Origin of the sequence: Nocardia sp. NPDC005745, from assembly GCF_040630775.1 — a bacterium.
GTDB lineage: Bacteria > Actinomycetota > Actinomycetes > Mycobacteriales > Mycobacteriaceae > Nocardia.
The window spans coordinates 1-101,926 of sequence record NZ_JBEXYF010000028.1 but is presented as its reverse complement, the minus strand read 5'-3'; the positions used below and the strand labels follow the sequence as shown (position 1 = coordinate 101,926).

Annotated in this window: 97 protein-coding genes, 1 tRNA gene and 2 riboswitches; of the genes, 64 read left to right on the top strand and 34 right to left on the bottom strand. The window is 68.8% G+C overall.

Annotated features, from left to right (window positions below; genetic code table 11):
• Positions 1–335: acetyl-coenzyme A synthetase N-terminal domain-containing protein (locus ABZ420_RS26160; protein ID WP_357127729.1), on the bottom strand; the 335-nt coding region annotated here is incomplete at its 3' end.
• Between the two features lie 400 nt (positions 336–735).
• Here ABZ420_RS26160 and ABZ420_RS26155 point away from each other — a divergent pair.
• From ABZ420_RS26155 to ABZ420_RS26135, 5 genes are read left to right on the top strand one after another with little or no spacing between them, the layout of a single operon-like run.
• Positions 736–2,325 (top strand): ABC transporter substrate-binding protein, encoded by a 1,590-nt coding sequence (locus tag ABZ420_RS26155; RefSeq protein WP_357127752.1) that lies wholly within the window; start codon positions 736–738, stop codon positions 2,323–2,325.
• Positions 2,326–2,379: 54 nt separating this feature from the next.
• The gene (locus ABZ420_RS26150) at positions 2,380–3,306 is read left to right on the top strand and encodes an ABC transporter permease (RefSeq protein ID WP_357127726.1); all 927 of its coding nucleotides are present in this window, start codon (positions 2,380–2,382) and stop codon (positions 3,304–3,306) included.
• Complete coding sequence (locus tag ABZ420_RS26145; RefSeq protein WP_357127723.1) at positions 3,299–4,252, top strand: ABC transporter permease; 954 nt, start codon at positions 3,299–3,301, stop codon at positions 4,250–4,252. The genes ABZ420_RS26150 and ABZ420_RS26145 overlap by 8 nt, the downstream gene beginning before the upstream one ends.
• Positions 4,249–5,943, top strand: a complete 1,695-nt coding sequence (locus ABZ420_RS26140) for an ABC transporter ATP-binding protein (protein ID WP_357127720.1) — start codon at positions 4,249–4,251, stop codon at positions 5,941–5,943. The genes ABZ420_RS26145 and ABZ420_RS26140 overlap by 4 nt, the downstream gene beginning before the upstream one ends.
• Positions 5,944–5,995: 52 nt before the next feature.
• On the top strand, positions 5,996–6,742 hold the full coding sequence (locus ABZ420_RS26135) for an oxidoreductase (RefSeq protein ID WP_357127717.1): 747 nt from the start codon (positions 5,996–5,998) through the stop codon (positions 6,740–6,742).
• Positions 6,743–7,232: 490 nt separating this feature from the next.
• Here the strand turns inward: ABZ420_RS26135 and ABZ420_RS26130 are convergent, their stop codons facing one another.
• Positions 7,233–8,123 carry an HAD-IB family hydrolase gene (locus tag ABZ420_RS26130; RefSeq protein ID WP_357127749.1) on the bottom strand — a complete coding sequence of 297 codons (891 nt, stop codon included), beginning with the start codon at positions 8,121–8,123 and terminating at the stop codon, positions 7,233–7,235.
• A 478-nt stretch (positions 8,124–8,601) separates the two neighbouring features.
• Here ABZ420_RS26130 and ssd point away from each other — a divergent pair, with 478 nt between their 5' ends.
• The 7 genes from ssd (at position 8,602) to ABZ420_RS26095 (ending at position 13,978) form a co-directional block, all read left to right on the top strand.
• Positions 8,602–9,711 (top strand): septum site-determining protein Ssd, encoded by a 1,110-nt coding sequence (gene ssd / locus ABZ420_RS26125; protein ID WP_357127714.1) that lies wholly within the window; start codon positions 8,602–8,604, stop codon positions 9,709–9,711.
• Positions 9,712–9,721: 10 nt separating this feature from the next.
• Positions 9,722–10,906, top strand: a complete 1,185-nt coding sequence (locus ABZ420_RS26120) for a TadA family conjugal transfer-associated ATPase (RefSeq protein ID WP_357127711.1) — start codon at positions 9,722–9,724, stop codon at positions 10,904–10,906.
• Positions 10,903–11,697 carry a type II secretion system F family protein gene (locus tag ABZ420_RS26115; protein WP_357127708.1) on the top strand — a complete coding sequence of 265 codons (795 nt, stop codon included), beginning with the start codon at positions 10,903–10,905 and terminating at the stop codon, positions 11,695–11,697. The genes ABZ420_RS26120 and ABZ420_RS26115 overlap by 4 nt, the downstream gene beginning before the upstream one ends.
• 186 nt (positions 11,698–11,883) lie before the next feature.
• Positions 11,884–12,510, top strand: a complete 627-nt coding sequence (locus tag ABZ420_RS26110; RefSeq protein ID WP_357127705.1) for a type II secretion system F family protein — start codon at positions 11,884–11,886, stop codon at positions 12,508–12,510.
• Positions 12,511–12,957: 447 nt separating this feature from the next.
• Complete coding sequence (locus ABZ420_RS26105; RefSeq protein ID WP_357127746.1) at positions 12,958–13,158, top strand: DUF4244 domain-containing protein; 201 nt, start codon at positions 12,958–12,960, stop codon at positions 13,156–13,158.
• A 59-nt stretch (positions 13,159–13,217) separates the two neighbouring features.
• The gene (locus ABZ420_RS26100) at positions 13,218–13,532 is read left to right on the top strand and encodes a TadE family type IV pilus minor pilin (protein ID WP_357127701.1); all 315 of its coding nucleotides are present in this window, start codon (positions 13,218–13,220) and stop codon (positions 13,530–13,532) included.
• 116 nt (positions 13,533–13,648) lie between these two features.
• The gene (locus tag ABZ420_RS26095; protein WP_357127697.1) at positions 13,649–13,978 is read left to right on the top strand and encodes an Rv3654c family TadE-like protein; all 330 of its coding nucleotides are present in this window, start codon (positions 13,649–13,651) and stop codon (positions 13,976–13,978) included.
• Positions 13,979–14,266: 288 nt separating this feature from the next.
• Here the strand turns inward: ABZ420_RS26095 and ABZ420_RS26090 are convergent, their stop codons facing one another.
• Positions 14,267–16,564: a DEAD/DEAH box helicase gene (locus ABZ420_RS26090; protein WP_357127694.1), complete on the bottom strand. Its 2,298-nt coding sequence runs from the start codon at positions 16,562–16,564 to the stop codon at positions 14,267–14,269.
• A 523-nt stretch (positions 16,565–17,087) separates the two neighbouring features.
• On the opposite strand from ABZ420_RS26090, the gene ABZ420_RS26085 reads away from it, so the two are divergent.
• From ABZ420_RS26085 to ABZ420_RS26065, 5 genes are all read left to right on the top strand, one after another.
• Entirely contained in the window at positions 17,088–17,294 is a 207-nt protein-coding gene (locus ABZ420_RS26085; RefSeq protein ID WP_011206895.1) for a cold-shock protein, read from the top strand.
• A 320-nt stretch (positions 17,295–17,614) separates the two neighbouring features.
• Positions 17,615–20,515, top strand: a complete 2,901-nt coding sequence (gene topA / locus ABZ420_RS26080) for a type I DNA topoisomerase (protein ID WP_357127691.1) — start codon at positions 17,615–17,617, stop codon at positions 20,513–20,515.
• Positions 20,516–20,552: 37 nt separating this feature from the next.
• Positions 20,553–21,059, top strand: a complete 507-nt coding sequence (locus tag ABZ420_RS26075; RefSeq protein WP_357127688.1) for a DUF664 domain-containing protein — start codon at positions 20,553–20,555, stop codon at positions 21,057–21,059.
• Between the two features lie 466 nt (positions 21,060–21,525).
• The gene (locus tag ABZ420_RS26070) at positions 21,526–22,731 is read left to right on the top strand and encodes a DNA polymerase III subunit delta' (RefSeq protein WP_357127685.1); all 1,206 of its coding nucleotides are present in this window, start codon (positions 21,526–21,528) and stop codon (positions 22,729–22,731) included.
• Positions 22,732–22,793: 62 nt separating this feature from the next.
• Positions 22,794–22,866 (top strand) — tRNA-Thr (locus tag ABZ420_RS26065).
• 228 nt (positions 22,867–23,094) lie between these two features.
• Here the strand turns inward: ABZ420_RS26065 and ABZ420_RS26060 are convergent.
• Positions 23,095–23,487, bottom strand: coding sequence for a hypothetical protein (locus ABZ420_RS26060; protein ID WP_357127682.1), 393 nt, complete (start codon positions 23,485–23,487; stop codon positions 23,095–23,097).
• Between the two features lie 252 nt (positions 23,488–23,739).
• On the opposite strand from ABZ420_RS26060, the gene ABZ420_RS26055 reads away from it, so the two are divergent.
• Both ABZ420_RS26055 and ABZ420_RS26050 read left to right on the top strand, forming a co-directional pair.
• A complete protein-coding gene (locus ABZ420_RS26055; RefSeq protein ID WP_357127679.1) occupies positions 23,740–24,930 on the top strand; it encodes an FAD-dependent oxidoreductase in 1,191 nt (396 codons plus the stop codon).
• A 119-nt stretch (positions 24,931–25,049) separates the two neighbouring features.
• A complete protein-coding gene (locus ABZ420_RS26050; protein WP_357127676.1) occupies positions 25,050–26,000 on the top strand; it encodes an RNA polymerase sigma-70 factor in 951 nt (316 codons plus the stop codon).
• 83 nt (positions 26,001–26,083) lie between these two features.
• Here the strand turns inward: ABZ420_RS26050 and ABZ420_RS26045 are convergent, their stop codons facing one another.
• Positions 26,084–26,515, bottom strand: coding sequence for a MarR family transcriptional regulator (locus ABZ420_RS26045; RefSeq protein ID WP_357127673.1), 432 nt, complete (start codon positions 26,513–26,515; stop codon positions 26,084–26,086).
• A 145-nt stretch (positions 26,516–26,660) separates the two neighbouring features.
• On the opposite strand from ABZ420_RS26045, the gene ABZ420_RS26040 reads away from it, so the two are divergent.
• The 5 genes from ABZ420_RS26040 (at position 26,661) to ABZ420_RS26020 (ending at position 32,163) form a co-directional block, all read left to right on the top strand.
• Entirely contained in the window at positions 26,661–27,164 is a 504-nt protein-coding gene (locus tag ABZ420_RS26040) for an SPW repeat protein (protein WP_357127670.1), read from the top strand.
• Between the two features lie 227 nt (positions 27,165–27,391).
• A complete protein-coding gene (locus ABZ420_RS26035) occupies positions 27,392–28,201 on the top strand; it encodes an alpha/beta hydrolase (RefSeq protein ID WP_357127666.1) in 810 nt (269 codons plus the stop codon).
• Positions 28,198–29,457, top strand: coding sequence for a SpoIIE family protein phosphatase (locus ABZ420_RS26030; RefSeq protein WP_357127663.1), 1,260 nt, complete (start codon positions 28,198–28,200; stop codon positions 29,455–29,457). The genes ABZ420_RS26035 and ABZ420_RS26030 overlap by 4 nt, the downstream gene beginning before the upstream one ends.
• 350 nt (positions 29,458–29,807) lie before the next feature.
• Positions 29,808–31,424: an MFS transporter gene (locus ABZ420_RS26025; protein ID WP_357127660.1), complete on the top strand. Its 1,617-nt coding sequence runs from the start codon at positions 29,808–29,810 to the stop codon at positions 31,422–31,424.
• Positions 31,425–31,554: 130 nt separating this feature from the next.
• The gene (locus ABZ420_RS26020) at positions 31,555–32,163 is read left to right on the top strand and encodes a hypothetical protein (protein WP_357043679.1); all 609 of its coding nucleotides are present in this window, start codon (positions 31,555–31,557) and stop codon (positions 32,161–32,163) included.
• Positions 32,164–32,201: 38 nt separating this feature from the next.
• Here ABZ420_RS26020 and ABZ420_RS26015 read toward each other — a convergent pair whose 3' ends face one another.
• The 3 genes from ABZ420_RS26015 to ABZ420_RS26005 all read right to left on the bottom strand — a co-directional run bounded on the left by ABZ420_RS26015 (position 32,202) and on the right by ABZ420_RS26005 (position 34,553).
• Positions 32,202–32,624, bottom strand: coding sequence for a PPOX class F420-dependent oxidoreductase (locus ABZ420_RS26015; RefSeq protein ID WP_063049423.1), 423 nt, complete (start codon positions 32,622–32,624; stop codon positions 32,202–32,204).
• 136 nt (positions 32,625–32,760) lie between these two features.
• On the bottom strand, positions 32,761–33,216 hold the full coding sequence (locus ABZ420_RS26010; protein ID WP_357127657.1) for a hypothetical protein: 456 nt from the start codon (positions 33,214–33,216) through the stop codon (positions 32,761–32,763).
• A 284-nt stretch (positions 33,217–33,500) separates the two neighbouring features.
• The gene (locus ABZ420_RS26005) at positions 33,501–34,553 is read right to left on the bottom strand and encodes an alpha/beta hydrolase (RefSeq protein ID WP_357127654.1); all 1,053 of its coding nucleotides are present in this window, start codon (positions 34,551–34,553) and stop codon (positions 33,501–33,503) included.
• 214 nt (positions 34,554–34,767) lie between these two features.
• Between ABZ420_RS26005 and ABZ420_RS26000 the strand changes: the two genes are divergently transcribed.
• Both ABZ420_RS26000 and ABZ420_RS25995 read left to right on the top strand, forming a co-directional pair.
• Positions 34,768–35,226, top strand: coding sequence for a DUF2752 domain-containing protein (locus tag ABZ420_RS26000; protein WP_062974665.1), 459 nt, complete (start codon positions 34,768–34,770; stop codon positions 35,224–35,226).
• 27 nt (positions 35,227–35,253) lie between these two features.
• Entirely contained in the window at positions 35,254–35,439 is a 186-nt protein-coding gene (locus ABZ420_RS25995) for a hypothetical protein (protein ID WP_062974667.1), read from the top strand.
• Here ABZ420_RS25995 and ABZ420_RS25990 read toward each other — a convergent pair whose 3' ends face one another.
• Both ABZ420_RS25990 and ABZ420_RS25985 read right to left on the bottom strand, forming a co-directional pair.
• A complete protein-coding gene (locus ABZ420_RS25990) occupies positions 35,440–36,786 on the bottom strand; it encodes a M1 family metallopeptidase (RefSeq protein WP_357127650.1) in 1,347 nt (448 codons plus the stop codon).
• Positions 36,786–40,697, bottom strand: coding sequence for a Pls/PosA family non-ribosomal peptide synthetase (locus tag ABZ420_RS25985; protein WP_357127647.1), 3,912 nt, complete (start codon positions 40,695–40,697; stop codon positions 36,786–36,788). The genes ABZ420_RS25990 and ABZ420_RS25985 overlap by 1 nt, the downstream gene beginning before the upstream one ends.
• A gap of 669 nt (positions 40,698–41,366) precedes the next feature.
• Positions 41,367–41,480: riboswitch (SAM riboswitch) on the top strand.
• A 47-nt stretch (positions 41,481–41,527) separates the two neighbouring features.
• Here ABZ420_RS25985 and ABZ420_RS25980 point away from each other — a divergent pair.
• Together ABZ420_RS25980 and ABZ420_RS25975 are read left to right on the top strand one after the other, a co-directional pair.
• Positions 41,528–42,847 (top strand): aminotransferase class V-fold PLP-dependent enzyme, encoded by a 1,320-nt coding sequence (locus ABZ420_RS25980; RefSeq protein WP_357127644.1) that lies wholly within the window; start codon positions 41,528–41,530, stop codon positions 42,845–42,847.
• A gap of 76 nt (positions 42,848–42,923) precedes the next feature.
• Positions 42,924–43,262 carry a hypothetical protein gene (locus ABZ420_RS25975; protein ID WP_357127641.1) on the top strand — a complete coding sequence of 113 codons (339 nt, stop codon included), beginning with the start codon at positions 42,924–42,926 and terminating at the stop codon, positions 43,260–43,262.
• 133 nt (positions 43,263–43,395) lie between these two features.
• On the opposite strand, the gene ABZ420_RS25970 is transcribed toward ABZ420_RS25975, so the two are convergent.
• From ABZ420_RS25970 to ABZ420_RS25960, 3 genes are all read right to left on the bottom strand, one after another.
• On the bottom strand, positions 43,396–43,947 hold the full coding sequence (locus ABZ420_RS25970; protein WP_357127638.1) for a flavin reductase family protein: 552 nt from the start codon (positions 43,945–43,947) through the stop codon (positions 43,396–43,398).
• Positions 43,948–44,069: 122 nt separating this feature from the next.
• Positions 44,070–44,546, bottom strand: a complete 477-nt coding sequence (locus tag ABZ420_RS25965; RefSeq protein ID WP_357127635.1) for a YbaK/EbsC family protein — start codon at positions 44,544–44,546, stop codon at positions 44,070–44,072.
• A gap of 54 nt (positions 44,547–44,600) precedes the next feature.
• Positions 44,601–44,921, bottom strand: coding sequence for a 2-oxo-4-hydroxy-4-carboxy-5-ureidoimidazoline decarboxylase (locus tag ABZ420_RS25960; protein WP_357127632.1), 321 nt, complete (start codon positions 44,919–44,921; stop codon positions 44,601–44,603).
• A 193-nt stretch (positions 44,922–45,114) separates the two neighbouring features.
• Between ABZ420_RS25960 and ABZ420_RS25955 the strand changes: the two genes are divergently transcribed.
• Positions 45,115–45,936 carry a crotonase/enoyl-CoA hydratase family protein gene (locus ABZ420_RS25955; RefSeq protein ID WP_357127629.1) on the top strand — a complete coding sequence of 274 codons (822 nt, stop codon included), beginning with the start codon at positions 45,115–45,117 and terminating at the stop codon, positions 45,934–45,936.
• Between the two features lie 186 nt (positions 45,937–46,122).
• Positions 46,123–46,365: a hypothetical protein gene (locus tag ABZ420_RS25950; protein ID WP_357127626.1), complete on the top strand. Its 243-nt coding sequence runs from the start codon at positions 46,123–46,125 to the stop codon at positions 46,363–46,365.
• A 123-nt stretch (positions 46,366–46,488) separates the two neighbouring features.
• Here the strand turns inward: ABZ420_RS25950 and ABZ420_RS25945 are convergent, their stop codons facing one another.
• Positions 46,489–46,980: an inorganic diphosphatase gene (locus ABZ420_RS25945; protein ID WP_040864523.1), complete on the bottom strand. Its 492-nt coding sequence runs from the start codon at positions 46,978–46,980 to the stop codon at positions 46,489–46,491.
• A gap of 217 nt (positions 46,981–47,197) precedes the next feature.
• On the opposite strand from ABZ420_RS25945, the gene dacB reads away from it, so the two are divergent.
• The 4 genes from dacB to hpt are packed head-to-tail and all read left to right on the top strand — an operon-like array spanning position 47,198 to position 51,509.
• Positions 47,198–48,637, top strand: a complete 1,440-nt coding sequence (gene dacB, locus ABZ420_RS25940) for a D-alanyl-D-alanine carboxypeptidase/D-alanyl-D-alanine-endopeptidase (protein WP_357127743.1) — start codon at positions 47,198–47,200, stop codon at positions 48,635–48,637.
• A gap of 13 nt (positions 48,638–48,650) precedes the next feature.
• On the top strand, positions 48,651–49,760 hold the full coding sequence (locus tag ABZ420_RS25935; RefSeq protein ID WP_357127623.1) for a zinc-dependent metalloprotease: 1,110 nt from the start codon (positions 48,651–48,653) through the stop codon (positions 49,758–49,760).
• Between the two features lie 56 nt (positions 49,761–49,816).
• Positions 49,817–50,953 (top strand): tRNA lysidine(34) synthetase TilS, encoded by a 1,137-nt coding sequence (gene tilS, locus ABZ420_RS25930; RefSeq protein ID WP_357127620.1) that lies wholly within the window; start codon positions 49,817–49,819, stop codon positions 50,951–50,953.
• A 1-nt stretch (position 50,954) separates the two neighbouring features.
• Positions 50,955–51,509, top strand: coding sequence for a hypoxanthine phosphoribosyltransferase (gene hpt, locus ABZ420_RS25925; RefSeq protein WP_040864524.1), 555 nt, complete (start codon positions 50,955–50,957; stop codon positions 51,507–51,509).
• 3 nt (positions 51,510–51,512) lie between these two features.
• Here hpt and ABZ420_RS25920 read toward each other — a convergent pair whose 3' ends face one another.
• The 3 genes from ABZ420_RS25920 to ABZ420_RS25910 are packed head-to-tail and all read right to left on the bottom strand — an operon-like array spanning position 51,513 to position 57,717.
• A complete protein-coding gene (locus ABZ420_RS25920) occupies positions 51,513–52,229 on the bottom strand; it encodes a cyclase family protein (RefSeq protein ID WP_357127617.1) in 717 nt (238 codons plus the stop codon).
• The gene (locus ABZ420_RS25915; protein WP_357127614.1) at positions 52,226–55,156 is read right to left on the bottom strand and encodes a protein kinase; all 2,931 of its coding nucleotides are present in this window, start codon (positions 55,154–55,156) and stop codon (positions 52,226–52,228) included. The genes ABZ420_RS25920 and ABZ420_RS25915 overlap by 4 nt, the downstream gene beginning before the upstream one ends.
• The gene (locus ABZ420_RS25910) at positions 55,153–57,717 is read right to left on the bottom strand and encodes a serine/threonine-protein kinase (RefSeq protein ID WP_357127611.1); all 2,565 of its coding nucleotides are present in this window, start codon (positions 57,715–57,717) and stop codon (positions 55,153–55,155) included. Before ABZ420_RS25910 ends, ABZ420_RS25915 begins: the two co-directional genes overlap by 4 nt.
• A gap of 177 nt (positions 57,718–57,894) precedes the next feature.
• Here ABZ420_RS25910 and ABZ420_RS25905 point away from each other — a divergent pair, with 177 nt between their 5' ends.
• Positions 57,895–59,388 (top strand): amidase family protein, encoded by a 1,494-nt coding sequence (locus ABZ420_RS25905; RefSeq protein ID WP_357127608.1) that lies wholly within the window; start codon positions 57,895–57,897, stop codon positions 59,386–59,388.
• Here the strand turns inward: ABZ420_RS25905 and ABZ420_RS25900 are convergent.
• From ABZ420_RS25900 to ABZ420_RS25885, 4 genes are all read right to left on the bottom strand, one after another.
• Positions 59,378–60,265, bottom strand: coding sequence for a LysR substrate-binding domain-containing protein (locus tag ABZ420_RS25900; RefSeq protein ID WP_040864525.1), 888 nt, complete (start codon positions 60,263–60,265; stop codon positions 59,378–59,380). The two genes, ABZ420_RS25905 and ABZ420_RS25900, sit on opposite strands and share 11 nt — an antisense overlap.
• Before the next feature lie 18 nt (positions 60,266–60,283).
• A complete protein-coding gene (locus ABZ420_RS25895) occupies positions 60,284–60,592 on the bottom strand; it encodes a hypothetical protein (protein ID WP_357127604.1) in 309 nt (102 codons plus the stop codon).
• A 102-nt stretch (positions 60,593–60,694) separates the two neighbouring features.
• Positions 60,695–61,528: an SDR family oxidoreductase gene (locus ABZ420_RS25890; RefSeq protein ID WP_357127601.1), complete on the bottom strand. Its 834-nt coding sequence runs from the start codon at positions 61,526–61,528 to the stop codon at positions 60,695–60,697.
• Complete coding sequence (locus ABZ420_RS25885; RefSeq protein ID WP_357127598.1) at positions 61,525–63,126, bottom strand: aldehyde dehydrogenase family protein; 1,602 nt, start codon at positions 63,124–63,126, stop codon at positions 61,525–61,527. Before ABZ420_RS25885 ends, ABZ420_RS25890 begins: the two co-directional genes overlap by 4 nt.
• Before the next feature lie 186 nt (positions 63,127–63,312).
• Here ABZ420_RS25885 and ABZ420_RS25880 point away from each other — a divergent pair, with 186 nt between their 5' ends.
• On the top strand, positions 63,313–64,626 hold the full coding sequence (locus tag ABZ420_RS25880) for a helix-turn-helix domain-containing protein (RefSeq protein ID WP_357127595.1): 1,314 nt from the start codon (positions 63,313–63,315) through the stop codon (positions 64,624–64,626).
• Between the two features lie 8 nt (positions 64,627–64,634).
• On the opposite strand, the gene ABZ420_RS25875 is transcribed toward ABZ420_RS25880, so the two are convergent.
• Positions 64,635–64,898, bottom strand: a complete 264-nt coding sequence (locus ABZ420_RS25875; protein ID WP_357043723.1) for a DUF2277 domain-containing protein — start codon at positions 64,896–64,898, stop codon at positions 64,635–64,637.
• Positions 64,899–65,057: 159 nt separating this feature from the next.
• Between ABZ420_RS25875 and ABZ420_RS25870 the strand changes: the two genes are divergently transcribed.
• A complete protein-coding gene (locus ABZ420_RS25870) occupies positions 65,058–65,891 on the top strand; it encodes a DUF1266 domain-containing protein (protein WP_195078012.1) in 834 nt (277 codons plus the stop codon).
• Here the strand turns inward: ABZ420_RS25870 and ABZ420_RS25865 are convergent.
• Positions 65,871–66,815 carry a hypothetical protein gene (locus ABZ420_RS25865; RefSeq protein WP_357127592.1) on the bottom strand — a complete coding sequence of 315 codons (945 nt, stop codon included), beginning with the start codon at positions 66,813–66,815 and terminating at the stop codon, positions 65,871–65,873. The two genes, ABZ420_RS25870 and ABZ420_RS25865, sit on opposite strands and share 21 nt — an antisense overlap.
• Positions 66,816–67,173: 358 nt before the next feature.
• On the opposite strand from ABZ420_RS25865, the gene ftsH reads away from it, so the two are divergent.
• The 19 genes from ftsH (at position 67,174) to ABZ420_RS25770 (ending at position 86,007) form a co-directional block, all read left to right on the top strand.
• Entirely contained in the window at positions 67,174–69,561 is a 2,388-nt protein-coding gene (gene ftsH / locus ABZ420_RS25860) for an ATP-dependent zinc metalloprotease FtsH (protein WP_357127589.1), read from the top strand.
• 149 nt (positions 69,562–69,710) lie between these two features.
• The gene (gene folE, locus ABZ420_RS25855) at positions 69,711–70,322 is read left to right on the top strand and encodes a GTP cyclohydrolase I FolE (RefSeq protein ID WP_357127740.1); all 612 of its coding nucleotides are present in this window, start codon (positions 69,711–69,713) and stop codon (positions 70,320–70,322) included.
• A 143-nt stretch (positions 70,323–70,465) separates the two neighbouring features.
• Positions 70,466–71,323, top strand: a complete 858-nt coding sequence (gene folP / locus ABZ420_RS25850; protein WP_357127737.1) for a dihydropteroate synthase — start codon at positions 70,466–70,468, stop codon at positions 71,321–71,323.
• On the top strand, positions 71,320–71,757 hold the full coding sequence (folB, locus tag ABZ420_RS25845) for a dihydroneopterin aldolase (RefSeq protein ID WP_357127586.1): 438 nt from the start codon (positions 71,320–71,322) through the stop codon (positions 71,755–71,757). The genes folP and folB overlap by 4 nt, the downstream gene beginning before the upstream one ends.
• A 58-nt stretch (positions 71,758–71,815) precedes the next feature.
• On the top strand, positions 71,816–72,352 hold the full coding sequence (gene folK, locus ABZ420_RS25840) for a 2-amino-4-hydroxy-6-hydroxymethyldihydropteridine diphosphokinase (protein WP_357127583.1): 537 nt from the start codon (positions 71,816–71,818) through the stop codon (positions 72,350–72,352).
• Positions 72,353–72,354: 2 nt separating this feature from the next.
• Entirely contained in the window at positions 72,355–72,825 is a 471-nt protein-coding gene (locus tag ABZ420_RS25835; protein WP_357127734.1) for a DUF3180 domain-containing protein, read from the top strand.
• A gap of 69 nt (positions 72,826–72,894) precedes the next feature.
• Complete coding sequence (locus tag ABZ420_RS25830) at positions 72,895–73,830, top strand: DUF6779 domain-containing protein (RefSeq protein ID WP_357127580.1); 936 nt, start codon at positions 72,895–72,897, stop codon at positions 73,828–73,830.
• 155 nt (positions 73,831–73,985) lie between these two features.
• On the top strand, positions 73,986–74,915 hold the full coding sequence (locus tag ABZ420_RS25825; protein ID WP_357127577.1) for a DUF2520 domain-containing protein: 930 nt from the start codon (positions 73,986–73,988) through the stop codon (positions 74,913–74,915).
• On the top strand, positions 74,915–75,895 hold the full coding sequence (panC, locus tag ABZ420_RS25820; protein ID WP_357127574.1) for a pantoate--beta-alanine ligase: 981 nt from the start codon (positions 74,915–74,917) through the stop codon (positions 75,893–75,895). The genes ABZ420_RS25825 and panC overlap by 1 nt, the downstream gene beginning before the upstream one ends.
• 14 nt (positions 75,896–75,909) lie before the next feature.
• Complete coding sequence (gene panD, locus ABZ420_RS25815; RefSeq protein ID WP_040773236.1) at positions 75,910–76,329, top strand: aspartate 1-decarboxylase; 420 nt, start codon at positions 75,910–75,912, stop codon at positions 76,327–76,329.
• Positions 76,330–76,346: 17 nt separating this feature from the next.
• Positions 76,347–77,144, top strand: a complete 798-nt coding sequence (locus ABZ420_RS25810) for a type III pantothenate kinase (protein WP_040864536.1) — start codon at positions 76,347–76,349, stop codon at positions 77,142–77,144.
• 181 nt (positions 77,145–77,325) lie between these two features.
• Positions 77,326–77,934: a cysteine dioxygenase family protein gene (locus tag ABZ420_RS25805; protein WP_357127571.1), complete on the top strand. Its 609-nt coding sequence runs from the start codon at positions 77,326–77,328 to the stop codon at positions 77,932–77,934.
• Positions 77,935–77,942: 8 nt separating this feature from the next.
• Positions 77,943–78,365 (top strand): rhodanese-like domain-containing protein, encoded by a 423-nt coding sequence (locus ABZ420_RS25800; RefSeq protein WP_062974757.1) that lies wholly within the window; start codon positions 77,943–77,945, stop codon positions 78,363–78,365.
• A gap of 260 nt (positions 78,366–78,625) precedes the next feature.
• Positions 78,626–80,125: a lysine--tRNA ligase gene (gene lysS, locus ABZ420_RS25795; protein ID WP_357127568.1), complete on the top strand. Its 1,500-nt coding sequence runs from the start codon at positions 78,626–78,628 to the stop codon at positions 80,123–80,125.
• A 115-nt stretch (positions 80,126–80,240) separates the two neighbouring features.
• Positions 80,241–80,600 (top strand): Lsr2 family protein, encoded by a 360-nt coding sequence (locus ABZ420_RS25790; protein ID WP_357127565.1) that lies wholly within the window; start codon positions 80,241–80,243, stop codon positions 80,598–80,600.
• Between the two features lie 204 nt (positions 80,601–80,804).
• Positions 80,805–81,428, top strand: coding sequence for an FHA domain-containing protein (locus ABZ420_RS25785; RefSeq protein ID WP_039794674.1), 624 nt, complete (start codon positions 80,805–80,807; stop codon positions 81,426–81,428).
• A gap of 133 nt (positions 81,429–81,561) precedes the next feature.
• Positions 81,562–82,131: an anthrone oxygenase family protein gene (locus tag ABZ420_RS25780; protein WP_357127562.1), complete on the top strand. Its 570-nt coding sequence runs from the start codon at positions 81,562–81,564 to the stop codon at positions 82,129–82,131.
• A 125-nt stretch (positions 82,132–82,256) separates the two neighbouring features.
• Positions 82,257–83,162: an alpha/beta fold hydrolase gene (locus tag ABZ420_RS25775; RefSeq protein ID WP_357127732.1), complete on the top strand. Its 906-nt coding sequence runs from the start codon at positions 82,257–82,259 to the stop codon at positions 83,160–83,162.
• A 289-nt stretch (positions 83,163–83,451) separates the two neighbouring features.
• Positions 83,452–86,007, top strand: a complete 2,556-nt coding sequence (locus ABZ420_RS25770) for an ATP-dependent Clp protease ATP-binding subunit (RefSeq protein WP_357127559.1) — start codon at positions 83,452–83,454, stop codon at positions 86,005–86,007.
• A gap of 75 nt (positions 86,008–86,082) precedes the next feature.
• Here the strand turns inward: ABZ420_RS25770 and ABZ420_RS25765 are convergent, their stop codons facing one another.
• The 4 genes from ABZ420_RS25765 to ABZ420_RS25750 all read right to left on the bottom strand — a co-directional run bounded on the left by ABZ420_RS25765 (position 86,083) and on the right by ABZ420_RS25750 (position 90,267).
• Positions 86,083–86,889: an LLM class flavin-dependent oxidoreductase gene (locus tag ABZ420_RS25765; protein ID WP_357127556.1), complete on the bottom strand. Its 807-nt coding sequence runs from the start codon at positions 86,887–86,889 to the stop codon at positions 86,083–86,085.
• A 54-nt stretch (positions 86,890–86,943) separates the two neighbouring features.
• Complete coding sequence (locus ABZ420_RS25760) at positions 86,944–87,210, bottom strand: hypothetical protein (protein WP_357127553.1); 267 nt, start codon at positions 87,208–87,210, stop codon at positions 86,944–86,946.
• Positions 87,211–87,602: 392 nt separating this feature from the next.
• Complete coding sequence (locus tag ABZ420_RS25755) at positions 87,603–88,307, bottom strand: response regulator transcription factor (protein WP_357127550.1); 705 nt, start codon at positions 88,305–88,307, stop codon at positions 87,603–87,605.
• A gap of 34 nt (positions 88,308–88,341) precedes the next feature.
• Entirely contained in the window at positions 88,342–90,267 is a 1,926-nt protein-coding gene (locus ABZ420_RS25750; RefSeq protein WP_357127547.1) for a histidine kinase, read from the bottom strand.
• A 537-nt stretch (positions 90,268–90,804) separates the two neighbouring features.
• On the opposite strand from ABZ420_RS25750, the gene ABZ420_RS25745 reads away from it, so the two are divergent.
• Complete coding sequence (locus ABZ420_RS25745; RefSeq protein WP_357127544.1) at positions 90,805–91,707, top strand: ABC transporter ATP-binding protein; 903 nt, start codon at positions 90,805–90,807, stop codon at positions 91,705–91,707.
• On the top strand, positions 91,704–92,567 hold the full coding sequence (locus ABZ420_RS25740) for an ABC transporter permease (protein ID WP_357127541.1): 864 nt from the start codon (positions 91,704–91,706) through the stop codon (positions 92,565–92,567). Before ABZ420_RS25745 ends, ABZ420_RS25740 begins: the two co-directional genes overlap by 4 nt.
• Before the next feature lies 1 nt (position 92,568).
• Here the strand turns inward: ABZ420_RS25740 and ABZ420_RS25735 are convergent, their stop codons facing one another.
• Entirely contained in the window at positions 92,569–93,198 is a 630-nt protein-coding gene (locus tag ABZ420_RS25735) for a helix-turn-helix domain-containing protein (protein WP_357127538.1), read from the bottom strand.
• 108 nt (positions 93,199–93,306) lie between these two features.
• On the opposite strand from ABZ420_RS25735, the gene ABZ420_RS25730 reads away from it, so the two are divergent.
• The 3 genes from ABZ420_RS25730 (at position 93,307) to ABZ420_RS25720 (ending at position 94,883) form a co-directional block, all read left to right on the top strand.
• Positions 93,307–93,954: an NAD(P)H-dependent oxidoreductase gene (locus ABZ420_RS25730; RefSeq protein WP_357127535.1), complete on the top strand. Its 648-nt coding sequence runs from the start codon at positions 93,307–93,309 to the stop codon at positions 93,952–93,954.
• A 1-nt stretch (position 93,955) separates the two neighbouring features.
• The gene (locus tag ABZ420_RS25725; protein ID WP_357127533.1) at positions 93,956–94,276 is read left to right on the top strand and encodes an SMR family transporter; all 321 of its coding nucleotides are present in this window, start codon (positions 93,956–93,958) and stop codon (positions 94,274–94,276) included.
• 166 nt (positions 94,277–94,442) lie between these two features.
• Positions 94,443–94,883 (top strand): OsmC family peroxiredoxin, encoded by a 441-nt coding sequence (locus tag ABZ420_RS25720; protein ID WP_357127530.1) that lies wholly within the window; start codon positions 94,443–94,445, stop codon positions 94,881–94,883.
• A gap of 55 nt (positions 94,884–94,938) precedes the next feature.
• On the opposite strand, the gene ABZ420_RS25715 is transcribed toward ABZ420_RS25720, so the two are convergent.
• The 4 genes from ABZ420_RS25715 to mhuD all read right to left on the bottom strand — a co-directional run bounded on the left by ABZ420_RS25715 (position 94,939) and on the right by mhuD (position 97,010).
• A complete protein-coding gene (locus tag ABZ420_RS25715; protein ID WP_357127527.1) occupies positions 94,939–95,421 on the bottom strand; it encodes a hypothetical protein in 483 nt (160 codons plus the stop codon).
• Positions 95,422–95,456: 35 nt separating this feature from the next.
• Positions 95,457–96,248, bottom strand: a complete 792-nt coding sequence (locus ABZ420_RS25710; RefSeq protein ID WP_357127524.1) for a CbtA family protein — start codon at positions 96,246–96,248, stop codon at positions 95,457–95,459.
• Complete coding sequence (locus ABZ420_RS25705; protein ID WP_357127521.1) at positions 96,239–96,433, bottom strand: CbtB-domain containing protein; 195 nt, start codon at positions 96,431–96,433, stop codon at positions 96,239–96,241. The genes ABZ420_RS25710 and ABZ420_RS25705 overlap by 10 nt, the downstream gene beginning before the upstream one ends.
• A gap of 29 nt (positions 96,434–96,462) precedes the next feature.
• Positions 96,463–96,615, bottom strand: a riboswitch (cobalamin riboswitch).
• Positions 96,616–96,695: 80 nt separating this feature from the next.
• Complete coding sequence (gene mhuD / locus ABZ420_RS25700; protein ID WP_040864550.1) at positions 96,696–97,010, bottom strand: mycobilin-forming heme oxygenase MhuD; 315 nt, start codon at positions 97,008–97,010, stop codon at positions 96,696–96,698.
• Between the two features lie 58 nt (positions 97,011–97,068).
• On the opposite strand from mhuD, the gene ABZ420_RS25695 reads away from it, so the two are divergent.
• Positions 97,069–97,815 (top strand): alpha/beta hydrolase, encoded by a 747-nt coding sequence (locus ABZ420_RS25695; protein ID WP_357127518.1) that lies wholly within the window; start codon positions 97,069–97,071, stop codon positions 97,813–97,815.
• 21 nt (positions 97,816–97,836) lie between these two features.
• Here ABZ420_RS25695 and ABZ420_RS25690 read toward each other — a convergent pair whose 3' ends face one another.
• A complete protein-coding gene (locus ABZ420_RS25690) occupies positions 97,837–98,754 on the bottom strand; it encodes an A/G-specific adenine glycosylase (RefSeq protein WP_357127515.1) in 918 nt (305 codons plus the stop codon).
• Positions 98,755–98,844: 90 nt separating this feature from the next.
• Between ABZ420_RS25690 and ABZ420_RS25685 the strand changes: the two genes are divergently transcribed.
• Together ABZ420_RS25685 and ABZ420_RS25680 are read left to right on the top strand one after the other, a co-directional pair.
• The gene (locus ABZ420_RS25685) at positions 98,845–99,468 is read left to right on the top strand and encodes a carbonic anhydrase (protein WP_040864678.1); all 624 of its coding nucleotides are present in this window, start codon (positions 98,845–98,847) and stop codon (positions 99,466–99,468) included.
• A gap of 124 nt (positions 99,469–99,592) precedes the next feature.
• On the top strand, positions 99,593–100,240 hold the full coding sequence (locus ABZ420_RS25680) for a hypothetical protein (RefSeq protein WP_357127511.1): 648 nt from the start codon (positions 99,593–99,595) through the stop codon (positions 100,238–100,240).
• Between the two features lie 111 nt (positions 100,241–100,351).
• Here the strand turns inward: ABZ420_RS25680 and radA are convergent, their stop codons facing one another.
• A complete protein-coding gene (gene radA, locus ABZ420_RS25675; RefSeq protein ID WP_357127509.1) occupies positions 100,352–101,752 on the bottom strand; it encodes a DNA repair protein RadA in 1,401 nt (466 codons plus the stop codon).
• Positions 101,753–101,926 lie beyond the last annotated feature (174 nt).

Below are 101,926 nucleotides of genomic sequence, written 5' to 3'. Positions count from 1 at the left end.
AGTAGTTCGCGGTAGGTGAGGGTGCGGCAGTCGCCGGGTTCGCCTTCGAAGTGGATGGCGGGTTGGTCGCCGTGGCCGTCGAGGACGTGGCGGTCGAGGCAGTTGTAGGCGACGTTGAGTTTTCCGCCGATGAACCATTTCGCTACCGGGGCGTCGGTCCAGTCCAGGACTTGGGTGAAGGGTTCGTGCCAGTGCAACCGCCCGGCCTGCTCGGCCCAGAATGCTTCCCGGTCGCCCGCCGCCGCCTGGTAGAACCCCGCGTCGGCGTTCGCCTGAGCGGCGAACTCCGCGCTCGGCGGGTACGAGTCCCTGTGGTCGGCGCTGGTTCCAGTCATCTCGTCTCTTCTTTCCACGTAGCCTGAGCGCACGATTCGACGCAGCCGAGTTCGACAGTAATCAACTGTGACCCATGCCGCGTGCGGTGTATCGGCCGGGCTCCACGCGCGCCACACCGCCGCGCGTCCTCCCGGCACGTGCGTCCCTCCCCACACCGACGAAGGCAATATTCCGGTCGAATGGCCCGTTTCCGCACGAAACATGGGGTGTTTCGGCGATGTTGCCGGATCGGTAACAAGTGCACCGAACTCGGCGCAATCAGGTGACAGTGCCCGCGCCGGTCGTTACTCTGCCAACACACAGGGGGATCGTGTCGGCATGCGCTGATGGACCTCGCGCGGGTGCCGATCGGCTCCCCCCTTCTCGCACCGGGAGGACGCGTTGAAATTCCACAGAGCGATGGCGCTGACCGCGGCAGTCGTACTGGCCACGACGCTCGGGCTGTCCGCATGTTCCTCGGGCGACGGCGCCGATGCCGACATCGTCGCCGTCAACGGAGGCGAGCCGCAAAACCCCCTGGTGCCCACCAACACCAACGAGAACATGGGCGGGCGCGTGGTCGACCGGCTGTTCGCGGGCTTGAAGTACTACGACGCCGACGGCAAGGCGCACGACGAGATGGCGGAGTCGATCCAGACCACGGATCGGAAGAACTACCGGGTGACCATCAAGCCCGGCTGGAAGTTCACCGACGGCACCCCGGTGACGGCGAAGTCGTTCGTCGACGCATGGAACTACGGGGCACTCGGCAGCAACGCGCAGTTGCAGAGCTACGTGTTCGGCCCCATCGTCGGTTTCGACGAGGTGTCCGCGGAAAAGCCGACGACCCAGACGATGTCGGGCCTGAAGGTGATCGATGACCGCACCTTCACCATCGAGCTGAAAGCTCCGTCGATCGACTTCGAGACCGAACTCGGGTACGCGCCGTTCTATCCGCTGCCCGAAGCCGCGTTCAAGGACATGAAGGCGTTCGGGGAGAACCCGATCGGCAACGGGCCGTACAAGTTCGCCCGGACCGGGGCGTGGGAGCACAACGTCAAGATCGATCTGGTGCCCAACCCGGAATACCCCGGCGGCCGCCCGGCCAAGAACAAAGGGCTGCGGTTCGTGATGTACCAGTCCTTCGATACCGCGTACGCGGACCTGCAGGCGGGCAACCTCGACGCGCTCGACACCGTGCCCGACAGCGCGCTCACCTCCTATCAGCAGGATCTCGGCGACCGCGCGATCACCAAGCCGACCGCTCAGAATCAGCACATCGGCATCCAGGCGAATGTCGCGCACTTCGCCGGCCAGGAGGGGCTGCTGCGGCGCCGCGCGATCTCGATGGCGATCAACCGGGAACAGATCGCGCAGAACATCTTCCACGGCACCCGGATCCCGGCGCGCGACTTCACCGCCAGCACGCTGCCCGGCTTCGACGCGAACCTGCCCGGCACGGAGGTGCTGAAGTACAACCCCGACGAGGCCAGGAAGGTGTGGGCGCAGGCCGACGCGATATCGCCGTGGTCGGGCCGCTACGAGATCGCCTACAACTCCGACGGCGGTCATCAGGCCTGGGTGGAGGCGGTGGCCAACAGCGTCAAGAACACCCTCGGCATCGACGCGATCGGCGTGCCGTACCCGACGTTCAAGAACATCCGCGACGAGGTGAACGCGCACACGATCAACAAGGCGTTCCGCTACGGCTGGCAGGGCGACTACCCGACCATGCTGCAGTTCCTCACCTCGCAGTACTACAGCTACTCCGATACCAACAACGTCGACTACAACAGTCCCGAGTTCGACCGCTTGCTCGATGCCGCCTTGGCCGCGTCGACCCAGGAGGAGTCCTACAAGCTCGTCGCGCAGGCGCAGGCGCTGTTGATCAAGGACCTGGCCGACATTCCCGTGTTCGACTACGTGGCCGCGGCGGGCCGCTCCGATCGGGTGCGCAATGCCGACCTCGCCTGGAACGGTCTGTTCGCCTTCGAGAACATCGAGAAGTAGCCGCCAGCCGCCCGGCGTCCGCACGACGCTCGGCGGCGCTACCCAGGAGGCGAAATGGCCTGGTATGTCGTGCGGCGTCTGCTTCAGATGATCCCCGTGTTCCTCGGGGCGACGCTGCTCATCTACGCCCTGGTGTTCCTCGTGCCGGGCGATCCGATCCACGCGCTGGCCGGTGACAAACCGATGACGCCCGCGGTCGAGGCACAGCTGCGGGCGCGTTACCACCTCGACGAGCCCTTCCTCGTGCAGTACCTGCTGTACCTGAAGGGCATCGTCACGCTGGACTTCGGCACGGCCTTCTCCGGCAGGCCGGTGCGGGACGAACTCGCGCGCGCGTTCCCGATCACCCTCGAGCTGGCGCTGATGGCCGTGCTGATCGAGTCGGTCTTCGGCGTGCTGTTCGGCCTGATCGCCGGCCTGCGCAAAGGCAAACTGTTCGATTCGACGATGCTCGTGGTCAGCCTGATCGTCATCGCGGTGCCGGTCTTCGTGGTGGGCTTCCTCGCGCAGTATCTGCTCGGGGTGAAGTGGGGGGTCGTTCCGGTGACCGTGTCCGGTAAGGCGACGGTCGGTGAACTGCTGGTGCCCGCGTTCGTGCTCGGCTCGCTGTCGTTCGCCTACGTTCTGCGACTGACCCGGAACTCGGTGGCGGAGAACATGTCCGCCGACTACGTGCGAACCGCGACCGCCAAGGGACTCGGCAGGCCGCGTGTGGTGACCGTGCACATCCTGCGTAACTCGATGATCCCGGTGGTCACGTTTCTCGGCGCCGATCTGGGCGCCCTGATGGGCGGCGCGATCGTCACCGAGGGCATCTTCAACATCCCGGGCGTCGGCGGCACGCTCTACCAGGCCATCACCAGGGGCGAACCGCCGACCGTGGTCTCCTTCGTCACGGTGCTGATCGTCATCTTCCTGGTCACCAACCTGGTCGTCGACCTGCTCTACGCCGCACTCGACCCGAGGATCCGCTATGCCTGACCTGACCGAGGGGCCGCCGCGCCGCGGCCAGGAGCACTTCGTCGCCCCGCCCGACGAGGTCGAGGTGCTCGCCACCGACGCGGTGCCTGCCGCAGGCGCGCCGACCAGCATCTGGCGCGACGCGTGGCGGCAGCTGCGGCGCAACCCGATCTTCGTCGTGGCGGCGGTGCTGATCGTGTTCGTGCTGATCGTGGTGCTCTGGCCGGGGTTGTTCACCGATCAGGACCCGCGGTATTGCAATGGTGATTTCAGCATGGACCCGCGCGGCGCGGGCCACCCGTTCGGTTTCGACAAGCAGGGCTGCGACATCTACGCCCGGACGGTCTACGGCGCACGGGCCTCCGTACTCGCCGGTATCGGCGCGACACTGCTGTTCGTACTGATCGGCGGGACGCTCGGGGCGCTGTCGGGCTTCTACGGCGGGCCGCTGGACTCGATCGTCTCCCGGGTCGCCGAGATCTTCTACGCGATCCCGCTGATGCTGGCCGCCATCGTGATCATGCAGCTGCTGGACGCGCGCACGATCTGGACGGTGATCGTCATCCTCGCCTCGTTCACCTGGCCGCAGGCGGCGCGGATCGCGCGCAGCGCCGTCATCCAAGCGAGGAACAGCGACTACGTCACGGCGGCGAAAGCATTGGGCGTCTCCCGCATCCGGACGCTGCTGCGTCACGTGCTGCCGAACGCGGCGGGACCGCTGATCGTGGTGACCACGCTGTGGCTGGGCGTCTTCATCGTCACCGAGGCGACGCTGTCCTATCTCGGCGTCGGCCTGCCGCGCACGGTGGTGTCCTGGGGTGCGGATATCGCCACCGGGCAGAAGGAGATCCGCACCTCGGCCATCCTGTTCTATCCGGCGACGGCGCTCGCGCTGACCGTGCTGAGCTTCATCATGCTGGGCGACGCCGTGCGGGACGCCCTGGATCCGAAGGCGAGGAAGCGATGAGCGAGACCGAGCGCCCGCTGCTGGAGATCACGGACCTGAATGTGAGTTTCACCGCTGACGGCAAGCCGGTGCCCGCGGTCCGGGATGTGAGCCTGTCGGTCTATCCCGGGCAGACCGTGGCCATCGTGGGCGAATCCGGTTCGGGGAAGTCGACCACCGCGCACGCGATCATCGACCTGCTGCCCGGCACGGGCCGGATCACCTCCGGGTCGATCAGATTCGACGGCACGGACCTCACGGCGGCCTCCGCACGACAAATCGTCGCGGTGCGCGGCAGCGGCATCGGGCTGGTGCCGCAGGACCCGATGTCGAATCTGAATCCGGTGTGGAAGGTCGGATTCCAGATCCGGGAGACGCTGGAGGCCAACGGCATCGCGAAGGGCAAGGCCGCCAGGAAACGGGCCGTGGAGCTGCTCGAGGAAGCGGGCATGCCCGACGCCGAACGCCGGGTGAACCAGTATCCGCACGAATTCTCCGGCGGCATGCGCCAGCGCGCGCTGATCGCGATCGGCCTGTCCTGCCGGCCCAAGCTGCTCATCGCCGACGAACCGACCTCGGCGCTCGACGTGACCGTGCAGCGGCAGATCCTCGACCATCTCGACCGGCTCACCGCCGACCTCGGCACCGCCGTGCTGCTGATCACCCACGACCTGGGCCTGGCGGCGGAGCGAGCCGAACACCTGGTGGTGATGTATCGCGGCCGCGTCGTGGAATCCGGCCCGGCCCTGCGGATTCTGCGCGATCCCCAGCACCTGTACACCAAGCGGCTGGTGAGTTCGGCGCCTTCGCTGGCCGCGCGGCGCTCGGCGGTGCGGCGCCGGGCGGAGATCCGCGCGCAGGCCGTTCAGGTGGCCGAGCAGGTGGCGGCGGCCGACACGGAGCTCGCGGTGGTTCCGGACGAGGTGCTGGTAGCCGAGCACCTGACGAAGACGTTCCGCATCCGCGAGCGCACGCCGTGGAAATCGACCGAATTCGTCGCCGTGGACGACGTGTCGTTCCGGCTGCGGCGCGGGTCGACCACGGCGATCGTCGGCGAATCCGGCTCGGGCAAGACGACGGTGGCGCAGATGGTGCTCGGGCTGCTCGCGCCCACCTCCGGCACGGTCACGTTCGACGGCAAGGACGTGACCGCCCTGGACCGCAAGGGCGCGTTCGCCTTCCGCCGCCGGGTGCAACCGATCTTCCAGGACCCCTACGGCTCGCTCGACCCGATGTACACCATCTACCGCACCATCGAGGAGCCGTTGCGCACCCATCGGATCGGCACTCCCGAAGAACGGGAGGCGACCGTGCGGGAGCTGCTCGACAAGGTGGCGCTGCCGGCCGATGTGCTGCGGCGCTACCCCAACGAGCTGTCCGGGGGCCAGCGTCAGCGCGTGGCCGTCGCGCGTGCGCTCGCACTCCGGCCGGAGGTGGTGGTGTGCGACGAGGCGGTGTCCGCACTCGACGTGCTGGTGCAGGCTCAGATCCTCCGGCTGCTCAACGAGCTGCAGGCCGAGCTGGGTCTGGCGTACCTGTTCATCACCCACGATCTGGCCGTCGTCCGGCAGATCGCCGACGACGTGCTCGTCATGCAGCGCGGCAAGGTGGTCGAAGCGGCGACGACCGACGAGGTGTTCGACCGTCCCCGGCAGGAATACACGCGCAAGCTGCTCGACGCGATCCCGGGACGCGATCTGCTGGCCGGGTAGGCGAGCCGGGCGCGCGGATCGGTCCGCGCGGCCGCAAGTAGCCTCGTATGCCGTGACCGATCCGCTGCAGCCCCTCGTCGATCTTCCTGGTGTCCGGGACGCGGCCGACCGCGCCCGCGACGCGCTCGCCGAGGTGCACCGGCACAAAGCGAACCGGCGCGGGTGGCCGACCACGGCGGCCGAGGCCGCGGTGCGCGCGGCGCGGTCCTCGGCGGCCATCGACGGGGGCAGCACGGACATCCCCGCCGACGGGAGGGTGGCGGACCCGATACTGGCCGGGTCGCTGCGCGTCGGTCAGGCGCTGGACGGGGACGCGCTGCGGAATCTGGTCGGCACCTGGCAGCGCGCTCCGCTGCAGGCGTTGGCCCGGCTGCATCTGCTCGCCGCGGCCGACCTGGTGCCGCAGGAGGAGTCGCTCGGCAGGCCGCGCTTCGACTCCGGGGTAGGGCAGCGGCTGGACCTGCTGGCGCAAACGGTGGTCGGCTCCCGAGCTCCCGCACCGGTGCTCGCCGCCGTAGTACACGGTGAGCTACTGGCGCTGAAGCCGTTCGGCACGGCCGACGGTGTGGTCGCGCGGGCGGCGTCCCGGCTGGTCGCGGTGTCCAGTGGGCTGGACCCGCACAGCCTCGGCGTGCCGGAGGTGTTCTTGTTGCGCAGGCGTCAGGCGTACCTGGACGCCGCCGCCGGGTTCGCATCCGGGGATGTGGAGGCCGTGGGCGGATGGGTGATCTTCTGCTGCGCGGCTTTCGAAGACGGTGCGCGCGAAGCCACATCGATCGCCGACTCGGCGGCGGGATAACCCCCCGGACACATCAAAGCGGGCGGCGTTGTCTGTCGACCTCACCGCCCGCTAGCACGGACTACCCGGTTACCAAGCGTGCTAGGTGGGTTGTGTTCTGCGGCCTCGGCGACAATCCGGACATCGGCCGGTTCATCCCCGCAACCTGTGCGAGGCCTTCGCCGTCGACTATCCGTATTTCGCAGGCCCACAACGCTTCTGCCCTTGTCGCGGCGCGCTCCGCGTGGGTGCCTGGTGTCCGTGCTGGGAAGGATGGTCGGGAGACAGTGCCTTCTCTTCCGGTACTGCCTTGGCCTTCCGCCCTTCCGTAGTTACCTTTCTACACTGTGACTGCACTCACATCAAGGGATTGTAAGACATTGAATAATCGGCGTGTTTCCCGGCGTTTCGTGGTTAAATGCCTGGTCCGCTGCGGCGTGTGCTAAGTCGGCGAATGCTTGGGCAAGCATCCGGCGATCAGGTATCACGAGGTGCTCGAGCGGCGCGGACATCAGCGTCGGCGGCGCAGCATCCGGTAACTGATCGCGCCCGCCAGCACCGCGCTCAAGCCGACCGCGGCCGTGGCCGCGACCGTCGTCGAGGACGGCGCCTGGAAGCGCGCCCACAGCGATACCGGGTTGGAGAAGGTCAGGATCGGCCAGCCACGTGCGGTGGCCTCGCGGCGCAGATTGCGATCCGGGTTGACCGCGGTGGGGTGCCCCACCGCGCCGAGCAGCGGCAGATCGGTGATCGAATCGGAGTAGGCGTAGCAGCGCGACAGGTCGTAACCCTCCTCGGCGGCGAGTTTTTCGACAGCGGCGACCTTGCCCTCGCCGTAGCAGTAGAACTCGACCTCGCCGGTGTACTTCCCGTCCGCCACGACCATCCGGGTGGCCGCGGTGTGTGAAGCGCCGAGCGCTTCGGCGATCGGACCGACGATCTCCTCGCCGGAGGCCGAGACGATGACAACGTCATGGCCCCGGATCTTGTGGTCGGCGATCAAGTCGGCGGCCTCCGCGTAGATCAGCGGATCGACCAGCTCGTGCAGTGTCTCGGCCACAATGGATTTCACCTGTTCGACGTCCCAGCCCGCGCACATGCTGGTCAGGTGGGCGCGCATGCGTTCCATCTGGTCGTGGTCGGCGCCGGACAGCAGGAACAGGAAATGTGCGTAGCTGCTCTCCAGGACGGCGCGGCGGTTCAACAGCCCCTGCGCGAAGAAGGGCTTGCTGAACACGAACGTGCTCGACTTCGCGATCACGGTCTTGTCCAGATCGAAGAAGGCCGCGACGCGTCCACCCGTAGGGGCTGAGTTGTCCACCTGACCAGGATAGGCGGCGGAGTCGCCTCCCTCCGGAGGGGCGCTGAGCTGCGGGACGGCGCTCCTCGTGCGTGGCCGCATCATCTCGGCAGCCCGGTGCGGTGGCCTGGCGGACCGGCGGATCGGGTCTGCCGCGCCTGTCGTGTGGCTTCCCTGCCTTCGATCCGCCGCAGGTGGGCGGCGGACAGACGTCGGTCGTGCCCGATCGGCACGCGTGTTCCGAACGGCGGCGGGCGTGCGGACGGCGCGTCGGTGGAGTTTGCCCCGTAGACGCCGAAGCCACGAGGGCCACAAAGATGTCCGTCGGCAGACTTGCGTTGTGGGCGGGGCTTGGGTGTAGTATTGCTGACACCTGGACATGGTCCAGGCGCGTTCAGCCCGACCCCCCGGGGCTGAACCCCGACGGCCCCAGCCTCCTCCCCCCCCGGCTGGGGCCGTCCTCTATTTCAGGGACAGTGCGGTAGGACGCCCGGCTCGGAAGTTGTCCACAACCGGAAGCTATCCACATTCGGCACATCTGCCCTTCTCTGTCCGTGCGTGTTCAGCGACGCTGACCTGCATGAACCTCGAAGCATCGGAGCCGACCGGGCCGCCGCCCGCTCTCGTGCTCATCGATGACGACCGCCTGCGCGAGGAGGTCCGGCGCATCGCGGCGGCCGCCGAACGGTCTCTCGACGAGCGGACCCAACCGGTCGGCAGGCATGCGTGGACGGGTGCTCCGCTGGTGGTACTCGACACCGATGCGGCGCGGGAGGCTGCCGCGGCGGGATACCTGCGCCGGACCGGCGTGGTGTTGGTAACCGATGGTGAGCCAGGCTTGCTCGACTGGCAGGCCGCCGCCTCGGTCGGGGCAGAGCGGGCTATCGCCCTGCCCGGCGCGGCGGTGGGGCTTATCGAGATGTTTGCCGAGTACGGCGAGCAACGTGCGGGCGATGGTGTGGTGGTCGCCGTGGCGGGAGCGGGCGGTGGAGCCGGTGCATCCACCTTGGCCGTCGCGGTCGCGCTGCGCGCCGCCGCGGAAGGGTTCCGGCGCGAGACCTTGCTGGTGGACGGCGCGCCCTTCGCGGGTGGCCTCGACCTGCTGCTCGGTATCGAGAACACGGCTGGGTTGCGCTGGCCCGATCTGGTGATCGAGGACGGGCGGGTCTCCGCGACCGCGTTGCACGGCGCCCTGCCCATCGCGGCGCCCGGACTGGCGGTACTGTCCTGCGGGCGCTGCGGTGCGGGACGATTGCCACGCGAGCTCGGTGCGGCCGGAGTCCGCGCTGTGATCGAGGCGGGCCGTGTCGCAGGCGATTTCGTAGTTTGCGACATTTCCGGTGAGCGCGGACCGCATGCCGACCAGATGCTCGACTCGGCGGATCTCGTGGTGCTGGTCGTCCCGGCGCGCCTGCGGGCGGTCGCCGCCGCCGAAGCGGTGTCCGCGCACATCGCGCGCCGAAACCCGAACCAGGGCCTGATCGTTCGCGGCCCGGCGCCCGGTGGCCTGCGCGCGCCCGAGGTCGCCGAGGTACTCGATCTTCCGCTGCTCGCCGCCGTCCGTGCCCAGAGCGGTCTGGCGCACCGGCTGGAGCGCGGCGGGATCTCGATCCGTAGGCGCGGACCGTTGCGCGATGCCGCCGACGCCGTGCTCGGCGTGCTCAGCGCACCACCTGGGCAGCGGAGGTGAGGCGGGGAAGATGAGCGCGATACTGACCACCGAGCTGCTGGATCGGGTGCGGGAGCGACTGGCCACCGAGACCGGCGATCCTGATCCGGCGCAGGTCGCCGCTGCGATCCGCGCCGAGGCGGGCGGGGTGCTCGGGGACACCGATCTGCTGCGCGCCCTGCGGTTGTTGCAGACGGAGCTGACCGGCGCGGGCGTACTCGAACCGCTGCTGCACGATCCGCACGTCGCGGACGTCTTGGTGACAGGTCCCGACGCGGTGTGGATCGATCGCGGGCACGGTCTGGAGCGGACTTCGATCACGTTCTCCGACGAGGCCGCGGTACGGCGGCTGGCGCAGCGCCTGGCATTGTCGGCCGGGCGAAGGCTCGACGACGCACAACCATGGGTGGACGGCCGGCTGACGGGAACCGGCGCGGCACTGGGGGATTCCTTCGGTGTCCGCTTGCACGCGGTCCTCGCGCCGGTCGCGCACGGGGGCACCTGTCTGTCGCTGCGGGTACTTCGTCCCGCTACGCAGGGACTCGACGCGCTCGCGGCGGCGGGCGCGGTGCCCGCCGACGCGAAGGTCCTGCTGAAACGAATCGTCCGGGCGAGGTTGGCATTCCTCGTGGTCGGTGGCACCGGCGCAGGCAAGACGACGCTGCTGTCCGGCCTGCTCGCCACGGTGGATCCCTCCGAGCGGATCGTCTGCGTCGAGGATGCGGCGGAACTCGCGCCACCGCATCCGCACGTGGTCCGGCTGGTCGCCAGGACCGCGAACGTGGAGGGCGTCGGTGAGATCACCGTGCGCGACCTGGTCCGCCAAGCGCTGCGCATGCGGCCGGACCGGATCGTGGTCGGCGAGGTCAGGGGAGCCGAGGTGGTCGACCTGCTGACCGCGTTGAACACCGGTCACGACGGCGGAGCGGGCACCGTGCACGCCAACTCACCGCGAGAAGTCCCGGCCCGTTTGGAAGCTCTCGCCGCCTTGGGCGGAATGGATCGAGCTGCCTTGCACAGCCAGCTCGCCGCCGCGGTGCAGGTCGTCCTGCACGTGCACCGTCGATCCGACGGCTCGCGCGGCTTACGCGAGATCGGCCTCGTGCACCGAAGCGGCGAGGGACACGTGCAGATCACGCCCGCCTGGCACGACACGGATGCGGCTCCCGCCGCCACGGACCTGTCCAGCCTGCTCGCCGAACGGCTCGACCGATGAGCGGCGCGATGTTGTGTCTCGCGTTGGCGTTGATCGTCGTCCCGGCGTCGCGGTCGCGCCGCCGGTTCGGGCGGTTGTCGACCGCGCGAGCCGTGTATCGGATGCCGGAGCGCGAAAAGCTGTTTCGCGCAGTTGCGAGCGCAGGCGTGGTGGTTGTGCTCCTCGTCTTCGGCCCTGGTCCTTTCCTCGCGGCCGGCCTGGTCAGCGGAACGGTCGGGTTGCGTGCCCGCCGGGCGGCGCGGGACCGGCGCAGGAGCGCCGAGCAAGGACATCTGCTCGACGCTTTGGAGGCCGTGATCGCCGAATTGCGGGTGGGGGCGCACCCGAGCGCCGCCGCCGAGACCGCCGCGCGTGAGGTGCGCGGCGAATCGGCACGCGCGTTCGCCATCGGCGCCGCACGCAGCCGGCTCGGTGGCTCGGCGGCGGAGGGCCTGCGCAGACCGGATTCCTTGATCACCGAAGAACTTTCCCGGGTCGCGGGCGCTTGGCAGGTGGCCGAGCGGCATGGCCTGGCACTGGCCGAGTTGCTGTCGGCAGCCCGAACGGATCTCGCGGGCCGCCTTCGATTCCACGGCCGCACCACAGCCGCGCTGGCCGGTGCGCGCGCCACTGCCGCGGTCCTCGCCTGCCTGCCGCTTCTCGGCATCGCCCTCGGCCAAATGATGGGCGCAGCGCCGCTGCACGTCCTCTTCGCCTCGTCCGCAGGGACGGTGCTGCTTCCGCTCGGCGCGGGCCTGGCCTGCGCGGGCCTGCTGTGGACCGATGTGATCACGCGAAAGGTGCTGCTATGAAGACGCTTACGACGGTCGGCTGCGAGCGGCCGAATATCCGAGCCGACCCACCGCTTTCGATGTCGGCGTCGATACGCGATGCGTGGAAATCCGTCGGCGAGACGTGGAGGTTCGCAGGACCGTCGGTGTCAGCGGTCGTTTCTGCCATCTGCGGTTCTCGCACCACAGGGCAGGTGAAGGAGGCTGATGATGGCGTTCACCCCGCATGCGGCGCTGCCGTTATTGCTGGTAGCGGTGGCGCTCGTCCTGCTCCCGGGGCGGGTCGCCGTAAGCCGGCGGCTACCCGTCCTCGGCCGAGCCCACCGTGGGCCGACAGAGTCGTCGCGCCGAGCGAACAAGGGGATGGATCCGCTGGCCGTCGCCTCGGTTCTCGATCTGCTGGCCGCCTGCCTGCGGGCCGGGCTGCCCATGGCAAGCGCGGCGCGGGCGGTGGCGCCGGAGGCGCCCGAAGCGCTCGGCGAAGCATTGCGACGCGCTGCGGACCTGCTCGCATTGGGCGCCGACGCGGCCACGGTCTGGGAACAGGTGGCGCGCGACGCGAATGGGCGTCCCGGGGCCGACGAGATCGAGTCACTGGCCCGGATGGCACGCCGCTCGGCACGCTCCGGGTCATCTCTGGCGGCCGCGGTGCTGGAACTGGCCGAGCAGCAGAGGTCCGCGGTCGAAGACACGGCAGCCGCGAAGGCGGAGCGCGCGGGTGTCCTGATCGGCGGGCCGTTGGGTCTGTGCTTCCTCCCGGCCTTCGTTTGCCTCGGCATAGTGCCGGTGGTCATCGGCTTGGCAGGACGAGTGCTCGACGGCGGACTGTTGTGATCCTGCGGCATCCCGCGGCTTTGCCTTCCACGAGATCGGCTCGAAGCACGCGGTGCTTGCGGACGGGTTCGGCGGTTCAGGGCGCGGCGGTGCGCGGGTGTGACAGCAGACGGGGTGTGAGCGGATCGCTGTCATTCCGCGACGTGCCGTGGCCTCGCGACCCGACAGTGTCGGCTCGGAAGTGTGACGGGCTCGGGGGAGCACGGTGCGGCGGTGCATGGGCGTGGTCGGCGGTTCGGCAGGGCGAGGTGGCGCCGCCGGGCATTTCGCGAGGCGAGCGTTCGCCTGATCCGGGTGTGCGGATCGGCGGCGGCGAGGTGACTCCGAGACGGCGGCACGCGCCGCGGACCGCTTCGGAACAAGCGTGCCCGTGCGGAGCGGCCGCACGGGTCGGAAAGGAGGAATGGGGTGCGTATCCAGGGGGTCGCGAGGTCCATGGGCCGGAAGATGAGGGCTGTATATATGGACTTGCGTGTGCGAGTGCTACGGGCGGTGGTCGCGGAGGACGGCATGAGCACGGCGGAGTACGCGATCGGCACGATCGCGGCGGCGGCATTCGGCGCCGTGCTCTACGGCGTGGTGACCGGCGACAGCATCGTGAACGCGCTGACGAATATCATCGATCGGGCGCTCAACACGTCGGTGTAGGCGTCGCGGCGGCCGAACGATGCCGTGCCGCGCCGGGACCGCGCGACGATCGGGGAGCGGTGACGGTCGAGGCCGCGCTCGCATTGACCGCGCTCATGGCGGCCGTCGTGCTCTGCCTCGGAGCTTTACTGGCGGCGTCGACGCAGGTCCGCTGTGTCGACGCCGCCCGCGAGGCGGCCCGCCTCGCCGCTCGGGGCGATCATGCCAACGCTCGCCCGGCGGCCGAGCGCATCGCCCCGCCCTCGGCCGACATCGCACTCCGCATCGAGGGCACTCGTGCCATAGCCGTGGTCTCCGCAGGAACTCCACTGTTACCGCTGCTCACCCTCCGCGCGGAAGCGGTCGCGACGCTCGAACCCGGGGTCGCGAAGTGAAAGGGGGCACCCACGGCGTGCTCCCGCATGGGCAACGCCGCGCATCACGAGAGTTGTCGGCCTGGCGGGAGGCATCCGTGGCCAGGAGTCCACGACGCGCATCCAGGGAGGACGGGTTGGCCACAGTCTTCACCTGCCTGGCGCTCGTAGGGCTGATCGGTGTGACGCTCTTGGTCGCCCAGGTGGGCACCGTGGTGGTGGCGCGGCATCGGGCGCAGGCAGCCGCGGATTCGGCGGCGCTCGCGGGGGCGGGCGCGTTGGTGGCCGGCGTCGAAGCCGCATGCGCGGAGGCGGACGAGGCGGCGCGGCGGATGGGAACACGAATCCGCGACTGTGAGGTTGCGGAGTGGGACCTCACGGTCGCTGTGGAAAGGAATGTACCAATAGGTCTGTATGGCGATCGCGTCGTTCGAGCGAGTGCGCGGGCCGGTCCGGTTGAAGGCTGACGAGTTCGATACACGGTCGCCCTTGCGTCGCGTCCGGTAGCGGAAATCGGTAATTCTACTGGCCGGTTAAAAGCAGGCCCGTGGAATTCCCCGCGCGGGTCCGGATATCAAATACCGATGAATGCGCATGTGGGCAATGGAGCCAGTGGCAATACTCTAGTTAACATGAAACTAATCCTTTTTATTCCCGGAGGGCGAAGCGGTGTCCCTCCACTAGGAGGTTTCCCAGTCTTCCCAGCGTGCGCGCTGGCAAGGTCGACAATTGGTCACGCGTCCGACTCTGCGCCGTCACGAATCGTGCGATGCCTCCGCGCCGGCGGACAGTTCGGTCAGCACCGCAGTGAGCAGGCGTGCCGCTGCCGCCTTGTCCAGCGGGTGGTTCCCGTTGCCGCACTTGGGTGATTGGACGCAGGACGGACAGCCGGCCGCGCAGCCGCACGACTCGATGGCCGACAGGGTGGCCGAAAGCCACTGCCGCAGCTGGGCGAAGCCGCGCTCGGCGAACCCGACTCCGCCGGCCTGGCCGTCGTAGACGAAGACGGTCGGCAGCCCGGTGTCCGGATGCTCGGCGGTGGAGACGCCGCCGATGTCCCACCGGTCGCAGGTCGCCACCAGGGGCAACAGCCCGATTGCCGCGTGCTCGGCCGCATGCAGCGCTCCGGGCACGTCCTGGGGTTCGATTCCGGCCAGTGCCAGCAGTTGTGGTGTCACCGTGTACATGACCGCCCTGGTGGGCAGTGTCTGCGGCGGTAGGTCGAGTTCGACCAGGTCGAGCACTTCACCGGTGACCAGCGTGCGCAGGTAGCCGATCACCTGACTGGTAACCCGCACCCGCGCCAGCCCGGCCGTCACGTGACCGTGAGAGCGGCGATCGGTCACCGCATCGATGGCTATCGAGGTCACCTGACGCGCGCTGGTGGTCCATCCTGGCTCGGCGGCGTGCACGAAGGCCACGCCGTCGTCGAGATCCAGCTCGTCGACCACGTAGGTCTCGCCCTGGTGGAGGTGAACGGCGCCGGGATGCAGCGTGGCCCGGGCCCGTCCCGCATCCGCGGTGCCGAGCAGCCTGCCGGTTTCGCCGTCCACGATGGCTACCGGTGCGCCGATGCCGCCCCGGACATCCACCGCGTCGTGCGGTTGCGTCTCCGCGGTCACGTACCAGCGCGCGCGATCCTCGGTTCCGCGCCGCCTGATCAATCCTTTCGCCGCCAACTCGGCAAGGACCTCACCTGCGCCGAGTTCGTCCACCTCGGCGTCGGTGAGCGGCAGTTCGAGCGCGGCACACAGCAGCTGCGGCCCTAGGACGTAGGGATTGCGCGGATCGGTGATGGTGGCCTCGACCGGCTTGTCCAACAGAGCTTCCGGGTGGTGGACCAGGTAGGTGTCCAACGGGTCGTCCCGCGCGACGAGCAGCACGAGCGATCCCTGAGCGCGTCGCCCGGCCCGTCCGGCCTGCTGCCAGAACGACGCGACCGTTCCGGGAAAACCGGAGATGACCACGGCGTCCAACCCCGCGATATCGACGCCGAGTTCCAAGGCGTTGGTCGTCGCGGCGGCCAGTAGCGATCCGTCCGACAAGGCCGCTTCCAGATCACGCCGGTCCTCCGCGAGATATCCCGCGCGGTAGGACGCCACACGCGCGGCCAAGTCCGGATCGATCTCGGCCAGCAGTCTTCTGGCCTCCATCGCGGTGAGCTCGGCGGCTCGGCGCGAGCGGACGAAGGTCAAGGTCCGAGCGCCTTCGGCCACCAGATCAGCCATGATCCGCGCCGCTTCCGCGGTGGCGGGCCTGCGCACCGGCGCGCCGTTCTCGCCGGTGAACGCGGTGAGCAAGGGCGGTTCCCAGAGCGCGACGGTCCGTGGCCCCTGCGGCGATCCGTCCGCGGTGACCGCGGCGCACGGCGCGCCGATCAGGCGCGACGCGGCCGCCGCCGGTTCGGCCGAGGTCGCCGAGCAGAGCACGAACACGGGGTCCGCGCCGTATCGTGCGGCGATCCGCCGCAGCCTGCGCAGCACCAGGGCGACATGCGAGCCGAAAACACCTCGGTAGGCGTGGCATTCGTCGACCACTACATAACGCAGCCTGCGCAGTACGCGCGCCCAGCGCTGGTGGGATCGCAGTATGCCCAGGTGGAGCATGTCCGGATTGGTGAAGATCCACCGCGCGTTGGCGCGTACCCACTGTCGGATCTGGCCAGGCGTATCGCCGTCGTAGGTGGCCGGATGGATATCGCGCAACGGACCTTCGTGCGTGAGCGCGCCGGTCGCGCGCAGTTGATCGGCGCCGAGCGCCTTCGTCGGCGACAGATACAGCGCGGTGGCCTTCGGATCGGCTTGCAGCGCCGTGAGCACCGGAAGCTGGTAACCGAGCGATTTGCCCGAGGCGGTCCCGGTGCTCACCACCACGTGCTGTCCGTGGAACGCCGTATCCGCCATCTCCACCTGATGGCGCCACGGCGCGTCGAGGCCCGTGTCGCGTAATGCCGCAACCACATCCGGTGATGCCCAGGCGGGCCAGGCGGAGTGTGCCGCGGCCCGCGCGGGCAACTCGACCACATGCGTCAGCCGAGGATCGTTGTCCGGCACCCCCGTTAGGACACGATTCAGCAACGATGCCCCGTAGCTGAGCCCTGAGGGAGGCCGTCCACGCAGCGCTGAGTACGGCTGATTCACGACGCGAACCCCGCAACACGCTCCGGAAGTGTGAAACGTGTGCGTCCGGCAACCCCTACCTGCCATTTCGATACCAAATAGCGACCTGGGTCACAGCTTCTTTGCTGAACGTCGACTCGGTTATCACCAAGCAAACGAACCCCAAGTCTGGATTCCACCATTGTGTCCCTCACCTGCGCATTCGCAAGATCAACTTTTTTGCAAATTGTCGGTAACTCGACTGTTGAATTGCCCGAAGACATGGTTCACTGGTTCCTGGTCGCAAGCTTCTGTGTTCGAGGGACGGATCCAAAGTCCAAACCGTCAGCAGGATCGATGTTGCGAACGGTGTGCTTGGTGCTTTCCTGCAGGGGGAACCAACAGTACAGCGGTCGGAACGGACCCGGTGGACGAACCCAGTTGTCCGCCGTTCCGGTAAGAAAAGAGAAGGAACAGAATGGCACAGGGAACTGTGAAGTGGTTCAACGCGGAGAAGGGGTTCGGCTTCATCGCGCCGGAGGACGGCTCCGCTGACGTCTTCGTCCACTACTCCGAGATCCAGGGTTCGGGTTTCCGCACCCTCGAGGAGAACCAGAAGGTCGAGTTCGAGGTCGGCCAGGGCACCAAGGGCCCGCAGGCCACCGGAGTGCGTGCGCTCAGCTGAGCGGCGCGAGATCCACAGCTCGTCCCTCACCACCGGTAACGGGGTGAGGGATGAGCTATATCTGGGGTAGTCACGGCCCGTGTGCGCCGGCGGATCGGTCCGCCGAGCATGCCGCGGCGCAGGTGTGGCGAAACGACAAGGCATACTGATTCGAACTGGCGGGCGTACGCTCAGTGGTTCGAGTCGGAAGCACTCGACCACACGCGGCGTCACGGTATAAACGTGTCTGGTGCGACGTTCAGCCGTCGCAGCCGCTCACCCCAAGCCGCGCACAGCGGAAACTACGCAGCGCGGGTCGATCAGGAAAGGTGTATTCGCCGGTGGCAACACGAGACCGCGGTGCAGCCGACCAGGGCCGTGCCCTGCGTCGTCTCGTGATCGTCGAGTCCCCGACCAAGGCCCGCAAGATCGCGCCGTACCTGGGTCGTAACTACACGGTCGAGGCGTCGGTCGGTCATATCCGGGATCTGCCGCGTGGTGCGGCGGATGTCCCGGCCAAGTACAAGGGCCAGTCATGGGCGCGCCTCGGCGTGGATGTGGACAACGACTTCGAACCCATCTACGTCGTCAGCCCGGATAAAAAGGCCAAGGTCACCGAGCTCAAGAGCCTGCTGAAAGACGCGGACGAGCTCTACCTGGCCACCGACCCCGACCGCGAGGGCGAGGCGATCGCCTGGCACCTGCTGGAAACGCTCAAACCCAAGGTGCCGGTCCGGCGGATGGTGTTCCACGAGATCACCGAACCCGCCATCCAGGCCGCCGCCGCGGACACCCGTGACCTCGACAACGATCTGGTGGACGCGCAGGAGACCCGCCGCATCCTGGACCGGCTCTACGGCTACGAGGTCAGCCCCGTGCTGTGGAAGAAGGTCATGCCGCGGTTGTCGGCGGGCCGCGTGCAGTCGGTGGCCACCCGGGTGATCGTGCAGCGCGAACGTGAGCGAATGTCGTTCCGTTCCGCCGAGTACTGGGACATCGCCGCCAAGCTGGACGCGGGCAACGGCGAGGAGGGCGACGCCACCAATCCGAGGACCTTCGGCGCCCGTCTGGTCACCGTCGACGGCGCGCGGGTCGCCACGGGGCGCGATTTCGGATCGGACGGGCAGCTCAAGGCCGCGAGCGGGGTCGTCGTCCTGGACGAGGGCTACGCGCGGCGGCTGGCCGAGGCACTGGACGGCGCCGACCTGGTGGTCTCCTCGGCGGAGGCCAAGCCGTACACGCGCAAGCCCTATCCGCCGTTCATGACCTCGACGCTGCAACAGGAGGCGGGACGCAAACTTCGTTTCACCTCCGAGCGGACCATGCGGGTGGCGCAGCGGTTGTACGAGAACGGCTACATCACCTACATGCGTACCGACTCCACGACGCTGTCGGAGTCGGCCATCGCCGCGGCCCGTGCGCAGGCCACCCAGCTCTACGGCTCGGAGTTCGTGCACCCGACCGCACGGCAGTACACCCGCAAGGTGAAGAACGCGCAGGAGGCGCACGAGGCGATCCGTCCGGCGGGCGACACGTTCGCCACGCCCGGTCAGTTGCACGCGCGGTTGGACAACGACGAGTTCCGGCTCTACGAACTCATTTGGCAGCGCACGGTCGCCTCCCAGATGGCCGACGCCAGGGGCACCACGCTGACGCTGCGCATCACCGGCGTCGCGGGCACCGGCGAGGAGTGCGTGTTCTCCGCTTCGGGCCGCACCATCACCTTCCCCGGCTTCCTGAAGGCGTATGTGGAGAGCGTCGACGAGGAGGCGGGCGGCCAGTCCGACGACGCCGAGTCCAGACTGCCCGCGCTGGACGAAGGCCAGGCGGTGACGGCGGTCGAGCTGAATCCCGATGGGCACAGCACCAACCCGCCCGCGCGCTACACCGAGGCGTCGCTGATCAAGACGCTCGAAGAGCTCGGCATCGGCCGCCCGTCGACGTATTCGTCGATCATCAAGACGATTCTCGACCGCGGCTACGTCTACAAGCGCGGCAGCGCGCTGGTGCCGTCGTGGGTGGCTTTCGCCGTGATCGGCTTGCTGGAGGAGCATTTCGGCCGACTGGTCGATTTCGACTTCACCGCTGCCATGGAGGACGATCTCGACGCCATCGCCGGTGGACGCGAGCAGCGGGGAAACTGGCTGTCCAGCTTCTACTTCGGCGGCGATCACGGTGTGGAAGGGTCGGTCGCGCGGTCCGGCGGTCTGAAGAAGATGGTGGGGGAGCGGCTCGACGACATCGACGCGCGCGAGATCAACTCCATCAAGCTGTTCAGCGATGCCGACGGACGCGATGTCGTGGTCCGGGTCGGCAAGTACGGGCCGTACCTGGAGCGGATGGTCGCAGATCCCGATGACCCCGAGGGTAATCCGGTGTCGCAGCGAGCCAACCTGCCGGACGATCTCCCGCCGGACGAGTTGACCCCCGAAGTCGCCGAGAAGCTGTTCTCGACGCCGCAGGAGGGTCGTTCGCTCGGCGTCGATCCCGAGTCGGGGCACGAAATCGTCGCCAAGGAAGGGCGTTTCGGCCCGTATGTCACCGAGGTCCTGCCCGAACCGCAGGTCGAGCAGGGGCAGGAACCCGCCAAGAAGACCGCGAAGAAGGCCGCTGCGCCGAAGCCGCGCACGGGCTCGCTCTTCAAGTCCATGGACCTGGCCACCATCACGCTCGACGACGCGCTGAAGCTGCTGTCGCTGCCGCGTGTGGTCGGTACCGACCCGGCGAGCGGTGAGGAGATCACCGCGCAGAACGGGCGTTACGGGCCGTACCTGAAGAAGGGCACCGACTCGCGGTCGCTGAACACCGAGGATCAAATCTTCACCGTCACGCTGGAGGAGGCGCTGAAGATCTACGCGGAGCCGAAACGCCGTGGGCGGCAGGCGTCCAGCGCCGCCCCGCTGCGTGAACTCGGCAACGACTCGGCCAGCGGCAAGCCGATGGTGATCAAGGACGGCCGCTTCGGTCCGTACGTCACCGACGGCGAGACCAACGCGACGCTGCGCAAGGGCGACGAGATCGAGTCGATCACCCCGGAACGGGCCATGGAACTGCTCGCCGACCGGCGGGCTCGCGGACCGGTGAAGAAGACCGCCAAGAAGGCAGCGGCGAAGAAGGCTCCCGCCAAGAAGGCCGCGGCCAAGAAGACCGCCGCCAAGAAGGCGACCACTACGAAGACGGTGGCCAAGAAGACCGCAGCGCAGAAGACGGCGGCGAAGAAGACCGGCGTCGGGAAGTCGTGAGTTCTCGGCGCGTGGCGATAGCCGTAGCCTGAGCGCCATGAGTACCGAACAGGAGCGCGAGGATCTGATCGCGATGCTCGCCGACCAGCGCGAGATCTTCCGCATCACCCTGCGTGGCATCGACGACCAGCAGGCGCGGAAGCGAACCACGGTGAGCGAGCTGACCCTGGGCGGGTTGCTGCACCACCTGGTCAGCTGCGAACGGCACTGGACGTCGGTGATCGTGCGGCGGGACGAGAACGCGGAACTGGATGTCTCGCAGTTCGGCGCCGAGTACGTGATGGCCCCCGAGGAGACCGTGGCAGGCCTGCTGGCCACCTGGGACGAGGTTGCCGCGGCGACGGCCGAGCTGATCCGCTCCGTGGACAGCCTCGACACCTCGATCCCCACTCCGACGACACCGTGGACTCCGGGGCGCATCTGGTGGTCGGTGCGCTACACGGTGCTGCACATCCTGCGGGAGATCGCGCATCACTCGGGGCACGCCGACATCATCCGTGAGGCGCTGGACGGGGCGAACAGCACACACCAGCGCGCCTCCTAGCCTCGGGCAGGTCTGTCGCGTGCGCCGACTTGCCGTGGCCGCTGCGAGATCTCGGTGATTCCTGTCCCGAAGGTGTTTTCCCGCGCATCACCTGGTGCGCAGAAGCTCTTGGGGCGATGCGAGTGCCTCCCCCAGTCGGTTCGGGCTGCGCGACGTTTCGATCCATCATGACGGGGGCGCGTATGTGGACGCGATCCGGGGACGGCGGCGGATCAGCACGGCTGTTGCGGGCCGAGTCTGCCGTGCGGGGGAGTGCGCCCGTCGCCGTTGCGGTGCTTCGGTGTCGGCCTGAAATGGTCGGGAGGGGCCGGGCGTGAAGTGCGCGCCGTGTTCGGCGGTGAGAGTGCTCCGGTGTCGGCCTGAAATGGTCGGGAGGGGCCGGGCGTGAAGTGCGCGCCGTGTTCGGCGGTGAGAGTGCTCCGGTATCGGCCCGAAACTGTCGGGAGGGGCCGATAGGGTGTACGGCGTGGCGGGAGTCTTCGATCGGTTGGTCGGCCAGGAGGCGGTCGAGTCCGAGTTGACGGCTGCCGCCGTAGCCGCGCGCGGGGGAGCGGTCGAAGGCGCGATGACGCATTCGTGGTTGTTCACCGGCCCGCCCGGCTCGGGCAGATCCGTCGCGGCGCTGTGCTTCGCGGCGGCGTTGCAGTGCACCGACTCGGGGACACCCGGGTGCGGCAGGTGTCACGCCTGCACCACGACCATGGCGGGCACGCACGGAGATGTGCGCCGGGTGGTGCCCGAGGGCCTGAGCATCAGCACCAAGGAGATGCGCGAGATCGTGCAGGTGGCCTCGCGCAGGCCGAGTACCGGGCGCTGGCAGGTGGTGGTCATCGAGGATGCCGACCGATTGACCGAGGCGGCCGGAAACGTGCTGCTCAAGGTCGTCGAGGAGCCGCCGGAACGGACGGTGTTCCTGCTCTGCGCCCCCTCGGTCGACCCCGAGGACATCTCGATCACACTGCGCTCCCGCTGCCGGCACGTGCATTTGGTGACGCCGTCGGTGCCCGCTATCGCGCGGGTGCTGCGGGAACGCGACAACCTCGACGAGAAGACCGCGAACTGGGCCGCCTCCATCAGCGGCGGGCATGTCGGCCGTGCCCGTAGGCTCGCCACCGACGAGGAGGCGCGGGCCCGCCGCCGGCGCGCACTGGCCTTGGTCACCGCGGCCGGGAAGCCCGGCGCGGCCTACGCCGCCGCCGACGAGCTGGTGCGCGCGGCCGACGACGAGGCCAAACAGATGAGCGCGACCCGTGACGAACGCGAGCGCGAGGAACTCGCGACCGCGATGGGCGCGGGCGGCACCGGCAAGGGCGCGGCGAGCGCGACTCGCGGCTCCGCCGGCGTGCTGAAGGACTTGGAGCGGCGGCAGAAGTCCCGCGCGACCCGCACCGGCCGCGACGCACTCGATCGCGCTTTGATCGACGTGGCGGGCGTCTATCGGGACGCGCTGGCCGTCCGATTCGGCGCCACCCGGCTCGGCTCCGGCATCGCGCTCACCCACCCGGACTTGTCCGACGAGATCCACGACTTGGCCGAGCGTGTGCCCCCCGAAGGCCTGCTGAAGTCCATCGAGGCCGTGCTCGCCTGCCGTACCGCGCTCGACCTGAACGTCAAACCCCGTTTCGCCCTCGCCGCCATGGCCGCCGCCCTCATCGCGGCCCGCGCACAGTGACCGTGACCACCTGTTTTCGCGATCGGGCCGCGAAAGGATAGACTCGCTTGGCCGAAAGGCACGCCGCCTTAGCTCAGTCGGTAGAGCGCTTCACTCGTAATGAAAAGGTCGGGGGTTCGATTCCCCCAGGCGGCTCAAAAAAACCAGGTCAACGGTGGTTTCCGCGCCGGGCGACTAAGTATTGTCAGTCGCGTCTCCATGCCTCCACACCTCGCGCGGGTGGCCCTGTAGCGGCGGTGGCGACGCATGCAGGTCTACAACTCCTCCTATTGCGACGCCGACCGCAAGCCCGAGGTTGTCGCACGACACTGCGGAACCGGAAGCGACATCGGCCGATCCCAACTCGTGGAGCAAGTCTGCGCGTCAGGGTGCGTCCAACACGCTTGCCGGAACCCCGTAGGGGAGAAACCGCACTCGACGGCGATCATCGGTGTTGTCGCGATGTGCGCGTAAGGCCTCGAGTTCGCTCGGGAAGACCTGGTCGATCCTGGCCTCGCCGGTGTCGTCGATGCTGTAGATCGCCCATACCCCGCTGCCCGTCTCACCGGTGATCTCGCCCTCGGGTTCCGGTGGACGTGGCCGCTCCGGCTGGACGAACTGACCGAACAGCGACGCCAGTGAACCGAGGCTCGCGTGGTCGACGCGGTCGAGGTATACGCCGGCTTTCCCGAGCAGGTCGCGGAGTTCGGTTCCCGCCCCACGCAGTGCGCGTTCGAAATCTTCCGGATCGATGCCGAAAGGTCCGTTGGTTGGCATCATGTGCTCCTGGGGACGAGGTGGGCGCTACGACCTCAGTGTCCTCGCGAAACGCCGACTTCGCCACGCCGGCCGCATCTGTCCTCGACGGCTGAGCGGCGGTGACGAGAGCGTTGCCACGCGTGGTTCGGAGCGGCCTGCCCAAATCCCGGGGGTCTTCGACCCGCTATCGAGTGACCTGCATCACAACGTGTCAGGATGTGCGCCCCGGCGGTGTCTTGTTCCCGAGCCTCTCGGAGCGAAGGAGACACCATGAGCAAGAACATCCATGTGGTCGTCATCGGCGGCGGATATGCCGGCGTGATGGCGGCGAACCGTCTCACGCAGCGTGACGACATCGCGGTGACCGTGATCAATCCCCGCCCGCTCTTCGTGCCGCGGCTGCGTCTGCACCAACTGGTGGGCGGAACCCACGATGCGGTCGTCGACTATGCCGAAGTCCTCGCCGAGAACGTGCGGCTGGTCGTCGACAGCGTGACCGGAATCGACGCGGCCGGGCGCCGGGTGACGATGGCGGAGGGCGACGAGATCCGCTACGACTACCTGATCTACGCGGTGGGCAGCGGCAGTGCGGGCCCGCGGGTGCCGGGCGCGGCCGAGTTCGCCTACCCGGTCGCGACCCTGGAGGCGGCGCAGCGGTTGCGGTCGGTGCTCTTCGACACGCCCATGGCGGCTGCGGTGACGGTCGTGGGGGGCGGTCCGACCGGCATCGAGACCGCCGCCGAACTCGCCGAGCGGGGGCGCGGCGTCACGTTGGTCAGCGGCGGGATCCTCGGCCCCTATCTGCATCCGAAGGCTCGGCGCACAGCCCGTAAGTATCTCGCCGAGCTGGGGGTCAGCGTGCTGGAAGGCCCGGACTCGGCGGTCGCCGCGGTGACGCGGGAGGCCGTGGAACTCGCCGACGGCCGCATGTTGGCGAGCCGGGTCACCATCTGGACCGCGGGCTTCGGTGTTCCGGATCTGGCCGCCCGCAGCAGGCTGAGCACCGATAGCGCCGGGCGTCTGCTCACCGACGAGACCCTGACCAGCGTCGACGACGAGCGCATCGTCGCGGCGGGCGATTCGGCGGCACCGTCGGATCTGCCGTTCCGGATGAGCGCCTACGCCGCGGGTTGCCTCGGCGCCCATGCCGCGGACACCGTGCTGCACCGCATCGCGGGTGACCGGCCGGCGCCGATCGACCTGTCGTTCCCCGCCATGTGCATCAGCTTCGGCCGCGGCGCCGGGATCTTCCAGCTCGCCCGCAAGGACGACACCGCGCTGCGGCTCTATTTCAGCGGGCCGGTGGGCAAGAAGCTCAAGGAGTTCTCCTGCGCCTCCAGCGTCGAACACCTGGTGAACGAGGCGCGTAAGCCCGGGTCGCATTCCTGGTTCAAGGACGGCAAGCACAGGCCGTCTCTGCTGGAAGCCCGGCGTAGCGTCACCGCGTCACCGGTCGCCTAGCCGATCCCGCCGGTGACTTCGACTGCACGATGTGCGGCAGCGCCCCCTGAGCGCGGAGGCTGCCGCACGCGGCAGCGACAACCGGCGTCGCACGGCCCCCGACGGACGGAGAAGACTGGATGGACACAGCAAATGAACCCGGCGAGTCGCGGCGGGCCGACGGTGCGGGAGCGGGTCGCGACCACGCCACGGTGGAGGCGACGAAAACGTTCGTCGCCCACCGCAACCTGCTCTTCACCGTCGCCTACGAGATGCTCGGATCGGCGGCCGATGCCGACGACGTCCTCCAGGAGACGTGGTTGCGTTGGGTGGCGGTCGACGCGGCGCACGTCGACGACGCCCGTGCCTATCTGGTCCGGATCACCACCCGTCAGGCGCTCAACCGGCTGCGGTCGATGAAACGCCGCAGGGAGGCTTACGTGGGTTCCTGGTTGCCCGAGCCACTGCTCACCACGCCGGATGTGGCCGCCGATGTCGAACTCGCCGAAAGCGTCTCGATGGCGCTGATGCTCGTGCTGGAGACGTTGACCCCGACCGAACGCGCGGTGTTCGTGCTGCGCGAAGCATTCGGGATGGGCTACGACGAAATCGCGGCCGCGGTCGACAAGACTCCCGCCGCCGTCCACCAGCTCGCCCACCGCGCCCGCCGCCACGTCGAAGCCCGCCGTCCGCGCCGCTCGGTCACCGCACGAGAGGCCGAAACGGCTGCCGCCGCGTTCCGGCGCGCGCTCGAGACCAGAGACCTGCGCGGCCTGCTGGACGTACTGGCCCCCGACGTCGTGGCGATCAGCGACGGAGGCGGCATCAAGCAGGCGACACCGCGTCCGGTCATCGGTGCGGCGAAAGTGGCCCGGTTCATCGTCGGCGGGCTCACCAGAAACGACGTCGCGCTCACCGTCGAGGCGACCACGGTCAACGGCAGTCCCGCATTGGCTCTGTACGTGGACGGAGGACTCGACGGCGTCATCGCGATGCGCGTTGATGACACCCGTATCGCCGGCCTCTATTACGTCCGCAACCCGCAGAAACTGACCCGCGTCGATTCCGAGATCCCACTCACTCTGCGCTGAACACCGGTCACGGCCTGTCCGCGTACCGACTGAGAGTGGCCGTCTCGCCTACCGCCTCTCGGTCGCGGGTGGGTCCGGCAGGCTCATCCTGCCTGCGGCACGGCGGGTAGGTCGTCGAGGGTGCCGAGCAGCGGGGTCAGTCGCTGGAGTTCTTCCACATGTGTGGCGCTGAGCAGGGCCAGGATTTCGTTGCCCGCCTCGGTGAGGGTGAGGTGGACGACGCGGCGGTCGTTACCCTGCCCTCGCTTGCGGGCGACGAGGCCGAGTTGCTCGGTGCGATCGATCAGTTGCACCACGCTGTGGTGGCGGGCGGACAAGTAGCCTGCGATCTCTCCGATGGTCGGCCCGCCCGGGGCGGAATGCCCGCGGATCGCCAGCAGCAGTTGGTGCTGCGTATCGGTGAGCCCCACTTCGGCCGCCCGGCGCTCACTCCACCGCAGGAGCCGGCGAAGCCCGGCCCGGAACGCCAGCAGCCGCGAGTACTCCTGATCGCTGAGGTGCTGAGGCGATGGCATCGACTCATCCATCATGGAGTGATACTATCACAGGGTGATATATCAGTGAGCGGCGATCAGGACCGGCCGCGTTGCGGAACTGATCGCGGCCGCCCGGCTCGGGAGAGCTTCGATTCGCCACTACGTCTGAAGGGTGGTGGAGAGTATGAGTAGTGAAACCATGATGAGTCGGCATCCCGACATCGTGGAGTTGCGGGAGAAGTACGAGCGCGCCTCGGAGGCGCCCGACGCCCAAGCGGTCACCGGCCTGATGTTCCTGACCGGGCTCTACATCGCGATCTCCCCGTGGGTCGTGGGGTTCAACGGGTTCTCGACGTTGACCGTCAACAACCTCGTCGTGGGCATCGCCTTGGCGATGCTGGCCTTCGGATTCGCCTCGGTTTACGGCCGGACCCATGGCATCGTCTGGGCCGCGCCACTGCTCGGCCTCTGGACGATCCTGGCTCCCTGGGTGGTCAGCGGCGACGTCGACACCACGTCGACGATCTGGAACAACGTGGTCGCCGGCGCAATCGCTGTGCTGCTCGGCCTGGGCTCGATGTTCCTCGGGATGAGCCGGACCGGCCGCCTCACCGGAGAGGCGCCTTCCGCGAACGCGACTCGAACGCAGCGACCGTCCGGGCTTCCGCCGGAAACTTCCGCGCGGTGAGAACGTAGTTCATCCCGGCTGAATCGGCACGGCTTTTCGAACGCGCAAACCCCTGCAAACCGAAGCCGTCCGAGGATGCGTTCTTCGCACACTGAGAGGTGTTGGGTCTGGGGTGGCCGCGGGCGCTGGCTACCCCAGACCTGACCTCTACCGAACCCGCCCGCACCCCTGCCAGGCAGAACGACCGGCGGTGGGCGTTCGCGCGAGTTTTCTGCGAAGGTGTCTATGTGAAGGTGCTGAGCAGGAACCATGTGACCGTCAGCGGCAAGACCGGCGCGCCGGTGGTCGTGCTCGCCCACGGCTTCGGTTGCGACCAGCACATGTGGCGGCTGGTCGTCCCGGTTCTGGAGCGGGATTTCACCGTCGTACTGTTCGATCACGTGGGTGCGGGCCGCTCGGATCTGTCGGCTTGGAGTCCGCAGCGTTATTCCAGCATGGACGGGTACGTCGAGGATGTGCTCGCGCTGCTTCGCGAACTCGATCTGGGGCCGGTGATCTTCGTCGGGCACTCGGTGAGTGCGACGATGGGAGTGCTCGCCGCCGCCCGCGAGCCAGCGGCGTTCGCCGGACTGGTGCTGGTGGCTCCTTCGCCGTGCTTCATCGATGATCCCGCCACCGGATATCGCGGCGGCTTCGATGCCGCCGACATCGAGGAACTGCTGGAGGCGCTCGATGCGAACTATCTGGGTTGGTCGGGTGCGATGGCGCCGGTCATCATGGGCAACCCCGATCGGCCGGAGCTTGCCGAGGAACTCACCAACAGTTTCTGCCGCACCGACCCGGAAATCGCGCGCGTCTTCGCCCGCGTCACGTTCCTCGCCGACAACCGGGCCGATCTCGAGGCGGTGGAGGTACCCACTCTGATCCTGCAATGCTCCGATGACGCTATCGCCCCACTCGAGGTCGGGGCCTTCGTCCACGAGCGGATTCGGGGCAGCAGACTGGTCACGCTGACGGCAACCGGCCACTGCCCCCAGCTCAGTGCTCCGGCGGAGACCGCCGACGCCATAGCCGCCTTCGCCGCCGAGACCGGATGACGAGCGCCGCGGGCGACCGAGACCGTGTCAGTGCTCTCGGAGCGGGGACGGATGACGACGCGGCGTTCGCCGCGTTGCTCGAGGACAGCGCCGAGGACCTGTACGAGAACGCGCCCTGCGGATACCTCTCCACCTCGCTGGACGGTCGCATCGCCAAGGTGAATGCCACGCTGCTCGACTGGCTGGGCTGGCGGCGCGACGAACTGGTCGGCCGGAAGCACTTCTCCGACCTGCTCACCGTGGGTGGCCGCCTCTATCACGAGACCCATTTCGCTCCCCTGCTGCGCATGCAGGGGAAGATCCGCGGGATCGCCCTGGAGATGAAGACCACCGACGGCCGCCGACTACCCGTGCTGATCAGCTCGCAGGTCAAGACCGGCAGCCAGGGACAACCGCTTCTGATTCGTACCACCGTCTTCGATGCCCGCGAGCGCCGCGCCTACGAGACCGAGCTGCTACGGGCACGACGCGAAGCCGAGCAGGAGCGCGAACGCCTCCAGCGTCTGAACGCCACTTTGCAGACCACACTGCTACCACCCGAACTACCCGATGTTCCCGGCCTCGAGGTCGCCGCGTACTACCACATCGCCTCCGCCGACGAGGTCGGCGGCGACTTCTACGATCTGTTCCCGATCACCGGCGGCAGCTGGGGAATGTTCCTGGGCGATGTCTGCGGCAAAGGCGCTCCTGCCGCGGCCCTCACTTCCCAGGCCCGCTACACGCTGCGCACCGCCACCGCCTACACCCGCGATCCGGCCGCCGTGCTCGACATGCTCAACACCACCCTCACCGAGCGGTCCCACGGCCACAACCCACGGTTCTGCACGATCATCTTCGGCCTGATCGAACCCACTCCCCAGCGCGGGGGTTGCGACATCACCCTGGCCGGTGGCGGGCACCCGCCGGCCCTGCTTTTGCGCTCCGACGGCGACGTGGAGGAAATGCATACCTGGGGCGGTCAGCTCATCGGGGCGATCCGAAACGCCCAGATCGTCACCAGGAAAGTCCGGCTCGAGGTCGGCGACACCCTGATTCTCTACACCGACGGGCTCACCGAAGCCCGCACGACGGCCAACGGCGGTCGCTACGGCGACGGCGCGCTCATCGACTTCGCTTGCGCGCTGGCGCCGGTCACGGCCTCCGGCGGTGTCGAGGCCATCCGAGAACTGCTCGCCTCCTTCGGATCCGGAGTGGAGGACGATACCGCCGTCCTCGCCATCCACGCGCTACCTCCATCGCAGGGCACCACGCGCTGATTCCGGCCGGGTTCGAGAGCTGTGCCCCGCCGTGAGCGGATCCGTTCGACCGCGCCGCGAACCGCGACCTGCTGAAACGCCGCTTCGCTGAGCGGGGAATATCTCACAACTTTAATGAGCCGTCGAATAGTGGCACAATTCACAACGAACCAATATTCATGTAACCCTGGCGTAACCAGGTTCCGCTCGGGGCGATGAGGAGCGACGCCGGTGCAGATGCCGAGGACCAGATCGAGGCTTACGTCCCTCGGGGAACCATCGTTGCCCGGCATCGATGCGGTCCTATCCTGCCGACCCTCACGCGGCCCCGTTGGCGAACCGGCTTCTTCTGCAATCGAGGTGATCATCAAGTGTCGGAAAACCGAACCAAGGTAATCCGAAGTCTGGTTCCCGCCCGGATGGACCGGCTTCCGTGGACCGGGTTCCATTGGCTCATCGTCGTGGGGCTCGGCGTCTCCTGGATCTTGGACGGAATCGAGATCCAGATCGTCAGCAGCATGGGCGGCCCGCTACAGGACGCCGACGCACTGCATCTCACGTCCGGTCAGGTCGGCGCGATGGCTTCGTGGTATCTGGCCGGCCAGGTCGTCGGCGCACTCGTCTTCGGCCGGCTCACCGACCGACTCGGTCGCAAGAAACTTTTCATCCTGACCCTGGCGATCTATCTGATCGGCAGCGGATTGGCCGGTTTCTCCTGGAATGCGTGGTCGCTGTATTTCTTCCGCTTCATCGCGGGCACCGGAATCGGTGGAGAATACACGGCGATCAATTCGGCGATCGACGAGATCATGCCGTCGAAGTATCGGGGCCGGGTCGACATCGCGATCAACGGCACCTATTGGGGCGGTGCGGCTTTGGGAGCGGCGGCCAGTCTGGTCCTGTTCAACGAACGTTTCATTCCGACCGATTGGGGATGGCGGCTCGGATTCTTCATCGGACCCGTACTCGGGCTCGTCATCATCTTCCTGCGCAGGCACATCCCCGAGAGCCCCCGCTGGCTGCTCACCCACGGGCGGGCCGAGGAAGCCGAGCGGACCGTCGACGAGATCGAAGCGCAGGTTCGGAGCAAGGGAGTCGAACTCCCTCCGGTCGACGAGAGCAAGGCCTTGGATATCGTGGACACGGAGCGGCTGTCCTATCTGCAGATGGGTCGCATCTTCTTCGGACGGTATCCTTCCCGTTCCTTCCTCGGATTCACGATGATGGCTACGCAAGCATTTCTGTACAATGCGATATTCTTCACCGTAGGCTTGGTTCTGATCAATTTCTACAACGTGCCCGCGCATCACACGGGATATTATTTCTTCCCCTTTGCGATCGGCAATCTGATCGGCCCACTGGTGCTCGGCCCGCTCTTCGACAGTATCGGTCGCCGGAAGATGATCTGCGCGACGTACTCGATATCCGGTTTCCTGCTTTTCATCTCGGCCTGGGCATTCAACGCGGGCATGCTCGACGCCACCACGCAGACTATTTTCTGGTGCGTCATCTTCTTCTTCGCCTCGGCGGGCGCTTCCTCCGCCTATCTCACGGTCAGCGAGATCTTTCCGCTGGAACTGCGTGGTCAAGCCATCTCGTTCTTCTTCGCCATCGCGCAGGGCGCCGGTGGGGTTGTCGCACCGTTCCTGTTCGGGCACTTGGTAGGCGGCGCCGACAACCCGAGCCCCGACCGGTTCCCGCTCACGGTGGGGTACCTCATCGGCGCCGGGTTCATGATCGTCGGCGGTTTGGTCGCCTGGTTCTTCGGAGTGAACGCCGAAGGGCAGTCCCTGGAGGACATCGCGGATCCGCTGTCCGTGGCGAAACCCTCCGAGACGACTCCCGACGCGGTCGTCGGCGGCTCGGGAAGCGCCCTGGAAACGGATGCCGAACAGGATCCCGCTCCGTCCGGACGAGCTCCAGTTGCCATAGGTAGCGAGCCGGTGTCTGACGGCGCGTCGGGCATCGATTCGACGAACGGGGATTAGCGAGATGGTGCAGCCGACTCCGTGGCGTACGAGCAAGGATCGACAGGCAGCCGCACCGCGCCGGTCAGCGGGCAGTGTCCGAAAACGCCGAGTCGACGGTGAGAAATTACGGGCGCGGGTCCGGCCCCTCGTGATCTTGCTCCGGGACAACGCGGGCTTCCTGTGCGCCGCGGTGGGGAGCTTGATCACCTTCAATCTGTTGTTCAAGCCGTGGCTCGCCACCGGCGGCCCCGATGGCACGATCTGGAGCAACGCGTTCGGCCAAACCCACATCACCACCACGCTCGTCGGCCTGTGGTCGAAGAGTCCGCCTAATCACTCCAACCTCAGCGGTAAGTGGGCCATTCTGGCCACCATCGCGATCTTCCTCACCGTCATCGCCGCCGTGATCAATCTCTGGGCCCGCACCGAAGCGCTCGCTCGCTTGACGACCGTTTCCGCGGTGGCGGTGGCGCTCTTCGTCGCCTTCACGCTCGTCTATCTGAACGGAAAGGGACCGGAGCTGCGCTCGATGATCGGGTCCGGCCCACCCACCGACCTCGGGACTCAGGTCGGCTACGTGGTTCGATGGGCCTCGGGCAATGGGCAATACCCCCTGCCGGGACTACGAAAGGTGGAGTTCTCCACCGCGAAACTCACCGGCACCGCGTTGCTGGCCGGCGCGACGGCGATGTTCTCGGCCGTGGTGGCCATCGCGCAATGGGTACGGAGAATGAAGGCACGCAGTCGCTCCGACTGAGTCCCGGGCTCGGCCGGAGCGCGGGACGCTCATCGGTATCAGGAGGCCCAAGGGCCGATACCGCCGACCTTCTCGATCCGGATCCGGGTGAGGTAACCGGGCGGGGCGTCCGCGGGAGGAAACTCGGCATTCGGACTCGCCAGAGTCTTGGCGAGTTCTCGGAGCAGCTCCGGGGCGCCGCCCTCCACCACCCGGGCGGTGCCGGTGATCGAGAGATACGGGCGCATCACCTCACCCCGTTCCGGGGACAGGATGGTCACCGCGACGCGCGGGTCGCGGCGGACGTTCCGGATCTTCTGGTAGACGCCGAGGTGGGCGGTGACGAGCTCGTCGCCGTCCGGTGTCGATTGCAGAGCCACCCAGACGACCGAGACCTGTGGGCTGCCGTCCGGGTTGATCGTGACCAGCGTCGCGTCGGCACCGGGTCCGATGAGCGCACGGGCGTCGTCGTCGAGTGTCATGTGTTGTTCTACCGCTCGGCCGACGTTTTCATTCCCGCCCCGGCGCCCGACGAGATCGCGCTCGCGGCAAGCGGATCGGATGGATCCGCCGCTGATCGAGAGCCCGCGCGGGTCGTGCCGGGGCGGGGAGCCCGGACTACGTGACTACGAAGACTCCCTTGCCCGGGACGTGCGGAGAGTCGGTCGCGATCAGGACTTCCACTCGGCCGAGACCTGCGGGAATGCCCACCGGTATCCACGAGCCGGCGACGTTCTCCTCGGCCGGGGTCCGGTCGTCGAGCCGTATGGGGGGAAGGGTTCCGAAGACGCCGGTATCGGAGTTCCGCCACGAAACGGTGACCGTTACGCCGCAGGAGCCGCCGGGTCGATCGGGTGCGAAGACGAACTCCGGGTGGATCCAGAGCGTCGGAACACCGGAGTAATTGCGGTCGGGGTCGTAGAAGGCGGCGATCATGCCGATGCCGGCACCATCGCCGCCACAGAGCGTTCGCGCAGGGGGCACGCCTAGGGGAAGCGCGGAGGCCGCGGGGGCGGTCACACCGAGTGCACCGATTGCCAGAGCCAGGACCGCCACGCCACGCCGGACACTCACCGCTGCTCCCTTCGTCGGAACCCGAACCTGTCTGTCCTCTGAGTCGACTTGAGTTCGCCGAATGTTAACGAGAGCGTGCGGAGGTCGAGTTGAACAAAGGAAATCCGGCGTAGAAACGCCGGATTTTCGTGGTGAGCGACAGGCTGCGTCGGAAGAGCCGTCTATGCAGTATCTGGTTGGCAAACCTACGGGAGTTCGATAGCGGACCGGGGCGTGTCGGCGGTCGGCTGACCCTCGCCCCCTGGACCGGGCGTAATCGACCGGCCCAGGGAAGCGGTCTCGGGTCAGCCCGCGGCCGCGGAGCGCAAATGGGCGGTCTCGGCGATAGCGGCCAACTCCGCGTTGAAGCGGTCGGCGGCTTCGATATTGCCCAGGTGGCCGGTGGGCCACACGTGGTACGCGGCCAGATGGCCCGTCTCGGCGAGCGCGTCGGCGATGCGGCGCGACATGCGTTCGGGCAGCAAGCGGTCGTGCGCGCCCGCGATCACCGTGGTCGGCACCGTGAGGGAGGCGGCGGCTTCGGCGAGATCCATGTCGGCCAGCGCGGCGGCGTGCCTGCCGCGCGTCAGCGGCCGGCACGACCGCACGATGCCCAGCGCGAACTCCACCTGGTCGGCGGTCGCGTGCGGAGTCATCACGCGCGCCTTGAGCAGCGCGCTGGCCGGCCAGCCGCCCGGCAGCGGGACCGGCGCGGTGAGCAGCGTCTCCGCGACGATCATGGGAATCCGCACGGTGGCGCCGAGCACGGTGATCGGCCGGTCCGCCAGCGTCAGCGGCTTGTTCAACAGCGGAAGCAGGTCGGTGTCGTAGCGGATGTTGCCCGATGAACTGTTCAGCAGCACGGCGGCGGCGGCTTGCTTGCGTACCTGCTCCGGATAGCGAGCGGCCCACGCCTGCACCGTGATCCCGCCCATGCTGTGACCGACCAGAACGGCTCGTTGCCCGGGGCGGAGCGTCGCATTCAGGACTACCGAAAGGTCGTCGGCCAGCGACTCTTTGGTGGGGGCCGACTTGCCGAGTTCACTGGCACCGTGGCCGCGCTGGTCGTAGCAGACCACGCGATACCGGTCGGCGAAGGCGTTGATCTGCGGGTTCCAGTACTCGATGCTGCAGCTCCAGCCGTGAATCAGGACGATGACATCGCCCTCGGCGGGACCGTACGCGTGTACTCGCAGGCGAGCGCCGTCCTTGGTGGTGACGGGGATGACCGCGTGACGGGCGGTGGGCGCGTTCAACGACGCGGTCCGGAAGGTGCGGGACCGCAGTCCGGCACGGTAATCGGCGGTGAGCGCACCGTTGTGCGCGTCCGCCAGCGTCCTCATCGACTTCGCCAGCATGAGCACTCCTTTGTGTCCACCGTCACCGTACAGTGCAAGCAAGGTGCTTGCTAGTGCTAGCGCTGCACGACGGCATTCCTGGTGTATATCGGGGAGTACCCCCGGAATCGCTACCGCAAAAGATCATTTCGGAATGAACCGGGTTGTGAGGTATCGGGCGTATAGGCGGCGCTACTGTGGCGTCCTCGATCGCCACCCGGTTACGGTTGACTTCGTGGACATCGCGCAACCTTCCTCCGGCCCCGCTACGGAGCTGGGACCCGAGCCGAGGACCGGATGGCGCGGCGTCGGACTTCCCCTGCTCGTCGCGGGTGTCGGAGTGGGCGTCGGGGTGCTGCTGCATTTGCGCGATCCGCACGTCGAAGGCTCCTACGGGACCTGCCCGGTCTACGCGCTGACCGGTTGGTACTGCCCCGGCTGCGGCGGGATGCGCGCCGTGCACAATCTCACCGACGGGCACGTGCTCGACGCCCTGCACAGCAACTTGCTCGCGATCCCGCTGGTCGTCGCGTTCGTGGTGTGGGTGACGGACTGGACCGTCCAGGCCTGGCGCGGGCAGAAGATGCGGCTGCCGTCGATCAGCCGGACCACCATGTGGACATTCTTCGCCTTGTTGGCGATCTACACCGTGGTGCGCAATACGCCGTGGGGAACCCTGTTCACACCCGTGTAACACGCCGATGTGGGGGCACCCTCAGGTATGAACGATTCGCTGAAGACCCGGGTGCGGGAGAAGTTGCTGCGCCAGCTCATCGAGGATCCGCGGGATACCGAGCACGACGACCCCCGGCAGATCGCGGTGGAAACCGATCTCGACGCGCTGGCGAACGTCCCGGAGGACGATCCGCTCGTCGAGGAACTCGCCGCCCGCTATCTGGTGTTCTGATCAGGCCGTCGAGGCGCCGCCGTAGGGCGGCAGCTGCGGTAGCCGCTCGGCGAGCAGCCAGCTGTCCCACAGCGGGCGCAGCGAGACAAGGCTGTAGTGCCCCGCCAGGTCGGTGAACTCCTCGGTGGTCACCGACGAGTGGCGGTAGCGGATGGTCCACTCCCGCAGCAGGTCGAAGAATCCCGAATCGCCGAGTTCCAGGCGCAGCGCGTGCAGGGTGAGCGCACCCCGTTTGTAGACGCGATCGTCGAACATGCGCTGCGGTCCCGGATCGCCGATGGCGATGTCCTGGGGCTCGCGGGAGAGGTTGTGCCGCGCGGCGCGGGCCAGCTGGTCGGCGGTGGGTCCGCCCGCGGCCTCCGACCAGATCCATTCCGCGTAGCAGGCGAAGCCTTCGTGTAGCCAGATGTCGCGCCACTGCCGGATGGTCAGACTGTTGCCGAACCATTGATGGGCCAGCTCGTGCGCGACCAACCGTTCGGCGCCGCGCCGGCCGTCGCAATGGTTGGCGCCGAAGATGGAGATGCCCTGGGCCTCGATCGGGATCTCCAGTTCGTCGTCGGTGACGACCACGGTGTAGTCCTCGAACGGATAGGGGCCGAACTTCTCGCTGAAAACCTCGAGCATCCGCGGCTGGCGAGCGAAGTCGTGGTCGAAGTTGGCGCGCAACCGCGGCGGTAGGACGGCGTGCATCGGCACCGCGGAGTGCGAGGGCCCGATGCGGTGCTTGCGGTAGTGACCGATCTGGATGGTCGCCAGGTAGCTCGACATCGGTTCGGGCTGCTCGTACACCCACGTGGTCTGACTGGCCTTGGTCTGCTTACGCAGCAGGGTTCCGTTCGCCACCGCGTAGTACGGCGAATCTGTGGTGATCGAGATCCGATAGCTCGCTTTGGAACTCGGGTGGTCGTCACAGGGGAACCAGGACGCCGCGCCGTTGGGCTGGCTGGCCACGAGCGCGCCCTCGGTGAGTTCCTCCCAGCCGACCTCGCCCCACGGCCCGCGCACCGGTTTCGGGGTACCGCCGTACTGCACCACCAGCGCCAGCACGCCGCCCGCCGGAATCCGCTGCTGCGGCGTGACGATCAACTTGCCGTGCTGATGGGCGAATTTCGCGGCCTTGATCCCGTTGACGGACACCTTCGACACGCTCAGCGCCTGGGCGAGATCGAGTGCGAACCGGGTGCGCACCTCGGTGGTCACCGCGGTGATTGCCGCGCGCCCGGTGAGCCGGTTGGCGGCAACCCGATAGGCCAGCTCCAGTTCGTACCGGGTGACCCGATACCCCCGATTGCCGTTCTGCGGGAGGTACTCGTCGATGGGGGCTTCGTAGAACTTGCCCGTCATCAGCGCGCCCCGGGGTCGCCCGTGAACCAGGGCGCGATCGGGTTGCCCCACCAGCGCGTCGAGGCGGGCACCGTGTCACCGCGCATGACCAGCGAAGCCGGGCCGATGGTCGCGCCGTCGCCGAGCGCCGAGGCGGGCAGCGCCACGCAGTGCGGACCGAGGGTTGCGCCCGCACCGAGAGTGACGGTGTCCATGGCCATGATCCGGTCGTGGAACAGATGGGTCTGCACCACACAGCCGCGTTCCACGGTCGCGCCGTCGCCGAGAGTCACCAGGTCCGCCTCCGGTAGCCAGTAGGACTCGCACCATACCCCGCGCCCGATGTGCGCGCCGAGACCGCGAAGCCAGAGGTTCAGTACGGGCGTCCCGGTCGCCGCGCGCGCGAACCACGGCGCGGCAACCGTTTCCACGAAGGTGTCGGAGACCTCGTTGCGCCAGACGAACGAGCTCCACAGCGGATGTTCCCCGGTGCGTATCCGCCCCACCAGCAACCATTTGGCGGCCACCGCGCTCGCCCCCGCGACAGCGCCTGCCGCCAGCAGTACCAACCCGCTGAGCAGTCCGGCGGCCAGATGGCCGAACGTTTGCGCGAGCCAGGCGAGGGTGAAAAGCACGCCGAGCCCGATCGCGAAGGTCACCAGCACCGGGACCAAACGGCAGGTTTCGACGATGCCGCGGGCTACCCGCAAGCGCGCGGGCGGGTCGAAGGTGCGCGCGGTATCGGCGTTCTCCGCGGCGCGGCGCAGCCGGACCGGCGGGCTGCCCAGCCAGGACGAGCCGGGTTTCGCCTTGGACGGCGCCGCCGACAGCACCGCGACCAGCCCGTTCTTCGGGACACGGCGGCCGGGCGCGGTCATCCCGGAGTTGCCGAGGAAAGCGCGCTTGCCGACCTTCGCCTCCCCGATGTGCAGCCAGCCGCCTCCGAGTTCGTAACCGGCGATCATGGTGTCATCGGCCAGGAACGCCCCGTCGGCGACGGTGGTGAACTTCGGCAGCAGCAGCACGGTCGACGCCTCGACGCTCTTACCTATCTTCGCGCCGAGCAAGCGCAGCCACAGGGGGGTGAGCAGGCTGGCGTACAGCGGGAACAGGAAGGTGCGCGCGGAATCCAGCAGCCGCTCGGTGGCCCAGGCCTGCCAGCCGACCCGGCTGCGCACCGGGTGGTAGCCCTCGGTGAGGCCGATGCTAAGCAGCCGGACCGCGACGATGGTCGCCGCGGCGTAGACGCCCAGGCTGAGCAAGGTCGCGAGGGGAAGCACGGCGAACGCGCGCGCGGCGCCGACGGCGAGCGTGCGGGTGTCGCGAACGAACCAGGCCAGGAACGCCCCACCGGCGCCGATACCGAGAATCGGCATGGCGGCCAATGCCATCGACGTGATCCCGAAGATGCCGACCCAGTGCCGGGCACGATCGGGCGTGTGCGCGGGCCAGCGGTGCTGTGCCTTACCGACCTTCACCGCGGGCGAACCGGCCCAGTCCTGGTCCGCCTTCACCTTGCCCGATACCGCGGAGCCGGGGGCCACCTCGGCGTTCTTGCCGATCTTGGTGCCCGGCAACAAGATCGAGCGTGAGCCGACCACCGCGCCGGGGCCGATCGTGATCGGGCCCAGATGCACCAGGTCGCCGTCGATCCAGTAGCCGGACAGGTCGACCTCCGGCTCCACGCTGCACCCGTCACCGAGTTCGAGCATGCCCGTCACCGGCGGGAGGCTGTGCAGGTCGACGCCCTTGCCGATCTTCGCGCCGAGCGCGCGTGCGAACGGCACCATCCACGGCGCTCCGGACAGGTTCTCGGCGCCGCTGGCCTCGGAGAGACGGACGGCCGCCCACAGCCGCAGATGTACCGAGCCACCGCGCGGATAGCTGCCGCGCCGGATGCCGCGCAGCAGCAGCCGCGTGCCCGCCACGCAGATCGCCATGCGGCCGGGCGGCGAGATGAACAGCAGGAACGCGGCCAGCGTCCACCACCAGGACAGCTGGGGGAGCCAGGGCAGTGAGCCGGACCAGGCCGCGATATTGCCGACGATCGCCAGCCAGGTGAGCCACTGCAATCCGGTGAGGGTGGTGAGCGGGATGGTGGCCAGCACCTGCGCCGCCTGCGCGGGCAGCGGCGTCGGCCGGACTGTCCGCTCGGCGACGGCCACCGCGGGGGTGGTCTGTTCCAGCAGGTCGGCCAGCGCGCCGAGGCGGGGGTGGTCGTAGACGTCGGCGACGGCGATCTGCGGATACCGTTCGCGCAGGGCGGTGACCAGCTGCGCCGCCGCGAGGGAGCCGCCGCCCAGGTCGAAGAAGTCCGCGTCGAGATCGCCGACCTCCGCGCCGAGAATGGCATCCCACAGTCCGGCGACCCATTGGGCGGTGCCGGTCAGGTCGTTGTCGTCGTCGTCCTCGGCGGCATTGGGCAGCGGCCAGGGCAGCGCGTCGCGGTCCACCTTGCCGGAGGTGCGGGTGGGCAGCTCGTCGACCACCGCGAGCCTGGGCACCAGCGGCGCCGGAAGTTGTCCACCGAGGACGGCGCGCGCGGCCTTGACATCGAAGTCCGGGCCGGGTCCGGTCAGATAGCCGACCAGAACCTTGTTGCCCGCCTTGGTGGTCCGGATGGCCGCCGCGGCGCCCGTGACGCCGGGCAGGTGTTGCAGAGCGTTGTCGATCTCGCCGAGTTCGATGCGCCGCCCGCCCAATTTGATCTGGTCGTCGGCGCGGCCGAGGAAGACCAGTCCGGCGCTGTCGTTGCGGACCAGGTCGCCGCTGCGGTAGGCGCGCTCCCAGCCGACGGAGGGCAGCGGCGCGTACTTCTCGGCGTCCTTGACCGGGTCGAGATAGCGAGCCAGTCCGACGCCGCCGATCACCAGTTCGCCGGATTCCCCCTCGGCCACCGGGTTACCCGTCTGGTCCACGACGACCAGGTCCCAGCCGTTGAGCGGCAGGCCGATTCGGATCGGCCACCGGCCGTCCAAGCGCGCGGCGCAGGCGACGACCGTGGCTTCGGTGGGGCCGTAGGTGTTCCACACCTCGCGAGCCGAGTCACCGTTCCCCGCGAGGCGCTCGGCGAGTTCCGGGGGGACGGCCTCGCCGCCGAAGATGAGCAGGCGCACCGCCTCCAATGCCTCCACCGGCCAGGTCGCCGCCAGGGTCGGGACGGTCGAGACCACACTGATCTCCCGCCGCACCAGCCACGGGCCGAGGTCGGCGCCGGTGCGCACCAGCTCACGCGGGGCGGGCACCAGGCAGGCGCCGTTGCGCCAGGCCAGCCACATCTCCTCGCAGGAGGCGTCGAAGGCGACCGACAGACCCGCCAGAACCCGGTCACCCGGACCGATCGGGGCGTCGCGCAGGAACAGATCGGCCTCGGCGTCGACGAAGGCGGCCGCGTTGCGATGGGTGACGGCAACGCCTTTCGGAGTGCCGGTGGAACCGGAGGTGAAGATTATCCAGGCGTCGTCGCCGGGAGTGGGCAGCGTCGACCAGGTCTGTTCGCGCTGGTGCTCCGCTGCGCGGATGCCCGCGGCCGTGGTCTCGATGCCCTCGGCGGTCACGATCGCGGTGACCTGCGCTTCCCCGAAGACCAGCTCGGCGCGCTCGTCCGGGTCGTCGGCGTCGACCGGCACGTAAGCGGCGCCGGAGTAGAGGACGGCGAGGATGGTCACATAGAGCCCGCGGGTGCCCGACGGCATGCGCACGCCGACCCGATCGCCGGGCCGCACGCCCGCGGTGGCGAGCCGGGCCATGGTGTTCTCGATCTCGACGACCAATTCCAGATAGGACAGCACCGCGTGGCCGTCGTCGATGGCGGGGGCGTCGGGATGGGCGAGTGCCGTCGCGGTCAGGATGTCGACGAGCGTCCTGGCCCCCGGTGCGCGATCGCCGCGTGACAACGGGCCCGCCGGCGCGTCGACGTCTGTCTCGAGCATGGTGCTGTGCGCACCTCCCATCGACTTGCCTCACACTTTCCCGTTGTTGTGTCATAGCTGGGTTACCAAAGGGCAAACAGCGCTGTGGCCAGCTGTCCACGGTACCCGGGGTTGTCGTCGCTTGTCGTTCACCGAACCGGATGCCGGATCGGTGGGTGTGATGCGCGTTGTTGCAGGTGGGGTCGATATTCGCCGCTCCGGCAGGGCAAAACGCTGGTGGGCGGCTCGCCCGCCGCGTTCGCCGGGAGATCGCTGATTCGAAGGTGTGATTCGGCTCATCGAGCGATCCGAAGCTGGTTCTCGCGAGGGCCGGGACGCCCGTTTGTTCCGGCCGGTCAGCGGGGAGTCGCAGCGGGGCGCCGCGATCGGATTCAGCGCGTTCGAGATACGGAGGTGCTCGAGAAGCTGCGCCGTTGTGGGAAACGAGCGGGGACCGAGTCGAATCGGCATCGGATCGGCTCGGTGGTAACCGCCGAGCGAACCGAGGCCCGTTCACCCGTGGACGGGGCCGGTGCCGAGACGGGAAATCCCTCGTCGGGCGCGGCTCGCGCGTCGTCGTGGGGGTGCTTGTAATGGCCGCCGCGTGGTGGTTATGTCCACGCGGTGCTCGTGGTGACTCGGGTGGAATGTGGTTGACAGCGCCGGGGCGCTTCTGCCACTCTCGGGTCTGGTCATGAGTGCCAGCGCAAAGCCCCGGCTTGCTGGCCGGCAACCCTCCTCCGCGGTGGGGTGCTCCGGGTGACGACCCGGCCGACGCCCAACCGGGCGCGGCAAGCGCGGACTCGCCGAATCGTTCGGTCGCGAGTCCCTGAGCCGACGGGATTCACGTGATGACTACTGCTGTCGACAACTCCTGTGCCGCACTCGCCCGGGTGTCCGGCGACGAACTGCGCGTGCCGCTGGTGCACGGCGGATCGGCGACCTACGCCAACTTCGACTACGCCGCGAGTGCGCCCGCGTTGGCCCAGGTCACCGACCGGGTGCAGCAGTTGCTGCCGTACTACGCGAGCGTGCACCGCGGCGCGGGCTACGCCTCGCGGATCTCCACCGAGTGCTACGAAGCCGCTCGCGGATCGGTCTCCCGGTTCCTCGACGCCGCCGACGATCAGGTGGTGGTCTTCACCCGCAACACCACCGACTCGCTGAATCTGCTGGCCTCCTGCGTCCCCGGGGACACCGTGGTGCTCGACATCGAGCACCACGCCAACTTCCTGCCGTGGACCAAGCGGGGCAGGCGCGTCGTGCAGGCCGCCGACACGGTCGAGGAGACCATCGGCAGGCTGGTCGCCGAACTGTGCAGCAAGCCGGCCGCATTGCTCGCGGTGACCGGCGCATCGAACGTGACCGGCGAGGTGCTTCCGCTGGAACGGCTGGCCACCATCGCGCATCAGTGCGGCGCCCGGATCCTGGTGGACGCCGCCCAGTTGGCGCCGCATCGGCGGATCAGTCTGCGGGACACCACGATCGACTACCTGGCGTTCTCCGGGCACAAGCTCTACGCGCCGTTCGGCGCCGGTGTGCTGGTGGGCAAGCGGGATTGGCTCGACGCGGCGCAGCCCTACCTCGCGGGCGGCGGCGCGGTGCGCGAGGTGCGCAGCGACGCGGCCGAATGGGCGTCCGCTCCGCAGCGGCACGAAGCAGGTTCGCCGAACGTGCTCGGCGCCGCCGCGCTGGCCGCCGCTTGTGACACGCTCAGCGGGATCGACGCCGAAACCCTTGCCGCGCACGAACACCGGCTCGCCGACCGTCTGCGCGACGGCTTGGCTGCGATTCCCGGCGTCCAACTGCTGCGCATCTGGATCGACACTCCCGACTCCGTCGGCATCGTCGCGTTCACCCTGGACGATTTCGCACCCGGCCACGTCGCCGCCTATCTCTCCGCCGAACACGGCATCGGTGTGCGCGACGGACGCTTCTGCGCCCACCCGCTGCTCGCCCGCCTCGGTTTGGACGGCGCACTGCGCGCCAGCATCGGCCTCGGCACCACCTCCGCCGACGTGGACCGCCTGATCGAGGCGATCGCCATCCTCGCGCGAACGGGCCCCACCTGGAACTACACCGCCGAGAACGGCGTGTGGAACCCCATCCCCGAAACGCGCCCCTTCACCTCCACCGCCCCCACCGGCGCGGCCCCCTGCCTCATCGGCTGAGGCCGCGCTGGTCCCGATGGCGTGATTACACCGGATACCATCGCCGTATCCGGTAACCCGAGTTCGAGGCGGTCTCATGAGCACCCGGCCCGTGTGGGCCACCGATCCGGCCGCCCTTCTCATCACGGAGGAGGGTTACGCGGCACTCCCGGAAGACGTCCAACGTCAGATCGAGGTGCTCGACGGCCACGTGATCGTCTGCCGGAGCGGCACCTTCGAGCACAACAACGTGGCCAGGCGACTGGCCAACGCGTTGGAACAAGGGAGCCCGGACGAGCCGCGCACCGGCGTGGTGACCGACTTCGAGATGCATTACGTGCGGAGTCGTCCGGCAAGTCCAGGAATGCCGTCTGGACTGGGCGAGCCGCAGTTACCGGCTGGCGGAAACCCATCAGGATGTGCTCCGGCTCAGTGATCCGTTCCCGGTCGACGTGGACTTCGCCGTGCTGGACGGTGCCTGACGGTTTCTCGAGCTGGATCGGCCGGCGCGCGCTCGCCGCGGAGTCGGTCGTGCGGGCGCGGCCGAGGTGGCGTAGTCGAGCGCTGGGTCAGTCGCTGAGGGCGATCGGTCGGTAGTAGCGCCCGTTGTAGTACAGCAGTGGAGCGGCGGCGGGTTTCTCGTCGGTGTTGTCGTGGACCCGGGTGACCAAGCCGACGACGAAGGTGTGGTCGCCGAGGGGGATCAGTTGGTGCACCGTGGCGCGTAACCAGATGGGGGTACCGTGCAGGACCGGTTCGCCGGTGTCCAGGGTGGTCCACAGGGCGCGGTCGGTGAAGCGTTCCTGCGCGGTCCGGGAGAACCGGTGGGCCAGGTGCTGCTGGTGTTCGCCGAGGAAGTGGATGACGACGGACTCGGCGTCCAGCATGGCGGACAGGCTGGAGGAGGTGTGCGCGATATTGAACGACACCAGCGGCGGGTCCAGTGACAGCGATGCGAAGGAGGTCGCGGTGAAGCCGACCGGCCCCTGCGGCGAAGTCAGCGTGACGACGGTGACGCCGGCCGGGTAGTGGCGCATGGAGGCGCGATACTGCTCCGCGGTGATGCCGCTCAGATCATCGGGGATCTGTAGTTCCGTCTCGGGCCGTGGTGCGTCGGTCACCTCACGAAACTACGCCCGGGCTACCCGCCGGTGGGGTGGCATAGGTCGCACATGCCCGGCCGACGCCGCGCGCGTCGCCACCGAACGCCGGAGCCCACCGAACTCGCCGCGACAATCTCGAGTCAGTCGACGTCGATCGGAAGACCCGCGGTGATCCGCAGCAATTCCGGGAACGACGTGCGGAAGATGGTGTTCGGATGCCCGCCCGCTGCCCACAGCTCCCGATGGCGCCCCAGCGCGCTGTCCACCCAGGTGGGCAGGTTGGTCGGGTGGCCGACCGGTGCGACGCCGCCGATGGGCTGACCGGTCACCGCCCGCACCACCTCGGCGGGGGCGCGGCTCAGCGTCCCGTCCAGGCGCGCGCCGGTCTTCGCCAGATCGACTTGGTGCGCTCCCGAGACCAGCAGCAGCACCGGGTCGTCGTCGAGCAGGAACACCAGTGATTTCGTGATCGCCCCCACGTCTACGCCGAGGGCCCGTGCGGCGTCCGCGGCGGTGTGGGTCGGCTCCGGCTGGGCGACGATGAGACCGTGATGGCCCCGGGAGATGAGGGTGTCCGCGACCCGGCAGGCGACCGGTGGCAATGACGACCTGCGCATCTCACCAGGGTAGAGCGATTGCCGTCGGTACGCCGGACAAGTCGCGCCGCCGGTTCAGTATTCCGGGTAGCCCTCGGCCGGCCCGAGCATCCCGGCGATTCGCTCGCGGGTGACCCGTGCCAGTTCGGCCATGCAATGCGACGAGACCGGTTCGTGCGCAATCCCTTCGAAGGCGCGATCCACGTCCCGCTGGGACAGCGCGAGCAGTTCGACATCGGCCTTGCTCAGCAGCGCGTCCCGATCCGGATAGGGGCGAGCGTCGGCCAGCGTCGCGGCCCACGTCACGTTGCAGCAGCACTCGTAGAGGGCATGAATCGCACGACCGCGCGGCAGACCGTTGAACCGGTCGAGGCCGATTCCCCGATGCATCAGCATGGTGTCCTCCGAAAACCGGCGAATGAGGTTTGCTGACTCGACCATGATCCGCTGAATCCCGAACCGGGAACCAGTGCGCCGCCGCGCAATTTGCACAGGATTTACACGCTGCGAGGTTTCGCGGCGAATCCTCGCACACCGAGCTCGCGCGGGCCGGGATACCCGCCCGGCGTGGTCTCGATACGCTGTACAAATGACTGATTGGCAGGCTTTCACCGTCGAAACCAAGGATCACGTCGCGCAGGTGACGTTGATCGGGCCCGGCAAGGGCAACGCGATGGGTCCCGACTTCTGGCGCGAGTTGCCGGAGGTCTTCCAGACGCTCGACGCCGACCCCGAGGTGCGCGCGATCGTGTTGACCGGCTCGGGCAAGCACTTCTCCTACGGTCTGGACCTGCCCGCGATGAGCGGCACGTTCGGTCCGCTCATGGCAGATCGCGCCCTGGCCGCGCCGCGCACCGACTTCCTCACCGACCTGCGCAAGATGCAGGCCTCGGTCACGGCGGTGGCGGACTGCCGCAAGCCGGTCATTGCCGCGGTGTCCGGCTGGTGCATCGGCGGCGGGCTCGACCTGATCGCGGCCGTCGACATCCGCTATGCCAGCGCCGACGCCAAGTTCAGCTTGCGCGAGGCCAAGGTCGCGATCGTCGCCGACATCGGTTCGCTGCACCGGCTGCCCGGCATCATCGGCGAGGGGCACCTGCGGGAGCTGGCCTACACCGCCAAGGACATCGACGCCGCGCGCGCGGAGAAGATCGGCCTGGTCAACGAGGTCTTCCCGGACCAGGAAGCGGCTCTGGACGCGGCACACGCCACCGCGCGCGAGATCGCCGCGAACCCGCCGCTGGTGGTGCAGGGCGTCAAGGATGTGCTGGATCAGCGCCGCAAGGACGAGGTCGCCGCGGGCCTGCGCTACGTCTCGGCGTGGAACGCCGCGTTCCTGCCGTCGGAGGACCTCACCGAGGCGATCAAGGCCGTCTTCGAAAAACGCGCGCCCGAATTCCGCGGTCAGTGACGCCCGCGGCGCGCCCGTACTCCGCGAGTGCGCCGTGCCGAGCCCCAAGGGTGGGTATCGAGGGTGGGCAAGGTGATTCGCCTCAGGGTTGCCTTGCCCTCACCCTAGGGGTGGCTGTGCGAGGCGCCGATCGTCCATATCGTTTGGGACGTCGGAAATTTCGCCTCGCATTCAGGAGCAAGAACAATGCGTATCAAGTCCATCCTCGCCGCTGGTCTGCTGGCCACCGCCGCCGTCGCCGGGGTGTCGACGGCTGCTTCGGCCTCGGCCGCGCCGGTTTACCAGGATGTCGCCTACGGCGGCACCTACATCGGTACCTACGCCACGCTGAACGCCTGCCGGGCCGACGGCGAGTCGCCCAGCACCGGCGGCTACTACTGGGAGTGCATCGAGTCCTGGGACGGCTACGACCTGTACATCTACTACTGAGCCACCTGACGCCGAGAAGGGGCATCCGGTTTCCGGGTGCCCCTTTTCATCTTTCGCGCCCGGGAAACGGAGCGGGGAGTCCGTGCCTACCGGACTCCCCGCTTTCGTTGTGCCCGAGGGCTTTCAGTGCCCGCCCTGGTCCTTCAGGCGCTGGATGGACGCCTCCACCTCGGCCTCGGCCTCGGCCCGTCCGACCCACTCCGAGCCCTTGACGAACTTGCCGGGCTCCAGGTCCTTGTAGCGCTCGAAGAAGTGCTTGATCGCGGCCAGCTCGAACTCCGGCACATCCTTCAGATCCTGGATGTGGTCCCAGCGCGGGTCGCCCGCGGGCACGCACAGGATCTTGTCGTCGCCGCCCGCCTCGTCGGTCATCTTGTACATAGCGACCGGACGGGCTTCCACGATCACGCCGGGGAACACCGAATCGGGCAGCAGGACCAGCGCGTCCAGCGGGTCACCGTCCTCGCCGAGGGTGTTCTCGATGTAGCCGTAGTCGGCGGGATAGACCATGGACGTGTACAGGAACCGGTCGAGCCGGACCCGGCCGGTCTCGTGATCGACTTCGTACTTGTTCCGGGAACCCTTGGGGATCTCGATAGTGACGTCGAACTCCACGCCATCTCCTTCGTGCATCGGTGCCGAGCTCGGCGACTCGGCTGCTTTTCGGCGACTGCCGACTCGGCCGCTGCGGACTGCGCCGACTCGCCAGGTTGTTCGGGGGAACGGTTGCGCAACGAGGATAGTGTGGGCGTCGCGGATATGGGTGCGGCAGGCGGCTGCTGCGGGAATCGGTCAGGAGAGCGGCGGCGACGTGTTTGGTGGCAACGAGAACATCGGTGGGCTGGCCGCCCGGCGGCGCCGCAACAGGTGGATCTGGATCTCGAGCACGGTGGTCGTCCTGATCGTCGCCGCCGCCGTGGCACTGCTCGCGGTGCGGCCGTGGACCGACGAGTTCCGGCACGGTGACCTCACCATCGCCGACCCGCCCGCTCCGGTCGAGCCGTCTCCGCAGGTCGGTCCCGCCCGCTCCACCGATTCCGCGCCGAGCCCGGCGGGGATCGCCGCCGCGCTCGCCCCGGTGATCGCCAATCCGGACCTCGGCGCGTTCGCGGGTCAGGTGACCGACGCCGACAGCGGGATCGTGCTGTGGAGCGGCGACGCGAACCGGCCGATGATCCCGTCGTCCACCGCGAAGATCCTCACCAGCGCGGCGGCCCTGCTCACGCTGCCCGGCGAGCACCGTCTGATCACGAAGGTGGTCGCGGGCGCTGCGCCGAACGAACTGGTACTGGTCGGCGGCGGCGACCCGACGCTCACCGCGCAACCGGACGGCAAGGGGTACTACCCGAACGGGCCGCGGCTGTCCGACCTGGTCACCCAGATCAAGTCGGCCGGGCGCGCGGTGGACACGATCGTAGTCAACACCTCCGCCTACACCGGCCCCACCATGGCGCAGGGCTGGGACCCGGTGGACATCCCCGAGGGCTCCATCGCCCCGATCGAGCCGGTGATGATCGACGGCGGCCGCTTGGAACCGCTCGTCGAGTACTCGCCGCGCACCGCGACGCCCGCTCTCGACGCTGGGCGGCGCTTGGCCGCCGATCTGGGGTTGGACCCGGCCAAGGTCCGCGCGGGCGCCGCGCCCGCCGGTGCGGCCGAGATCGCCTCCGTGCGCTCGGCGCCGCTGCGCGACCGATTGCGCGACATGATGGTCCACTCCGACAACGTGCTCGCCGAGGCGATCGGACGGGAGATCTCCACGGCCACCGGCGGCGAGGCGTCGTTCACCGGCGGGGCCACCGCGGTGCGCGCGGCGCTGAGCAAGGCCGGTTTCGATCTGTCCGGCCTGGATATGCACGACAGCAGCGGGCTTTCGGTGGACGACCGGATTCCCGCGCGGTTGCTCGACCGGGTCGTGGCGAGCGCGGCCGAGCCCACCGGCGCCACGGCGGTGAAACCGGCCGGTACCAAGGCCCAGCCGGAGAACGACCGGGTCGCGGCCACCTTGGCGCCGATGCTCGACGATCTGCCGGTCGCGGGTGCCACGGGCTCACTGACCAGCCGTTACGTCGCCCGGGACCGTCAGGGCGCGGGCTGGGTGCGGGCCAAGACCGGAACTCTGTCGGTGTCCAGCGCGTTGGTCGGGTATGTGCTGGACGCCGATGGGCGGGTGCTGACCTTCGCTTTGATGTCGAACGATCGACCGCCGGAGGTGAGCAGGCCCGCGTTGGACGCGATCGCAGGCACGCTGCGAAATTGTGGATGCTCCTGACGGGTGGTTGATCATGACCCAGCAAGGTTCCGAGGCAGCTGAATTCGGCTCCGCCGATGGGGTCGAGCGGCGAAAGGGCCGCTCGGGTCTGTCCGGCGTGGTCGATTGGCGCTTGGCCGCGAAAACCGGCTCCGCTCTGGTTCCGGCGGGTCCGCGCACGTCGCGCTACTCTGCCGAACAGGTGGTCGCCGAACTCGCCGATTCCTCGGTGCGGGCCGAGGCGCCGGTACGTGAGGTCAGCGGACTGCTGGACGACCGGCCGGTCCCTTCGGCCAGGATCGTCGACCGGCCGGGGTGGATCACGGCCGCCGCCGACTCGATGGCCCAGCTCACCGGGACCGGTGCGGCCGGGCCGGACCGCAAACTTCTCGCGGGCAAACCCGCCGGTGTGCAGGCGGGCGCGATGCTCGCCTTCCTGTCCACGGCGATTCTCGGTCAATACGACCCGTTCACAGGGGATGACGGCACCTTGCTGCTGGTGGCGCCGAACATCGTGGCCGTCGAGCGGGCCCTCGGGGTGTCGCCGAGCGACTTCCGGCTCTGGGTCTGCCTGCACGAGGTCACCCACCGGGTGCAGTTCTCCTCCGCGCCCTGGCTCGGGGACTACATGCGCGCCAACGTCGAGGTTCTCGGCGAGGTCGCCGAAGAGCCGGTGAGCGAGATGCTGTCCCGGCTGGTGGACGAGGTGCGCGACCGTCGTCGCGGGGCCGCCTCCGACGACCCGGCCGCGCGCGGTGTGGTCGGCCTGCTGCGTGCCACCCAGGCGCCGCCGCAGCGCGCGGCGCTGGATCGGCTGCTCATGCTCGGCACCCTGCTGGAAGGGCACGCCGACCACGTCATGGACGCGGTCGGCCCGGCGGTGGTCCCGTCGGTCGAGCAGATCCGCACCGCGTTCGACCAGCGGCGCAGGCGTCCGACCAACCCGGTGCAACGCCTCCTGCGCGCCCTGCTCGGCGTGGACGCGAAGGTCGCCCAATACGTGCGCGGCAAGAAGTTCGTCGACGAGGTGGTCGGCACCGTCGGGATGACGCGGTTCAACACGGTGTGGACCGATGCCGAGACGCTGCCGCGCACCGACGAGATCGAGCATCCGCGGCGCTGGATCGAGCGCGTGCTGGCCTGAGCGAGCGGGGCCACTGCGATGGATCGCCGGTCGCGGTCGGCCGGTAGGCTGCGCCCATGGGGCGTGCGCCAGGAACGACACCCGGGCGCTTCGGGTCGGAGACCGGGTCATCCGGTCCCGGGCGAGCGCCCGCCGCGGGTACCCCCCGGCGGCTGCCCGAGACCGCGGCCGTGCTCGCCGTCCGCAGGGCGGTCCGCGACTGGCTGAGCGTTTACGTGCCGCGCGAGACCGAAGAACAGGCAGTCGCGGTGGCTTTGTCCGGTGGCGCCGATTCGCTGGCACTGACCGCGGCGGCGGTGGTCGAGACGAACGCGGTCGACGCTCTGGTGGTCGATCATCGCTTACAACCGGGTTCCGGGACCGTCGCGGCCACAGCGGCCGCACAAGCCCTGGCCATGGGCTGCCGGTCTGCCCGCGTGCTCACGGTCGAGGTCGGCACCGAGGGCGGTGTGGAAGCCGCCGCCCGAAGGGCCCGCTATGCCGCGCTGGACTCGGCGCGCGCGAGCCTGCCGGTGCTGCTCGGGCACACCCTCGACGACCAGGCCGAAACGGTGCTGCTCGGGCTCGCGCGAGGCTCGGGTGGCCGCTCGATCCAAGGGATGGCCGCCTGCGCCGAGCCGTGGGGGCGGCCGTTGCTCGGCGTGCGCCGGGAGACCACCCGGCAGATGTGCGCCGATTTGGGCGTGACGCCGCACGACGATCCACACAACGCGGCGCCGGAGTTCACCAGGGTGCGGCTGCGCACCGAGGCGTTGCCGCTGCTGGAGCGGATTCTCGGCGGCGGGGTGGCCCCCGCGCTGGCACGCACGGCCGAGCAGTTGCGGGAGGACGGCGCCGTCCTGGACGCGCTCGCCGCCGAGCTGCGGCACACCGCGAGTGATGGGCGGGCGCTGGTGATCGAGACCCTCGCCACTGCGCCCGCGGCCCTCCGTAAACGGGCAATTCGGGCATGGCTGCTCGACAACGGAGCGAAAGCCCTGACCACCAAGCATTTACAGGCAGTCGACGAACTGGTTACGGCTTGGCGCGGGCAGGGTGGCGTGGCGGTCGGCGGAGGGCGGCCGGATTGCAGGTTGGTCGCCGGGCGTGAACATGGCAGGCTGACACTGAGGCTGGGCGAGGATGGCATCGGACCGATGAAGCAGACCCAACCGGCCCAACGGGCTCACCACCACGGAAGGGAATCCGGCTGACGTGTACGGGGACGACATCGCGTCGGTGCTGATCACCGAGGAACAGATCGCCGCCAAGACCCAGGAGCTGGCCGAACTCATCGCCAAGCGGTATCCGCCCGATGCTCCCGAGGGCGATCTGCTGCTGGTGGGTGTGCTCAAGGGCGCCATCTTCTTCATGACCGACCTGGCCAAGGCTTTGCCGATCCCGACCCAGATGGAGTTCATGGCCGTCTCGTCCTACGGGTCGTCGACCTCGTCCTCCGGCGTGGTGCGCATCATGAAGGACCTGGACAAGGACATCGCGGGCCGCAACGTCCTGATCGTCGAGGACATCATCGACTCCGGGCTCACGCTGTCCTGGCTCAAGCGCAACCTGTCCACCCGCAATCCGGCGTCGCTCGAGGTGGTCACCCTGCTGCGCAAGCCCGACGCGCTACGCACGCCCGTGGAGGTCGCGCACGTCGGCTTCGACATCCCGAACGAGTTCGTCGTGGGCTACGGCCTCGACTACGCGGAGCGCTACCGCGACCTGCCCTACATCGGCACTTTGGACCCGAAGGTCTACGGCGGCTGAGGCTCAGCCGGGCAGGATGCCGAAGATCGTTGCCGGAGAACCGGAACCGCCGCGGTAAAGCGGTCCGCCGACCAGCACCCACGCCCCGGTCGCGGGCAGCGCGGCCAGGTTCGCCAAGCATTCCAAGCTGATCCGGTGCTCGCCGTAGAGCAGCTTGGACACCGCGTACGTCTCGTCGACGCCCACATCGGGGCCGAACGTGTCGATGCCGAGCGCGCCACGACGGCCGAGCCTGCCGCCGCGCAGCAGCCATTCCACCGTCTCCACCGCGAAACCTGGTTGCCGACCGGCGGATTCACCCGTGCCGACGAATTCCGGCGTACCCCACTTGGCGTCCCAGCCGGTCCAGGCGATTATTGCCGCGCCGTCCGGAATCCGGCCGTGTCCGGCTTCCCACCGCGTCAGGTCGTCGACCGTGATCGCGTAGTCGCGATCGTTCGCGCAGCGTTGCCGCACATCGATCCGCACCGCGGGCAACAGCAGATCGTCCAGTTCCAGTTCGTGCGCGGCCAGCCCGTCGGCACGGAAATGAACCGGTGCGCCCCAATGGGTTCCGGTGTGTTCGCCCTGCTGGATATAGCGCAGGTGGTAGCCGTCGTCCGCGATCGTGGCCACCACGTCGGCGCGGAATTCCGGATCGCCCGGGTACAGCGGGGTGGTGACCGGATCGTGGACGTGCGAGAGGCTCACCAGTCGCCCGAACGGGCGCGGTGTGGTCATCGCGGACGCTGCGGGATCGCCCTGGCCAGCGCGAGCAGATCCGCTTCGAGGAGCCGGAAGAGTCGATAGGTCAGCACGAAAGCCAGGATGCCACCCACGCTCAGCACGCGCACCGGAACGATCACCAGTTCCAGGTCGGTGGCCTCGACGAAGGTCGCGCTCGCCACGCCCAGCAGCGGAACCGACGCCGCCACACCGAGATAGAGACTGCCGCGCCTGGCCAGCGCGCGCAGCTGACGTTCGTCGTCGCGACCGATACCGCCGCGCACCAGAAGTTGTGGATAGATCGAGCGCACCGCGTAGACCATGATCGGAAAGAACGGATAGGCCAGCGCGATCGCCGCGCACACCACTTGTGCCGCGAAGAAATGCAGGAAGGTGCCGCGCGGCAGCGCGACGCCGGAAGAGGCCAGTCCCAGCGGCCAGATGATGCCCGCGACCAGCCAGAAGCCGAAGGGTATCCACACCGCCCAGTCGCCCATCAGCAAGGTGTCTCGGCGCGCTTTCGCGAGCGTGCGCGCGGAATACCCGGAGCCGCGGCCGAGGCGGTAGGCGATGGTGAGCGGCCGCCGGGTCATGAACAGCAGCAGCAGTGCGGCGACCGGGAACGCGACGAGATTGTTGATCAGTCCCACCGCCGCGAACTTCTCCTGGTCCGCGGCCGACATCCGGTCGATGATCAGGCTCTGGTTCAGCCGGATGTTGTAGAAGCTGGCCAGCACGTTCGGCACGCCGACGCACAGCGCCGCGACCGGGAGCAGCCATGCGCGGGCTCGGTGGGCGAGGCTGTCGGGCGGGGGATCGACCAGGTCGCGAGCGCGGGCGTCCAGGCACAGGTCGAGCTGGCCCGCGAGCTCCGCGCCGCCGCGCCAGCGGCGTTCCGGATCGGCGTGCAGGCAATCCAGCAGCACGCGGCGCAGCGCGGCGGGGGTGTCTTCCGGCAGGCGCGCGAGCGCCTCCGCCGAGACGCCGCGGCGGCGCACCGCGAGCATCGCCGCGTACGTCTCGGTGGCGGGGCCGTCCTCGGTGAGCGGCGGATCGTCGAACGGAATAGCGCCCGTGAGCATCTCCCACAGCAGCACGCCGAGGGAGTACACGTCGCTGCCGTTGCCGGGGGCCGGCGCGGCGGGATCGAGGTAAACGGCCAGCTGCTCCGGCGAGCGGTAGGCCAGGGCGCCGGTCGCGCCGGGACCGTGCGGCGCCGAAGCGCGGGCCGCCTCGCCGAGAGCGAAGTCGGCCAGCTTCGGGATGCCCTCCGCGGTGAACAGCACGTTCGCCGGCTTGATGTCGTGGTGCAGCACGCCGTGGTGCTCGGCGTAGTCAAGGGCATCGGCCAACCGCCTGCCCACCCACGCCACGGTCTCCGGCCAGGTCAGGCGGGCGATCTCGGCACGAACGCTGGAATCCGACGGCCGGATCTCGCCCTTGGCCTCCATGGCGGTATCCAGCGCGCGCAGCAGCAGTGCGCCGCCCTCGGTCACCGAGCCGCGACGGCGTTGCTCGAGGAGACCGACCGCTGTGCCGCCCGGGAGGTACTGCATGTAGACCAGGCGCGGGGGGACGCTCGCGGGGGAGTCCGGTACGAACGGCGGTCGGGCGGGCGCGGAGCCGGTGTGGGTCGGCGGGCCCGCCACGGTCGCGTCTGGATCGATCGACTGGTCGACCACCGTCGCGTCCGGAGCGGCGAGAACCGCGGTGCCCTCACCGGATCCGGGGGGTCGCCCGGCAGCGTGCTCGGAGATCGGCGCACCGTCCCGGCGTGGGCGGGGCGTACCGGCGACTGCGGTGTCGTCACTGTCTTCTGGCGCGGTGAACGCATCGGCCGCCGCGGCGATCGTGGCGTCGTTCGTGCCGGATCGTCCGCTGCGTGTCGCGTCGGCCGGTTGGGTGTGGGGCTGGGCGATTGTGGCGTCGTCCGGGGTGGATCGTCGACTGCGTGTGGCGTCGGCCGGTTGGGTGTGGGGCTGGGCGATTGTCGCGTCGTCTGTGGTGGGCAGTTGGATGAGCGCCGCATCGGAACGGCGGGCATGAGGAGCGCTGGGTGGGGCGATTGTCGCGTCGTCCGTGGTGGACTGTCGGATGTGAGCTGTGTCGGCTCGCCGGGCGCTGGGCTGTGCGATCGTCGCGTCGTCGCCGGGGTGGCCCGGTGGGGCTCCGACCGTGGCGTCCGAATCCGCGAAGGAGAGTGGGCGGGCGGGCGGTGGCGCGGCGAGAGTCGCATCCGCGTCGGCTGTACCTGCGATGGCGTGGCCGCCGTTCGCGGGCGCACCGGCGACCGTCAGCGTGCGTGCGGCGTCGGCGCTGAGCACCCGCTGGTCGAAGACGCGCACGATGTGGGCGTGGTCGAGCTGGGCCATGGTGCGCGGAGCGGCCGCCCGGCCGGCCGAGAACCGCACGGCGACCAGCCGCTGCATGGAACGCTGCCTGGCCAGGAAGACGCGGCCGAGCAGCCCGGCGCCAAGATCGGTGATCAGGTCGAAGTCGTCGATTCGCAGACCGGGCGCCAGGTCGGCCAGCGCGGCGACGGCTTCGCTCGATTCGGCGTTCGTCCCCGCGTCGTCGGCGAAATCGGCGAGACGTTCGCGGATCGCGCCGGCGAACTCCGGATATTCGGCGAGGAAGTCCTCCAGCGGCAGCGATCCGAGTTCACGGCGCGCCAGGAATTCTTCGCACAGCAGATCGACCAGTTCCGGGCTGTCCGCCATTTCGGGGAATTCCTCGCGGTACTCCGCGATGTGTTTGCCGAGCCCCTCGTGTTCCCAGCGCCGCCGCATATCCACCCGGATCAGGTCGGCGAGAACCGCCAAGCGAACCTGCGTGCCGTCGGGTACGTAGTCGCGGATCTGCGGTGGCAACCGGTCGCCATGGACGCTGCGTTGCCAGTCGGCGGAGAACCGGGCGACGGCATGGGTACGGGGCAAGCTCACGCGGCGGTCTCCGCGGCGGTCTTGTTCGCTCGGGCGGACTTGCCCTCGGCGGACCTGCCCTCGGCGGGCTCCGTTACGGCGGATTCGGGATCGACCACCCGCTCCAGCGCCCGCAGATCCGCTTCCAGCGCACGGAAGATCAGATAGGTCCCCACGAACGCGATTATGCCGCCCACGCACAGCAGCCGGACCGCGAAGATGACCGACGGGATGTCGGACGGGGGCAGGAAGGTCACCCCGGCGACCGCGAGCAGCGGCACCGAGGCGGCCACCGCGAGGTAGCCGTTGCAGCGCCGGTCCAGGCCGCGCAGCCACACCGCGTCCTCCGGGCTGATGTCCCCGTGCCGGAGGAACAGCGGGTAGACGCACCGCACCATGTAGAAGGTCAGCAGGAAGAAGGGATACGCGACCGCCATCGCACCGCACACCACCAGTGACGAGAAGAAGTGCACCACGGAGCGCGTCGATATCCCTCCGGTCGAGACCTGTAGTGCGATCAGGAAGACCGGTCCGGCCAGCACCCACAGCGAGAAGGCCACGGCCACGGCTCGGTCGCCCATCAGCAGCGCGTCGCGTCTGGCACGCCGCAGGGTCTCCGGGTCGTATCGTCGCCCTTTGCGCAGGCCACGCGGCACCGTCAGCACGTATCTCGCCATGTACAGCACGAGCGCGATGCCGGTCGGGAAGAAGATGGCGTTCACGGCGCCGGTGATGATGAGGAAGGTCTGCTGGGCTTCCTCGGTCATCCGGCTGATGATCAGGTGTTGATTGTGCTGGATGTTGTACAGCGAGGCGAGCACGTTGGGCAGCGCCATCGCCGCCAGCGCCACCGGGACGATGTGCGGGCGCAGCCGGCGCCGCCAGCTGTTCGGCGCTGGGTCGACCAGCTCGCGGGCGCGCGCGTCCTGGCACATCTCCAGCTGCCTGGCCAGGATGGTGCCACTGGACCAGCGGTCGGCCCGGTCCGGGGCGAGACAGGTCCGCAATACGCGGCACAAGGCGGCCGGGCAGTCGGCCGGGACCCGCTCCAACGCGGCCTCGTCGACGCCGGCGCTGCGCCGCTCCAGCATGGCCTCCAGTGTGGTGTCGTCGCCTTGATTGCCCGCGCCCGCCGTCCGGTCGTCGAACGGCTTCGCGCCGGTCAGCAACTCCCAGAGCACCACGCCAAGCGAGTAGATGTCGGCACGGGTGTCCAGGTCGGCGGCGCTCCGGCCGAAGCTGGGGTGGCAGGCCTCCAGCTGTTCCGGCGACATGTAGGCCAGTGAGCCGCCGAAGTAGGCCACCGGGCTGGTGCCCTCCACATTACGGCTGAAGCTGATGTTGAAGTCGGCCAGTTTCGGCACGCCCTCGGCGGTGAGCAGCACGTTGGCCGGTTTCACGTCGCGGTGCAGCACGCCGTGCGTGGAGGCGTAGTCCAGCGCCTCGGCCAGCCTGCGACCCAGCCAGGCCACCGTCTCCGGCCAGCTCAGCTTCGCGATCTCGGCGCGCACACTGGAGTCGGTCGGCCGGATCTCGCCCTTCTCCTCCATGGCCGCGTCCACGGCGTCCAGCAGGAGCCGGCCGCTGCGCTCGGCGGGCGGGGTGGCGCGCACCCAGCGCAACACGCCCAGCAGCGTGCCACCCGGAAGGAACTGCATATAGAGCAGTCGCAGCCTGCGTGCGGCGCCCTCGGCGTCGTCGAGCAGCCGCTGGTCGAAGACCCGCACGATGTAGTCGTGGTCGAGCTGGGCCAGCGTCTGCGGCTCGGTGCCGTGGTCCAACGAGATCTTGACCGCGACCAGCCGTTGCAGCGAGCGCTGCCGGGCCAGGAAGACCCGGGCGAACGCGCCGCTGCCCAGACCGGTCAGCAGATCGAAGTCATCGATACGCTGACCGATCTCGATGCGGTCGAGCGGGTCGGAGCGGCCCGGCCCGGTCCCGATCGTCGTGGGCGCGGCGGTGGCCGTGCCCGTCAGATCGGCGGCGGTCGTTCTGGTCACCTCGGAATCACGAACAGACTCGGCGGTTCGGTTCAATGCGGTGTCGGCGAGGACCGATCCGGTATGCGCCAAAACGGTCCGGGAAGAATCCTCGGTGGTCGCGCGGCGGGTGCTCTGATCGATGTCGTCGGTGTTCAACAACTCGCGCAGTTGCTCGGCCTGACGCGGATATTCGCGCAGGCATTCGCGCGGATCCACTCGCTCGCCGCTCTGGCGGCGGATGACGAACTCCTCGTACACCAGACCGGCCGGAATATCGTCGGACGCGAGTTCGGGGAATTCGGCGCAGTAATCGGCCAAACGCAGCCGAGTGGCCGGTTCCGGCACGGTGCTCGTGGCCGTCACCGGGCGACGCAACCAGCGATGGCGCAAGTCGACGCGGATCAGCTCGAGCAATGCCTCGCGACGCAACGTGGTGGCGTCGGGCAGGTAATCGGCGATCGTCGGCGGGCGCCGGGTCGATTTCCATGCCGCCGAGAACGCCGCTACCGCGTCCGATTCGGCATGCGACAACTCGCCACCCCTCGGACGGGTGGAAACACCTGTGTCGGGATCGGAACTTCTTCCAGAGTTCGCACTCATGCTCGGACCTTGTGGCTCGGCGGACGCCGCGGAATCCGCATCGGTCGTTGTCGGATGGCCGGAAATTTCCGCCACACCCCACACCATCATCCCCCGTGCCGTATTCGAAATGATAACTTGCGGCACGACAGTGGATCACCCGATTTCGACAACGACGCGACGGGGGATGACCAGCACATGTCTGACGAGGCCGCAATCGTGGCGGACGGCTCGATATCGGCGGGACGCGCCGCGCCGCGAACAACCATTCCGAATGCGAAGACCAGCGAACCGGTCCTCATCCGACCGCTCGGGGCCGCCGCGGGCGTACGGCCGCAGAGCGCTCGGGAAGCCGAGGCCGGTCTCGAACGCGGTCCGGCCGCGACGATCGCGGCGTGCGTGCGAGACGGCCTGCTGCACCCCGGCCAGGTGGCCGCGGATGCCGGGACGCGGATCTCGGCGGCGGACCGCGAACACACCGCGTTCAGCGTTGTCCGGGCCGAACAGGCGATGGCCGAGTCGGTCGGTCTGATGGAGCGCGACGACCTCGATGTACTACCGCTGGCCGGTGTCCCGGTCGCGGTCGAACACGGCGTCCCGATCGCGGGCGAGCCGGTGCCCTGGGGCCCGGCAGCCGCCGCGGATCATCCGGTGGTGGCCAGGCTGCGTGCCGCGGGCGCGGTGGTCGTGGGCCACGTGGCGGCGCCCGAGCTGAGCCGATGGGTGACCAGCGCGGGCACGGAACCGGTCGTCCGCAATCCGTGGAACCCCGCACGCAACGCGGGAAGCGCGGCAGGCGCCGCCGTCGCGGCCGGGTTGGTCCCGGTAGCGCACGGCTGCGACGGCTTGGGCGCGGTGCGGGTCGCCGCGGCGTGCTGTGGCGTCTTCGGGATCAAGCCCGGGCAGTACACCGTCCCCGGTGCGGGCGCCTGGTCCGGATTGGTCGAAAGCGGTGTCCTCGCGACGAGCGTGGACGACGCCGCACTGGCGCTGTCGGTGCTGGCGGCGCGGCCGGACCTAGCCGAGGTGGATCCACCCGCCCGACTACGGATCGGACTGGCCGTGGATCCACCTTCTCGCCTGACGCGCGTCGACCCGCACTGGACGGCCGCGGCCCGCAGAGCGGCCTCGCTGGCCGCGGCGGCGGGCCATCTCGTCGAACCGACCGCGCTACCGTACGGAAACGCGCTGTTCGCGGCATCCCTACGCTGGCTGGCCCTCGGTGCACGCGATGCTCCCGCGCTACCCGAGCCCGACCAGCTATCCCGGAGAGCCCGGCATCGACTGGCCCTGGGCCGGACGGTGCATCGGTTACGGCTCGCGCGGCCCGCCCAGATCGACCGGGTCGAGGCGCGACTACTGGAGTTCTTCGAGCATTACGACGTGGTGATCACTCCCACGCTCGCCGCCCCGCCGCCCCCGGTGCGGGCCTGGCACTTCCGCAATCGGCCGGCCACGCTGCTGGCGGGCGCGCGGTTCGCCCCCTTCACTCCGCTATGGAATCTGGTCGGCTGGCCGGCCGCATCCGTCCCCATGGGTGAGCATCCTCGGTCGGCTACGCCGGTGGCGGCCCAGCTCGCCGGGCCGCCGGGCAGCGAATCCACCCTGCTACGGCTGGCCGCGCAATTGGAGGCCCACTATCCGTGGCAGCGCACGGCGCCCGCCACCACGGCGGGCCGATTCAGACGCTGACCGGCGATTGCTGCGCGGCGAATCCGCCCTCGACGGCCCGGCCCGCGAACTCGAGGATGGTCGGCCGGTTGTCGTCGGCCCGCCAGGCCACGGCCAGCTCGCACGGTGCGAGCCCCGACACGGGACGCGCGGTCAGCCCCGGCCAGCGGTACATCGGCACGTTGTTCTCGGCGAGCAGGCACACGCCGAGACCGAGGCTCACGGCCTCCAGCTTGTCCTCGGCGGTCGCGGCCTCGGCGCCGATCTTCGGCGGACGGCCCGCGCGTCCGTCATTGCCGAGCCAGAAATCGCGCACCGCACCGGCTTCGGTGGGCAGCGCGACGAACGGTTCGTCGAGCAGATCGGCGAACTCGATGGTCTCCGAGACGGCCAGTGGGTGGTTCTCCGGCAGCAGCACCCACCGCGGTTCGGTGCGCAGCACCTGCCAGCGATAGCGGCTCTGGTCCGGCAGCGGCAGCCAGACCAGAGCGAGGTCGGCCTGGCGTCCGGCGAGCCCGCTGGAGGGATCGGTCCATGAAGCGGCGTGCAGTGCGAGGCGATGCCCGCTCGCGCTCTCCAGATCGCTGAGCAGACCGCGACCCAGCGCGGACTGGATGCCGACGCGCAACACCTCGCCCGCCTCCTGGAGCGAGACGTTGGTGACCTCCCACAGCTCCAAGATCTTGCGGGCGCCTTCGAGCAGTTCCTTGCCCGCGACGGTCAGCGCGACACTGCGCTGGTTGCGGTCGAACAAGACCACGTCGAGCTGACGTTCCAGCTGACGGATCTGACGCGACAGGGTGGGTTGAGCGATGTGCAGCCGCTGAGCGGCGTTGGTGAAGTGCAGTTCCTCAGCGACGGCGACGAAATACCGCAGGTCGCGCAAATGCGGGTCCATAGCCCCTTGCTATCAGAATCAGTCCGGAATTTCCAGGCTTATCAGGCCGAAAAGTTCGGATACGGGTGCCGAAACAGTCGGCAGGTTTGTTAGGGACAGCATATTGCCTGCGATGGTGTTGCGCATCAACCGGTTGGCGAATTCTCGGCATGCGTGCAGCTGTTGCCCTCCTGCCGTCATAGTTGGGCAGTTGACCAGCATGAATGAGGTCTTTCCCGGAGGGGTGATGGCGGATTGTGGCCATCTCGGCGGGTGTCGATCACCGGCTGAAAATTTGCCGCTGGCCGTCTGGTCGATGTAATCGAGACCTCGCGTGATTTTCCTCACATGGCTGGGGCGAACGGCGCTCGAAGTGTTGCTCGCGGTACAAAGCGAGGCGCCGCGACCGAGACGAATCCCGGCCGCGGCGCCTCGGCTCCGCGCTGTGTTTCACACCCCGCGGGCGCGCTCCTCGTAGGCCTTGCGCTTGTCCGCGTCGACGTCGGCGAGGAAGGCGCGGCCGGACCCGAGCGCCCGGCCGATGCCGTCCCCGACCGCTTCCGGCAGCAGCCCGACGAACTGGGAGATGAACCCGGCCACCGCGGTAACCCTGACCTTCGACTTCGGTGCGACGATCAGCTTCGCGACGGCGTCGGCGATCTCCTCCGGTTCGGCGGCGCGCATCAGCTTGGGCGCGGTGACGCCGGAGCCCAATTCGGTGTTGGTCAGCGTGGGCAGCACCGAGGAGAAGCGCACGCCGGTGCCGCGGTACTCCTCCCGCAGCGTGTCGGTGAATCCCAGCACCGCGTGCTTGCTGGCGTTGTAGGTGGCCAGACCCGGGATGTGGGCCTCACCGGCCAGCGAGGCGATGTTGATGATGTGCCCGCTGCCGCGCGGCAGCATCCGGCGCAGCGCCAGTTTGGAGCCCAGGATCACGCCATAGACGTTGATGTCCAGGATGCGCTTGGTCAGCGGATCCGGCTCGTCCACCAGCTTGCCGGTCGGCATGATGCCCGCGTTGTTGATCAGCACGTCGATCGGGCCGAGGGTGCGCTCCACCTCGTCCAGAAACCCGTCGAACGAATCCTGATCGGTCACGTCGAGCCTGCCGTAGAGCTCGAAGCCGCGTGCCGTGCCCGACTCCTTGACCGTGGTCTCGTCGATGTCGCCGATCGCGATCTGCGCGCCGAGGGCTTGCAGGGCGGTCGCGGTGGCGAGCCCGATGCCGCGGGCGCCACCGGTGATGACGACGACCTTGCCGCGGATCTGCTTCGCTTCGGTCACTTGTCGCCTCCCTTCAGCTTCAACAGGGCCGGAAGGTCGAGGCGGCGCAGGCCGCGCGCCCCCGCCGCACGCATCGCGCCGAGTGCGAACAGCAGCTTCGGCATCGAGTACGGGTACCAGAACAGTTCCTTCTGCTGGGTCGGCAGGATCGGCGTGGTGATCGCCTGCTGGCGGCAGTACTTGCGCACGCCGTTCGCACCGCCCCAGCGGGCGCCGACACCGGACAGGCCCCAGCCGCCCATCGGCAGGGCATAGCTGAACAGATTGGCGAAGACGTCGTTGATGTTGACCGCACCGGCGTCGAGTTGCCGTGCGATCCGCTCGCCCCGCTTTTTGTCGCCGGTCCACACCGACGCCGAGAGGCCGTAGACGGAGTCGTTGGCCAGCCGTACCGCCTCGGACTCGTCGGCCACCTTCATCACCGGCAGCGTCGGGCCGAAGGTCTCCTCGGTGACGCAGGACATGGAGTGATCGACGTCCACCAGCACGGTCGGCTCGAAGGCGGTGCCGAATCCGGCCCGCTTGCCGCCGGTGAGGACCTTTGCGCCCGCCGCGACGGCCTCCTCGACGTGGCGTTGCACGATCGCCACCTGGTTCTCGTTGGCCAGCGCTCCCACGTCGTATTCGGAATCGCGACCGTCCAGGCCCTGCCGCAGCGCCTTGACGTTGGCGGTGAGCTTGGCGACGAACTCGTCGTACACCGGTGCCTCGACGTACACCCGCTCCACCGAGATGCAGACCTGGCCGGAGTTGAACATGCCGCCGAAGGCGATGCCGTGCGCGGCGCGCTCGAGGTCGGCGTCGGCCAAGACGATGGCCGGGTCCTTGCCGCCCAGTTCCAGGCTGTAGGGCACCATCCGTTCCACGCAGGCGGCCGCGATCTTGCGGCCGGTCGCGGTGGAGCCGGTGAACTGGATGTAGTCGGCGTTGCCGACCACGGCCGCTCCGGTCGCACCCGCACCGGTGACCACCGCGAAGACCGGCGGCGCGCCGATCTCGGCCCAGCCCTTGGCCAGTTCGAGCGCCGAGAGCGGGGTCACCTCGGAGGGCTTGAGGATGACGGCCGCCCCGGCGGCGAGGGCGGGGAAGACGTCCATCACCGGCATGGCCAACGGGAAATTCCACGGTGTGATGACGCCGACCACCGGATAGGGCCGGTAGACCGTGGTCAGCCGCTTGACGCGGGCCAGCGGGCTGTGCGGCGAGGGGTGATCGTCGGCCAGGAACTTCGCAGCGCGGCGGGCGTAGTAGCCGATCAGATCGGTCGCGAAACCGGGGTCGATCAGGGCGTCCACCCGGGGCTTCGCGGTTTCCGACTGCAATACGGTGGCCAGCCGGTCGGTGTTGTCGATCAACCAGTCCTGGAACTTCAGCAGCCAGACCTTGCGTCCTTCGGGGCCGATCGCCTCCCATTCCGGCTGATACAGCCGCAGTTCGCGGACCTTGGCCGCGACCGCGTCCGCGGTCTCGTCCGGCACCGTGCCGACGACCTCGCCCGTGCCGGGATTGCGCACCTCGATGACGGCGGGACCGTCCTTCTTCGCGGTCGTTTCGCGTGCCTGCGCCTCGGTCGCGGGCGCTGGTTCGGTGTTGGTCACTGCTGTTCTCCCACTGACGTTGTGTTGAACCGCGGTCTGCTGACTGCTGTGAGGCAGGCCACTGAACTATGATCGTGACACAATCCGAACCAAGTTTCTTGGCCCGAATTGTCAAGGAAAATAGGCAAATTTGGTTTCTTGGTACAAAGAGTGGCGAAGCATCCGCCGAGCCGAAGGAGAAGCGCGATGACCGGTGGTCCGCCACGGGGCGGCGCGGTCCGGCCGAGCCCGGCGCCCGACGAAGTGCGCGACTGGCTGGCCGAATACGTCTACGAGACGACACGCGCGGAAGTGCTGGAGCGGATCGTCACCCGGCTCGACGACGTGATCATCGCGCGCATCCCCGAACTCGCCGATCGCGATATGCGCCGCGACCTCGCGGCCAGCACCCGGGCGCACGCCAGGATCGTGCTCAGCCGCCTGGCCAGCGACGCCTTCGAGTTCTCGCTGCCGGAGGAGGCGCACGCGTTCGCGCGCAGCGTGGCCCGCCGCGGCTTCGAGTTGCGGCTGCTGCTGCGGGTCTATCACGTGGGCATGGAGGCGGTGCTTGACTACATGACCGAGGTCGTCGAGCAGCGGCAGGCCACGCCGGAACTCGAGCGCGTGGTGCTGCTGCGGCTGTTCGACCGGGCCACGAAGTGGATAAGCACCTCGGTCGAGTTGCTCACCGACACCTACATGGAGGAACGCGAGCAGGTCTTGCGCGCCGCGCTCAACCGGCGCGCCGAGACGGTGCGCGCCCTGCTGGACGGCGACGACGTGGACGTCGAGCAGGCGTCGGTGCGGCTGGGATACCGCCTGTCGCAGCGGCACTTGGCCTTCGTGCTGTGGACCGACGAGCCGACCGGCGAGCCCACCGGTGCGGACGCGGAGGCGACCGGGCTGTTGGATCGGGTCGCGGCGCGGCTGGCCGCCGCACTGGGCAGCGCGCGGGTGCTCACCGTTGCGTCCGGCGCCAGCGCGATGTGGGCGTGGGCGGGTACGGACGACGGAGAACACGGCGCCGAACTCGCGGCGCCGGGCGAAGTGGAGCGGCTGGCCGCGGTGCAGGTCGAGGCGCCGGTGCGGGTGGCGTTCGGCGTGCCCGCCGGGGGGATCGCGGGCTTCCGCCGCAGTCATCGTGAGGCGGTCGCCGCGCGGCAGGTCGCCGAGCGCGCGCCCGCGGGCGGTCCTCGGGTCACGGGCTATCGAACGGTGGAGATCGCCTATCTCGCCGGCGCGGACGAAGCGGCCATGCGCGGGCTGGTCGAGCGGGAACTCGGCGCACTTGCCGGGCGCGACGCGCACGCCGCGCGGCTGCGCGAGACGCTGCACGCCTATCTGCGCAGCCAACGCAGCCCGGAGGCCACCGCGAAGGTGCTCGGTGTGCACAAGAACACGGTCCGCTACCGCGTGCAGCGGATCGAACAACTACTGGGATATCCGATCGAGGAGCGTGGCCTGCCGCTGGAGATCGCACTGGTGTGCGTCGCCGTCTACGGCACGGACGCCCTGCCCTGAACCGCCGGCTAGTCGCCCACGGCCTCGCGGGCGGCGATGCGGCGCAGCGGTGGCTCGGTGGTCGGCGCCACCCTCCGGTCGGGTAACTCGGCGAGCAAGGTGGTGGTCGCCTCTGCGATGGCCGCGACGGCCTTGTCGACGGCCGCTTTGGTGGTCGAGCTCAGGCCGGACACGCCACCGACCTTGCGCACGTACTGCAGTGCGGCGGCATAGATTTCCTGCTCGGTTGCGGCAGGTTCCAGACCACGCAGGACGGTGATGTTTCTACACATGCGAGCACACTAGCCCCAGATCACGACATGCGTCAGGGCAAGAAGTAACCGAGGCCGAAATCGATTCGCCCGCTGGACGCCCCCGGGTCCGCTGCGGCGACATCGGCGCCATCCGCGAATACCGCGCGTCGGCCGCGCGGGATGGGGAACAATCGGGGCATGTCTTCGCGCGGTGTACCCACCTTGACGACCTTTCCGTACGCGGAGTTGGACGAGCGAGAGGAAGACCATTGGTCCGGCGCCGCGGTATCCGACGACGAATTGCGGGCGTTGGCCCTCGGTGCCTTCTACTCGGCGCGCTGGGACGCGTTCCACGACGCGCTGCTGCTCGGCCCGGAACGGGCGCATCCGCTCGGCGATCGGCGCGAGCTGGCCATCGATACGCTCACCGGTGCGTGGGGCATCACCGACGGCACCGAGGCGCAGGCGTCGATGGAGCAGTTGCTCGACGGCATGCACGCCCCGCTCTACGCGCTGGTGCACCCGCTGGTGACGGCCTCGATCAACGCCAGCGAGCGCGATCGGTTCGGTGAGCGCGCCGACCGGCACCGGGCGTTCCTGCGGCAGGTCGGCGCGTTTCGGGGGATGGACAATCCGGAGGCGCTGGTCCGCGACTACGACATCTGGTCGCAGGCGATCAAGATCGGATTCACCGACCATCTGGCGCGGCCGCTGCCCAGCGACATCCACGCCTGGGATCTGGCCCGGGTGGTCGCGGTGGCCAGGATGGCCTACACGGCCGGGTACCTCGATGCCGACGTGGCCTGGAGTTATCTGGCGCGCGCCCTCCCGCTGGCGCAGAGCAAGTACCGTAACTGGCGCCAGTTCGGCGACGCCTATCTCACCGGCTGGACCTATTGGCAGGCCTGTGAGGACCTGGCGGAGCTGAAGAACGGCGGCGTCGACCGCCGCAAGGAGTTGCTGCGACTGTGGCTGCGCCCGACCAGCCCGTGGCGGCGGATCGCGCTGAACTCAGCTCCCGTCGGGGAGTGAGCGCAGGATTCCGCGGCCGTAGCGCTGGAACTGGGCGTCGTCGACCATGCCGAGGGAGTGCCGCTCGACCAGCAGTTCCCACTCCGAGTACAACTGGGCCACACCGGGATCGGCGGAGCCCGCGGCGCCGTCGGCGGACTCCCGGCGCACCGCGAAGTTCACCGCGCAGGTGACCCGATCGGTGTCGGCGCGGTCGGCGCCCGAGAAATACAGCGTTCGGCTGCCGTCGTGCACCTCGATGCCGGTCGCGCCGCGTCCGGGACCGATCTCGCCGCGGCCCGCGGCCGGGGTGTCGGTGACCCGGGCCCACACGACCACCGGAATCGGGAGTTCGTGCGCGTAACGGCCGTCGCCAATGGCGACGAACAGCAGCCGCGCCGTGGTGGCGGCGAGCAGGCCGGGACCGCTGCCCGCGGGCGGGTGCGCGACCGCGATCGCGGTCTCCAGGACGTACTCGTCCGGCGTCACGTAACGATGCAGAGCCGCTATCGCCTGCTTCGCGTCGCGGCGGGGAGACATTCTGCGCGTCGCCCGCTCCACGTCAGCGCGGATGGGACCGCCGCGGCCCCAGGTGGGCGCGGGCGGGCACAGATCCGGCGCCGCGACGTCGATGCGCTGGGTGGCCATGATCTGCGTATTGAGTCGGTCGACGATCTCGGTGGCCGCCGGAACGTCGTGTTCGGCGATCAGGACCGGCAGCGGGGTGCGGTCCGCGGGCACGCCGGTGAGCACGGGCGTCGGGTAACGCAGATAGATCTCGATGACGACCGCGTCGTCCGCGCGCCGGTTCAGCCGGACCTTCAGCAGGTCGGAGACCGGGACATCGAGCACGCGCTCGCCGTCGGACCCTGGTCGCAGGACGATCAGCCTGCCGCCGCCGTGACGCAGTATCGCTGTAGGTGTCCGTAACTCGACTATGTCCATACCCCCTGCGCTCGTGTCTGGTCTGCGGCGCTCCCGGGGCCTTCGTGGTTTGCGAGCTACCGCCTACGTGCCCGTCGCTCGCGCCGCGATGTTGTGTCGTCGCTCACGATAGGCCGAACATGCCATGATTGTTGCCACTTGGAGGAAGCCGGACCGGAGACATCGGGAACCACCGTCGTTCCCCGGCCGTTTACCTCGTTAACTGCACCTGCAGCCGAACTGTGCGATGTATCGAGTAGACCGTACGCGGTAACGTGGCTTGTCCGCATCCGAACCCCGCGGAACCGGACGCGCCAGATGCATCGCTAGGCAAGAACCGGAGACACCGGAAAGGACTGGCCGCCCCGGCCGACGCTCTATGAACCGCAAGACAGTGTTTCGCACCCTGGCCATAGTCTCGGGCATTCTGCTCGTGATCTATGCGTTCAGCTATTTCGGCAACGACACGCGGGGCTGGAAGAGCGTCGATACCTCGGTTGCCCTCAGCCAGCTCGAGAACAAGAGCAACGTCCAGAACATTCAGATCGATGATCGCGAGCAGCAGCTGCGCATCGAGCTGAAGGACGGCAACGACGCCACCGGCGGGCAGAACAAGATCATCGCGAAGTATCCGGGCGGCAGCGAGACCTCGGCCCAGGTCTTCTCTGCCGTGAAGAACTCCGGTGCCCCGTACAACACGGTGGTCAAGCAGGAGAGCTGGTTCACCCAGATTCTGCTGTTCGTGCTGCCGATGGTCATCCTGCTCGGCCTGTTCATCTTCGTGATGGCCCGCATGCAGGGCGGCGGGCGCGGCGGCATGATGGGCTTCGGCAAGTCGAAGGCCAAACAGCTGTCCAAGGACATGCCCAAGACCACGTTCGCCGACGTGGCCGGAGCCGACGAGGCGGTCGAGGAACTCTACGAGATCAAGGACTTCCTCCAGAATCCCGTCCGCTACCAGGCCCTCGGCGCCAAGATTCCCAAGGGCGTCCTGCTCTACGGCCCGCCCGGCACCGGCAAGACCCTGCTGGCCCGTGCCGTCGCGGGCGAGGCCGGTGTGCCGTTCTTCACCATTTCCGGTTCGGACTTCGTGGAGATGTTCGTCGGCGTCGGCGCCTCCCGGGTGCGTGACCTGTTCGAGCAGGCCAAGCAGAACAGCCCCTGCATCATCTTCGTCGACGAGATCGACGCGGTCGGCCGCCAGCGCGGCGCGGGCCTCGGCGGCGGTCACGACGAACGCGAGCAGACCCTCAACCAGTTGCTGGTCGAGATGGACGGCTTCGGAGACCGCACCGGCATCATCCTGATCGCCGCCACCAACCGGCCCGACATCCTCGACCCGGCGCTGCTGCGTCCCGGCCGGTTCGACCGGCAGATCCCGGTGGGCAACCCCGACCTCGCCGGTCGCCGCGCGATCCTGCGGGTGCACTCGCAGGGCAAGCCGATCTCCCCGGACGCCGACCTGGACGGCCTGGCCAAGCGCACCGTCGGCATGTCCGGCGCCGACCTGGCCAATGTGATCAACGAGGCCGCCCTGCTCACCGCCCGCGAGAACGGCGCGATGATCACCGGCGAATCGCTGGAGGAGTCGGTCGATCGCGTGATCGGCGGTCCGCGGCGCAAGAGCCGGATCATCAGCGAGCACGAGAAGAAGATCACCGCCTACCACGAGGGCGGCCACACCCTGGCCGCCTGGGCGATGCCGGACATCGAGCCGGTCTACAAGGTCACCATCCTGGCCCGCGGCCGCACCGGCGGCCACGCCATGACGGTGCCCGAGGACGACAAGGGCCTGATGACCCGCTCGGAGATGATCGCCCGCCTGGTGATGGCGATGGGCGGCCGCGCGGCCGAGGAACTGGTGTTCCACGAGCCGACCACCGGCGCGTCCTCCGATATCGACCAGGCCACCAAGATCGCCCGCGCGATGGTCACCGAGTACGGCATGAGTGCGCGGCTCGGCGCCGTCCGTTACGGCCAGGAGCAGGGCGATCCGTTCCTCGGCCGCTCGATGGGCATGGGTTCGGACTACTCGCACGAGGTGGCGGGCGCGATCGACGAGGAGGTGCGCAACCTGATCGAGGCCGCGCACACCGAGGCGTGGGCGATCCTGAACGAGTACCGCGACGTGCTCGACGACCTGGCCACCGCGCTGCTGGAACGGGAGACCCTGCACCGCAAGGATCTCGAGCAGATCCTCACGTCGGTGCAGAAGCGCCCGCGCATCACCGCGTTCAACGATTTCGGCGACCGCGTCCCTTCGGACAAGCCGCCGGTGAAGACCCCGGGCGAGCTGGCCGCCGAGCGCGGCGAGTCCTGGCCGCCGGAGCCGGTCGCGGAGCCGGTGGCCGCGTCCGCGCAGCGCGAGCCGCAGCCCGCCAACGGATACCCGCCGCACGAGAGCGGTTACGGCGCTCCGCCGCAATACGGCCGCCCGCCCGCGTCGGGTTACCCGCTGCCCCAGGCGCCCGCACCGGCGTATCCGCGCCAGGGGACGCACGGTTCGCGGCCGGACTACGGCGCTCCGGCGGGATGGTCGGCTCCCGGCTGGCCGCCGCGGGACGAGCCGCAGCCGGGTCAGCCGGGCTGGGGCGAGCCACAGCAGCCGCGGCACGGCTACCAGCAATGGGGTCCGCAGGGTGCGCCCGAAGGTGGCTACGACCGGGACGGGTACGGCGATCGCGGCGGCTACGACGAGCCGCGCCGGACCAATCCGAACGGTGAGGGCGACAACGGCGATTGGGATGGACCGAACGGTCGTCACTGAGCGGTGACGATTAGGCTCGTCCATCGTGGGGGTGCCGAGAAATTGCCGGCGCCCCGTGAGTTTGGAGGTGTCCTCGATTGTCGGCGAACGAGCATGGCGGTGGTTACATCCTCGCCGAACCGGACAGTGCTGAACACAACGGTGTCGACATCGGCGTGACACAGCCCGGCCCCGTCGCATTGGAAACGGGCAGATCATTCGATCAAGCGCGGGCCGAAGCCGCGGTACGGGAATTGCTGCTCGCCGTCGGCGAGGACCCGGATCGGCCCGGCCTGCTCGAGACGCCCGCCCGGGTCGCGCGCGCCTACCGGGAGACCTTCGCCGGGCTCTACGTGGAACCGGATTCGGTGCTCAACACCACGTTCGACGAGGGTCATCAGGAACTCGTGCTGGTGAGGGACATCCCGATGTACTCGACCTGCGAGCACCACCTCGTGTCCTTCCACGGCGTCGCGCACGTCGGCTACATCCCCGGCCCGCACGGCCGGGTGACCGGCTTGTCCAAACTCGCCCGGCTGGTCGACCTGTACGCCAAGCGCCCGCAAGTGCAGGAGCGGCTGACCAGCCAGATCGCCGACGCGGTGATGCGCAAGCTCGACCCGCGCGGTGCGATCGTGGTGATCGAGGCCGAGCACCTGTGCATGGCGATGCGCGGCATCCGCAAGCCGGGCGCGAGTACCACCACCTCCGCCGTGCGCGGACTGCTGCAGTCCAACGCAGCCTCGCGCGCCGAGGCGCTCGATCTGATCCTCCGGAAGTGAGCGGCTCCGCGGTGTCCGAACCGAGCGGCGCGCAGCGCGCGGCGACTGGTGCGCCCAGGCAGGACACCGCCACGGCGCGGCCGGAAGCGGGATCGACCGCGCCGGTGCGCGGGTTCGCCCGCGACGGACGCTCCTGCGTCGTGATGGGCGTGGTGAATGTCACCAGCGATTCGTTCTCCGACGGCGGCCGATACCTCGATCCCGAATTGGCCATCGCCCATGGTGTGCGGCTGCACGCCGTGGGCGCGGACATCATCGACGTCGGCGGTGAGTCGACCAGGCCGGGCGCGGTACGCATCGACGCGGCGACCGAGGCCGCGCGGGTGGCCCCGGTCATCCGCGGCCTGGTCGCCGCGGGCGTACCCACCAGCGTGGACACCATGCGCGCCGCCGTGGCCGCCGCGGCGCTCGAGGCCGGGGTGTCGGTGGTGAACGACGTCTCCGGCGGCCGCGCCGACGCCGACATGGTGCGGGTGGTCGCGTCCGCGCGGGTCCCGTGGATTCTCATGCACTGGAGGGCGGGCGCCGACTACCGGCACACCGGACCGGCGGACCACTACGACGACGTGGTCGCGGACGTGCTCGCCGAACTCTCCGCGCAGGTGGACCTGGCCGTGGACGCGGGCGTCGACCCGTCCCGGCTGATCCTCGACCCCGGTCTGGGCTTCGCGAAGAACGCCGAGCACAACTGGGCGCTGCTCGGCGCGCTGCCCGAATTGGTCGCGCACGGGCTGCCGGTCCTGATCGGCGCGTCGCGCAAGCGCTTTCTCGGTTCGCTGCTCGCCGCCGAGGCGGGTCCGCGCCCGCCGGACGGCCGGGAGACGGCCACCGCGACCATCTCGGCGCTGGCCGCGCTGCACGGCGCGTGGGGCGTGCGGGTGCACGACGTGCGCGCCTCGCTGGACGCCATCACGGTCACCGACGCGTGGCAGAATGCCGCACGGCAGCGCGCCGCACAGCACGACACCGCCCGACCCAGTGCGCAAGGAGCTCGACGATGAGCCGGTCCCCCGTCCACGCCGAACACGAGGCGCCGCCGCGTGATCCGGTGATCCGGCGCGGCGCCGACCGCATCGAATTGCGCGGCCTGCGCGCCTACGGGCATCACGGCGTGTTCGAGCACGAGCGCCGCGACGGTCAGGAATTCCTTGTCGATCTGACGGTGTGGGTGGATTTCGCGGTGGCCGCCGCGTCCGACGATCTGGCCGCCACCGTGGACTACGGCGCGCTGGCCGAGCGGGCGGTGCGCATCGTCCAGGGTGAGCCGCGTGATCTCATCGAAACGGTGGTGTCGGAGATCGCCGACGAGGTGATGACCGATCCGCGGATCAGGTCGGTCGAGGTGGTGCTGCACAAGCCGTCCGCGCCGATCCCGCACACCTTCGCCGATGTGCGTGTGGTCACCTCCCGGCACCGGGGGGAGCCCGCCGAATGAGCGAGCTACCTTGCGGCACGGCCACCTTCATCGTGCCGAGTGCCGGGGAGGCACGCCGATGACCCGTGCCGTGCTGTCCATCGGTTCGAATCTGGGCGACCGGCTCGCGCATCTGCGCAGCGTCCTCGACGGGTTCGGCCATCGCGTGCTGGCCGCCTCTGCCGTGTACTCCACGGCGCCCTGGGGTGGTGTCCCGCAGGCGGATTACCTCAATGCCGCTGTGCTGGTGGAGGATCCGGCCTTCAGCTGCGCGGACTGGCTGCGTCGCGGCCAGGAGCTCGAGCAGGCAGCGGGGCGAATTCGCGAAGTGCGCTGGGGCGCACGCACACTCGACGTGGATGTGGTGTGGTGCGCCGAACTGCGCGACGGGCAGCCGGTCGCGTGCCGCAGCGCCGACCCGGATCTGCTGCTGCCGCACCCGCAGGCGCACCGGCGCGCTTTCGTGCTGGTGCCGTGGCTGGACGTGGCGCCGGACGCGGTGCTGGAGGTCGACGGCGCGCCGCATCCGGTGGCGGATCTGCTGGGGCGGCTCGATCCGGCCGAACGCGCCGGGGTGCGCCGCACCGAGTTCTCGCTGACGGGCGCGGCGTCGTGAAACTGAAGCCGACCCGCATCCTCGACATCGTGGCGAACGTGCTGATCGCCGCGCTCGTCGCGTGGATCGCCACCCGCGTGGCCTACGACAGCTTCCCGCCGATCTCGACCTTCGCGGGCGCCTCGCTGTACCCGGTGGCCGCGATCGAAGCGGTGCTCGCTTTCGTCATCCGGGCGCGGGTCAACGACCATGAGATCGGCGACGGCCGCCACCAGTTGCATCCGATCACAGCGGCCCGCGCCGTCGCGTTGGCCAAGGCGTCGGCGCAGGTGGGTTCGATCGCCGCGGGCATCTGGCTCGGTTTCCTGTGCTGGGTCCTCCCGCAGCGCGGCACGCTTCGCGCGGCCGCCGCCGACAGCCCCGGTGCGATCGTCGGGATGCTGGCGGGCGTCGCTTTGGTTGCTGCGGCCCTGTGGCTGGAGTACTGCTGCCGGGCGCCGGAGGATCCAACCGACGATGCGGCAACTACATAGCTAGTGTCCCGAATCGAATCACAAAACGGAATCTGGGCTCGGCACGACCTATTGGCTACCCTGGCTGGCATGGTTTCACCCTCCCGTAGCAGCACTTCCCGTCGACAGCGGGAGGACGCGGGAAAATTATTCGTCGGTGTCTTGATCTTGCTCGGTCTGGTTGCCAGCGTTTTCCTGATCTTCAGTAACAGTGTCGAGTTCGTACGGGTAGGTCTGGTCGCGGCGCTGTGGGCCGCGGCAATCGGCGCTCTGGCTGCGACGAAGTACCGCAAAGAGGCGACGATCGACAAGGCGAAGGTCCGCGATCTGCAGACCGTCTACGAGTTGCAGCTGGAGCGGGAGGTCACCGCGCGGCGCGAGTACGAACTCGGCCTCGAGGCGCGGGTCCGCGAGGAAGTGGGCGCCGACGCGGCCGAACTCGCGGCCTTACGGGCGGAGCTCACGGTGCTGCGGCAGAGCCTGCAGCGGCTGTTCGACGGCGATCTGCCGACGGATCGCCCGGCATTGCGCGCCGACGCGACCCGGATCCAGGAGCTGACCAGCTCCGGGAACAATAGCTCCGCGAATGCCGGGATGCGGTCGGTCTTCGATGACCAGCAACCCCGTAGCAGCATGACGCCGATCTTCGAGCCCGACCATCCCGAGCCGCCGGTCTTCGCCAGCCCCTTCGACGATCCGGTCACCGCCGAGACCGCGATCGTCTCCGTCGACGACGACGCCGAGCAGGCCGACGCGGAGCAGGCACGCCACGCCGAGGCGCGCGGCTGGGCGGATGCCTTCACAGAGACCGCGGACGAGCCGCGCGACGAGCCGCCCACCCGCCCCGCTACCCGCCCGCGGCCGACCCAGGAACCGCCCGCACGGCCCGCGTCCGCGCCCACCATGGGTACGCCGAGCGCGCGCAGGCGGCGCAGGGCCGAGAGCGACGACGAGACGCCCTCGCGCCGTCTCTCGGTCGCGGAGATCATGGCCAACCTGCAATCCGAGGAGCGCGAACGCCGGTGACCCGCGCCGGGCCGCGTCCCGGCACTGCGGCCTAGATCACGCGGGCACCCCGTGGCGGCGGCGAACCGCCTGCCGATATTCTCTTGGCGTACCGTCCGGTACCCGCATGGCGGGACTGGAACGACATCGAGAGGACAACGTTGACCTCGAGAAGCGTGAATTCCGACAACGCTGCTTCGGGCTACGACCCCGCGCCCGCACGCCTGACGGTGGGAATCGTCTCGGCGGGACGCGTGGGCTCGGCATTGGGCGCCGCACTCGAGCGGGCCGGACACGTCGTGTTCGGCGTCTGCGCGATCTCCGACGCCTCGGTGCGCCGTGCCAGGACCCGGCTGCCCGATTCGGAGATCCTGCCGATCGAGCAGGTGGCCGCCCGCAGTGAGCTGCTGCTGCTCGCCGTGCCCGACACCGAGCTTCCCGGCCTGGTCCGCGGCCTGGCAGGCGCCGGAGTGGTTCGGCCGGGCACCATAGTGGCGCACACCTCCGGCGCGAACGGCGTCGGTGTGCTCGCCCCCCTGGCCGAGATCGGCGCCCTTCCGCTGGCCATCCACCCGGCGATGACCTTCACCGGTCACGACGAGGACGTGGCCCGGCTGGGCAACGCGTGCTTCGGTATCACGGCGGCCGACGAGGTCGGCTATGCCATCGCGCAGTCGCTGGTGATCGAAATGGGCGGCGAGCCGGTTCGCGTACCGGAGCAGCACCGGCCGCTCTACCACGCCGCGCTCGCGCACGGCAGCAATCACCTGGTCACGGTGATCGTGGACGCGGTGGCCGCGTTGCGCGCCGCCCTGGCAGGCCCCGGCCTGATGGGACAGCAACTGGTCGACGAGCAGCCCAACGGCCTGGCCGAGCGTCTGCTCGCCCCGCTGGCGTCGGCGGCGCTGGACAACGCGTTGCGCCGCGGCCAGTCCGCGCTGACCGGCCCGGTCGCCCGCGGCGACGCCGACGCGGTGGCCGCGCACCTGGAGGCGCTGGCGTCTGTCGATGCCCGGCTGGCCGAGGCGTATCGCGCGCTGTCGCTGCGCACCGCTGAGCGGGCAGGCACCGCCCCCGCCGTAATCCAGCTGCTGGAAGGACGCTGATGTTCGACTCGAAATTGCGCGGTGCCTACCGTCCCGGCGTGCTGACCGTGCACCACGATCCCGCGGTACTCGGGGCGGTGTCCGCGGCCCTGCGCGGCGTCGGCCGCACCGTCGCGCTGGTGCCGACCATGGGTGCGCTGCACGAGGGGCACTTGGAGATCGTGCGGCTGGCCAAGCGGACCAACCAGGTCGTCATCGTGTCGGTCTTCGTCAATCCCTTGCAGTTCGGCGCGAACGAAGACCTGGACAAATACCCCCGCACGCTGGACGCCGACGTCGAGCTGTTGCGCGCGGAGGGCGTCGAGCTGGTGTTCGCGCCGAGCGTGTCCGACATGTACCCGGACGGCCCGCGCACCACGGTGCACCCGGGTCCGCTCGGCGCGGAGCTGGAGGGGGCCAGCCGCCCGACCCATTTCGCGGGCATGCTCACCGTGGTCGCCAAACTGCTGCAGATCGCGCGGCCGACCGAGGCGTTCTTCGGTGAGAAGGACTATCAGCAGCTCACCCTGATCCGGCAGCTGGTCCGCGATCTGAATTTCGACGTGAAGATCACCCCGGTGGTCACCGTCCGTGAGCCAGACGGCCTGGCCCTGTCCTCGCGCAACCGCTACCTCGACCCCGTGCAGCGCGAAGCGGCGACGGCCCTGCCGGCCGCTCTGTCGGCGGGCAGGCACGCGGGCGGCCTCGGCGGCGACGCGGTTCTCGCGGCCGCCCGCCAGGTGCTCGACGCCGCGACCGGCGTTGACGTCGACTACCTGGAGCTGCGTTCGGCCACCCTGGGGCCCGCCCCGGCCACCGGCAACGCCAGGCTGCTGATCGCGGCCCGGGTCGGCGCGACCCGGCTGATCGACAACATCGCCGTCACGCTCGGCGCTCCGATCGACGGCCACCCCACCGTCGCCGGTTCGCGGGACGCCGCGAACTTCCCCCAGCCTGTCGCGGCGGTGTCAGACCCCGCCGTCCTTCCTCCCGCGAACTAGAAAGGTTCGACGCAATGCTGCGCACCATGATGAAGTCGAAGATCCACCGTGCCACCGTGACGCACGCCGACTTGCACTACGTCGGCTCGGTGACCGTGGATCAGGACCTGCTCGACGCCGCCGACCTGCTGGAAGGCGAACAGGTCTGCATCGTGGACATCGATAACGGCGCCCGCCTGGAGACCTACGTCATCGCCGGTGAGCGGGGTTCCGGGGTGATCGGGATCAACGGCGCCGCGGCTCACCTGGTGCACCCGGGCGACCTCGTCATCCTGATCGCCTACGGCCAGCTGAACGAGCAGGAGATCGCCGAGTACGACCCCAAGGTCGTGTTCGTCGACGAGCGCAACCGCCCGGTCGAACTCGGCTCGGACCCGGCGCACGCGCCGGAGGGCTCGGGCCTGACCTCACCCCGCTCGCTGTCGTTCGTCTGAGGAGCGGCGACCAGGACATGCTGCTGACCATCGATGTCCGCAACACGAGTATCGAACTCGGCCTGTTCTCCGGATCCGGGGAGCATTCGAAACTGGTGCGGCACTGGCGAATGCACACCAATCCGTTGCTGACCGCCGACGAATTCGCCATGCAGGTGCGCGGGCTGGTCGGCGCGCAACTGGACGAGGTGATCGGCGTCTCAGCGCTTTCCACGGTGCCGCCCGTGCTGCGCGAGTTGCGCGGCATGCTCGGCCAATACTGGGGCCATGTTCCGCACGTGTTGGTGGAACCCGGTGTGCGCACGGGGATTCCGCTGCTGGTGGACAATCCGAAAGAAGTCGGCGCGGACCGCATCGTCAATTGCCTGGCCGCGTACCAGCGCTATTCCGCGCCTGCGATCGTCGTCGATTTCGGCACGGCGATCTGCGTGGACCTGGTGTCGAAGAAGGGCGAGTTCCTGGGCGGGATCATCGCGCCGGGTGTGGAGATCTCCACCGAGGCCCTGGTGGAACGCAGTGCGCTGCGGCGGGCGGAGTTGACCAGGCCGCGTTCGGTGCTGGGGAAGAACAGCATGGAATGCATGCAGTCCGGCGCGGTATTCGGTTTCGCCGGGCTGGTGGACGGCCTGATCGATCGCATTCGCGACGAGTTCGACGCCTTCGCGGGTGATGACGTCGCCGTGGTGGCGACCGGGGCGACCGCACCGCTGATCGTCCCGGAATCCGAAACGATCGACGACCACGATCCGCACCTCACGCTGACCGGTCTGCGACTCGTATACGAACGCAATCAGCGGCGCAAGGGAAGTGTCTGATATGCGCGGTGTCGGATTTGTCGCAGGCCGGGCACTTGTCGACACCGCGCTGTCTGCTGTTAAACTCCCTCTCGTGACCTTCTACGCGAGCACCCAGGAGTGTTGTCGAGGCTGACGTGCCTCGACCGATCGAGGCTGAGTTCCCGCCCTCGACCGTTACCTTCCTCCTGGAGATTCGCTCATGCGTTCTTCTGTCCTTTCCCTTTCTTCCGCGCGTACCGCGCTGTCGGCTACCCCGCCGGTGGAACGCTCGGTGGCGCCCGCCCTGCCCACCCGGCTGCGCCCGGCCGATCTGCTGCGGCTGACCGACGAGGGCGCCGAAGACGTGCTGGCCGGGCGATACGACCATTTGCTTCCCGCCGGGGGGAAATGGCCGGAAAACGAGCGCTGGGCGACCAGGCTGCTCACCGACGACGAGGTCGATGTCTGGCTGATCAGCTGGACGCCGGGCAAGTCGACCGAGCTGCACGACCACGCCGGATCGCTCGGCGCGCTCACCGTGCTCAGCGGCGCGCTCACCGAATATCGTTGGAACGGAACGGAACTGCGTCGTCGCATACTCGCGGCGGGTGATCAGGCCTCGTTCCCGATCGGCTGGGTGCACGACGTCATGCGGGCGCAGGCCGCCGTGCCGGGCGTCGTCGATTCCGCCGGTCCGCTCGATCCCACGCTGAGCGTGCACGCCTATTCCCCGCCGCTCACCGCCATGTCGTATTACGAGGTGACCGGGCACGGCACCCTGCGGCGCACCCGAACCGTCCTCACCGACCAGCCCGAAGGTGATATGTGATGACCCGTTTGACCATCGATCAGATGCTCGAGAACGCACGGGCCCGCCTCGACCGGATCTACGCCTTCGAATTGCCGGAAGCCGTCGAGCGCGGCGCCATTCTGGTGGATATCCGGCCGCAGGCGCAACGCGGACGTGAGGGCACCTTGCCCGGCGCGCTGGTGATCGAGCGCAATGTCCTGGAATGGCGGCTGGACCCCACCAGTTCCGCCCGCCTGGCGCTGGCCGCCGATCACGACGTGGAATGGATCGTCGTCTGCTCCGAGGGATATACCTCCAGCCTGGCCGCTGCCGCGCTGCAGCAACTCGGGCTGCACCGGGCGACCGATCTGGTGGGTGGCTATCAGGCGTTGAAGGCTGCCGGTCTGTTGCACGTCGCCGTCGGGGCGCCGCACTTCGCGCGCGAGGCCGAAGCGCTCGCCCTGCTGTAATTCCCACCGACACTTCCATCTCGAAATAGCCGGGCGCTCAGGTAGTTTCGCACACCACATGATGCGCACCGGCTATTTCGCGTCTGTACGACGCCGGTGCGGACGTCCCGGACGGGGCATCGCATCGATACCGTTTCGTTACTCCGGGCCGGAGTCCGGGCGGCCCGCATAACGATTTCCGATGCACGCTAGGGTTGTTCGATGTGAGCACCCCGAACTCTGCATCTTCCAGCGCATCGACATGGGAATCGCGGCCTGCCGTGTCGCCGGCCGCCGACGATGCACCGGAGCAGATACGGATTCGCCGGGAGAAGCGGGAGCGGCTGCTCGCGGACGGTGGCGAGGCCTATCCCGTCGTCGTGCCGCGTACGCATACCCTGGCCGAAATTCGGGCCGCATATCCGGACCTCGCCGCGGACACGGCCACCGGGCTACAGGTGGGCATCGCCGGGCGCGTCATATTCCTGCGTAATACCGGCAAGTTGTGTTTCGCGACACTGCAGGAGGGCGACGGTACCAAGCTGCAGGCGATGATCAGCCTGAACGGGGTAGGTACGGACGCCCTGGCCGCCTGGAAGACCGACGTGGATCTCGGTGACTTCGTTTTCGTGCACGGTGAGGTCATCTCGTCGCGGACCGGGGAACTGAGCGTCATGGCCGATTCCTGGTTCACGGCGGCGAAGGCCCTGCGGCCGCTGCCGGTAGCGCACAAGGAGATGAACGAGGAATCACGGGTACGGCAGCGTTATGTCGACCTGATCGTGCGTCCGGAGGCCAGGGAAATGGCCCGTACCCGCATCGCCGTGGTGCGCGCGCTGCGCAACGCGCTGGAGCGCAGGGGCTTCCTGGAGGTGGAGACGCCGATGCTGCAGACGCTGCACGGCGGCGCAGCGGCCCGACCGTTCGTCACCCATTCCAACGCCCTCGACATGGACCTGTTCCTGCGCATCGCGCCCGAGTTGTTCCTGAAGCGCTGCGTGGTCGGCGGCTTGGAGCGGGTCTTCGAGATCAACCGGAACTTCCGGAACGAGGGCGCGGACTCCACGCATTCCCCCGAGTTCGCGATGCTGGAGACATACCAGGCATACGGCACCTATGACGACTCGGCGGTGATGATCCGGGAATTGGTGCAGGAAGTGGCGCAGGAGGCGTTCGGCACGGAGGTGGTGACCCTGGCCGACGGCACCGAATACGATCTCCGCGGCGAGTGGGCCGTCGTCGAGATGTACCCTTCGCTGTCGGATGCGCTGGGTGTGCCGGTGACTCCGGAAACGTCGGTCGCCGAATTGCGTGCACTCGCGGATCGGGTCGGTCTGGAAATTCCGGAGGGCAAGGGCTACGGCCACGGGAAACTCGTCGAGGAACTCTGGGAACACCAGTATGGCGACAAGCTGTACGCGCCGACTTTCGTGCGCGACTTCCCGGTGGAGACATCCCCGTTGACCAGGCAGCATCGGAGTACGGCAGGGGTCACGGAGAAGTGGGATCTCTATGTGCGCGGCTTCGAGTTGGCCACGGGCTATTCGGAGTTGGTCGACCCGGTGATCCAGCGCGAGCGGTTCGTCGATCAGGCGCGGCTCGCCGCGCAGGGTGACGACGAGGCGATGGTGCTGGACGAGGACTTCCTCGCGGCGATGGAGCACGGCATGCCGCCGACGACCGGAACGGGTATGGGAATCGATCGGTTGTTGATGGCGCTCACGGGATTGGGAATCCGAGAAACGATACTGTTCCCAATTGTGCGTCCGGTCACCCGGTGACCACTGGATTGCAAAGCAGCGACTCCGTCTTGGAATTTCCGGAATTCGGGGTATTCTTGCCTCGGGTAATCGGCCTAGTATGCGGGTCGCACGATTTCGAGAGGACGTTCATCTCATGGCAAAGAAGGTCACCGTTAGCCTGATCGACGATGTCGACGGTGAGTCCATCGCGGACGAGACCATCGAGTTCGCGATCGACGGTGTGTCGTACGAGATCGACCTGTCGTCGGCAAATGCGGCGAAGCTGCGCGACGGTTTGGAGGAGTGGGTTTCGAATGCGCGCCGGGTGAGCGGCCGGCGCCGGGTCAAGGCTGCCGCGGCCGTCGCGGGCACTCCGAAGAGCCGGGTCTCGATCGATCGGGAACAAAGCGCCGCAATTCGGGAGTGGGCGCGTCGGAATGGACACAAGGTGTCCGCACGGGGCCGCATCTCCGCCGACATCACCGACGCGTACAACAAGGCCGCGAAGGGATAGTTATTTTTCGGCCGCCGTCCCGGCGAATCGTGCGACGTCGGGGCGGCGGTCTTGTTTGTGATAGGGCTTCGATATGGCAACGAGACCGGATCACACGGTGGCCCGTCCCGGCGGATGAATCGATCTTGCTCGTGGTACCGGGACGCGGCACCATGGAAGCGTGCGACGGTCACTGGCGGTATGGAGAGGTGAGGTATCGGCGCAGTGACAGGATTCGTCGGATCATTCTTGCGGTTCACCGATGATGCCGGTCGGCAGCAGGAGTTCACGCTCACGCCGGATCGCGGACGCGTCACCATCGGCCGCTCCCCGCATGCCGATCTCGCCCTGAGCTGGGACGCTGAGGTCTCCCGGCTGCACGCGGCGGTCGAATACCTGGGTGCGCACTGGACCATCGTGGACGACGGCCTCTCCCGCAACGGCACCTTCGTCAACGGGGACCGGCTCGTCGGCCGCCGCAGGCTGATGGCGGGCGACGTCATCCGGGTCGGCACCTCGCGGGTGTCGTTTCACGACTTCGGCGGCGTCTCCGACGACATCACCCGTACCTCCACCGGCTCGATACCCACGGCGCGGTCGCTCACCGAGACGCAGCGCTCGGTGCTGATCGCACTGTGCAGGCCGTACAAGCACGGCGCGGGTTTCGCCACGCCCGCCTCCAATCAGCAGATCGCCGAGGAGTTGTTCCTCAGCGTCGACGCGATCAAGACGCACCTGCGCGCCCTGTTCGCCAAGTTCGGGGTGGAGGATCTGCCGCAGAACCAGAAGCGGGTGCGATTGGCGGGGCTGGCCATGCAGAGTGGGCTCATTTCCGATCGGGACCTGTGAGACCTCCACCGTAGACGCTCGCTTAGCGCATCGAGCTTCTCGGCCATGGAGAGTCCGGGCGGTAGCGGCTTGACTCGGAGGTACCCGGGCCGGAGCGACGACTCCGGCGGGTTTTTCGAGCAGGAGGAACTCAATGACCGCCACACGTCTCGCCGCACTGGTGTTCGCCACGCTGGCGACGGGCCTGATCGCGGGCCTTTTCTACGCGTACGCCAATTCGGTGATGCCCGCGCTGGCCCGCACCGACGATCGCGCCATGATCGACGTGATGCAGAAGATCAACGTGGTGATCATCAATCCGTGGTTCATGATGGCGTTCCTCGGCACGGTGGGATTCACCGTCCTGGCGGCGGCGCTGCACCTGGGCCGGGAGCACCGGAGCACGCTGATCTGGATCGTGCTCGCGCTGGTGCTCAACGTTGTCGCCTTCGGGGTCACCTCCGGGTTGAACGTCCCGCTCAACGACCAGCTGGCCGCCGCGGGCGATCCTGGCTCGATCGCCGACCTCGCCGCGGTGCGCGCCGATTTCGAAGCGGCCTGGGTTCGGTGGAACATCGCGCGCGGCGTCTTCCACACGCTGGCCTTCCTGGCGCTGTGCGGTGCGCTGTTCGTCGCGGGCATCCAGCAGGGCAAGGCCTCCGCGGCGGCACCGGGCCGGGCGGCGGCAGGCCAGTACGTCGGGCCTGCCTTCGGTCAGAGCTAGATTCCGCAACGACCCGCCGGAATCTCCTCCGTCTGGGCCACTTCGTGCGGTAGCTTCCCCGGAAGACGAGACCGGACCGGGAGGCTATCGTGCGGCGTGTCCCAGGCTTTTCGTTGCTCTTCGTTCTGCTCACAGCGGTGTGCGCCACTGCGGGCGCGGCACACGCGCAGGAGCGATATCCGGTCGACTACAACTTCTTCGCGGGCATCCCCGCCGAGCTGTCCCACCCGGGCGGTTCGCTGCCCGGCACCAACGACTGGTCCTGCCGGCCCGGCTCCGAGCATCCGAATCCCGTGGTTCTCGTGCACGGCACGGGTGGTGGCGCACAGACGAACTGGGGCGTGTATGCGCCGCTGCTGGCCAACGAGGGTTACTGCGTGTACTCGTCCACCTTCGGCGCCTACAACCTGCCGTGGCCCGCGTCGGCCATCGGCGGCATGCTTCCGATCGAGCAGAGCTCGGCCCAGCTCGCCGCTTTCGTGGACCGGGTACGGACCGCGACCGGCGCGGCCAAGGTCGACCTGATCGGCCATTCCCAGGGCAACTTCATCGGCAATTACTACGTCAAGCGGCTCGGCGGCGCGGGCAAGGTGGACAAGATGGTCGGGCTCGCCCCGCCCTGGCTCGGCTCGAACGCGGGCGGCATGGCGGACCTGAACGAGTTCGGCACCCGGCTGGGCCTCGGCCCGCTCTTCGACGCCGTGGCAGGCTCGCCGTGCATGGCCTGCCGCCAGGTGCTGCAAGGGTCGGAGTTCGTGCGCACGCTCAACGCGGACGGCGTCTACCACCCCGACGTGGCATATACGAACATCGCGACCGTGCTGGACGAGCTGGTGGTGCCGTACACCTCCGGATTGGTGACCGGGCCCCGGGTGACCAACATCGTGGTTCAGGACGGGTGCTCGACGGACTACTCTGGTCATACGGGCATAGCGGGCAGCAGGAGGGCCGCGACCTACGTACTCAACGCGCTCGATCCCGCGCATCAACGCCCGGTGCCCTGCGGTGTCGCCGACCCGTACACGGGGTAGGCAGCCGAGGTCCGACGTGTGCGGCGGAGATCCGGTCGGCGGACGATTTGTTCGCTGAGGGCAAAACCTGGCCGGAACGAATCCCGCGGCGCCCACGTTGTGAGTGAATGACCGTGCTGTCGCCGGTCGGCAATAGGGTGGACCGGCGGCGGTGGCATCCCCCGCCAACTAGAGTGGAGGCGGGGGCCGCAACCCCCGGGCTTCATGGCAGGCTGACGCCCACGGTTGTTGTACACAGCACACTGCGGCGTCTGTTGCCAGAATGTCGGAGCAGGAGAGTGAGGGAGCGATGTTCGAGAGGTTCACCGACCGCGCGAGGCGTGTCGTTGTCCTGGCCCAGGAAGAGGCCCGGATGCTCAACCACAACTACATCGGCACCGAGCACATCCTGCTGGGGCTGATTCACGAGGGTGAGGGCGTCGCGGCCAAGTCGCTGGAGTCGCTCGGCATTTCGCTGGAAGGCGTGCGCAGCCAGGTGGAGGAGATCATCGGCCAGGGCCAGCAGGCCCCGTCCGGTCACATCCCGTTCACCCCGCGCGCCAAGAAGGTGCTGGAGCTGAGCCTTCGGGAAGCGCTGCAGCTCGGTCACAACTACATCGGCACCGAGCACATCCTGCTCGGCCTCATCCGTGAGGGCGAGGGCGTGGCGGCCCAGGTGCTGGTGAAGCTGGGCGCCGATCTCAATCGTGTGCGCCAGCAGGTCATCCAGTTGCTGTCCGGGTATCAGGGCAAGGAGCCGGTGGAGTCCGGTTCGCGCGGTGAGGCGGGCACCCCGTCCACCTCGCTGGTGCTCGACCAGTTCGGTCGCAACCTGACCCAGGCCGCGCTCGAAGGCAAGCTCGACCCGGTCATCGGCCGCTCGAAGGAGATCGAGCGCGTCATGCAGGTGCTCAGCCGCCGCACCAAGAACAACCCGGTGCTGATCGGCGAGCCAGGCGTCGGCAAGACCGCCGTCGTCGAGGGGCTCGCGCAGGCCATCGTCAACGGCGAGGTCCCCGAGACGCTCAAGGACAAGCAGCTCTACACCCTCGACCTGGGTTCCTTGGTCGCGGGCAGCCGCTACCGCGGTGACTTCGAAGAGCGCCTGAAGAAGGTGCTCAAGGAGATCAACACCCGCGGCGACATCATCCTGTTCATCGACGAGCTGCACACGCTGGTCGGTGCGGGCGCCGCCGAGGGCGCCATCGACGCGGCCTCGATCCTGAAGCCGAAGCTGGCCCGCGGCGAGCTCCAGACCATCGGCGCGACCACCCTCGACGAGTACCGCAAGTACATCGAGAAGGACGCTGCCCTCGAGCGCCGGTTCCAGCCGGTGCAGGTGGGCGAGCCGACGGTCGAGCACACCATCAACATCCTCAAGGGTCTGCGCGACCGCTACGAGGCGCACCACCGCGTCTCCATCACCGACGGCGCGCTGGTGGCCGCGGCCACCCTGGCCGACCGCTACATCAACGACCGGTTCCTGCCGGACAAGGCGATCGACCTGATCGATGAGGCGGGCGCGCGGATGCGCATCCGTCGCATGACCGCTCCGCCGGACCTGCGCGAATTCGACGACAAGATCGCCGAGGCGCGCCGGGAGAAGGAGTCCGCGATCGACGCGCAGGACTTCGAGAAGGCCGCGCGGCTGCGCGACAAGGAGAAGCAGCTCGTCGCCAAGCGGGCCGAGCGGGAGAAGCAGTGGCGCTCGGGTGATCTGGACGTCGTGGCCGAGGTCGACGACGAGCAGATCGCCGAGGTGCTGGCGAACTGGACCGGTATCCCGGTGTTCAAGCTCACCGAGGAGGAGACCACCCGTCTGCTCCGCATGGAAGACGAGCTGCACAAGCGGATCATCGGCCAGGAGGACGCGGTCAAGGCGGTCTCCAAGGCCATCCGCCGCACCCGTGCCGGCCTGAAGGACCCGAAGCGTCCGTCCGGTTCGTTCATCTTCGCTGGTCCGTCCGGTGTCGGTAAGACCGAGCTGTCCAAGGCGCTGGCGAACTTCCTGTTCGGCGACGACGACGCGCTCATCCAGATCGACATGGGCGAGTTCCACGACCGCTTCACCGCCTCGCGGCTGTTCGGTGCCCCTCCGGGCTACGTCGGCTACGAGGAGGGCGGCCAGCTCACCGAGAAGGTGCGCCGCAAGCCGTTCTCGGTCGTGCTGTTCGACGAGATCGAGAAGGCCCACCAGGAGATCTACAACACCCTGTTGCAGGTGCTGGAAGACGGTCGCCTCACCGACGGCCAGGGCCGGACCGTGGACTTCAAGAACACGGTGCTGATCTTCACCTCGAACCTCGGCACGTCCGACATCTCGAAGGCGGTCGGCCTGGGCTTCACACAGTCCAATGCCGAGGGCTCGAACTACGAGCGGATGAAGCTCAAGGTCAACGACGAGCTGAAGAAGCACTTCCGGCCCGAGTTCCTCAACCGCATCGACGACGTGATCGTCTTCCACCAGCTCACCACCGACCAGATCGTCGAGATGGTGGACCTGATGATCAACCGCGTCGCCACGCAGCTGAAGAACAAGGACATGGCGATCGAGCTCACCGAGAACGCCAAGAACCTGCTGGCCAAGCGTGGCTTCGACCCCGTGCTCGGTGCCCGGCCGCTGCGCCGCACCATTCAGCGCGAGATCGAGGACCAGCTGTCGGAGAAGATCCTCTTCGGCGAGATCGGCCCCGGCCAGACCATCTCGGTCGACGTCGAGGGCTGGAACGGCGAGGGCTCCGGCGAGGACGCCAAGTTCACCTTCGCCGGTAAGGCGAAGCTGACCAAGGCGCAGACCGAAGAGAAGCCGGAAGTCGTGCTGACCGGCGCGACCGAGGGCTCCACCGAGGCTGCCTCGGGCGAGTAAGTCGTAACCGAAAAGCCCGTGCCCACCGTATGGCGGTGGGCACGGGCTTTTTCGTATTCCGGCGGCGGCGCCGGGTCAGGAACGCCGACCGCCGAAATGGGCGAGGACGGGGGCGAAGTCGTCGGCGAGTTCGCCGGGCACGATCACCTCATCGATGCCGTACTTCTCCCTGCGGCGCTCGAGCATCTCGGCGGCGGCCGAGGGGTCCGCCGGGATCACGCCCGCCGCACCCGCGTCCGCGAGCGCCTCCGCGGTCATGCCGAGCTTCTTCGAGGTCCAGATCGGCAGCCGCTGACCGATGCCGACCAGTTGATGGGTGAAGCGCAGGGGGCGGTCGGCGCCGTCCCGCGCCGTGCGGACCAACTCGGCCAGTTCCGCCTCCGTGGCGGTGGGCCCTGCGGCGAGCAGAATGCGGTCGGCGAATTCCGCCGCGGTCGCCAGCATCCGGGGGCCGTTGGCGGCGATCACGACCGGCGGGGCCGGGGCCACCTGAGCGCGTACGGCGGCGATGGTTGCGACGAGGTGGGCGCGGCGTTGCGCAGCCGAGCCCCAGGATGACCCCAGCCACTGGGCCTCGGCGGCGGCGTCCGGGCGTCCCGAGCCGATCCCGAGTTCGAAACGTCCGTCCGACAGCAGTTGCAGGGCCGCGGTCTCCCTCGCTGTAGCGGCAGGGGTGCGCAGCGGTGCGGCGAGGACGTTCGGGCGCAGCCGAATGGTGGTGGTGACGGCAGCCGCCGCGGCGAGGGCCGGGAACGGTGAGGGGGTGAACCGGGTGTCGGGCAGCAGGAGGGTCCGGTAACCCTGCCGTTCGGCTGCGGCTGCCTCGCGCGCCCAGTCGGCTCCCGAACGCGGGGTGAGAACGATTCCGAAGGTCATGCTCATGGTTGGGGGTCTCCCGATCGTGAAGTTTCCGCTCGCGCAGTGGACGGCTGGTCGCTAGTGCTTGGCGCGCCGGGGCTCGCTCAGGACGGCGAGCCTGCTGCGGTACTGCTCCTCGGTGATCTCGCCGCGCGCGAACGCCGTGCGCAGCGCGCCGACACCGCTCGCGCGGCCGATGAACCGCCGCCGGGCGAACACCAGCACCGCCACGACGGTCAGCCAGAACAGCAGCGGGAAGATCCAGAAGAACGGCCAGGGGTGCCATCCGCTGTCGGAGTGGTCGGCCAGGAAACTCACGGCCTCGGGGTGAGTGAAAATATTCATGCCGAAAGCCTGCGCCGTAGGGTATGGCGGGGGCATCGGTCGCGCGTCGACACTCGAAATACGCCTGGATACGTATCGTCGGAGCCGCGGGTGACAGCCGCGCAATAATTTACTAGTTATTTGCTGACTGTCATTCACTCTGCGAAATGCGGTTCGCTGAAAAATTGCCGTAGATTGATTTCGGGCAGGGGTCGATGTCTTGACGGGGCGTCGTGGTGCGACGCGACGATCGAGAAATTATTCGCTCTGGCTACAGAAGGCCCGGCTTTTACGTCGGCAGCGGTGCGAAGAATGCGCGGAGCCGGACCGATGCGGTGCTGCGATGCCCGGCGATAGCCAGGTACGGCGATCATCCCGGGGGACCGCGGTCAGTGCTATCGACCGAGAGCGGCTCACTGCCAGCCGGGGCGGACGAGCCCGGATTCATACGCCATGACCACCAGCTGGGTGCGGTCCCTGGCGTGCAGTTTGGCGAGGATGCGGCTGACATGCGTGCGGGCGGTGGCGGGGCTCATGTAGAGGCGTTCACCGATTTCGGCATTGGTGAGGCCCTCGGCGACCGAGGTCATCACTTCGCGTTCCCGGTCGGTGAGTTCGGCGAGGGTCGCCGGTGGCGGGGTCTTGGCACGCACGGAGAACTCCGCGATCAGTGTGCGGGTGACGCCCGGGGACAGCAGTGCGTCACCCGTGGCGACCACGCGGACGGCACGAACCAGATCTGCCGGTTCGGTGTGCTTGACCAGGAAGCCGGTCGCGCCGGAGCGCAGAGCCTCGAAGACGTACTCGTCGAGTTCGAAGGTGGTCAGCACGACGACGCGCACTTCGGCCAGTCGCGGATCCTCGGCGATCATGCGGGTGGCGGCCAAGCCGTCCAGAATGGGCATGCGGATGTCCATCAGGACCACGTCGGGGCGCAGGCCGCGGGTCATGCGCACGGCCTGCTCGCCGTTGTCCGCCTCGCCCACCACTTCGATGCCGTCCTGGGCCTCCAGCAACGCGACGAACCCCCCGCGCACCAGTGCCTGGTCGTCGGCCACCAGCACTCGGATGCTGCCGGACGGGGCGTCCGCGCGGGCTGGATCGTGGTGCTCGTGCATCGCGTCTCCTCTGCCGTGGGGCCGCGTGGTCCCGTCAGCGCTGCCCGCGACCGGCCGAGGTGCTCGGTCGGGCGGCCGCATCGGCGGGGCGGCCGGGCTTCGCGGGTGACTCGGTCTCGCTCGAGCGGGCGGTACTCGCGGTGCCCGTGGCCGTTGATTCCACTGCCCCGGTACTCGTCGGCGAGGTGCCCGACCCCGCGGCACTCTGCTCCGGCGCGCCCGTTGCTGTGGCGTCCGGCGCCGGTCCTCGGCCGGTCGAGGCGCTGTCCGTCGGCCTGCTCGCTGTCGCGGCGCCCCGTTCCGGCGGGCCCGATGCCATGCTGTCCTGCGTCGGCCTTCTCCTTGTCGAGGCGCTCTGCGTCGACGTGCTGGTTGCATCGGTGTCGTGTTCCGGCGTGCTGCTGCTCCGCGCCGGTCTGCTCGCCGCCGTGGCGCTGGGTGTGGACGCGCTCGATGTGCGAGGGCCCGGCTCCGGCGCATCCGAGGCCATGCCGCTCCGCGACGGTTTTATCGCTGTCGAGGCGGAGTGGGGCGATGTGCTCCCAGTAGCCGGGTCCCGTTCCGCTGCCGCTGCCGGCGTCGTGCGACGGGCCGGGGTTGCCGGTGCCGTCGAGCCGGCCTGCGCACCGGGTTCGGGCGCACGCGTGGGTAACCGGGCCGCGACCCGGAAACCGCCGCTGGGGCGTGGACCGGCGGTGAGAGCGCCGCCGAGTGCGTGGGTGCGCTCGCGCATGCCGATGATGCCGTTGCCGCCGCCGGTGCCGGAACGCGCGGGGGCACTGGTGGGGCGGGTGTTGTCGACGGTGATGTCGACCGAGTCCGGGGTGTAGCGCACGGTCACCGTGGCGTCGGCGCCCGGGGCGTGCCGGAGGACGTTGGTCAGGGACTCCTGGACGATCCGCGCCGCCGCCACGTCGATCAAGCTGGGCAGCTGCTGCGGGGTGCCGAGCACTCGGGTGCCGACCGTCAGACCGGTGGTGCGCGGACGCAGCAGCAGATCGTCCAGGTCGCTGATGCTCGGAGCGGGCGCACGAGGTGCGGGAGGCGGCTCGGCCGCCGTCGCCGAAGCCTGCTCGAGGTCGTCGTCGCGATTCGAATCCTGCTCGGCCGCAGCGGAATTGCGGTCTTTGCGGGCGGCGCGGCGAGGCCGTCGGCGACCGGTCTCCTCCGCGTCGGCAGTGGACGGTTGCTCGTCGGGCGCGGCGGTGGCGGTTCCGGAGCGGATCGTGTGCAGGAGCGCGTGCACCTCGGCGAGTGCGTCGCGACTGGCGTTCTTGATCGCCGTGAGCGCTGTTTCCGCCTGCTCCGGACGTTTGTCGAGCAATTCCAGCGCCACCGAGGATTGCACGTTGATCATCGACAGACTGTGCGCCAGCACGTCGTGCAACTCGCGCGCGATGGCGAGGCGCTCCTCGCTGGCGCGCCGCTCGCGCTGCGCTTCCTCGTCCCGGCGCGCCGACTCGGCGCGCTGCCTGCGGGCGACGAGGACGGCCTTGCGCTGCCGGATTCCTTCGGCCACCAGCAGCAGTATCGCCAGCCACGCCATCAGCGCGAAGACCTGCCACAGGTTGGCGGGGTGGCCCAGCTGCGCGGGCAGCGGCCAGACCAGCGCCAGATACCCGAGCGGGACGAGCGGGTAAGTCCACCACCGTGATCCGCTGCTCGCGGCGGTCAAGAAGGCGACGACCAGCGAGACGAAGATCGGCCCGTACCCGTAGCCGCGCAGGAAATAGGCGAGACACACGGCGAGGACGACGATCAGCACGGGCAGCGGCTGCGCCCGGCGCCGGATCAGCGCCGCGGGCCCGGCCAGCAGCAGCAGGTAACCGAGCACGTCGAGCGAGTGCACCCCGGTCTGCCGCATGTTCGCGAAGGTGCCCCCGACCACCTGAACCGCGGCCACGACGAGCGCGACTCCCCAGTCCAAGCCGACCGAGCTTCGATCCGTAATCCCTGCCACCCGCACCCACGTAGCCTATGCGGCTCGGCCACGATTCGACGTCCGCCTGGCAACGTATTTCGGGAGAATTGCACCGATTCGGCATTTCCCGCAGATTCGGTCCCCGGCGAAAGTCTTGGCACGCCCGCTGCCCGCGCCGGTCTGGCACGCGATCCGACATAGCTGTAACGCTGGCTCCTGGCTCCTGGCTCCTGGCTCCTGGCTCCTGGCTCCTGGCTCCTGGCTCCTGGCTCCTGGCTGGTGGCTCCTGGCTGGTGGCTGGTGGCCGGTGGCCCCGGGGGGTCGTGGCTCGTGGCAGGGAACTCGTGGCTGGTGGCTGGTGGCTCGTGGCCGTGAGTTCGGAGTGATGGGCAGTGAGACGTGGCCGGTGAACATAAGCCGTGCGTGGTGGGCCACGAGTGGGAGCGGTATGGCGTGGGCCATGGGTGAGCGCTGAGGCGCAGACCCGTGAGCGGTCGCCCGTCGTCCTGGTTACGTATGCCGACCATCGCCCGGTGGCGGATGTCCGCACCGGGGGCGGCGGCGGATTCTCGGTGCATGACAGATTCGATCGTGGTCACCCGAGGGCTGACCAAGCGCTACGGCGAGCAAACCGCTGTCGACGATGTGAGCATGACCGTCGCGTCCGGCGAGATTTACGGCTTTCTCGGGCCGAACGGCGCCGGTAAGACCACCACCCTGCGCATGCTGGCCGGGCTGATCCGTCCCACCGAGGGCACGGCCACCGTCGCGGGGCATCGTCCCGGCGATCCCGCGGTGGTGCGCCGGATCGGCGTGCTCATCGAAGGTCCCGGCTTCTACCCCTACCTCTCCGGCCGGGACAACCTGCGCGTGCTCGCCGAGTATCGCGGGCTCGGCCGGCCGGAGGTCGACGCCGCGCTCGAACGAGTCGGGCTGGCGGGCCGCGCCGAGGACAGGTACCGCACCTACTCGCTCGGGATGAAACAGCGCCTCGGTGTGGGCGCCGCCTTGCTCGGCAGCCCCGACCTGCTCGTTCTGGACGAGCCGACCAATGGCCTCGACCCCGCCGGGATGGCCGAGATGCGGGAGCTGATCACCGCTTTGGCCGCCGAGGGGCACACGGTACTGCTGTCGAGCCACATGCTCAGTGAAGTCCAGGCGATTTGCGACCGGGTCGGCGTGATCTCGCAGGGCAGGCTGCTCACCGAAGCGACGGTCGCGCAGTTGCGCGGAAATTCGGCACTGGTGGTGCGGGCCGACCCGCTGGAGGTGGCCCTGCCCGCGGTGCGACGGCTGGTGGGCGAACGTTCGGCGCTGTTGACCGCGAGCGGTATCCGGATCGAGTCGGACACCGTCACCGCGCCCGCCGTGGCGCGTGCGGTCGTGGCGTCGGGAGCGGACCTGCTCGAGCTGCGCGTCGAAGAGAAGTCTCTGGAGGAAGCGTTCTTCGAGATGACGCGATGGGAGGCCGCGCGATGAACGGCACGGCGATCCGCGATGCGGTCGCGAGTACGAAGGCCGAAATGCTGCGACTGCGGAAGTGGCCCGCGTTCTGGATCCTTCTCGGCACGTGGCTTCTGCTGAATCTCACGTTCGCCTATCTGTTCAACTATCTGGCCTACACCTCGGGGGAATCGAGCCGGATGTCCAACGGACTGCCCCGCGAGGCGTTGCTGCGGCAGATGTTGCCTGCCGCGGTGCCCGAAGTGTTCACCCAAGGAATGGCCATGTTCGGCGGCGCGCTGATGCTCATCCTCGGCGCCCTGGCCGTCGGCAGCGGATACGGCTGGGGGACCTGGAAGACCGTATTCACCCAGGGGCCTTCGCGGGTGCAGGCGGTCGCCGCCGTGGTGGTGAGTCTCGCCGGCGTGGTGGTGGCGTTGGTGTGCACGGCGTTCGTGGTCGACCTCTCCGTCGCCGCGCTGATCGCGGCTTTCCAGTCGCAGTCGCTCGCGCTGCCGGGACTGGACCGGTCGATGCTCGGAATCCTCACCGGCGTCCTGATTCTCGGTATGTGGACACTGGCGGGTGCGCTGATCGGTGCGGTCGCCCGTGGGCCCGCGCTCGCGGTGGGGCTCGGCTTGGTCTGGGTGCTGGTGGTGGAGAACCTTTTGCGCGGCGTCGCCGCGATCTTCGCGCCGATCGAGGTGATCACCGATCATCTGCCCGGCACCGCCGCGGGATCGCTGGCGGGGGCGATGCGCACCGTGGACGGGCCCGCCACGCCCGGTGTGTCGCAGGTGCTTTCGCGGTCCGAATCGGTGGTCGTGCTGGTCGTCTACGTGGTGCTGTTCGCGGCCTGCACGATCTGGCTGATGCGCAAACGCGATCTGGTGTGAGTTACCAGAGGGGTGAAACCGCTGGTGGGGCCCCCAGAACGGTTTCCGCGATCACCCGAAGCGCGCCGGTGATCTGTTCGGAAGTCAAGCCGCGTTCGCGCTGCTGCCGATAGACCTCGGCGGCCAAGGGAGCGAGGAGCGGGTCGACCATCGCGTCCGGCTCGCGAATCCCCGCCGCCGACAACAGGGCTCGCACGTGTGCGTACCAGAATCCGTAAGCCCCGGTGGCGAAGCGAGCTCCGCCGATCTCGGCGCCGAGCACGAGATGCGCGTGCGCGTCCAGCAATTCGACCATCGCGGCGTAGAACGCGGCCAGCCGCTGCGCCGCGGGCGCTCCGGGGCCGAGCGGCGGCGGACCGGAGAGCAGTTTCGCTTGCAGTGCCCGCTCGTGTTCGTCCAGCAGGGCCACCGCGACCGAGTTGGTGTCCGGATAACGCCGATACAGGGTGCCTCGGCCGACACCGGCGGCCTTCGCGATGTCGTCCATCGTGACCGTGCGGGGGTCGCGGGTGGCGAACAATTCCGCGGCGGCGGCGAGCACTTTGGCCCGGTTGCGGGCAGCGTCGGCTCGTTCCGGCGCCGCCGACCGGCCCGGCACTGCACCGGCGAGCAGGTCGGGTCGGGGTTCCATGCCGCGACTCTAGCCGATTCGGCAACAACTGGACAATCTGTCCGGTTCGCTCGTATGGTGGAGGGCGTTAAAATTGGACATTGTGTCCACTTATTTGGAGGTCGGATCATGAGCACGCTCTTGCACCTCGACGCCAGCGCCCGGCGGCAGTCGATCAGCCGGGAGCTGAGCGCGGCCTTCGCCGACGCGTGGCGCGCACGCCATCCGGACGGTGGCTATCGCTACCGCGACCTCGCGGCAGAGCCGGTGCCGTTCATCGGGGCGGCGTGGACCGAGCTGTGCGACGCCGTGCTGGCCCTGCCGAGCACGGACCCGGAACGGCTCGGTGAATTGGTGCGGACCCCGGAGCAGGCCGCCGCGTGGAAGATCATCGAGCCGCTGCTGGCCGAATTGCTCGCGGCGGACGTGATCCTGATCGGCACCCCGATGTACAACTACTCGATCCCGGCTTCGCTCAAAGCATGGCTGGACCAGGTGACCTTTCCGCGCATGTCGCTGGGGCACCGGAGGTTCGTCGTAGCCGGCGCCCGCGGCGGCGCTTACTCGCCGGGCGCTCCGAAAGCGGCCTACGACTATCAGGAGCGCTTCCTGCGCGACTTCTTCGCGGGTCATTTCGGCGTGTCCGACACCGTGTTCGTGCATGCGGAATTGGCCAATTCCCGCCAAGACCCGGCTTTGGCACACAAACGCGCCGAGCACGACACGTCCTACGCCCGCGCTGCGGCCGCCGTTCGTGCTCTGGCCGGGGAGTACTGAGGTGAACTGGGTAGTTCTCGCCGTCGCCGGGCTGGTGGAGATCGTCTGGTCGCAAAGCATCAAACCGACCGAGAATTTCACCAAACTCGTTCCGACGCTGGTCTGCGTCGTTCTCGGTGTCACGGCCGTGTACCTGCTGTCGCGCGCCATGCAGACGTTGCCGGTCGGCACCGCCTACGCGGTGTTCACCGGCATCGGCGCGCTCGGCGCGATCACCCTCGGCATCGCCGTCCACAAGGACCCGCTCAGCGCGGGCCGGCTCCTGGCGCTCGCGTTGATCCTCGGCGGCATCGTGCTGGCCAGAGTCACGAATCCGGAGTGAGGACACGTCGTCGACGGCGCGGAATCGCCTGAGCGTCCGTGGTTTACCGGCGGGGAGTGAGCGGTGCGCCGCGGCGAACGCGATCGGCGAACCGGTGGGCCGGGGCGTGTCCGCCGGGGTAGGTTTCGTGCTGAATCGTCAAACGATCATCGGCGAAAGGACCGTGATGCCCACACGTACCGCGCGTACCGCTTGGACCGGCACCCTTCAGGAGGGTTCGGGACAGGTCGAACTGGCCAGTTCAGGGGTCGGTAAGTACGACGTGTCGTTCCCCAAGCGTTCCGCCGAGGAAGCCGACGGCACCACCAGTCCGGAGGAACTGATCGCGGCCGCGCACTCCTCCTGCTACGCGATGGCGCTGTCGGCGCAGATCGGCAATGCGGGCGGTACCCCGGAGAACCTGGACGTCACCGCCGACGTGACCCTCGGCCCCGACCCGGCGGGCGGCTTCCGGATCACCGGGATCCAGCTGACCGTCCGCGGTCGCGTCTCGGGCATCGACGCCGACGCCTTCCAGGCCGCCGCCGAGGCCGCCAAGGCCGGCTGCCCCGTCAGCAAGGCCCTCGCCGGGGTCGACCACATCACCTTGGACGCGGCTCTCGCTTAGTGCCACCGCTTCGTGCCCCGCACCCTCGGCGGAGGCGGGGCGCGAAGCGCGCGTGTCAGCGCTTGCGAAAGTAGTGGCGGGCGGGGCGGGTGTAGAGCGCGGGGACGGCGACCAGCACGGCGAAGACGTGGACGATGCGGAGGGCGGCCAGTAGCAGGGATGCGGGACCGGCGTCCCGGACGAGGTCGCGCAGTTCGTTCGCCGACATGGCCGCGGCGAGCGGCTCGATGATCAGTGACAACAGGCCGAACCCGCCGATGCCGACGGTGATCAGCAGGCGGGCCCAGCGGTCGCCGTAGGTCATGCGCACCGCGACGGCCAGCACCAGAACGTAGATCGCCGTGCGCACCCCCAACCCGGTGGCCGGACTCGCCGTGTCGGTTCCCGGGAAAGCCCGGGCGGCCCGCACGCCGGCCTCCGCGGCGCCCGCGAGCACAGCGACGGTCAGAGCGACGAACGCGACGCGGACGGCGCGCGGCGGTGCAGCGGAATGGGCGCGCGGCGATACGGGCCAGACGGAAAAGGCAGTGCCGGTCATGGGACCGACACTGCCTCAGCGCTTCCGGACGCGAATCACCCCGCGGTAGCGGCGGCCACCGGTACCGGAGTATCGGTGCGGGTCGCGAACTCGGTCAGCGCTGCGAAGCCGAGGCCGAGACAGGCCCACAGGGTCGCGGTCTCGGCCAGCGACGCCACCCGGAACTGCCACAGCAGGGTGGCCGGGAAGTCCGCGCTCACCTCGTTCACGCCGGGCAGCAGGACGTAACCGAGCGCCGTCACCAGGACGAACGCCGCGACACCGCCGATCATGCGGAACGTGGGAAGTTGCGCGCGCAGCGCGGTGAACGCCGCGACCGCCGCGCCGACGGCCACCAGGCCCAGTACGACCGCGGCCAGCCACAGCAGGGTGCGCTCGTTGATGGTGTCCGGATCACCCACCGCCGGTGGATTCGCCGGATATTTGAAGAACGGCACCGCGACGATCGCCGCCCAGCCCGCGACGCCGAGCGCCAGGGCGAGCCGTGGGCCGGACAGTGCGGTGTAGCGCCGCGCGAAATGCGCGACCGAGGCGTAGATGGCGCCGAGCGCGAGCCCGGCCAACCCGAGGGCGAGGAACTGTCCGAACTTCTGGCCGCCGCGGCTCACCAGCGGTTCTTCCTCGTCGCCGTGGGAATGCCCGGCTGTCGATTCCGCGTGCTCGCCATGGGTGTGCCCGGCGGCGGAGCCCGCTTCCTCGATCGCGATGGCGGCGTCCACCCTCGGTTCGCCGACGAAGTAACCGACTGTCGCGGCCAGCAGGCCGGCGATGAGGCCGGCCAGCAGGCCGCGAAGCAGCAGTGTTCGGAGCGAACCGATCAATGGCACGGGAGCCCCAGCAGGTGGCGTCCGTCGTGCATCAGCTCATGCAGATACATCCCGCCGCGCGAGATGACACCCTGGTCGAAGCCGACCAGGTAGAGCGTGAGCAATGCGAGAAGAACGACACCGACCGTGACGAGCACGGCGGCCAGGGAATCAGTTGCCCGGCTGGGTGTATGCGCGATGGCCATTCGAGTCCTCCTTGGGATACGCGTCCCGTCCGGTGGTGGCGCGACGGTGCCGGTGTCTGGCTTTCCGGCACCGGACTCGGTGCGTGGAACACAGTGGCGCGACCGCTCCGGAATCTCACCGGAATTACCGCGTCACCCTCGCGTTTGTCCTTCGAACTGTGACACCCGCACACCCCCCGCGTCAACCAGGTCCGGCACGGGCGTACCACGGCGTCGGGCGAGTCGCCGGGCAGGCGGACCTGCCCGGCGTCGGATGCCGGACTCAGTTCGCGGGCTTGGCCTCGACGTCGAGCACGACCTCGAACTCGAGCAGGGACGCGCCCGTCGAGACCGGCTTCTGCCGCTCGCCCGCGTGCGCCTCGCGTGCGGGCCCGTCCCGCCAGGCCGCGAAGGATTCTTCCGAATCCCACTGGGTGACAACGAAATACCGCTTCTCGCCGGCGACGGGGCGGAGTAGCTGGAAGCCGAGGAAGCCGGGGGAGCCCTCGACCGCGTGCGCACGGTGGGCGAACCGCTTCTCCAATTCGGGGCCCGCGCCCTCGGGAACCTCGATCGCGTTGATCTTCACAACAGCCATGCGTCCAAGCTAGCGGCTGCGGCCGAGCGGACGCTCGGTACCTCGTATTGTCGAGTCGATGTTGCACGACGAAGGCGGAGCGGGCGCGCCGATCCTGCTGCTGCACGGACTGATGGGCAGCGCGCGCACCTGGCGCGATCAGCTGGCCTGGCTGCGCGGATACGGTCATGTCTACAGCTTCGACGCCGCGGGCCACGGCAGGCCCGCGCCCGGGGACCTGACCACCGAGGCCTTCGTCGCGGATCTCGCCGCGGGCACCGCGGCGATCGGCGAGCCGATGGTGGTGATCGGCCATTCGATGGGCGCGCTGCACGGCTGGGTGTTCGCCGCGACCCACCCCGGTCGGGTCCGGGCGCTGGTGATCGAGGACATCGCACCGGACTTCACCGGCCGCACCGCCGCGCACTGGGCGGCGATGATCGAGGCTTGGCCGCAGCCGTTCCCCGACGACGAGGCCGTGCTGTCCTTTTTCGGGCCGGTCGCCGGACGGTACTTCCTGAACTCCTTCGAGCGCGGGCCGGAGGGGTACCGGCTGCACGGCTCGGTCACCACCTTCCGCGATATCTCCGAGGAGTGGGGAACGCGCGACTTCTGGCGGCAGTGGCATGCGGTGCGGGTGCCGGCCCTGCTGCTGGAGGGCGAGCACAGCATCACTCCGCCGGGGCAGATGCGGCGGATGGCCGCCGCCCATCCGGGCGCCGACTACGCCCTGATCGCCGGTGCAGGCCATCTCGTGCACGACGACCAACCGGAGCGCTACCGAGCGGAGGTCGAGCGCTTCCTGCGGCGGGTGCTGAGGACCTGAGCCGCAGCGGCCGGTTCCGGGTCAGCCGGTCGCGCCAGGGTGCCCGCCTTCGCCCGCCAAGGCGAACAAACCTTCGGGTGTCTGTTCGATCAGGCCGTCCAGTAGCAGCGAGTCCAGGGCTCGGTCGCGCTGGCCCGGATCGCGGGTCCAGGCGATGTCCAGGCGCATTCGTTCCACCGGCCCGCTGGCCTGTCGCAGGACCTCCAGCAGGCGACCGCGGGCTTGGCGGTCGGTGCCCTCGTACTTCTGGGTGCGGCGGACCACCTCGCTCACCGGCCGGCCCGCGGCGACCCACGCGCAACTCGGCAGTGGACAGCGCGTGCAATCGGGGGTGCGGGCGGTGCACACGGTCGCGCCCAGTTCCATCAGGGCGGCGGAGAACACCGCGGCGCGGTCGACTTGAAGCGGGAGCAGCGCCTCGGTGTCGGGGAGGTCCCGCGACGAAGGGTTGCCCGCTTCCGCGCGCCCGTGCACCGCCCTGGCAACCACCCGCCGGACATTGGTGTCCACCACCGGAACTCGTTGGCCATAGGCGAAACAGGCGACGGCGCGCGCGGTGTAGGCCCCGATGCCCGGCAGCCCGAGCAGCACCTCCACGTCGGTGGGCACCTCGTCACCGTGCTCGGCCGCCAGCACCCTGGCGCACTCGTGCAACCGCAGCGCGCGGCGCGGATAGCCGAGTTTTCCCCAGGCCCGCAGCACCTCGGCAGGCGAGGAGGCGGCCATCGCCGAAGGGACCGGCCAGCGCGCCACCCACTCCCGCCAGATCGGCTCGACCCGCACGACCGGGGTTTGCTGGAGCATGATCTCGCTCATCAGAATCTGCCACGCGGTGACGCCGGGCCTGCGCCACGGCAGATCCCGCGCGGTCTCCCCGTACCAGTCCAGCAACGTGTCCGCGTCGATACTCTTCGGTGCGCCGTTCCGCACTGCCCTCACTGTCCCCGTCCTACTGCTGCCAGGCGGTATTTGCCCACCTGTAACCGGCCAACTCGCTGGTAACCGGAACCATCCTGCACAATGGTCGGTATGCCGGATTCCAACCCGATCAGTGCCTGGAAGTCCTTGCGCGAAGGCAACGAGCGCTTCGTCAGTGGTGAACTGCTGCATCCTAGCCAGGGCGCAGCGGACCGGGCCAAGCTCGTCAGCGGCCAGCATCCGCACGCGATCCTGTTCGGTTGCGGCGACTCCAGGGTCGCCGCCGAACTCATCTTCGACCAGGGCCTCGGCGACATGTTCGTGGTACGTACCGCGGGCCATGTGGTCGACAGCTCGGTGCTCGGCTCGATCGAGTACGGGGTGCAGGTGCTCAACGTGCCGCTCATCGTAGTGCTCGGGCACGACAGCTGCGGCGCCGTGAAGGCCACCATCGACGCGCTGGACGGCGGCGAGGTCCCCGGCGGGTTCATTCGCAGCGTGGTCGAGCGGGTCACGCCCTCCATTCTGATCGGGCGGCGCGAAGGCCTGTCCACCGTCGACGAGATGGAGGCCAGGCACGTGGTGGAGACCAGCCGCCTGCTCATGCAGCGGTCGATGATCATCTCGCAGCGGGTGGCCACCGGTGAGCTCGCCATCGCCTGCGTGACCTACAAACTGGCCGAGGGCAAAGTGCAGTTGCACCGGGTTGTCGGCAATATCGGCGAGGTGGTCTGACGCCGCGACGCGCCCGCCGTCGGCCCAGCGTGGCGGCGGAATGTACTCGCCGCCGACAGGGGCGGACGGCCGACACGCCGTGCCCCTGAGACGGTGCGCCCGATGGTGCCCTTACCGTTGAGACGTGCTGGAACCGAATGGACCGCTGCCACCGGAGATCTACTGGCGTCGACGCGTGTTCGCCATCGGAATCCTGGTGGTCGCCCTGGCGCTGGTGATCTGGGTGGTGCTCGCGGTCGCGCGCGGGGGCGACTCGCCCGGTGACACCCGGGCCGCCGAGTCCAGCTCGGTCGCGGCCGAGCCCGTCGACGCGGCGGCCAAGCCGTCGGGTGAGTCCGGCGCGCCGAAAACCTCGGCGGCGGCCACCGGTGTCGCGGCGGGCCCGTGCCCGGACCAATCGCTGGCCATCAAGGTCACCGTCGAGCAGCCCACGTACAAGACCGGTGAGCAGCCGGTGTTCGGGATCGTCATCACCAACATCTCGGCGGTGCCGTGCACCCGCGACATGGGCTCCGGTCTGCAACAAGTTTCCGTGCACACGCTCGACGGTCAGCGGCGCCTGTGGTCGAGCACCGACTGCTATCCGGACGGCCAGCCCGACGTTCGCACGATGAGTCGCGGTGAGCAGGCGGCATTCACGGTGACCTGGTCGGGCACCACGTCCCAGCCCAGTTGCGCGGGCGAACGGGTTCCGGTTCCGCCGGGGGCCTACAGCGTTGTCGCGCAACTCGGCTCGGTGCGCAGCATGGCCGAGCCGTTCAACATCGCCTGAGCTGTGTTCGTTTTTCCAGCGCCTGCGGCGCTTGGAGCGTCGGTAGGGGTGATCGCCGCTTGTTCCACCGCGATTCGGTCGCGCGTTGTGCGGGCTCAGCGGCCGTCCGGATCAGCCGGCGGCTTCCTCGGGGACTGCGGCGCGCAGTTTGCGCAGGCCCGCTATGCGGATGGCGGAGCGGAGGTCGGTGACCTCGTGGATCTTCATGGTGCTCTGCACCGGCGCGAGGCCGGGCGGCACCAGGGCGGTGGTGAAGCCGAGGCGTTCGGCCTCGGCCAGCCTGCGGTTGAGGCCGGTCACTTTGCGCACCTCGCCCGCGAGGCCGACCTCGCCGAGGATCACCCAGCCCGGCGGGATCGGGACATCGGAGTCGGCGCTGGCGATGGCGAGCGCGATGGCCAGGTCGGCGGAGGGCTCGACCAGGCGCATGCCGCCGACCGTCGCGGCGTATACATCGCTCTTGCCGAGGAACACCCGGCCACGGCTCTGCAGGACGGCCAGCACCATGGCGACCCGGTTGTAGTCCAGGCCGCTCACCGCGCGGCGGGGCTGCGGAATCTCGGTCTTCACGGTCAGGCCCTGCACCTCGCCGACCAGCGGGCGTTTGCCGTCCATCGCGACGGTCACCGCCGTGCCCGGCACCGAATCGGTGCGGTGGTGCAGGAACAGGCCGGACGGGTCGTCGACGCAGGCGATGCCGTCCTCGTGCAGTTCGAAGCAGCCCACCTCGTCGGCGCTGCCGAAGCGGTTCTTGATGCCGCGCACCATGCGCAGCGTGGAGTTCTTGTCGCCCTCGAATTGCAGGACCACGTCGACCAGGTGCTCGAGCGTGCGCGGGCCCGCGACGTTGCCGTCCTTGGTGACGTGCCCGACCAGCAGCACGGCGATCCCGCTCGTCTTGGCCAGCGAGGTCAGCGCGGCGGTCACCTCGCGCACCTGGGTGACTCCGCCGGTCACGCCGTCCACCTCCGGAGCGAGCATGGTCTGCACAGAGTCGACCACCAGCAGTGTCGGCCGCACCTGCTCGACGTGCCCGAGCACGATCGACAGATCCGATTCCGACGCCAGATAGACCCGGTCGTGCACCGCGCCGGTGCGATCGGCACGCAACCGCACCTGCCCCGCCGACTCCTCCGCGGTGACGTACAGCGACTTCTCGCCGCGCTGGGCCGCCCAGCGATGCGCCACCTCGAGCAGCAGCGTCGACTTGCCCACTCCCGGCTCGCCGGACAGCAACACCACCGAGCCCGGCACCACCCCGCCGCCGAGCACCCGATCCAGCTCGCTCACGCCCGTCGGCCGCGCTCGGGTGACCTTCGAGTCGATCTGCGAAATCGGCGCGGCCGCGGTGCTGGGCAACATCGCCTTCCGCCCGGGAGAACCGACCGCCCCCGCCCCGACGACTACCTCGTCGACCGTGCCCCAAGCCCCGCACTCCGGGCACTTGCCCACCCACTTGGCGACTTCGTGCGAACAGGCGGAGCACCGGAAGGTCGGCTTGGTCTTTGCCACAGGGGCACCATACGCACCACCTCTGACACGGTCAGATTTGCAGCGCCTGCGGCGCTGGGTGTTCGCGGCCCCTTCATGGCTCGCGTCCGAGCGACCGCCGCTTGCTCCTTCGTCGCGTACGCGGCGCTGGCCACGTCGGCCGACCGAATGGTCCAGCTGGCCGCGGAATTCGAG

Bases quoted from the DNA above. Each gene is read 5' to 3' on its own strand.
- ssd (WP_357127714.1), top strand. From the start codon at position 8,602: ATGAACCTCGAAGCATCGGAGCCGACCGGGCCGCCGCCCGCTCTCGTG.
- panD (WP_040773236.1), top strand. From the start codon at position 75,910: ATGCTGCGCACCATGATGAAGTCGAAGATCCACCGTGCCACCGTGACG.
- folP (WP_357127737.1), top strand. From the start codon at position 70,466: ATGGGCGTGGTGAATGTCACCAGCGATTCGTTCTCCGACGGCGGCCGA.
- ABZ420_RS25790 (WP_357127565.1), top strand. From the start codon at position 80,241: ATGGCAAAGAAGGTCACCGTTAGCCTGATCGACGATGTCGACGGTGAG.
- ABZ420_RS26005 (WP_357127654.1), bottom strand. From the start codon at position 34,553: ATGCTGGCGAAGTCGATGAGGACGCTGGCGGACGCGCACAACGGTGCG.
- ABZ420_RS25950 (WP_357127626.1), top strand. From the start codon at position 46,123: ATGCGTATCAAGTCCATCCTCGCCGCTGGTCTGCTGGCCACCGCCGCC.
- ABZ420_RS26050 (WP_357127676.1), top strand. From the start codon at position 25,050: ATGGACACAGCAAATGAACCCGGCGAGTCGCGGCGGGCCGACGGTGCG.
- ABZ420_RS25935 (WP_357127623.1), top strand. From the start codon at position 48,651: ATGACCCAGCAAGGTTCCGAGGCAGCTGAATTCGGCTCCGCCGATGGG.
- ABZ420_RS26120 (WP_357127711.1), top strand. From the start codon at position 9,722: ATGAGCGCGATACTGACCACCGAGCTGCTGGATCGGGTGCGGGAGCGA.
- ABZ420_RS26150 (WP_357127726.1), top strand. From the start codon at position 2,380: ATGGCCTGGTATGTCGTGCGGCGTCTGCTTCAGATGATCCCCGTGTTC.
- ABZ420_RS25705 (WP_357127521.1), bottom strand. From the start codon at position 96,433: ATGGCCATCGCGCATACACCCAGCCGGGCAACTGATTCCCTGGCCGCC.
- ABZ420_RS25830 (WP_357127580.1), top strand. From the start codon at position 72,895: ATGGTTTCACCCTCCCGTAGCAGCACTTCCCGTCGACAGCGGGAGGAC.
- ABZ420_RS25995 (WP_062974667.1), top strand. From the start codon at position 35,254: ATGAACGATTCGCTGAAGACCCGGGTGCGGGAGAAGTTGCTGCGCCAG.
- ABZ420_RS25920 (WP_357127617.1), bottom strand. From the start codon at position 52,229: ATGACCACACCGCGCCCGTTCGGGCGACTGGTGAGCCTCTCGCACGTC.
- ABZ420_RS25980 (WP_357127644.1), top strand. From the start codon at position 41,528: ATGACTACTGCTGTCGACAACTCCTGTGCCGCACTCGCCCGGGTGTCC.
- ABZ420_RS25715 (WP_357127527.1), bottom strand. From the start codon at position 95,421: ATGACCGGCACTGCCTTTTCCGTCTGGCCCGTATCGCCGCGCGCCCAT.
- ABZ420_RS25900 (WP_040864525.1), bottom strand. From the start codon at position 60,265: ATGGACCCGCATTTGCGCGACCTGCGGTATTTCGTCGCCGTCGCTGAG.
- ABZ420_RS25955 (WP_357127629.1), top strand. From the start codon at position 45,115: ATGACTGATTGGCAGGCTTTCACCGTCGAAACCAAGGATCACGTCGCG.
- ABZ420_RS26155 (WP_357127752.1), top strand. From the start codon at position 736: ATGGCGCTGACCGCGGCAGTCGTACTGGCCACGACGCTCGGGCTGTCC.
- ABZ420_RS25805 (WP_357127571.1), top strand. From the start codon at position 77,326: ATGCGTTCTTCTGTCCTTTCCCTTTCTTCCGCGCGTACCGCGCTGTCG.
- ABZ420_RS26105 (WP_357127746.1), top strand. From the start codon at position 12,958: ATGAGGGCTGTATATATGGACTTGCGTGTGCGAGTGCTACGGGCGGTG.
- ABZ420_RS25990 (WP_357127650.1), bottom strand. From the start codon at position 36,786: ATGACGGGCAAGTTCTACGAAGCCCCCATCGACGAGTACCTCCCGCAG.
- ABZ420_RS25960 (WP_357127632.1), bottom strand. From the start codon at position 44,921: ATGCTGATGCATCGGGGAATCGGCCTCGACCGGTTCAACGGTCTGCCG.
- ABZ420_RS25760 (WP_357127553.1), bottom strand. From the start codon at position 87,210: ATGAATATTTTCACTCACCCCGAGGCCGTGAGTTTCCTGGCCGACCAC.
- ABZ420_RS25745 (WP_357127544.1), top strand. From the start codon at position 90,805: ATGACAGATTCGATCGTGGTCACCCGAGGGCTGACCAAGCGCTACGGC.
- folK (WP_357127583.1), top strand. From the start codon at position 71,816: ATGACCCGTGCCGTGCTGTCCATCGGTTCGAATCTGGGCGACCGGCTC.
- ABZ420_RS25985 (WP_357127647.1), bottom strand. From the start codon at position 40,697: ATGCTCGAGACAGACGTCGACGCGCCGGCGGGCCCGTTGTCACGCGGC.
- ABZ420_RS26045 (WP_357127673.1), bottom strand. From the start codon at position 26,515: ATGCCATCGCCTCAGCACCTCAGCGATCAGGAGTACTCGCGGCTGCTG.
- mhuD (WP_040864550.1), bottom strand. From the start codon at position 97,010: ATGGCTGTTGTGAAGATCAACGCGATCGAGGTTCCCGAGGGCGCGGGC.
- ABZ420_RS26085 (WP_011206895.1), top strand. From the start codon at position 17,088: ATGGCACAGGGAACTGTGAAGTGGTTCAACGCGGAGAAGGGGTTCGGC.
- ABZ420_RS26015 (WP_063049423.1), bottom strand. From the start codon at position 32,624: ATGACACTCGACGACGACGCCCGTGCGCTCATCGGACCCGGTGCCGAC.
- ABZ420_RS26110 (WP_357127705.1), top strand. From the start codon at position 11,884: ATGATGGCGTTCACCCCGCATGCGGCGCTGCCGTTATTGCTGGTAGCG.
- ABZ420_RS25765 (WP_357127556.1), bottom strand. From the start codon at position 86,889: ATGAGCATGACCTTCGGAATCGTTCTCACCCCGCGTTCGGGAGCCGAC.
- ABZ420_RS25975 (WP_357127641.1), top strand. From the start codon at position 42,924: ATGAGCACCCGGCCCGTGTGGGCCACCGATCCGGCCGCCCTTCTCATC.
- ABZ420_RS25905 (WP_357127608.1), top strand. From the start codon at position 57,895: ATGTCTGACGAGGCCGCAATCGTGGCGGACGGCTCGATATCGGCGGGA.
- ABZ420_RS26060 (WP_357127682.1), bottom strand. From the start codon at position 23,487: ATGCCAACCAACGGACCTTTCGGCATCGATCCGGAAGATTTCGAACGC.
- ABZ420_RS25965 (WP_357127635.1), bottom strand. From the start codon at position 44,546: ATGCGCAGGTCGTCATTGCCACCGGTCGCCTGCCGGGTCGCGGACACC.
- ABZ420_RS25730 (WP_357127535.1), top strand. From the start codon at position 93,307: ATGAGCACGCTCTTGCACCTCGACGCCAGCGCCCGGCGGCAGTCGATC.
- ABZ420_RS25810 (WP_040864536.1), top strand. From the start codon at position 76,347: ATGCTGCTGACCATCGATGTCCGCAACACGAGTATCGAACTCGGCCTG.
- ABZ420_RS25720 (WP_357127530.1), top strand. From the start codon at position 94,443: ATGCCCACACGTACCGCGCGTACCGCTTGGACCGGCACCCTTCAGGAG.
- ftsH (WP_357127589.1), top strand. From the start codon at position 67,174: ATGAACCGCAAGACAGTGTTTCGCACCCTGGCCATAGTCTCGGGCATT.
- ABZ420_RS26130 (WP_357127749.1), bottom strand. From the start codon at position 8,123: ATGCGGCCACGCACGAGGAGCGCCGTCCCGCAGCTCAGCGCCCCTCCG.
- ABZ420_RS25780 (WP_357127562.1), top strand. From the start codon at position 81,562: ATGACCGCCACACGTCTCGCCGCACTGGTGTTCGCCACGCTGGCGACG.
- ABZ420_RS26030 (WP_357127663.1), top strand. From the start codon at position 28,198: ATGACGAGCGCCGCGGGCGACCGAGACCGTGTCAGTGCTCTCGGAGCG.
- ABZ420_RS26145 (WP_357127723.1), top strand. From the start codon at position 3,299: ATGCCTGACCTGACCGAGGGGCCGCCGCGCCGCGGCCAGGAGCACTTC.
- ABZ420_RS25755 (WP_357127550.1), bottom strand. From the start codon at position 88,307: ATGCACGAGCACCACGATCCAGCCCGCGCGGACGCCCCGTCCGGCAGC.
- folB (WP_357127586.1), top strand. From the start codon at position 71,320: ATGAGCCGGTCCCCCGTCCACGCCGAACACGAGGCGCCGCCGCGTGAT.
- ABZ420_RS25740 (WP_357127541.1), top strand. From the start codon at position 91,704: ATGAACGGCACGGCGATCCGCGATGCGGTCGCGAGTACGAAGGCCGAA.
- ABZ420_RS25695 (WP_357127518.1), top strand. From the start codon at position 97,069: ATGTTGCACGACGAAGGCGGAGCGGGCGCGCCGATCCTGCTGCTGCAC.
- ABZ420_RS26140 (WP_357127720.1), top strand. From the start codon at position 4,249: ATGAGCGAGACCGAGCGCCCGCTGCTGGAGATCACGGACCTGAATGTG.
- ABZ420_RS25685 (WP_040864678.1), top strand. From the start codon at position 98,845: ATGCCGGATTCCAACCCGATCAGTGCCTGGAAGTCCTTGCGCGAAGGC.
- tilS (WP_357127620.1), top strand. From the start codon at position 49,817: ATGGGGCGTGCGCCAGGAACGACACCCGGGCGCTTCGGGTCGGAGACC.
- ABZ420_RS25875 (WP_357043723.1), bottom strand. From the start codon at position 64,898: ATGTGTAGAAACATCACCGTCCTGCGTGGTCTGGAACCTGCCGCAACC.
- ABZ420_RS26115 (WP_357127708.1), top strand. From the start codon at position 10,903: ATGAGCGGCGCGATGTTGTGTCTCGCGTTGGCGTTGATCGTCGTCCCG.
- ABZ420_RS25870 (WP_195078012.1), top strand. From the start codon at position 65,058: ATGTCTTCGCGCGGTGTACCCACCTTGACGACCTTTCCGTACGCGGAG.
- ABZ420_RS25910 (WP_357127611.1), bottom strand. From the start codon at position 57,717: ATGAGTGCGAACTCTGGAAGAAGTTCCGATCCCGACACAGGTGTTTCC.
- ABZ420_RS26055 (WP_357127679.1), top strand. From the start codon at position 23,740: ATGAGCAAGAACATCCATGTGGTCGTCATCGGCGGCGGATATGCCGGC.
- ABZ420_RS25880 (WP_357127595.1), top strand. From the start codon at position 63,313: ATGACCGGTGGTCCGCCACGGGGCGGCGCGGTCCGGCCGAGCCCGGCG.
- ABZ420_RS26040 (WP_357127670.1), top strand. From the start codon at position 26,661: ATGAGTAGTGAAACCATGATGAGTCGGCATCCCGACATCGTGGAGTTG.
- ABZ420_RS25770 (WP_357127559.1), top strand. From the start codon at position 83,452: ATGTTCGAGAGGTTCACCGACCGCGCGAGGCGTGTCGTTGTCCTGGCC.
- panC (WP_357127574.1), top strand. From the start codon at position 74,915: ATGTTCGACTCGAAATTGCGCGGTGCCTACCGTCCCGGCGTGCTGACC.
- ABZ420_RS25865 (WP_357127592.1), bottom strand. From the start codon at position 66,815: ATGGACATAGTCGAGTTACGGACACCTACAGCGATACTGCGTCACGGC.
- ABZ420_RS25735 (WP_357127538.1), bottom strand. From the start codon at position 93,198: ATGGAACCCCGACCCGACCTGCTCGCCGGTGCAGTGCCGGGCCGGTCG.
- ABZ420_RS26075 (WP_357127688.1), top strand. From the start codon at position 20,553: ATGAGTACCGAACAGGAGCGCGAGGATCTGATCGCGATGCTCGCCGAC.